This window comes from Zhongshania borealis (genome assembly GCF_039539625.1).
Classification (GTDB): Bacteria; Pseudomonadota; Gammaproteobacteria; order Pseudomonadales; family Spongiibacteraceae; genus Spongiibacter; species Spongiibacter borealis.
Genome location: NZ_BAABDM010000006.1, coordinates 1 through 115,343 on the forward strand (window position 1 = coordinate 1; position 115,343 = coordinate 115,343).

Here is a 115,343-nt window from a genome sequence, read left to right on the forward strand (position 1 = left end):
GCCGGTGGAGCGCCTATAGAAGTGCTTCGGCAGTACATCGAGCAACAAGAAACCCCACCAGGCTAGCGCCTGGACGCCTTATATCCCCGCCCTAATAGGGGCGAGGGTTTACGGCGCAACTGCTAAAATTAGCAGTCAAGGCCTAATCCTCCTCGTTCGCCTCGCGGATTCGTTCACGGCGCTCAGCCTCTTCCTCCATCACGGCTTTAATTTCCATTAATACCGAATCAACGTCAGCAGCTTCTCCGCTATCTTCAAACAAGCCGGTCAACTCAGTCTCGTCATGGAGTTCGCCCTCTTCGTACAGTGCCCATATCTCATCGGCATAGCGGGTATGCAACAACTCTGGCGCATACTGACCGTAGTATTCGGTCATATTATTGACGTCTCTGGCCAACATACTGTGAGCGTTATTATTCCCCGCAGCATCTACCGCCTGAGGCAGGTCAATAATCACCGGGCCATATTCATCGACGAGTACATTAAACTCAGACAAGTCACCGTGAACTAGACCAGCACAGAGCATCAATTTCACGTAATGCATTACTACTGCGTGGTCTTCAATCGCTTGCTCCGCCGACATAGACACATCGTTCAAGCGCGGGGCAACACCCCCCTCTTCGTCAGTGACCAGTTCCATCAGCAATACGCCATCAAAACAACCGTAGGGTTGCGGCACTCGCACCCCAGCTTTGGCTAAGCGGTAAAGCGCATCAACTTCAGCATTATGCCAAGCGTCTTCTTGCTGTTTACGGCCAAATTTAGAGCCTTTTTCCATCGCTCTAGCACGACGGCTATTGCGAACTTTGCGCCCTTCTTGATAAAGCACTGCCTGCTTAAAGCTACGTTGCGCCGCTTCTTTATACACTTTGGCACAGCGAATCTCTTCGCCACAGCGCACGACATAAACAGAAGCTTCTTTGCCACTCATTAAAGGTCGCAGCACTTCGTCTACTATGCCGTCGTCAATCAGTGGCTGAATACGTTTGGGTGTTTTCATTGCGCCCTTTATGGGGTCTCGGTCAAGACCATTGAAGAAAAGCTGCGAGCCAGCACCGATCTAACATGGTAAATGCCCGCATCAAATTAGGCGACAAGGGCTGCACTCGCCGGTAAAGCTTAATTGGTTTTCTTAACGAAGGCACTGATAATGACAATGCGCGTTCCATTTACCCTGCCTTCGATGTGTTCGGGGTTGTTCGTTAATGAGATATTGCGTACAGGCGTACCGCGTTTGGCCGTAAAGTTGGCGCCTTTAACGTCAAGGTCTTTAATCAGTACCACGGAATCTCCCGCCGCCAACTTCACCCCGTTGCTATCGAAACAGGCTTCATCCGCATCGTCACTCGGCGCAGCTTCAGTCGCCACCGCCCATTCTTTGGTCTCATCGTCGAGATAAACCATCTCCAGCAAATCCTGCGCCCATGGTTGGTCGCTCAAACGCTTTAACAGACGATATGACAACACCTGTACTGCGGGCGTCGGGCTCCAGACGCTGTCATTCAAACTGTGCCAACGATTTACATCTAGCTCACTACCTTCGGCTAGCTGGTCGCGACAAGCCTGGCAGCTCATTACGCAACGATCGGCATCATCATCGCTATAGGGTGCAACGGGGAACACGGCCAGGTGTTCTGCGGAGGAACACAGCTCACATTTAGAATCACTGCGCTGCATTAGGGCCTGTTCGGTATTCATAAATACGCTTCCACGCTAAAAGCGAGGTATTTTACGGCGAATTGCGGTGAGAAACGACCTTAAATTTCCCAGAGCTAATTTGACGTAACTGTTTTGAGCTTATCGCCAAGCGTTGGGGTAGCAGCGCTTGGCGATAAACTGCGACTAGGCCGTTTTATTTTCCCAGTCGTTACTTGGCTTTGCATCTGAGGTAAGGGCTGACGACTCATCTACCGATCGCAACTGCGGGGTGTCGTGCTTTTTCACTTGGCTGGCACCAATAAACTGGCCGCCAGATTCAATGACTAGCTCCCGCACCTTAATTTCGCCACTTACCTGACCCGAGGCTACAATTTCTAATCGATCGGCATCAACTTTACCGTCGAGAATACCGCTAACCAATACCCGCTTGGCACTTACATCTCCGGTATAACGCCCACTGCTGCCAATCGTCACGTCGCCCTCAGAGGTAAGCTTGCCCTCCATGACGCCATCCAAATGGAAATTATCGCTTAGCTTGACGTCGCCGTTAAGGGTGGTGCCAGCTGCGACCACCGTCGTTCGGGCGCTATTGTCTGCTTTCTTAGTGTTTTTGCTAGTGAATCCCATTTGATTTTCCCCTCGCGAGTAAATAGTACGTCGTAATTTTCCCAAGACCACTCCATAAAAGGGCCAGGTGCTAATCGCCGATGTAAATGCCGCACCTCGTAGTGCAGGTGGGGCGCGCTAGACATCCCGGTATTACCGCTATAACCCAATAACTCTCCCTGCCTGACATAATCACCAATACTCACCTCAGTTTTATTGAGATGACCATACAGCGTGGTAAAACCAAAATTATGATTCAATTTAACCATGCGGCCGAAGCCACTATCGTTCATGCCCGCCCATTCAACCACACCGTCTGCAGTGGCATGAACCGGCGTACCGATACTGGCGCGCAAGTCCGCACCGCCATGTAAGGCCATGCGACCAAGTACTGGGTGATTGCGCATACCGAAGCGGCTCGTGACATAGGCTTCAGCAAGGGGATAACCGCTGGGAATAGTACTTAACATATAGCGCTTTTCCGCGGCCGTTTGACTGGCGGTGTCCAAACGCTGATAGAGCGCTGCATCCGGCTCCGGGCTAAGGCCAATCATGCTTTCAATAGTACCAAGCTCGTCACTCATGGCAGAGAAAGCCGCGACTTTTTCATCAACCGTCGCCTGTAAAATTGCCTGCTGACGCAGCAAACTTTCGTTTTTTTCCTTAACAAGCGCTTGATACGCCTGCATCTCGGTAACTTCGCTATTCAAGCTATCAAGCTGGAAAGACAAAAAGTAAATCGCCAGAAACCCGCCAAAAAAGCAGGTCGCCAAAAATATTGCGATGCCGGCCATGAATCTGCGCATAAGCTGCGTTACTGTATAGTGTTTGGCACCGCTATACGTTGTGATGGTGATTCCGTAGTGCTCGCGCATTCAATTTCTCGTGGTTTTAATATGCCAAAATCACTGCTTTGGGTGCACCTAAAACAATCCCAAAGCGTTGTGGCGAACGATAATGTTTGCGGGCACAAACCATGCCCAAGTCAATACAGCTGCAGGGATTATGTTATTACTTCGCATTAGATGCAAATTGTGTGGTAATTCAAGCTATTAGGCGGACTAACAAAACTCGTTCTAAAGAACACCGCCGGCGCTATAATCGGCCAATTGTTTTAACTCAACTGCCAAGGATATTCTGCTTTGAGCGTGCAAATCCCCCTCGTTAGCAATCCTCTCTACAGTTACCAATTCGACCCACGCCATCGCTTCCCAATGGAGAAATTTTCATTACTATTTAATTACTTACGCGAAAGTGGAATTGCCGCCGAGCACAATATTTTCCGACCTGGCAGGGTCCGCAGCGAGGTTCTAGCACTCGCCCATTGCCCTCGTTATATCGATGATTTCTGCAACAACCAACTTAGCTCCAGCGCGATTCGACGCATGGGGCTACCTTGGAGCCAAGGCTTACTCCAGCGCAGTATAATTTCGCCAAACGGCACGCTACTTACCGCCCAACTAGCACTAAAATACGGTATAGCCTGCCACTTGGCGGGTGGAACGCACCACGCCCACTATGATTTCGCCTCAGGGTTTTGCATTTTTAATGACCTTGCGGTGACAGCGCGCGCTCTATTGGCGCAGAAAAAAGTCCAGCGTATTCTTATTTTCGACTGTGACGTGCATCAAGGTGATGGTACCGCGCGCATTTTACAGAACGACCCGGCGGCATTCACCTGCTCAGTACACTGTGAAAAGAACTTCCCCGCACGCAAAGCGCACAGCGATCTCGACATCAATATTGCGGTCGCATGTAGCGATAAGGAATATTTGGCTGCGGTAGAAGGCGGTTTAACGAAAGCCCTGCAGCTATCGCGCCCGGAAATTGTTTTATACGATGCCGGAGTTGACGTTTATGAGCATGACCCTTTGGGTTTGCTCAATATCAGTATGGCGGGAATTCGCGAACGAGATCGGCTCGTATTACAACGCTGCGCAGAACAGGGTATTCCTGTTGCCACGGTGATCGGCGGCGGCTACGACCGTGACCAAAAAGCGTTGGCTGAGCGGCATGCCATTGTTATTGAAGAAGCAGCAAAGTTATTCGCCGCCCTAAACTAAAAAGCGGCCCTAAGGCCGCTTGAAATCTAACAGACTACTTAGACGTTTATGGCTGAAGACCACCAAGCAAACCACCCAACAAACCTTCCAATAAAGCCAAAGGATCGGCATTAGGGTCTAAGGTTAAGGCTGCCTGCAATTGGCTGACCAATCCACAAACCGCATCAAGTGGAGTCGCAGCTAAAGGACAAGCACCGCCGCCTTCCAAGGCAGACGCAATAGGTCCAAGCAGAATATCGAGCGGAGTTCCTGTTAAGCCATCGCCACCGCCTGCTGACAAGGCGTCTTGAATAGGCGCCAATTGATCCAAGATCGCATCAAGTGGGGTTCCAGTTGTTCCGCCAGTTTGACCACCATCACCGCCACCAGCCAAAGCACCGGTGATAGCTTCTTGGATGCCGGCAAGCGGTGTATCGCTCAGCGGTCCAAAGAGGTCGCCAGCGCCGTCACCGAACAGAGCAGCGAAATCCGTCGCAGCCAAACCGCTCAGATCACCGCCCAGCAAACCGGTTAAGGTTGCAACGGCCGCTTCTATCTCACTACTGATAATTGGCCCCTGACCCGCCTGCTCTTCAATAAAACCGATGGGCACAACCTGGATCAACAGATTGTTTAAGGTGTTCTCAAGCGTGGTAGCAACAGCAGCACCAACTTGCTCTGCATCGGTAGACTCTAAGGCAGTAACTGTAGCAGTGAGATCAATGAAAGCTTGATCAAGCGTTACAAGTAAACCACCCAAAATTGGCGCAGTTGCCGCTTCACCTGATGGGTCTGCAGCAATCACCGCCGCCAAGCCTTCACTAAAGGCAGCACTTAGTTGCTCCATCAACGCTGCTGCGCTAGGTGCTTCACCACCACTGTCACCACCGCCATTGGCTGCAGCAAACACTGGGGCAAGTGCATCACCTAAAGGCGCTAAGGGAGTACCTTCTAAAGGATTACTGCCACTTTCGCCAGCGCTACCACCAGTACAACTTTCACCGGTTAATGATGCCAGTGCCGCTGGCAAATCGGTGGCCAACTCGGTCACACTCTCTTGCAGGGCTGGCCCGAATGTGGCGGGATCAGCCAAGCTTTCTGGACTTACTTGAGACAGGATCGCATCTAAAATATCGAGGACATCAGTAACGACAAAACCACCAACACAATTCACTGCACCTTCTAAAGGTGTACCCGCAGCGGCACTTGCTAGCGGTGCAATTACCTGCTCAGATAAAGGTTGCTGCACTGCATCCAAGGGTCCTTCCACCTCTGAATAACCTGAAGTCACTGGCTGCTCATCAGCAGACGACCCCTGGCTAGGGCTTCCACCACCGCTACTACCGCCGCAACCTGCGAGCGCTAAACTAACGCCGAAAGTCATTGCAAGTAGGGTTTTGCCCGAGAGAAAATCTTTCATACTAAATACTCCATTAATTAGCTTGAGTAACATGGTGAGTTATTAAAAACACGTTCAATCACCTTGCCCCTTCAGCAGAATCATCTGTTTTTATTTCGGCATCTGAGCGTGTTGAGTGTAGTAAAACAAAAGCACGCCTGGAATTAAGTAAGGGAAAACCGAGGAATTATCTACGCGGCGCGCGAACCACATCACAAAATAGCCACAATTCGATTTAAGAGCTAGCCTAGTGCACTGGCACTAAAACCGCCCCCTTATTAAAACTGAGGGATAATACACCTTTTACCCATATAGAATCCCGCTATGTCACAAAAATTTGAATTTGAGAAGCCACTGCCATTCACATTGGACTTCGACGTCGACAATAGCCATATCGACGGAATTGGTCACGTCAATAATGCTATTTATGTCGACTGGTGCCAGAAATCCGGCTGGGCTCACTCGTTAGCACTGGGGCTAGACCTATCCCACTACCAAGAATTAGATGCCGCCATGGTAATTCGGCGGGCCAATTACGATTACATTCAGTCGGCCTACATTGGCGACGCATGTGTTATGGCTACGTGGCTAACCAACAGCGATGGCAAACTTATCATGGAGCGTGAATTCCAATTGGTGCGCAAAGTCGATGGCAAAACGCTACTGCGCGCGCACTGGCAACTAGTGTGCATTCGCATGAGTAATGGCAAACCACGTCGCATGCCGCCGGAATTCATTAAGCGCTATGGCGATGCCGTTATCGCTGCGCGACCACAATCAAAACCAAGCGGCGATGCAACATAAACCAAGCATTAGCGTAATGCTCCCTGCGCAATAATGGCCAAGACCAATGCAGCCAAGGCCATTCGGTGTAGAATACCAAACAACAGCCACTCCACTTCCCATTAAAAGAGAGCAGCCACCGGTGACTAGTCAATACGCAGAACACCCCGCGATGTTTCGCAACAATCCACTCGGGTTCATCCTCGCCGTTATTTTGGTACCCGCCGCCATCGGCATTTTAATTCTGATGTTTTGGTACTTAAAATGTAAATCTACCAAACTCGAAATTAACGGCAATGAAGTCATATTGGAAAAAGGCCTGTTAAGTAAGGAGCGCACCGAGCTTTCGGTCAGTGGTATTCGCACAGTCAAAATCAACCAGTCCTTTTTCAACCGCCTATTTAAAGTGGGAACAGTGTCTATTTTCACCGCCGGCGACAACCCTGAGATTCAGGCCGCGGGCATGCCTCGACCAGAAGTATTTCGCGAGTTGGTCAAGGCCGCACAAGCCTAAGGACACAAAGCATGACCAACAAAATTCCGGGCGACGATCGCCAAGCCGTCAAAATTGCCGTGTTATCGGTGGTGATACTGGCCCTGTTTGGCGTTGCCCTGATGCTATTTCTGCCGCTGGTCGCCAACTTTATTGACCAGCACTTTAGCGCGGGAATGGGCTTAAAAGATGCCGCTGTAGTGGCATTTTTCACTACCGTCGTTACCCTCGTGATTTTCGCGGTAGCAGCCGGCGACGGGCTCCTGGGCGAACTGCAGTTTATGCTCAGCGGCTTCTTTGGTTTTTTCTTAGTGCTGTGGCTGCTCATTGCGTGGATTTTTTAATGGCAATTTTTAATGGAAATCAGCATGTTTGATCTCGGTGATCTTACGCTGACATTTGCTTTTATTGGGTTGCTCTCCTATTTTTGGCGCGCCCAAGGTACTCGCGAAATCGCTTTGCGCGCCACACGCAAACACCTTAGCCAGCAGCAACTAAAATTACTGGACGGCCACGTCGCACTGCGTGCAGTTTGGTTTAAGCGCAACGGCCATGGTCAAGTAAAGCTATGGCGGCGCTACAACTTTGAATTCACCGCCACCGGCCATGAGCGCTACAAAGGCCAAGTCGTCACGCTCGGCAACCGCATTGAAGGCTTTGAGCTGGAACCCCACCGTTTTCCCGACGACGTAATTCACTAGGCTGCAACCCCGCCTCATATAAGAAGCTCTCTATGCGCCACGGCACCAGTTTTAACACCAATCAAGATGTGAATTGGAAAACACTTAAGGAATTAATTCCCTACCTATTGGCTTTTCGCCTGCGCATCGGTCTTGCCCTGCTCTGCCTCATCGCCGCTAAAGTCGCCAGCGTCGGCTTGCCCTTTATATTGAAGAACATTGTTGATCAACTCGACAGCAACGATCAGCCCGCAATCGTCGTACTGCCATTAGCACTGCTTTTAGCCTACGGCGTTCTGCGCTTTGCCAATGTTTTGTTTGGTGAATTACGCGACACGGTATTTGGTCGGGTAACCGAAAACGCCATGCGCAATATTGGGCTCGCGGTATTTAAACACTTGCACTCGCTGGATTTAGATTTTCACCTAAACCGTCGTACTGGTGGCTTATCTAGAGACATTGAACGCGGCACCAATGGCATCAATTTTCTGCTGCGCTTTATGGTCTTCAATATTGTGCCAACCTTTATTGAAATCGCGCTGGTGGTAATCTTACTCGGCTGGCGGTATAGCATTTGGTTTGCGCTTATCGTACTCATCGCGGTAATTTGCTATGTGGCGTTTTCTATCTATGCCACTGAGCGGCGCACCATGTATATTCGCCGCGCCAACGAGGCAGAATCACGCAGCAGCAGTCGCGCAGTCGACAGCCTACTCAATTTTGAGACCGTAAAATATTTCGGCAATGAGCATTACGAAGCCCAGCGCTACGACGATGAACTCGCCAGCTGGGAAATCGCTCGCCGCCAGAATCGCCTCAGCCTGTTCGCACTTAACGGTGGCCAAGCGCTAATTATTGCCACCGCGATGACGGCAGCCATGATCCTCGCCGCAAACCAAGTACTCGCCGACAAAATGACCTTGGGTGATTTTGTACTGATCAATGCATTTATGATGCAGATTTTTATGCCACTCAATTTCTTGGGTTTTGTCTACCGCGAAATGAAAGGTTCAATGGCCAATATCGAAGCCATGTTTGCGCTACTCCGCCAACGTCCCAGCATCAACGACCTTACCGCCGCGCCAGCCCTGCAACTACACGAAGGCTGTATCGAAATCGAAAACCTTAGTTTCCAGTATCACAGCGACAGACCAATTCTCCAAAATATCAGTTTCAACGTCGCCGCCAAACAAAAGGTGGCGATTGTTGGCAGCAGCGGCGCCGGTAAATCCACCTTGCTCAAATTATTGTTTCGCTTTTACGATGCCAGCAGCGGTCGCATTCTCATTGACGGCCAGGATATTAAATACGTAAGCCAAGCCTCACTGCGTGGCGCGCTCGGCATCGTGCCCCAGGACACAGTGTTATTTAATATGTCTATACTCGAAAATATCCGCTATGGCCGTATCGACGCCAGTGACGATGATATTTATGAGGCGATACGTATGGCCCACCTCAGCGACTTTATCGCCCGCCTTCCCAAAGGCGTCGACACCCTGGTGGGCGAGCGCGGCCTAAAACTGTCTGGCGGAGAAAAGCAGCGCGTAGCCATAGCCCGAGCGCTACTAAAAAAATCGCCTATTATGATCTTTGACGAAGCGACGTCGTCCTTAGATAGCGCCTCCGAACGACTGATCTTAGAAGCAATCCGTGATATTGCCCGCGAGCACACCATGCTAGTTATCGCACACCGTCTGTCGACTATCGTCGACGCCGACCATATTTTGGTCTTGGATCAAGGCCAAATTATTGAACAAGGCAATCATGAGTCGCTCCTCGCACTGCAGGGGCAATACGCCCACCTCTGGCAGATGCAACAACGCGAGCGAAGTGCGGTGCAAACACCAGCAGAATGATTGCCTGAACCGCAAGACTCTTATAGTCTGACGACCTCCAACACAAAAAGAGAATAATATGCAGCAGCTCTCCGGTCAGGACGCAATGTTCATTCACACCGAAGGAACCGGTATGCCTCAGCATATCGCCGCACTCAGTATTTACGATCAGTCAACCGCACCCGAGGGCTTGGTCCGCTTCAAACAGATTTTGCAATTAATCGAAAGCCGCGCGCATCTCTCACCGATATTTAAGCGCCGCCTGCGTCGTGTTCCACTTGGGCTTGATCAACCCTATTGGGAAGACGTCGAAAATCTCGATGTCGAAAACCACATCCATCACATTGCCCTCCCCCAGCCAGGCGATTGGCGCCAGCTTTGCATTCTCGCGGCACGACTTCACGCCCGCCCGATGGATTTAAGCAAGCCATTGTGGGAGATGATTGTCATAGAAGGTTTAGACAGTGTGCGTGGTCTGCCCAAAAAATGTTTCGCGGTGATGATTAAAATTCACCACGCCGCCATGGATGGCGCCAGCGGCGCGCAATTTATTCCCTTGCTCCACGACCTTAGCCCAGACACTGTTCAGACTGGCGCTGCGCCACAGCGTGTTGTGCAGCAGTACAACAATTGGCACATGCTGAGCAGGGCGTTGGGAAACAACCTTAGAAAGCCAAAACAATTTATCGATCTAGCCGGCAGTTTAATTCCCGCTTGGCGACGTATTCGTCGCGGCAAAAAAGAACAAGATTTTGTTAGTTTAGACGACAAGCAAAAAACCGTGTTTCAGGGGAAAATATCCCCGCATCGCGTCTGCGATGCCGTGCCCTTTGCCTTTGAAGAAATCCGCGCCATTAAAAATTCGGTGCCCGGCGCCACAATCAATGACGTCATGCTCTGCATTGTATCTGGCGCCCTGCGCAAATACCTCACGGCCAAACAAGCACTACCAGACAAAACCTTAGTCAGCGGCTGCCCAATTGATGTGCGTAGCGATAAAGAGCGCAGTGGCGGCGGCAATATGGTGGGCTTTATGACCGTATCGCTGCACTCTAATATTGCTGAACCTAAAGCGCGGCTCACTGCCATCCACGACGCGGCCATGAGTAGCAAGGCCTATGCCGAGGCCCTCGGTCCGCGCGTCGCCGTCAATGTAACCGACGTACTCCCCGGTGGTGTGCTGTCACTGGCTTTGCGGGCGGCATCGTCCACTGGACTTACCGAAGCTGCGGTCATCTTTAATACGGTCGTCACCAACGTACCGGGCCCCAGCAAGCAACTGTATTTTTGCGGTGCCAAGATGGTCGACGGCATGAACTTTGGCCCCCTACTTCCCAATGTTGGACTGTTTCATATTGTTTACAGTTCGGTGGTCAATAAAATTGGCACTATCTCTATTTCATTTACCGCCTGCCGCAAAATGCTACCGGATCCTGAATTTTACTCTGAGTGCTTACAGGCATCATTTGATGAATTGAAGGCCGCTACCCTCGGCAACAAAGTCCTATCAGAGAGCGCCGACGCAGTACAAAAATAGCAATAGGAGTAGTACTAAGGCATGAATGACAGCCACGACCTGCGCCTGATTATCGAGTCACGAATTCCCGTGATTATTATTGAAACTTGGGAGGAGCGCCGCGCCCTGGCGCTGCTCACCAAACTCGGCATTCAACAAGGTTTACCCGTGTTTTCGTGGTCGGTGTCCGACGGTCTACGCCGCGCCGATTTTGGCCAAGCAGCCAATCAGCCCCTCACCGCCGAGCCTGAAACGGCACTGAAACATATTCGCAACAGCGCCACCGCAGGGCTCTACGCGCTCTGCGATTTCCATCCCTATCTAAACGACGAACCGCGCAATATTCGCCTGATTAAAGAAATTGCCATGCAGGCTGAAGATAGTGGCCAGAGCCTGATATTCATTAGCCACGCCTTTAGTATCCCAAGCGAGTTCAAGCGCCACAGCGCCCGCTTTAACTTATCGATGCCCGAAGATCACAAGCTTCGCGCCGCCATTTACAAAGAAGCCCAAAGCTTCAGCAGTAGCACCGGTCGCAAAGTAAAAACCGACCGCGATGCCCTCGATAAACTCATCAGCAATTTACGTGGCCTGCCTCTTGACGATGCGCGCAAGCTCGCTCGCGGCGCCATTTTTCAAGACGGGGCAATTACCCACTCCGACCTCAGCAGTGTCAACAAAGCCAAGTTTGAATTATTGGATATGGATGGCGTGCTGAGCTTTGAATACGACACCGAAAATTTTGCCAATGTCGGCGGCCTGAGTAAATTCAAAGATTGGCTAAGCAAACGCGAGCTCGCCTTTCAGCAGGGCGGTGCTGATTCGCCCAAAGGCATTATGTTAGTCGGCGTACAAGGCGGCGGTAAGAGTCTTGCGGCCAAAGCCGTGGCAGGTTTATGGGGTATGCCCTTACTGCGTATGGACATGGGCGCGCTCTACAATAAATTTTTTGGCGAATCTGAGCGCAATGTGCGCGAAGCACTAAAGCTAGCCGAAACCATGGCGCCCTGCGTGCTATGGATAGATGAAATTGAAAAAGGCATTGGTAGCGACGATCACGATGGCGGCACCTCGAAACGGATACTGGCTACGCTATTAACCTGGATGGCCGAACGCCAGCACGCGGTATTTGTAGTTGCCACCGCCAACGATATTCAACGCCTACCACCGGAGCTGATTCGCAAAGGCCGGCTCGACGAGGTGTTCTTTGTCGATTTGCCATCCGACGCCGTTCGCCAACAGATTTTTGCCATTCACCTTGAGAAACGCGCATACCCTTTAGCAAATTTTCGCTGCGCCGAACTCAGCGCTGCCAGCCCCGGCTTTACCGGTGCCGAAATCGAACAGGCTATCGTCGCCGCTCGTTACTCAGCCAAGGCGCGCAATGAAGATCTGTGCACCGCGCACATACTGGCCGAAATCGACGCCACCGTGCCACTCTCCGTTACAATGAGCGAACGGCTCGACGCGCTGCGCGCCTGGTGCCAAACCCGAGCAGTCGCCGCGGATTGATAAATATCAACTCGGCAACCGAGCAAAGTGGCATAATACGCCACTAATCAACACCCCTGTTTTGTCGCTTTACCTCAACTGGACCAACCATGCCGCTTCGCCCCTTAGAACATTTACTTTGTCCGCTGGATCAATACCCACTGCACCGCGACGGCAAAACCTGGCGCTGTAGCAAAAACCATTGCTACGATATTGCCAAGCAGGGCTACGTTAACTTACTGCCTGTTCAAAACAAAAAGTCGCTAGACCCCGGCGACAGTCAAATTATGATTGCGGCCCGCCGCCATTTTTTGGACAGCGGTGCCTACGATCCATTGGCCAGTGCACTAGCCAACACGGTTAACGAACTGGCCTCCGAGCACGATGAACTCGCCATTTTGGATGCCGGTTGCGGTGAGGGTTACTACCTCAATACTGTGTGCAACAGTTTACTCAACACCAACGCTGAGCTCGCACTCACGGCAACCGGCTTGGATATTTCAAAATGGGCCGTCCGCGCCACCCGCAGCCGCAACAGTGGCATCAATGGACTCGTGGCCAGCAACCGGCAAATACCACTGCCCGATAACAGCCAAGACATTTTACTTTGTACCTTTGGGTTTCCGGTCTTCAGCGAATTTCAACGGGTGCTAAAACCCGGCGGCCACATTGTTATGGTCGACCCCGGCGCCGAGCACTTAATTGAATTGCGCCAGCAAATCTACGAGGAAATTAGGCGCTCGCCACCGGCCAGCCTCGCCGCGGGAATAAACACCGAATGGCACATTAGCAGCGAATCATCGCTGAGTTTTAGTACCCCTGAGCTCAGCGCCGAGTTATTTGAGCAGCTACTGATAATGACACCCCACCTCTACCGCGCAAGTAAAGCCGGGCGCGAGCGCGCCGCAAAACTGGATCAACTGGCACTGACCGCCGACGTCTGCATTCGGGTCATTAGCCACCAAGTTTAAAGCATCATCTGTGTGAACGTGGCCTGCTTTTTGCTGTCTCTAAAGCACGATTCAGCGACAGCATAGCTGTGGACATCGCCCCGTAACCTTCTACCGATACCCTTGTTCGGCAGATTTAATGGCGGCGCTAAACCACACAATAATGGACTAACACGATGCAGCAGCTCAACGGACTCGATGCCCTCTTTGCCCACAACGAACGCCAGCACGCCCCGATGCATATCGCGGCACTAATGATCTACACCCCCAACACTCGCAAACACAAAAAATTCCGGCTGCAAGAAGTGCGCAATAGTATCGAGCAGCGCCTATCAGTGTCGCCGGTCTTTCGCCGCCGCCTGCTAACCGTCCCCTATAATCTCGATCAACCCTATTGGCTTGAGGACGAGCACTTTCAGCTCGACAATCATATTCACAGCCACGACCTAGGCAAAAACACCACAGAATTAGACTTTCACGCCCTTATTGCCGAACTGCACGCCAAACCTATCGACATGCAACACCCACTCTGGGAAGCTCATGTCATTCACGGAATGGACCGGCTGGCAAATTACGCAAAAGGCAGTTTCGGTATTTATATGAAAGTACATCACGCCGCGCTCGACGGCGTATCGGGCACCGATATCCTCGCCGCTTTGCACGGCATCCAACCCCACGCCTTCAAGCCCCAGCCCGTGAGCGACAACTGGCAAGGCGAGAGCGCGCCATCGCAGTGGACAGTTACCCGCAAGGCCTACATCAATAATTTGCGCAAACCGCTGCAACTTTTTAAACAGGCGCGCGAGCTAGTCCCAAAACTACGCCAGGAATGGAAATCCGGTGCCACTGGAAACAGGCCTTCGGTGAGCTGGCAGAAATCACCGTTTAATGCCCGCATCGATGGTCAGCGCAATGTAATGGTGGTGCGCTTCGACTTTACGCGGCTGCGCGCAATTCGCCGACTCTATCCCAGCACCACCGTAAATCATGTCGTTCTAAGTATTGTGGGCGGCGCACTGCGCAACTACCTCATGCAAATCAATAAGCTGCCAGCCAACTCATTAGCATCACTTATTCCCGTGAATGTCCGCAGTCCCGACCAAGACAGCAGCGGCAATGCAATTAGTATGCTTATTGGCAATCTACGCACCGACATCGACGACCCGTTGCTACGCTTGGTCGCCGTGCGCGACGCGGCGAATTCAGCCAAAAAGCTCAGCGACAATATCGGCCGTAGTAGTTTGAGCAATGTCTTTCGCGCCCTGCCAAGCAACTTAGAAGCAGCGGCACTGCGCACACTATCAGCCCTCGCCTATTGGCCCGGCGGGCTTGCCATGCCGGCCTGCACTTTTGTTAGTAATGTGCCCGGGCCACCAATTCCGCTGTATTTTAACGACGCCAAACTCGTGGACATGGTCGGCCTCGGCTTGATCATGGACCATGTCGGCCTCTTCCATGTTGCCATGAGTTACAACGGCGTGATGAGCCTCTCAGTGCTGAGTAGTCCCAAAACCTTGCAGGACCCTGAACTCTATCGGCGCTGCTTATCGGAATCCTATTCAGCGCTGGATCAAGCTGCCAAACGCAAGGCTGGCATAGATTAATCGCAACTTAGCCTTGAAATTAATGATCAAATCCCCATTTCTAGTGTCACATACCGGTATGTCAAAACTCGCTCGCTAAGGGACCGCCCTCAATGACGGAAAAAAACGCTATTGGCCAGTTACGCGACTGGCTGACTTCGCAAATTATTGGCCAGCAAAGTCTGGTCGACCGCCTGCTTATCGCGCTATTAGCCGACGGCCACTTGCTGGTTGAAGGTGCGCCCGGACTGGCCAAAACAAAGGCGATTAAAACCTTGTCCGATGGCATCGCCGCCAGCTTTCAACGCATTCAGTTCACTCCAGATCTATTGCCTGGCGATGTTACCGGCAGTGATATTTACCGGCCAGAGACCGGCGCCTTTGAATTTCAGCCCGGCCCCATTTTCCACAACTTAGTGCTGGCCGACGAAATAAACCGCGCGCCTGCCAAAGTGCAATCGGCTTTGCTTGAGGCAATGGCCGAGCGCCAAGTCAGCGTCGGCAGTAATACCCTGAGCTTACCACCCTTGTTTTTAGTGATGGCGACGCAAAATCCACTGGAGCAAGAAGGCACTTATCCACTGCCCGAAGCCCAGCTCGACCGTTTCCTAATGCACGTCAACGTCGCCTACCCGGATGCCGCGGCTGAACTGAAAATACTGCGCAGCGTGCGCGCTGAAGCCAAGGGTGAAGTACAACACCCAGAGCCCCTAAGCCAAGACATTTTATTTGCTGCGCGAGAGCAAATCCTCAGTTTACACATGGCCGAAGCCGTAGAGGAATATATGGTGCAGTTGGTGATCGCCAGCCGCGAACCTGCACGCCTCGATGCCGAGTTGGCCGACTGGCTAGAAGTGGGTGCCAGCCCCCGCGCCACCATCGCACTTGACCGCTGCGCTCGCGCCCACGCGTGGCTCAATGATCGCGACTACGTCAGCCCCGATGACGTCCAAGCTGTTGCCCATGATGTATTGCGTCACCGCCTTATTCTCAGCTTTGAAGCCGAAGCCGATGGCATCCGCAAAGACCAGATTATTGACCGCCTTCTACAGGTGGTGCCGGTGGCATGAGCAGCCTGCCACGGGGCAATTTTAGCGCGCCAGTACAGGGCGCCATTGTGGATCAGCAAACGCTGATCCACACCCGTTTTGCCGGTGCGCAATTGCGCGCCACCCCTCGGCGCCGGCACTTTGCCAAACAGAGCGGCAGCCACGCTTCGCCGGTCAAAGGTCGCGGCCTGGCCTTTCACCATGTACGGCAATACCAGGGTGGCGATGAGATTCGCCATATTGATTGGCGCGTCACCGCGCGCACATCAAAAGCCCACACCAAAATTTTTGAAGAAGAAAAAGAACGTCCGGTCGTACTCTGTCTCGACCAGCGCAACGCGATGTTCTTTGGCAGTCGCCATTGTTTTAAGTCAGTACTTGCCTGCCATATTGCCGCCACCCTCGCATGGGCAGGCCTAGCCAATAACGACCGGGTCGGTGGTCTGGTCTTCACCGACGATCAACATCGCGAAGTTCGCCCCCGGCGCAGCCACCGCGCGGTACTAAATTTTATTCACACTGCCGCCAACTACAACCAACAGCTGGCTAATAAATCTGCGAGTAGCGACAGCATCACGCCAGCGCAAAGTTTGGCCACCGCCTTCGAAGAGTTACGGCGCATCACCCGCCCCGGTTCTACCGTTTATATTGTCAGCGACTTCAACGGTTTTGATCACGATGCCGAACGCCAACTACATTTAATTGCAAGGCACAACGATGTCATTGCTATCGCAATTAGCGACCCATTAGAAGAAAACCTGCCCAACACCGGAATGTACCCGGTGAGCAATGGCGTTGAGCGTTTACAACTGGCACTCAATGCCGGAATTCGACAGCAATTTCATCAACGCAGCGAAGACCGTCAACAGACGTTAAAGGCCAGTTTTCGCCGCGCCGGCATCCACCACATTGCACTGACAACCGCCACGCCGTTTTTCGATCTTTTACAGCGAGGCATGATGGGCAAGTGAAGCCTGTAATGACAATGCCACTATGAATACGCCAAACCAAATACAATCGCCCGCAGGTGCAAACCCCCTCGATCAGCTCGCCGATATACATTTGCCGCCAGCGGTAGCAAGCTTTCCCTGGGCGCCGGGTTGGTGGATTTTACTGATACTGACTATTAGCCTCATCGCGCTCGGCATTTGGCAGTGGCGACGCTACCGCCGCCGCACTGCCTACCGGCGTTCCGCGCAGGATGAGCTCAACACTATTCAAACGGTAACTGCCGACACCGAATTTGCCCGCCAACTGAATCAGTTACTGCGCCGCGTAGCAATCCACTGCCAAACTGTCAGCGCAGGTCGCGGTACTAAATCAGCACCGATCGCCGGCCTCAGCGGAGAACAATGGCAGACCTATCTTTTTAATAGCTGCGGCGACAAGCCTGCTTTCAGCGACGAAAGCCTCAATGCACTGATCGCCGCCGCATACCAAAACCAATGCCCTGCGCTGGATCGCGCGCAATTATTGGAACAGTCGCGGCTCTGGATTCGTCGCCACCGGAGCCATTATGTTTGAGTTTCAATGGCCGTTTATTTTTCTGCTGCTACCCCTACCACTGCTGGTGCGCTGGCTGTCAAAAGCGCAAAGCAATGCGGTTGGCGCGGCCCTGCGGGTACCCTTTTTCGCACAGCTGCGCAGTTTAAGTGGCGAACAAAACACCCCGGCAATCAGCGGCAATAAATTTCATCTACTGTTAATGAGTCTACTGTGGCTAACCTTACTCGCGGCCAGCGCCAGACCTATTTGGATCGGCGATGCCGTTGCCATGCCCACCAATGGCCGGGACTTAATGCTCGCCGTCGATATTTCCGGCTCTATGTCCCAAGAGGATATGATTATTCAAGACGAGGCACTGCCGCGCCTCGCCGTTGTAAAAGCGGTGGTCAATCAATTTGTAGAACAGCGCCGGGGCGACAAACTCGGCCTGATATTATTCGGTAGCCAAGCCTACATCCAATCGCCACTGACCTTCGATCTCGACACCGTTAACACCTTAATGAACGAAGCCCAAGTCGGCTTTGCTGGTAAACAAACCGCGATCGGTGATGCGATTGGTTTTGCCATAAAGCGGCTGCGCGAACGGCCCGAAAACAGTCGCGTGGTGGTACTGCTTACTGACGGTGCCGACACCGCCAGCAAATTAAACCCAATCGAGGCCAGCAAATTAGCGGCTTCCGAAAAAATCAAAATTTACACCATTGGCGTCGGCGCAACCGAGATGCGCGTGCCCGGTGTTTTTGGCAGCAGCTTTGGCGCGCGCACCGTCAACCCCTCTGCAGATCTTGATGAAGGCACCTTACAAAGTATTGCCGACAACACCGGTGGCGCCTACTATCGCGCCCGCAACCCCGCCGAATTACAAGCCGCCTACGCGGCAATCGCCGCCTTGGAACCCGTTGAGCAAGAACAGGAGATGCTGAGACCTGAGCGCTCACTATTGCACTGGCCCTTGCTCGCCGCAGCGGGACTTTGGCTAGCACTGGCCCTCAGCCGCACCTTTCCCAGTTTGCCGCGACGAGACCAAGTCCTTGCCAGTAAAAATGGGGGTGCCCAATGAACCTGCCAGCGCTGCACTGGATTCGGCCGGAGCTATGGTGGACGGTTATTCCACTGGTGATCGCCGCACTACTACTAGCCCGCCAAAGCCGCCAGCGCGGCGCTTGGCAAAAACACATTGATGCAAGTCTGCTACCCTATTTGCTTGACGGTCAAAGCGCCAACAATGCGACTCGCTCGACTGCCCTATTATTATTTGCTGCGCTCCTCACTTGGCTGGCACTGCTCGGCCCTGCGTGGCAACAAGCGCCCACGCCACTGTACAAAAACACCGACGCCCTTGTTGTGGTTTTGGATCTATCGCCGTCGATGTTGGCGCAAGACATTCAGCCCTCGCGCATCCGGCAGGCTCGCTTTAAACTTCGGGATTTATTGCAGCTCCGCAAAGACGGTCAAACCGGCTTGGTGGTGTTTGCAGCCGACGCCTTTGTCGTTGCGCCCCTCACCGACGACATCAATACCTTGCTCACCCTGATTCCAGGTTTGCACCCTGGAATGATGCCGCAAACCGGTAGCAACCCATTAGCAGGAATACTCTTGGCAAAGGACCTATTGGATCAAAGCGGCGGCGAAGGCAGAATATTGTTGATAAGCGACGGCGTTAACCAGGCGCAGCTAAAGGGTTTAAAAGACTATATTACTGACAGTCCCTACTCCCTGTCCGTGCTCGCTGTTGGCACCCAGGACGGTGCGCCAATCCCACTGCCCGACGGCGGTTTTGCCAAAGACGGGAATGGCAATATTATTGTTCCAGCGCTCAGTAGCAGCGAACTAAAAACGCTGGCTAGCGCAGGTAGCGGCGATTATCGCGAACTAAGCTTAGACGATAGCGATATTCGCGGGCTAAACCCGGATGTTGCCAGCCTCTCTGACGACAGCAAAGATGAATCCAATATTTTATCTGATCGGCACTTTGATCAATGGAAAGACGCCGGCGCTTGGCTGGCCATACTACTACTGCCGCTTGCCTTGCTCGGATTTCGCCGTAGCTGGCTGCCAAGTTTACTGCTGCCGCTAATATTGCTCGGACAAACCCCACAAGCCAACGCCATCGAGTTTAACTCTCTGTGGCAAACTCCAGATCAACACGGCGCAGCGCTACTCGACAGCGATCCAGCAACGGCGGCCAAGCATTTTAACAATCCCGCGTGGAAAGCCAGTGCACAATATCGCGCTGGCGATTTCGCGGCTGCCGCAGAGACCTATGCAAAACTCCCTGGCAGTGACGCAAATTACAACCGAGGCAACGCCCTCGCCAAAGCTGGCAAACTTGATGATGCCATTGCCGCATACGAGGAAGCGCTCAAACAAGACCCCACGATGAGCGACGCCCTGCGCAACAAAAAACTACTTGAAGACCTGAAAAAACAGCAAGAGCAGCAGCAAAATCAGGACCAGTCCGGCGAAGGCGAAAAACAAAACAAAGACCAACAATCCCAATCATCAGATCAAGACCAAGGCCAGAGCGATCAAAAAGGCCAAGATGGCGAAAAGCAGGAATCATCAGAACAAAGCGAGTCCGACCAGCAAAAATCTGATCAGAAAAGTGATGGCGAAAATGATCAGCAACAGCAACAAAGTCAAGACGAGCAAGGTCAGCAAAGTGACGAGACCGAATCGGGCGACGGTAAGCCGCAAGATCCAGCCGAGTCTGCCGCTGAGCAAGACGAAAAACAAAAAGCAGAACAACGCGCTGCCGAACTAGCCGAAGACTACGCCAAGCAGGCCGCAGAGCGCGATCCCGCAACCGCCGCAAAGGACCAAGAAAACGGCACGCCAGACGCGGATAGCACGCCGGCAGCCCTTGCCGAGAGTCAGCAGCCGCTAAGCGAAGAAGATCAATCACGAGAGCTTATGCTGCGACAAATTCCGGACAATCCCGGCAATTTACTTCGCAATAAATTTCAGTATCAACAGCAGCTGCGTCAGCAACGCGGCAATCAGATTGAGAGGGAGGACTATGCGCCCTATTAACGCCGGCATGTTTACCTCAGCCAAGCTCCGCACAGGCAGTTATATGAACCTAAGCAAATTTGGCTTTCGCCAATTAAAAGCCACCACTCTTGGCATTCTATTGTTCAGTCTAATCAGCTGGGTGCCCTTTGCCATCGCCGAAACCTCGGTACGTGCCAGCGTTGATCGCAAGCAAATTTCAAGCGAAGAGACCTTTATATTGTCGCTGGTTGCCGACAGCATTTTATTTACTGGCGAACCCGATATCAGTGCATTGGACGAAGACTTTCACCTTATCAATCGCCAGCAAAGCAGTCGCACCAATATTATCAACGGCAAGATCAACAGCAGTCGCCAGTGGGACTATACGCTAGCGCCTAAGCGCGAGGGCAGTTTAACGATTCCGGCCATTCCCATGGGTAAATATAAAACCCGGGCACTGACCATTACCGTGACCAAGGCCAGCCAACAGAGCCGCAGCGCCAATAGCGACAGCGTTTACCTGGAGTCCGACGTCACGCCCCGTTCAGCCTATGTCCAGTCGGAGCTGCAGTACACGGTCAAAATATTTACCTCCATTAATTTTTTAGATGCCTCACTCGAGGCACCTGAAGTCGAGAACGCCGTGGTGGAGGCAACTGGCGAGCAGCGCTATCAATCACTGGTTGACGGTCGCTATTACCAAGTCATCGAACGCCGCTACTCTATTTACCCGCAAACCAGCGGCAAGCTCACTATCCCAGCACTGACCTTACAAGCTCGCGTCGAGGGCTATCGCCCGTCCATGCTCGACCCGGGACGCCTAGTGGTAAAACGCAGTCAGGAACACCGGCTTACCATTATGCCCCCGCCTAAAGAATTTACAGGCGCCGTATGGCTACCGGCCAAGGCACTTACGTTGACCGAAAGCTGGAGCAAAGACCCCGATCGTATTCAAATTGGCGATTCAATAACGCGCAATGTCAATATTCAGGCAAAAGGACTGCTCGGTTCTCAACTACCCGCGCTGCCGACCTACACGATTGCCAATGCCAAGCTCTACCCAGACCACGCAACGATTGAAAAAGGCGACGAGCAATCTGAGTGGAGTGGCATTCGCAGCGAGTCGGTGGCAATTATTCCCACCAAAGCGGGTGAAATTATACTGCCAGAAGTACGAATCCCATGGTGGAATACCAGCACCAATAAGGCCGAAGTTGCCGTGCTAGCCGAGCGTCGAATCATGGTCGCCCCAGGCCTCCTAGCCAGCGACTCAAGTGCCGATGCTGCGACAAGAAGTATTGACCACACAAACCCGAACAATAGCGCAGCTGAAAGCGCAAACCCAGTAACGCGAGACTATGCGCCAATCACGCCTCTGCTGTGGATCATTATCGCCACGCTATGCCTTAGCAATATTGGTTTTGCCCTCGCGTGGCACAAACAGCGCAGCAGCAAAGAAAACCACCCAAAAGGGCATAATGTCGCAATTGAGAACGACAAGGAGCCGGTGGCCTTCAACAAACTTAAAAAGTGTGTACAGGCAGGCGCAGACGCGCCCAGCTTACGCGCGGCGCTCGTGCACTGGGGGCAATGCTATTACCAACAAACAATGAGCCTCAGTCAACTCGGATCACGTAGTAGTGAATTAAAACCCTACTGCCAAGCCTTGGATGCGCAGCTGTTTGGGGGGCACGCGGAAGTGATTGATAGCGCCGCCCTGCTTGAAGCCGTAAAGCGACAAAGAGCAGCGGCCAGGAGCGAAGTGCCGAAGCAAGCACTTGCCCCGCTCTACCCCTCGTAGAATAAAAGACTAAGAGCGGGTTTCTGACTCAGGTGGGCTACGCAATACCAGCACCCCGCCGCACACCACACAGACAATGCCAATAAATGTGAGCTGATCGGGTATATGATCCCAGATCAGCCAATCTAGCAAGCCGCTAAAAACCACCGCAAAATAACTTATCGGCGCTGATACCGAGGCTGATATATAGCGGTAGGCTAAGGTATATAGTACAAAACCCAAATAAATAACTACGCCCATATACACTAGGCCCGGCCACGCCGAGAGTGGAATCGGCTGATAATTAAACAGAAAAAAGGGTAGGCTAACGATGACCGAAATTAAAAAATAGTAAAACAGAATGCGATTTTGCGGCTCGCTCTGCATTAATTCTCTGGTACTGACCATCGACACCGCCAAGCCCAGCGCCGACAACAAGGCCAGTACATGCCAAGGAGTGAACCCGGCGAACCCTGGCTTGAGCACCAAAACCACCCCAATAAAGCCGATCACCAAGGGCGGCCAAGCATGGCGGCCAACGCCCTGTTTAAACCACGCGAAAATGACCAACGGCACCATTAGCGGGGCCGATGCCCGCAAGAGCGTTGCCTCAACCAACGAGATGTGACTCAGCGCAAGATAAAACAAATAGAAGCACCCGCAACCACTAATACCTCGCACTAGGTGCAAGCCCGGCCTAGCGGTGACCAAGCTGCCGCGACCAGCGCGCATTATCGACGGCAAGGCAAACAAAAAACTCAGACCATACTGCACCATCACAATACTTGAGACATGAACCTGCAGGGATACATGCTTGCCCACTGCGGCCACCGTACTGGACAACAACACGGTCACTAGGGACAGTGATAGCCCTATTAGTATTTGTTTTTTTGAGGCGGAAACGGTGATCAATTAGGACTCTCAAGCGCTAATTTGGCGTAATGGATACTCCGTCGCGGTACGGACGGTACGGCTGCCACACTATAAAGAGGCCTCGGCCAATTGGCCAGCGAGAAGTGATAAGCCCGCCCCAGCTTAATTCAAGTAGCTAGGCGCGGGCTTGGAGGGGAATATTACTTAGCAGCGCCGCACTTAGCTTCGCCACACTTACCTTCTTTAGCTGCTTTATCGGCTTTATCTGCACCGCATTTAGCTTCGCCGCACTTACCTTCTTTCGCAGCCTTGTCAGCGCCGCACTTGGCTTCACCACACTTGCCTTCTTTAGCAGATTTTTCCGCGCCACACTTTGCTTCGCCACATTTACCTTCGGCATCTTTGGCGTAATTACTTAACTGATAGCCGCTGTCCATCACTTTCGCAGCGAACGGGTTGGTGTCAGCTACCGCGACTGAAGCCATTGAAGAAGCAAACATTACGGCACTAAAAGCAGTCATTGCAGTTTTTTTCATGTTGTCGTCACCTTTAATAATGAAGTTTTAAAATTGGTCGCCCAATGACGACACTCACCATTAGAGGAGAATCGTCAGCGAGTGTTACAAAACCAGCAGAAAAATAAATCCCTGAATTTGTATGTAACAAGTTGGTGCGCTCTGCGTCTCACTGCCAATCCCACGGCAAGCATTGCATTGTCCACTTATACGGAGTTTCATTCATGGTAGATTTCTTCAGTTATTTATACCGCATCCAAAACAAGCTCGGCAACAGCCTGTCACATCTTGATGGCCTACCAGCATTGGGGCTTAGGCTTTATTTGGTGCCGGTATTTTGGATGGCGGGCAGCAGTAAAATGGCGAGCTTCGCAGCAACCGCAGAGTGGTTCGGCAATAGCGATTGGGGCTTGGGCCTACCCTTTCCCACTGTGCTTGCATTTTTAGCCACCGCCACCGAACTCCTCGGTGCCGGTCTATTACTGCTCGGCTTAGCGACCCGCTGGATTGCCATCCCTCTTGCGATCACCATGCTAGTTGCCGCGCTCAGCGTGCACTGGCAATTTGGCTGGCAGGCCATAGCAGATGCCAGCGCACCCTTTGCTAATGCTCGCGTCGCCGAGTCAGTAGACAAACTTACGGCCGCTCGCTCGCTACTTGAAGCTCACGGTAATTATGACTGGCTAACTTCCAGCGGCAATATCGTCATTCTCAATAATGGTATTGAGTTTGCGGCAACGTATTTTCTAATGCTGCTGGCTCTTATGGTATTAGGGGGAGGCCGCTATTTCAGTGCCGATTACTGGATACGCCGGAAGTTTGTACCCCGTATCGCCAAGCCATGATGGGTAAATAGACAGTTTCCTTGAAAATATCGGTGACATACTTGCACGCATAGGCAGGGATCAGTAACACTACTGGCATAATCTGGGTTTGGAATCCGCTGTGCCAAAGTCTATCAATGATCCTCAATTTATTGCCCGCCTACAGGCGGGTGACAATAACGCCTTTAAATCGCTGATTAGCACTTACCACCAGAAGCTGGTGATTGTTGCCCGAGCGATTGCTGGCGATGTGTTTGCCGAAGATATCGCCCAAGAAGCCTGGGCATCGATTTTTAAAGCGATTGCTAAGTTTGAAGGACGCAGCAGCTTGTCGACGTGGATGATTCAAATCGTGAGCAATGAGGCAAAATCGCGGCTACGCCGGGAAAAGCGCCACAGCAGCTATGGCGACATTGATGACATTGGCCCCAGCGTCGATTCCGATAATTTTAATGGGAGCGGGCACTGGAGCAATCCGCCATCACACTGGGAGATCAATACCCCAGAGTTGATGTTGCAGGAAGATCAATTGCGTCAATGCATAGAGCATACCTTAACTGTGCTACCGGAAAATCAAAAAGCGGTGTTTTTATTGCGCGACGTAGAGCAGAACGAACTGAGTAGCATTGCTGACACACTGGTCATCAGTGAGGCAAATGTGCGGGTGCTATTACACCGCGCTAGATTGCGACTAATGGCCACCATCAATCACTACCAGGAGACAGGCGAATGCTGAACTGCAAGCAATTTACCGATCTCGCCAGCGACAACCTCGACGCTCAACACCATGGCTGGAGGCGCATCGATATTCGTCTTCATCTACTGATTTGCCGACATTGTCGCCGCTTTAATCGTCACCTTGATCGCAGTCGCCTGACTGGAGCCGCGCTCGCCAAGAACTTGTGGCAACTCAACGACACGGAAAGTGAACAAATTTTATCGAAAATTCAAAAAGAAAAGCCCGACAACAAGACTTAAGCGCATTTATGCCGCCGGCAAATAGACACGGAATTCGCAGCCATTACCCAGCTCACTAATAATTTCAACTCGTCCGGCGCATTCATCTAAAATGCGCCGGCAAATTGCCAAGCCTATTCCGGTGCCGTCGTAGTCACCCTCTTGGTATAAGCGTTCAAACACACCAAATACACCAAATACACGCTGATGATAGTGACTCGCAATGCCGATACCATTATCACGAATATAAAAACCGACCTCACCTTCAGCAGCATCATCCATGGGGCCGATTTCCACTACGGGCGGCGTTGCGTCACGACTAAATTTCACCGCGTTATCGACAAGATTCGACAATAATTTCAACAGCGGCTCCGCGCCCATATTCACAAGCCCGAGTGGCTCGCGACGCAGCTCGGTTCCGTACTGATTAATAGCTACCTGGTGCTCAAGAATCGCGCGATCAAGTTGCTCATCTATCGTAATGGGCCCCGTTGGGACAAACGATTGCGGGGCACAATACTCTTGCAGATCATCAATCATCTCGGTCATACGCTGGGTAGATGCCACCATCGTCTGCAGCCATTTTGACTCGTCGACGTCGAGACTTCCGTCTAATCGCTCACTTAGCAGCTGACCAAACACTGAAATGGACCGCAGGGGTTCTTTAATATCGTGGGCGGTTACCTTGGCATACTCTTCAAGCGCGACATTAGAGCGTTCCAAAGACGCGTGATTTTTTTCTAGTAAAGTTTTCATAACCCGGGTTTCTGCTAACTCGCGGGTACGCTGATCCACCAACGCTTCTAAATCTTTTGTCAAAGCCTCAACCTGCAGCTTTTGGCGCCGATTCTCATCAGCCTCGTCGCGAAGCTTTTGATTTAGAGCAATTAGCTGGCTATTGCTGGGGATAGCTAAAGCCTTTGGTATGAGTGGCCAGACCACGATTGCCGTGCCTACCGAGGCAATAGCGGTGACCAACTTCACTCCGCCACTCAACCAATAGGCACCATACCAAACATTGAATATATTAACTGCGTGAGTTGCCCCACAGGCGAAGATGAAAATCGCAAACATCACAAAGATGTAATTGAATTTAAGATCATCGCGCTTACGTACCAAATACACCAAGGCCAGCGGAATGGTGAAATAAGACAAGCTAATCAGTACATCACTAATAACATGAAGACGAACAAGATCTTCATTCCACAAATAGCAATGGCCATGGGGAGGCATTTCTGGCCCCAGCAATTTATTCAAAAACTCACTAGCCATAATTTAACCGAGTCCGCGCGCCCAAGCTTAATGACGCATTTTTCTTATTTGAGAAGTTAAGTACTTATTGCCCTTTATAGCAAACAAGTCTGACGCAAAGTAAGCGGGGATTTCACCTAGATACAAAATTACTCCGCAACCTCACCACCAAAGCTAAACAATAGCTTAGAAACGGATATTAGGTAGTAGCGCTAATTTTTATTCGGATGACTGCTATCCAAGTGTGGATGCTTAGCGCAGATATCCAGATAGAAATCCTGGATATTAGTTTGATCACGGACAAAATCACCACTCGGAACATACGCGGAGGACAAACTAATATTCTTTGTTGCGTAGTCCAATGCCGCGGCAACAATAGGCACGCCCGCCGAGGCGGCAATATGATAATAGCCGCCCTTCCATTTAGGTACCTTGCTGCGCGTACCTTCGGGCGAAAGAATTAATACCATTCCATCTGTTTCACGAAATAAATCAGCAAGTTGCGCCACAAAATTGTGCTGACTACTGCGATCTACCGCCACGCCACCCAACCAGCGCAACAAAGATCCTAGCGGCCCAGTAAACAATTGATGCTTACCCATAAAACGAATTTGACGCTGCAAGCCGCTGGCCACCGCCACCATCATAAAAAAATCCCAATTGCTGGTGTGCGGGGCAATAATAAGGACATATTTACCCGCGACCGGACGCTCTTCGGGCATGCGCCAGCCCCGCAACGCCAATAAGCTGTGACTCAGTGCTCGAACGGATTTGACTAGCCACGGATAACTGCAAATAGTCTTGTCCCGGCGCAGCCCGACACTCTCAGCTGGCATTGCGTGTAAACCCCATAAATGCCCCTACTAGATTAAGTTAGCCATATTAAACATTGCACAAATATAACGCAAAATCAGCTGCCTACGCTTGCCCCCACCAATTTGCTCAACTATTCTGCCTCAGTAAAGACGGCCGTCACTGGGGCCTTGGGCAGGTGAGCCCAAATCTACTTAAATAATAATGGAGTCCCACTTTTGCCTGTACCAAGCAGAAAATTGTATTTTGGCCTACTTGCTGCGTGCCTGCAGACCACCATTTTTTCGAGCGCTGCGGCAGCAGCCGAGTACCAAGTGGCCAATTTGCATACGAACCCATCCGCACTGTTATTACGAGCAGACATCAACGACACACTGCTGCAGATAGATGGCTATTTTTTTGTGGACGACAGCGACGAGCTTATTCAAGGCATTAAAAAAGCCTACGATGAAGGACGTGCGCTCCAGGGTCGATCGCGAGGGGTTTTGGTCATCCCCGGCGATGAGGCTGAACTAGTAAGGCGTCTTGAAGACATTAGTGGTGACGCCAACAGCGTCTTGGCTGGCGGTCACTTCACGTTAAACACCAACTCACCCAAATGGCATGTTATTGGCGGTTCGGAATTCCGGGGTAGCGAGCGCTTTGATTACGACGAAGACGACGCCAATCGCCTGCGTTTTGCCACCCTACTCGGGCTATTCAGTTTTGGCGAATTGCAATCCGCAATGGAAGTTTCGGTGGTGTGGTCAAACTACCTCGGGCTAAACTACCGGTTTAAAATCGACGGCCTCGAGAACACCCAATTTGGCATTAGCCCAAAGCTTCAAAATATTAGCCTGATTGAACGCAGTATTTCGATTTCTGACTACGATGAAGAAAAATTATTTGATGCCGGCCGCGATGTAGATCAAAACCTGCAGCTCAATGCTGACCTCGGTGTTAGCCACCGTATGGACAACTGGACACTCGGGCTCGCAATTAAAGATATTTACCAGCAGTCGATGCACAGCACTATCGGCACCGAGTATCAGCAGCGCAGCCAAATTAGCGCCAGCATCGACTACCACGCAAGCTGGGCCGCTTTTCGGTTCGACGCCGACCTAACGCCGCAAACTGGTTTTGGCGAAATTCCCTCTCAGCGAATTTACCAGGCAGCGACTGCCATCCCACTCAGTGAGCGCGTCGCGTTGCTGCTGGATTACCGCTGGTCGGACAATCCCTATAGCGACGACGCTCCGGGCCTAGGACTGCACTACAACTTAGGTCAGCTACTGCATATCAACGCACAGTTTAGCTACGCGGGCAGCAATGAGCTGGGCGGCAGCATCAATTTGCAACTGCCGCTTTAAACCTAATCAGACCACATCCACTGACTGAGCTTTGACGGGAATAAAACTCATCGCATGCTCAGTTAAAGCCGTGATGGTCAGTGAGGGATTTACACCGAGATTAGACGACAACATTGAACCGTCGCACACCAGCATATTGCGGTAACCGAATACACGATTCTGAATATCGATAACGCCTTCCTCAGAGTTTTTCGCCATACCAACGCCACCCATGCAATGCGCGGTGGCGGGGATATTAAATAGCACCTCGGTAATTAAGCTGCCTGCCATGCCGCCAAGTCGGCGCGCAGTGCGCAAGGCGAATTCACTCGCTTCCGGAATATGTGCTGGAATAGGCTCACCGACGGTAACCATGCGTTTTCGCCACGGCCAATACCACGCGCGGCGATATTGCATGTCGATATGGCCATCTAAGGTCTGCATGCACAGAAAAATTACCGTCTGCCGCGCTAAACCAAAAGGAATTAACGAGGTAATCGCTTGCCGCGGACTCTTTACCAACAATTTCAGCATGGTATAGATCCAAACAAAAATCCGCCGCCAGTTTGGCTTGCCACGGGTCATTGCGGTCACTAGCAGGCCCATCGCGTCAGAGCCACGCGGGTAGCGAGTCGCTTCTATATGGGTTTTATCATCGAGGTAAATTCCCGAGCCAATTGCGATGCCAACGTCCATGTCCTGATCGCCCGGCAGTCGCACACCAATCAAAGATTCGGCATTGGTACGAACTCGTCGCCCTAGCTGCTCTGAGATATTCGGCAGAGAGCCTTTGTCACGAAGCTTAAATAACAAATCTTGGGTACCCAAGGATGACGCCGCAAAGACAAGTGATCTGACCCGCCAGCGCCGTTTGTTGCGCCGCAACAGCGAAGTGCTCGACACCGTGGTAATTTCATAGCCATCTTCGCCATCGCTTTTGCCGTTAAGCGGAACAACATCAATCACCTTGGTCTCGGCAAACACCTTTGCGCCCTGTTTTTCGGCAAAATACAGATAGTTCTTATCTAAACTATTTTTAGCGTTGTAACGACAGCCCACCATACAACCGCCACAAGCGATGCAGCTATTGCGCTCCGGGCCTTCGCCATCAAAATAGGGATCGGGGTAAGGCTTGCCCGGCACAGCCCCCTCATCGCCAAAAAAAACGCCTACTTGGGTTTTGTAAAAGGTTTCGCCACAGCCCCAATCCTCAGCGGCCTCTTTTAATAAATGATCCGCAGGACCAAGAATACGATTTTCAGTCACGCCGAGCATTTTCTGCGCGCTGGCGTAGTGGGCAGGCATTTCACCTTGCCAATCTTTTAAACCTGCCCAGCTACCCTGCTGCCAAATCTCCGGCTTGGGAACAAGCAAGGTATTAGCGTAGGTAATTGACCCACCACCCACTGCATTGCCATGCAAAACCAATACATGCTTAAACCAGCGCAAGTTAAAAAAGCCTTTCATGCCTAACATAGGTCGCCACAACCAACGATGAAAATGCCAGTTTGAGCGCGGATAGGTCTCGGCACTCCAGCGCCGACCCATTTCCATAATGCCGACGCTATAGCCTTTTTGGGTCAGCCGATGCGCCGCCGTAGAGCCGCCAAATCCGGAGCCTATAACCAAATAATCAAAATCGTAATCCACGCGCTTCCCACTCTTATGTTTGTCTGCGCACACTCACAAGCAAAATAAACTAGCAAACTGAGCCCGCCGACAAATTTGACATGACATCATGTCACTTTACATCTGACAGCAGCTCATGTCAAAATCAAAATATGCCTAACACCCCCATAAAACCACGCCGTTATCGCGGCGCCAGCGGCGATCAGCGCCGTGCTGAACGCTATCAACAACTCATTGACGCCGGCCTTGCGGTGATTGGCGACGTAGGCTATCAAGCCTGCAGTGTACGCAGTATTTGCGCCGAGGCAGGTTTAACCGAACGATACTTTTACGAGTCATTTGCTAACAAAGAAGCGTTACTAGCTGAGATCTATCACGCGCAAACCGACTATTTAAAAGCCACCATGCTGGCAGCATTTGCTCACGCCGAGCGCAACAGCGAAGCCTTTGCCAATGCTGGGTTACGTGCTTTTTTTGAGACCCTGCATCAAAATCCCGCGATCGCCCGTTTGTTGTTATTTGAAATTCTCGGCGTCAGCGACACGGTCGATCGACTCTACTACGAGGCCATGGAAGAATTTGCAGTATTGATCCGCTCGCTCGCCAGCTCACTTGGACTCGCCGACATAGCGAACATGCCCAACCAAGACATTATCTATGCGGGCTTAGTGGGTGCCGTCATTCAAATTGCCCGACGCTGGGCGCTAACCGGTTATCAAGACAGTGTCGATGTGGTGGTGGCCAGCAGCCTCTTTCTCTTTGTTGCCACATCGAATTACACCGAGCGTACATACAATGCTTAGCGAAGCGCTTACTCGCGAATAATCCCCGCACCGCAGGCTTCTAACTCTGCTTTTAATTCGCGCCAATTAGGCATAGCCGCGTCCATCAAAGCGTAGAAGCGCGGACTGTGGTTAAACTCTTGCAAATGACAAAGTTCGTGCACAATTACATAATCGATACAGCCTTCACTGGCCTTTATCAAATGTGTATTAAGACAAACCCGCCCACTACTTGAGCAACTGCCCCAGCGAGAGCGCATACGCCGCAAGCGCAGTTCCGGCACCTCGGTGACCCAGGGCAATTGTGCTGAAAAATACGCCAGGCGCCGCTGAAACAATTGCTGAGCTTGCTGGCTATACCAGCGCTGCAGCGCACGACTAATGAGATCCGGCGAGGCGGCATGTACCTGCAATTCACTGCCTGTGAGCTGGATTTTTTTAGCACCGCTAACAGTTCCGCTAACAGTGCACAGCACATAACGGCGCCCTAAAAATAAATGATGTTCGCCATGGCTAAAACGTAATGCCTCTGGTCGAGGCTGCTGAAGCAATGCTTGTCTGCGCTGTACAATCCACTGGCTATTGCGAAAGATTAGACCGTCGATTTCTAGGCGTCTCGCTGCAAAAGGCGCACGCACAATAAGCCCACCCTCGGCATCCAGCTGAAGGGTCAGTTTACGGCGACGACGTCGACTGCGAATAATTGTCAGGTTTAGGGATTCACCGCCAATGCTAATTCGGCGCTGGCTTCGTTCTTCCGCACTCCGTCGCAATAAATCTTTACTCGAGGCACCCATCAACCACCTCTTCGCCGAGCACCAGCGTTAATGATAGGCGGGAAATTCACAATGAAAAATCGCGCCACCCTCGGGATTGTGCTCATGGTAAATATCCCCGCCGTGGGCTTGCATAATCGACTGGCAAACTGACAACCCAATACCCATGCCACCTTCCTTAGAACTGACAAAAGGACTGAACAGCTGCGCCTCAATTTCTGGCGCCAAACCTGCGCCACGGTCAGTAACGCTAAAGCAAACCATTGCGCCCTTGGTATAGCTTCTTACTTCCACAGGGTTCTCGCTGCCAGCATTGGCAGTAGATTCTATGGCATTACGAATCAAGTTCAAGGCCACCTGCTGCAGTTGCACTTCATCGACATGAATTGCCGCTAAATTATCGGCGCCGCAAAAAACAACCGGAATAGCATTAACGCGCGAATCAACTTCGGCCAGCGCTAAAACATCCGCTAAAACATCATTTAAAACCAATACCTCGCGACCACCGCTGGGTTTTTTCACATAACTACGCATACGCTGAATAACCGCTGCGGCGCGCTCTGCTTGAATCGCAATTTTGTTTAGCACGTCATCCATTTTTTCCCGTTTGGCTTCAGGAAGATCAGCCAAAAGGCGCTGTGCCACACGCGCATAGTTGGTGACGGCGGTCAGCGGCTGATTAACTTCATGAGCAATACCCGCCGCCATTTCGCCACCCGTGCTCAAACGTTCAATATGGGCGAGATGCTGGCGCTGGTTATCGAGTTCACCCCGCGCCGAATCGAGAGCGGCTTGGCTGGCCAACCACTCGCTAATATCCCTCAACACCAATACCGCGCCACCGTCTTTGCGCGGAGAACCACTCAAGGCAACATGCACAAGATCACCGGCGCGGGACGTCAGTTCAGCGCTTTCTTTACGCAAACTAACACCAGCCTCGCACAGCAGCGTCAATGCTTGATTCAGGCCACTATCGTCGGGAAAAAAATTTAATTGGGCAAAGACTTCGCCTACCGTATCCGCCACTGAACAGCCTGTCAGTTCGGCTGCACGCGCATTCATCGAACTAATTCGCCCGTGAACATCGAGGCCAAATATGCCCTCTTCAACGGCATTTAATATTCGCTGGTTCTCGTCTTCGAGCTCACTATTTCGGCGGGCAAGTGCACGCTCCAATCGCTGAATTTTAACGTGGGTACGCACCCGCGCCAGTACTTCGTCAGCCTGAAACGGCTTGGCGATGTAATCCACACCGCCGATGGCCAAGCCGTGAACCTTGGATTGACTGTCTGTAAGCGCAGACAAAAAGATAATGGCAATATCAGCCGTATCAGGGTCTGCTTTAAGCCGCTCACAAACCTCAAAGCCGTCCATGCCGGGCATCATGACATCCAACAAAATTAACGCTGGATGCGCACGTTTGGCGGTGTACAGCGCGGACTCACCGTCCCTTGCTGCTAACAAACGATAACCGCTACCCTCAAGCGTTTTAAATAATACTTGTAAATTAGTCGGATTATCGTCAACCAATAAGACCTGTTCACTGCCGAGCTCACGCGTCATTCAGACTTGCCTCGCCGGAGGCTTGACGAAGCAAACGCGCCAGACTATCAAAATCAAATTCATTTAAAAATTCTTCCGCTTCGGCAACAAAGCCACTGCACTCCGGCTTACTGCGGCGGAGCTGCCCCAGCAGTTCGCGGGTTCCAGTAACGTCACCCAAATCCACCGCCATGAGCAACTCCTGCAAATCGCAATCTGGAGGCGCGACCACATTCGAAGACGGCGCGGCTACTGGCTGAGTCACCTTTTCAGGCGCTACAGTCGCCGCCTGATCACCGCAGGTTTGGGCTACGATTTTTAAAAGGTCTGCTATACCAATGGGCTTGGGCAGGAAGCCATCACAACCAACTTCAATTGCCTCAGCCATCATCTCTTCATCAGTCGTCGCCGAGGCCATTACAATGGCAACGCCGGCCATATTAAGCTCTTGCTTAATAATTCGAGTCGCTTCCATGCCATCCATTTCAGGCATCCGCAAATCCATCAATACTAGCTGCGCGGTGCGCTCTCGCAATAACTCAATAACTTCAAGGCCATTTGCAGCCTCACGAATATCATCGCTGACATCCTCCAACATGCTAAGCAAAACATGGCGATTCACCGCGACGTCGTCGGCCACAATAATGGCTGGATTCTTGGCGACGGTTGCCAATATATCCGGTGCCTGCTCCTCGGTGGGTTCCATGTAGGTGTCAACGCTACTGTCTTCTGACACCGCCACGAGGGGTATATCAAAATAGAAGCAGCTACCCTTACCGAACTCACTGGTCAAGTTTAAGCTGCCGCCCATGGCTTCAACGAGGCGGCGGCAAATAGCCAAGCCTAAGCCAGTGCCTTTTCCATCCTGAGGATTTACTTGACGGAAAGGTTCAAACACATCGCGCAGCTTTTCCTCGGGGATACCCATACCGCTATCGCGAACCGAGAACATCAATTGCGCTCGTTCAACATCAACATCGAGCTTTAATTCAACCTTGCCTTTGGCGGTAAACTTCACTGCATTGTCTAGCAAATTAACCAGTACCTGACGCAGCTTCACTTCGTCGGCCTGAACTCGTCGCGGCACGTCATTGCCGACAACAACGACAAACTCCAAACCCTTGGACTTAGCCCGGTGACCAACAATATCGCTCACGCTGGACACAATCTCATTCATGTCATTAGCACGGCAGACGATATCGATATTACCGCTTTCAATTTTAGCTAGGTCCAAAACGTCATTGATTAGCGTCAGCAAATGTTTACCGCAGCTTTCTATAGCCCGCAAGTGTTCGTGACTACCACTAGGTAAACCGGCATCGCGCTGCAGCAACTGCGCATAGCCCAATACGCCATTTAAGGGTGTACGCAACTCATGACTGACACTCGACAAAAACTGGCTCTTAGCATGCAGCGCGTCTTCCGCCGCGATACGGGCATTTACCAACTCCTGCTCGATACGCTTGCGGTCAGTGACATCGGTCATAATACCCATAGCGCGAATTGGCTTGTCGTTGGCATCATTTTCTACCACATCGCCACGACTGTAGATCCAGTGATCGTTACCCAAGCGATCCTTCACGCGAAACTCAACGCTATTCCCAGTAGCCAAGCCCAGCCAGCTGTCAACCGCCGAGGCGATAATCTGCATATCATCTTCGTTGGCGATATTTTTGAACGCGCCGACGGGATAGGGTGTCGCTGGCACCCGATAGCCCAACATCCGGAAAAAACTCTCACCAACCGTCACTAAACCAGTCTGGAGGTCGAGATCCCAAAGGTGGTTTTGCGCTGCATCGAGTGCCAATTGAAAACGGCGCTCGCTCAGTTTTAACGCACGCTCAGTCTGCGTACGCTTCTCCACCATAAAGTTGGCCTCTTCGGCTAACTTTTGAAATTCAGCAAAGGGTAAACGTGTGACATCGATCGCTGTTGAACGCTTACTCGCATCGGCAAAAAATTTCTGAAAAATGATAAACCCAGCCTCGCTGCGACGCGCCAACCAACGTGCAGCTAAGGTTGAAAACACCATTAGGGCAAAAGCGATAATAACGATAAAACGCACATGCTCTTTTACACGCAATTGCAGTGCCGCCCGCTCCTGCGCCAATTTAACGTTTAATTCGTCTAAGAAGACCCCAGAGCCTAGCGTCCAACCCCAGGCATCAAAACGCCGTATATAAGAAATAACCGGTTTGTTCTCGCCACTTTTATCTAGCCAACTCAACTCGGTAAACAGGCTATTGTCTTCGCCACTGACTTGGGCGCTTTTCTGCACCACATTCGGCATTAACGCCCCAACACTCGCCGGGTCGTAGGCATTAACTAACTGTCGTCCGTCGTTGTCGACAACAAACATAATGGAATTGTCAGGGTCAATCGGCACTGCAGCGATTCGCTCAACTACTTCGCGCTTCAAGCGACTAACTTCATCGCGCAAGTAAACGCTCGCACCCATATAGAGATCGAGGGGCTTGTAGTAATAGACAAAACTAAAATTACGCTCAATGGCGCGATTAGTATCGGTGAAGCGGTACTCCAAAAAGTCGTAATTTTTGTCTTTTATAGAGGCGCTGATTTGACTAGAGAATGCTTTTAATACTTCGCGCTCGGTTATACGTTGATTGCCACGGGGGTACATTGGCGCTAGTACCGCCTTGCCGCCACCATCAAACAAAAAGAAAAACCCCTTATTGTCGAGAAAGCTCAAGGAGTTCATGGTCGCGCGCAGCCTCGCAATTTGCTCAGCACGGCTCTCACCAATATATTCTTTACGCGTAGACTCAATTAAAGAGAGGCCAACGGCGACCTGCTGACGCAAATCATTATAGAGCTGGCGATTAAGCTGAGTGCGCTTAAATTCCAGATACTCCACAGCCTTGTCCACTTCACGGCGCAATAACTCGCGGCGTGACTCTATATAACTGTCTCGCCACGCCTCACTCTGCAGTGTGTAGCGCTCGTATTCCTTGGCAATCCAGATATAACCGAGAATAGCCAAAGGAATCGCTGATAAAGCGACTAGGCTTAAGAGATATATCTGTACTAAACTGCGCTTAGTACGCATGCGCAACCCTTGTGTTGTATAGCCAATATAAGCTTGGCTTGCGATTTATTGAGGCGAAAGCTTATCCAGTCTTAGCACTTATCGCCAGTAGCATTCGTCTAAAACGTGAATACATTAATTAAGCACAGCAATAGCTTAGAATTTCATGATAGCCTAAGCTTACGACAAAACGGTAACCGCAGAGACGGAATCATGACAGTAGAAGCCACGGTATACCTCGTTGAAGATGATGACGCGGTAAGAGATTCATTACAAATGGTCCTAGAATCGGTCGGTCACAAGGTGGCCAGCTATTCACGAGCCGACGCCTTTCTTGAGGCATACAGCCCAGAGATGGCGGGCTGTATGGTACTTGATATTCGCATGCCCGGTATGAACGGCATGGAATTACAGCGTCAGCTTAATGCCCGCAACTCGATTTTGCCTATTATTTTTGTGACCGGCCATGGCGATGTACCTATGGCGGTAGACGCTATGCAGCGCGGCGCAGTAGATTTTGTGCAAAAGCCCTATCGCGAGGAAGAGCTGCTAGGCAAAATTCAGCAAGCAATTACTGCTGACGTTGAAAATCGCGCCGACCTCGAAGCTAAAGACAAGATTCGTGCAAAACTGGCCGACTTAACGCCTCGCGAGACTCAGGTTATGGAGCTGATGATCGAGGGCAAAGCCAATAAAGTGATCGCCTACGATCTTGATATTAGCCAGCGCACCGTAGAGATACACCGCGCGCGGGTGATGGAGAAGATGGGCGTACGCTCACTAGCTCATTTGGTACGCATGGTCATGGCGGCGGAAGAAAGCACCAGCTAATCGTTACCAGCAAGCAATTGGTCTATCTGCGTTAACACGGTCAGCACCCCCGTCACCGGAAGCTGCTGACCGTGAAAATACGTTTCTGCCATTGGCGTTATGCCACAGGCATTTGGCAAGCTACTTTGCTGCGCCACCAAAAAATGCATCTTTGGAATAAACACGAATTGCAGCCACTGCTGAAAATTTAGCGTGTCCACAGCAAACGGTTGTTCACTGCGCAGCGCCTCCGGCGCTGGCGCTACCGCATCCCAGCAGCCTATTTGACGAAGTTCGGCCTCAAGATCAATTAAGAGCGCCGCGACTTGATGATAATGACTCATACCACTACTCAATAATTTGCTGGTACGGCGGCATCGACGCCAACATCTTCCGGCCGTAATGACGACTCACCATGCGCCGGTCAAGAATGGTAATACGGCCCGTATCGGCCTCATTACGCAGCAAACGACCACTGGCCTGGATCAAACGCACCGCCGCATCGGGCACAGTGATATCCATAAACGGATTGCCCTTATTGCGACTGATCCACTCCGCCAAGGCTTCCTCAACCGGGTCTTCCGGCACAGCGAAAGGAATTTTTGCAATCACCACATGGGTGCAGTACTTACCGGGTAGATCCACGCCCTCAGCAAAACTCGCCAAACCAAAAATCACGCTACCCTTGCCCTCATCTAAGCACTGGCGATGACGAGTCAGTATCTCGTGTTTAGGTAAATCGTCCTGCGCGAGAATCCGCTCCAGCCAAGCCTTGGGCAAGCCTTCGCGCACGGCTCGCAGCTGCTTACGCGAAGAGAACAACACCAAACTGCCCGCATCGGCGTCTAACAAGTCCGGCAGCATCTCAATGATTGCCGCAGTATGCGCCTCGGCATTACCGGCATCGCAATCCATTGCTGGGATATAGAGTTCAGCAGCCTCCGCATGACGAAACGGGCTAGGCACTACTTCAAAGCTGGCGTCGGTATTTAAACCTGCACGCATACTAAAGCGGTCGAAGCTGCCCAGTGCAGTCAAGGTTGCGGAGGTCAATACGGCACCATAGCAACGCGACCACAAGGCTGATCTCAAGGCATTGGCCGCCAAAATTGGGCTCGCATTGAGTTCAACATCAAATAGCCCCTGGCCAGTCTCTACCAACGCCAACCAGCGCGCATTGGGCGGTTTCTCCTTGCTCGCATCGCTGGCGTAGGATCGCCACAACGCCGCTGCCGATTCCGCTCGAAACCGCGCCATCGACACCGTGGCCAACCACTGTTCATTGGCTTCACGATTGCCGCTCAGCTCATTATTGTCCATGCCCTCTTGCAAACTATCGACTATTGTCTCCGCTTGCTTAATTACCTCGCTAAAGCCCGCTAACAAACTCTTAGCGTGATCACCTAGCGCGGCTGGAACAATGCCATCAGCAAAGCGCAGACTTTTAACGCCTTGGCGCTCTTGGGCTGTTTCAAGCAGTTCTTCTAACACTGGTCGCAGCGGCAGTAATCCACGGCGCACCGCAATCATCTGGCTCAACAAGCTCTCAAGTTCACCGCGAATGCTGTTGTCCATTGCCGGCAGCGCAATCATGGTGCTTAGCGCGCGCTCAATCTGCTCCATCCAGCGTTCAGTGGCCGCCAAGCGGAAGCTGGCACTGAAGTGATTAATCACTTTATCGGGAAGATGGTGCGCCTCATCAAAGACGTATATGCATTCCTCTGGCGGCGGCAAAATTGCACCGCCACCCAAGGCTAGGTCAGCGAGCACCAGATCGTGATTAGCAACAATGACATCGGCCTGAGTCAATGATTCGCGGGCTTTAAAGAAACTACACTGCTTCACATGGCTACAGCGTCGGCCGGTGCATTGCGCGTGATCGGTGGTGACCCGCGCCCACTTGTCATCGGCAATAACCGTTTTCCAATCATCGCGATCACCCGCCCATTGGCCGGTAGCCATCTGCTGGGCAAAATCGGTATACAGCGACAAGCTCTCGGCGTCCGGGGCCGCCATATGCTCATCGATGTACAACGGTAAGACTTTGGCATCGGCACCCGACAGCAATTGATCTAGCTTAGACAGACAAATATAGCGACGACGCCCCTTCGACAAGCTAATCGAAAAATGTAAGCCGCTATTTATTAAGACATCGGGTAAATCCCGGTAAATTATCTGCTCTTGCAAGGCGACGGTCGCGGTGGAAATAACCAGCGTTTTATCGCACGCCTTGGCGATAGGCACAGCCGCGAGCGCGTATGCCAGCGTTTTACCGGTACCGGTGCCCGCTTCAACTACACAGAGGTGATCACCGCCACCGCGCTGATGCTCCTGATTGCGCTTGATACCACCAAGAGTACGGGCGATATGCGCAATCATCAGCCGCTGACCGTAGCGAGCCTTAAGTTGCTTCACATCCAGGAATTGCCGATACGCGTCTTGAATCGTCTTTTTCAGCTCATCGGTGAGCACCTATAAAGCCTCATCAACAATCCGTAGATCAACGCTACGCAATTGGTTTCTTACCGGGTTAGCGTAAATTTCCATGGCTTTACCACGGTACTCGGCGGGCATTTGACTAAAGCGCGCTTCAAAGGCAGCGTGATCAGCCGCGTTCACGGCCGGTACCTGCGACAAATTCTGCCAGCTATCGTCCTGATAGAGCCGCTGATAGGCAATGACGTTGCTAGGATGCAGGCGATATTGATCAATGATGATTTCGTCTAAGCGCGCCGCCACCGCCGCCGCATCGCTAAACTCGCCTTTTATGGGCGCGCCAAAAGCGACATGAACATTGCCCTTGTCGCCGACAATGCCTACGGCAATGCTCTTCAAGTCTTCGTGTTCAGCCTTCTGATAGGCGCCGTCTCGGGCAATATGCACCAGCTCCTGCGCCTTGGCCGCATCGAGCGGATCCCATTCGTAAGAAATAGAAACCGGCACAATATTGAGTTTATTGACGTACTCAGAAAAACTTTCGTCCGGTTTATTCTGCGCCATGCCGATCATTTTAATCACCGCCGCCTCGGTGGCATCATTCCCATCCTTGGCGCGGCCCTCACGCTGAGCTATCCAAATCGAGCTGCGCTCCTCTAAGAGAGAGAACCGGATGTAGCTCGCTAATTGCCTAAACGCCGCCAACATCTGCCGTGGGCCGCGCGCAGAACGACGCACAATAAAACTTTTATTCAACCGCATTAAGTCAGCAGCAAAGGGCTTGGAGAGCAAATTATCACCTATGGCGATGCGCACGGTATCACGCTCGTGATGATAGAGTGCGTAATTAACAAAGGCGGGATCCAGCGCAATATCACGGTGATTACTGATATATAAATAAGCATGATCAGACTCGAGCTGCTCTAAGCCAGAAACCTGAAAACTCGTGGTATGCCCCTCGATCATGGCGTCCATATAGCTTTTGACGACCCACTGAAAGTCGGCAACAGTGCTTATGCCCTTCATCTCGCGGCCTAAATACCAGCGCAGTAGCGGCCGAACCAACCACGGTAGTGCGCGATTCAATCGCGGTAAGCGCAGGCTGGCGATGATATTGAGCATTTCGGGATCGACCAATAACTTTGCCAATACCGGCGCCACTTCGTCGTCGTGGTAAGGCCGTATTTCAGCGAAGGTATCCATTGCTCGGTGCTCTCTACTATATAAAGGGGCGTACAATAAAGGATTCGGCTGCAGGCGTCATCTCCCTGCCCCGGCAAATTCCCCTCATTAGCCACAAACACCGAGGCAAACCGCTTGCCACCGCGCTGCTTGTGCCGCCAATTTTGCAAAATGCCACCAGATAGCATCCCGCCAAGCAATTTGAATTGCAAATTGCGAAACAACAAACACCACTCCAGGCAACAGCGCTCACAAAACCCCATAAAAGTTATATTATTCAAATAGATAAGAAAATATTCCCGTATTGGAATGCATGTTGCTCCTAGCTAGATAAATAGAAAGTACCTCACGCAAAAGAATTGAACGCGCTTTTACGGAGTCGACCATGACAGCACCCACACGCACAGCATTACTTCTGATCGGATTTCAAAACGATTACTTCGCCAACGACGGTATTCTGCACGCTGTCATCGAAGAGTCCTCAAGGGTCAGTGGCGTACTGAAAAACACCTTAAATTTACTCGAAGAAGCTGCCCCCCTATTCGACCTTATCGTTTCAACCCCAATCCATTTCACCGACAGCTACGGTGAGCTAGAAGAACCCGTTGGCATACTTAAAACAATCAAGGAAGTAGGTGCATTTAAGGCGGGCCATTCAGGGGCTGAAACCATACCAGAGTTCAAGCAGTACGAAGACATAATCACCGAGGTACCGGGTAAACGCGGCTTAAACGCCTTTTCCAACACCCACTTAGAAGAATTACTACGTAGCAAGGGCATCGATCACATCGTTTTGGCCGGAACCGTAACGTCAATATGCATAGACTCCACAGGGCGCCACGCTGCCGACCTCGGCTTTAAGGTCACCATACTGTCAGATTGCACGTCCAGCAGAACCATATTTGAGCAGGAGTTTTTCTGTGAAAACGTTTTTCCCCTGTACGGGGCAGTCAAAAATTCATCTACACTGATGACAGTATGAATAATATTTGAGGGCCTAAAATGACCGCCACGGACAAAGAGCGCGAGCTTTAACTTCAACATCGCATGGTTGAAGAGTTGGCGGCTAAGCACCAAGAATTCCAAACCCTGACGGATTTGCTTGAAGAAATTGTTTTCCGCTGCGATGACAGCGGAATACTAACCCTACTGAATTCCGCGTGGACCCGCAAAACTGGCTGGCCAGTCGATGAATGCATCGGCCGTCGCTTTGCGGAGTTTATCGACGACAGTGACGTCCTAAGCCAATTAAGCAGTGACCTCTACGAAAACGAACCCCTGATTACTGAGCTGCGCATCAACAGCCGTAATGGCGACAATAAAACCTTCAGTCTCCGCGCCCGCCGCAGTGGCCGCGCATGGTATGGCTCGCTCTACGACGTGACTGAATTACACCTGGCGATGGGCGCGCTGGAAGAAAGCCGCGAGCAAGCTCGAAAACTTGCCCTGGTTGCTAGCCGCACCGACAACTTGGTGATCATCTCCGACGCCATGGGTCGCATCGAATGGGTTAATCGAAGCTTCAGCAATATTACTGGCTACAGCCTCCAAGAAGTCCGCGGACAAAAACCAGGTTCAATTTTACAGTCCCCAGAAACAGATTTAGAAACCATCAGGCAAATGAGCGAAGGGCTGAGCCAGGGCAAGGGCTTTAGCGTAGAGATACTCAATGCTAGCAAGAATGGCACGCCATACTGGCTAGCCATAGATTGCTCCCCAGTCCTGAATGACCAAGGCGAACTGATCAACTTCATTGCGGTTGAGCGTGAAATTACTGAGCGCAAGCAAGCTGAGCAGGCGCTTAGGGACAGCGAGCAACACTACCGCAATATATTAAATACTATCAGCGAGCCCATTTTCTATTGCGACACAAAGTTGCAGATTCATTTTGCCAATCCGGCGTGGCAAACACTAACAGGCCAAAACTTCAGCCCTGAAGCGCCGCAACTCTTACACAACGTTATCCACCCCGATGACATCCCACTATTAAATGCAGCAAAAGACAATATTTGCGCTGGGCTACCACCAAGACGCCAAGAGTTGCGGCTGCGGGACAATCAGCACAATTGGCGACGGGTCGAGTTACTCTTGTCCAGCAACGGGGTCTCGAGCAAGGGGCACACCAAGCACCTTACCGAAGCGCTTTTCGACGTTGATGAACGGTGGCAGCAAACACAGGCTATTTTAAAATCAAAAGCAGATGCTGAGCAGCTATCTAAATCGCGTACACGTTTCGTCGCAAATATGTCCCATGAGATTCGCACCCCACTTAATGCCATTCTCGGTATGGGCTCGGTGCTGCAGGACACGGAGCTTACGCCGGAGCAACGAGCGTATTTAGACACGCTTTGCAATGGCGGCAAGGCCTTGCTCGCCCTCGTTAACGACGTATTGGATTTATCAAAACTCGACGCCGATGGCATCGAACTAGAGCAAATAGAGTTCCTACTTGGCGAACTATGCGAAGAAGCGGTCGACATAGTGGCTGCACGAATTGAGGAAAAAAACCTAACACTCACCATGCACTGCAGCCCCAACGTACCCCCTGCGATCATTGGCGACCCACACCGAATCCGCCAATTACTCATCAACCTGCTTGGCAATGCGGTAAAATTTACAAGCCAAGGCGGCATAACGATTGCGCTGGACTGGAAGGCGCTAGAGGGCAACAAGGGTAATTTGCAGATCAACATCATCGATACCGGCATCGGTATACCCGAAGAGCGCATTTCGAGCCTGTTCAATGCCTTTGTGCAAGCCGACACCTCTACGACCCGTCACTACGGTGGTACCGGCCTCGGTTTGGCGATCTGCCAGCAGATATGCAGCGCAATGGGTGGCGAAATAAATATTACCAGCACAGAGGGCCAGGGCTCGACGTTTAGCTGTCAGCTGCCCTTCGAATCCGTGACGATTAACTCACCCGTGAGCAAAAACACCTTGCGCGGCGTAAATCTCGATAACCGCGCGCAACTCGTAAGTGAATCACTTGCGCATTGCATGGCTTATCAATATCAAACAGCGCAGGTAAATGGCGGCAATAGCAGTCTTAGTTTAATCAAAGATGACGGCAATATTTTAACGTTAAGCTCGCCACAAACCAACGCGGTACTCACGCCAAACCGGCTAATGCGCAAACTCCAAGCACTCGACAAACAAGCCTCGACGGTATCCATACCGAGAACGGATCGCGGCGAGTCATCACTGCGAATATTAATTGCGGAAGACTCAATCCCCAATCAAATGGTGGTTGATGCGATGTTGAAACAATTGGGCTACATGAAGGTGCTGATCGTTGGTAACGGACAACTCGCTGTTGATGCCGCTAGCCAAGCGGAATTCGATTTAATTCTATTGGATATTCACATGCCAATTATGGATGGTTTAAACGCAGCAAAAGCCATTCGTGCAAGCCTACAAGACGCTACGCCAATGATTGTTGCCGCCTCAGCAGATGTCACTACCGACGCTCGCAACGAAGCCAGTGACGCCGGCTTTGATGATTGGCTGCCGAAACCCTTCACCAAGGAGCTACTACAGGCGCTGTTAGAAAAAACCAGCGCCCAAATTCAAGCCACTTAAACTAGTCTAGCGGCAATTTTAAAATACAAACCTCAAATCGACACCGTAGGTCATGGGCGCGACAATACCCACGTGGTAGGTGCCGAGCTCCCCGCCCGTTAAACCACCCGGCTGCGAGACTCGTTCGTTATCGAGTAAATTCTTGCCCCACAGCGCAAACTCATAACGACCACCCGGCGTGCTCCATGCTAATCGCGCATTCAGCAAACTAGTATCGTCGCCATATCCATTTACCCGGTTAAATGAATCGATGTGGTCTTCATTTTGTTTATCAACATTCTCTTCGTAAATATAATCTAGGTGAAGCAGGAGCAGACCATAATCAAACTCAGGCGACCAATCCATCGTCAGTGTATATTCCTGCGGCGAAGTCGGGTTAACCTGATTAGCCTCTTGAAAATTGCCCTCTTTGTCGTAGTACGCTGCGCGACTGGATTCTTGTTGCCGGTAGGTGTAAATCAAGCCAAAGCGCAAATTATCGTTGACCAGCCAATCGGCCGTCAGCTCAATACCTTGAATGTCTTCGTCGGTACTAATTACCGTAGGCACCGCGCCATTGTCGTCAGGACCTTTTGACTCAATCGACTCCTGACGGTCATCGATCACCATTTTAAACAAGGCAACTTGAGTGCGAATTTTGTCTTCTAACAAATCCCCTTTCAGACCCAGCTCAATATTACTCACCACTTCCGGTGCCAGTGGCACCTCTCTTGAGCTAGTATTTAAAGAGTCGTAGCCACCCGACTTATATCCTGTGGAGTAGCTCAAAAAAGCCATCGCGCCTTCGCTGACTTGCGCATTAGCGACAATACGGCCAGTGATTTTATCCCAGCTCGCACTGCCTTGTTCAAGGCCGTCTGAGTTAAAAAAGAAGTTCTCGCCCTGAACTTGCGACAACGGGAAGTCGGTTAGTGGCGCCTCCCAGCTAAAGGCTTTTTTGTCGTTGCTATAACGCAAGCCAGTAATAACATTCAGCCAGTCATTTATAGTGAAATCCAGATCTGAGAAAAACCCATAGGTTTCAAAATCACCTTCGTTGGTCATGGTCTCAGTAACGTAATTTCCTGCGATTACGCCGCCAACCAAAGTGTTCAATACCCCAGCTGGCACACCGGTCATTGCCGATGCCAACTCCACCACCGCACCATAGCTAAAGGTCAGCGCCGTTTGCTGGTAGGTATCTTCTTTACTGTAATTGGCGCCAAATACCGCGTCGACCCAATCCAGCGACACATTAAACTGGGCTTCAAAATACGCGATGTCGGAATCTTCGATATTATTGGTATCGACATAAACTGACTCGTCTGATGTCGCGTCTTCATCTTGTAAATTATAGGTTTCAAATGCCCGATAACTTGCAATTAAACTCATGGTGGCGACGTCATTAATGTCGTACCAGAGTTTGCCAGTGATACCCTGCATATCGCGAGTTTCGCCGCCATTAATAGCATCGGTCTCTAGCTTGCGGTCCGTAGGGTCTGGGTAGCTCGCGTGCTCTTCACTAATACTAAGGCGTGCCTGAGGACCATTGTCGACACGATCTATGTCGTAGGCCATTTGCAAGGTAAGTCGGTCGGTAGTTTCCCAGCGCAGTGCAATGCGCGCAAACTGATTATTTTGCTCGCCGGGATCTGGCGTAGCAGGGCCGAGCATATCAAGCACGGCGTCGCGTTGGTTATGTATAACATTCATGCGCAGGGCGAGTGCGTCGGTGAGCGGAGTGTTACTCATTCCCTCTACTCGCAACAAGTTGTAGTTGCCTAACTTAGCGGCAACAAACCCTTCATTCTCTTCAAGGCTAGGCGCATTGGGAATAAAGTTCACCACCCCCGCGGCTGCATTGCGGCCAAACAAAGTGCCCTGCGGCCCCTTCAACACTTCGACCCGTTCCATGTCTGAAAACGGCACCGTAATCGCGGCCCGCGGCAAGTAAACGCCATCGAGAAACGTTGCCACTGATGGATCGCCGCCGGTACTAATATTCGAACTTTTAATACCACGAATAACAAAGGAGGATTGTGTTGAGCCACCACCGCGGACATCATCGCCCACTTTCAGACCAGGGATATAAGCCTGAATATCCTCCATGGTCAGTGCGCCGGTATTTTCTAAATCTTGATTGGTAAAGGTATCTACCGTGACAGGCACCGTCATCGAGCTCTGCTCGCGTTTCTGGGCCGTAACCACCACTTCCTCTAGCGCCAGATTCTTTGCGGCATGCGCCGTCGACGCGCCCAGTACTGCAAGCCCGATTGCACCGGCTATGCGACTTCTACTCGTGGATGTCATAAACCGCCCTCTCTCGCTATCAATACCGGTGAGCGCCGCAGCGCCCACAACATTTAAAACCAAGTTCGCATTTAAATTACTTGGTAACTTTCAACATATACTCTGCGACTTCTTTTCTTAACTCGGGAGACAAATGGCCCTGCGACGGCATAGCAGGGTAGTCGGGGCGAACTTTATGCGGCTCAGCGATATAGTCGGCAATGCCTTGGGCATCATTGCGATACAGTGCCTGAACGGTCAATGTTGGCGGCCCGATCATACGTAAATTGTAGGCGTGGCAACCCGCGCAAATGCCCTGATAGAGTAATTTAGTGCGATTGGTCTCGGTCACCGGCTCATTTGGCGCGCCACCGGGAATAAGATAACTCAACACATCAGCGGTGCTCTTGCGCTCACACTCTGACCATTTCTTTACACCAAAGCTGGTATAACGCTCGCGATTAATAATGCAATTATCCGCTTCTTGCGCAGAACCTGGCGTGGCCAAAATATCTGGCCCGCTGCGGCTAAACTGGGTCAACATCAGCGCCTTAACTTCGGCGATAGGATCAGCACCGTTATCGAACATTAGGTTGTCAAGGAATACCAAACGATCTGGGTTTGGTTCGGATTCTGGATCGCTGGAGATGTCGGTTATAAAGGCTAAGTCGGTAATCACGATGCCAGCGGTTTTGTTACCTGACACGATATTGCCTTCCACAATCACGTCATCTGCGGCCATAACCACAATACCAATCCCACGCGGCACTTTAGAGACAATCGATCCCGGCGCACCAAAGTTAGCTGTATTGTTATTGACCACAAAGTTATTGCGTAAAATTACATCGTAGGTCGTTTTAATGGGCAGGCCTGGCGTAATAAATACCAGCAGACCAGCAGTGTTATCGTGGGCGTAGTTATTTTCAACCAGCGCATGGCGGGTATTCTCAATCTCAATACCGGCCACGTTATCGAAGACTTCATTGTGGCGCACATCGACGTTATCGCACATGCCCACATAAATCGCGGCGTCTTCAATACCGCTCAATACGTTGTATTCAATCAGACCATTTTTGCCAAACTGAGGGAATATGCCATACACCCCGGTATCGATTACCCTGTTATAGCGAATGGTAAAATTATTACCAGACTGGCCCATAATCGCATTACCCTTGTAGTGGGTAATAGTCAGCCACTCCACGGTAAAATTATTACCTGAGTAAAGAATCGCGTCGTTGCGCTTGCCCTCACCCTCCATTACGGGCCACTTGCCGTCTTCGACGACACCGCGCAAAGTAATATTGTCTTTATCGATATAAACACTTTCTTTATAGGTGCCGGGATAAATCAACACCACGTCGCCGGGCTCCGCTTTATTTACGGCATCCTGAATCAACTCACCGTCTTTTACATGAATATCTGCCGCCATCAGACTTGGCGCGCCAATCAATAAGCACAGGCTAAGCAGCCCCAATCGGATCGGGTTTTTCATTGTTACGCTCCTCAATGTCCAGAGTCTGGATTGTTCGTAGTTGATGCCGGCACGCCAACAGGGTTTAGCCCAGAGGGCACCGCCTTAGGTAGCGCCGGCATAAAGCTTTCATCGGTTAAGGTTTTCATAAATGCGACGAGTAAATCTAATTCACGATCAGTTAAATTGGGTTCCCAAACATGCCAATGCAAACTCAGTTTTTCGCCGGGAGGCACCGCATGGCCGCGCCCACCGGTATAAAACGCAGCCGCTTCGCGTAGCGTTTCAAAGCGGCCGGAATGCATATAGGGCGCACTTAATTCAATATTCCTCAGCGTTGGCACTTTAAAACCGCCACGCTGCGAGGCGTCACCACTCACGCCCTGAACGCCGCTATCTAAGGGTCGCCCCTCGGGCTCCGGCGCACCGATTACCGCAATTTGCTGATTGGTAAATGCTGGTGGCGTGTGGCATTCAGCACACCGCGCCACAAAAGAACGAAATACATTCATACCTTCAATTTCGTCTTGATTAAGCACCTCATGCACACCATTTGCATACAAATCGTAGCGGCTATTCAAGGAAACCAGCGACGCTTCAAAGGCGGTAATCGCGGTGTAAATGCGATCAAGACTTATGTCTGGATCACCAAAAGCCTGTTTAAACAAATTTGGGTAATGGGCATTTTCCTGCAAACTTCTTAATAATTGCTCGCGGCTATTGCCCATCTCGATCGGGGAATACAACGGGCCTTCCATTTGTTCTTCCAGGGAGCTTGCTCGGGCATCCCAAAACAAGCGTTTCAGAAAACCCACATTCCATAAACTCGGAGCCGAGCGATGCGCTAGCTGGCCATTGATGCCAACACTGTAACCCCGGCCATCGGCAAAGCCTTTGCTAGGCTGGTGGCAAGAGGAGCAGGCGAGCGTTCCATCGCCTGAAAGTAGCGGGTCAAAAAACATCAAGCGACCCAAATCAATCTGCTGTGGCGTAAAGCCCTCACGCAAAGGTGGCAAGCCCGTTTTCAAACCGCCCACCCCAGAATCTTGCAGTGAGGCGTAATCCCCATAGAGGCTTTGCAAGTAGCAGCGACCCTGTTCCGGCCGAAACCCAGCCGGACAAACATCGCTTAAGTTCCACTGCCCAGCCGCGCTTGCCAGCATCGGCATCAGGATCAGTATGCTCAAAATGAGGCGCATTACCGCTCGCCCCACTTAGTCTGCCAAGCTCTGGATATATACCACCACATCTTTGGCAACTTCTGCATCTGGCAAGGTTTTGCCCATCATATACATTTGATAACCGTAGCGATCCGCTTCATTATTACCACGAATACCTTTGCCAAAATGGTCAAACTGCTGCAGTAAATACCAATCTTCAATACCGGCCAGTGCTGGCGCCTGTAATTTATCATTCCCTTCAGCGGCTGGGCCATGGCAAGCACCACATAGATTGGAGTAGTAGTCAGCACCGCGCTTTGCATTACCCTCAAGCGTTGCCGCCGCGGGTTTCGCCTTAAATCCGTCAATGTAAGCGACAACAGACTTGACCGCCGCGTCGTCAGGCAAGGTTTTCGCGATCGCCTGCATTTGCGCGCCAAATGCGTCATCGGGATGGCTACCCCGTAAACCAGCACGGAAGCCGAGTAGCTGGCGCTCCAAATACCAACTCTGCTGGTGAGTCAACGATGGCGCACCCAGTGCTTTATTACCTTCGCCGCTCGCGCCATGGCAAGCCGCACACGCGGCATACAAGGTCTTTCCTGACGCAGAATTACTATTTTGTAAGGCCGCAACTGCTGCGCTGGCGGCCTGCTCACTATTAGCACTGGGCGCCGGATCATTACTACACGCCACGAGGGCAAAGCTAAGAAGTAATAGCGGTAATTTCATACTCTATTTCCTTAAAGGACCGTAACTCTGAATACAGTAGACGCCCAGCCCGCAATTGTGACCGCAGCATAATTTATATAGCGCACAAGCACCCACAATGCGCATAATTCAAGAAACATTTAGGCCAATACAAACCTGTTTCGACCTAGACTAGCCTATGTTTACACTGTCATCAATACGCCAAACAAAGTAGCTTTTGGGCGATTAACGCAAATTTAATGCCCTTTTTAGTCGATTTAGCCTATTTTAGCGACCTAAAACCCAGCGCCCCAAAATGTGCAATTGAAACGTCGGCGACGTATTTCGAGCCCTTGCCACACAGAGTAAAGCGCCCCAAATCTGAACACATCCTAGGGTGTCAAAACTAAAACCACCGCCACGTTTCACCCGAGTTCCCTCGACTACCGCCACCAAGCCCAATATCCCTCATCTTGGTGCACACCACACATCAGCCGAACATGGCTAAAACATGGACAAAAAAAATGGGCACCATATTGGCGCCCACTCTTACTACTCTATCTTAATGTTTAGCTGTCAGACTAAGGGTTATCGGTATACAAGATATAATCCCCAGCGCCGCTATAAGATTTTACCCGCCAGCGATAAGTACCAGAATTACCAGAATAAGTCACCGTTTCGTCGGTGCTAGCTGTTTCAGCACTGGCGACTACCGACCAGCTCTGGAACAAAAACCCACTCAACTTCTCTAGGTAAAGGTCAAAATCACTCCCTTCAGGGCCCTGCAAGAAGCCACGGAACTGACCACCATTACTGCTAAAACCGCCGCTGCTTGGGGTATAGGCCTGCGCTCCTGAAGCGAGGGTGCCACTGGTTTGCGCGCATTCAGGACAGGGTCCAGATCCCGGTAGATCGACCACGACATTCTGGCTCACACTATTCTGCTGAGCCGCACTGTCATTTACCGTGAGCGTGACGCTATAGCTTCCCGCTGCACCGTAGCTATGGCTCGCGCTTGCACCCGTGGCGACACTTCCGTCACCAAAATTCCACTGGTACTGCGTAACACCGTTATCATCTGTTGAGCTAGTACCATCAAAGCTACAGGCTAGATCACTGCAGCTATAGGTGAAGGCCGCATTAGGTGGAAAATCCGTCGGCGTACCGCCGCCACCCTCTGTGACTTGCAACAGCAGATTGGGCGAGCCGGTACCCAGGCCGCTCAACTTCCCATTTACGCCATCGCTAATTAATTGCGCAAAAACGGCCGCTGGGGTCGCCGAGGGATTTTGCGCGAGTAACAACGCAGCAGCGCCGGCCACATGGGGCGCCGCCATTGAGGTACCACTAATGGTATTTGTGTCAGTATCACTCTGATACCACGACGAGGTAATAGAAGAGCCCGGTGCAAAAATATCAACACAGCTGCCCTTATTCGAAAAAGACGAGCGCGCATCATTCGAGCTTGTTGAGCCAACGGTGACAGCCTCTGCAACGCGGTTCGGCGAACCAGTACACGCATCAACATTGTCATTACCGGCGGCAACCACAAAGGTCACTCCAGCATTTATCGCTGCACGCACAGCAATATCCAACGCATCACTATTCGCACCACCCAAGCTCATATTGGCAACGGCTGGTTTAATATGATTGCCTGCAACCCAGTCAATACCCGCAATGACGCCGGAGTTGCTACCTGAGCCATTACAATCCAGCACCCGAACTGGGTGCAAAGTCGCGCCTTTCGCTACACCCCAGGTAGTGCCGGCCGTTGTTCCCGCAACGTGACTGCCGTGGCCATTGCAATCTTCGGTGTTGGCTGGATCCGTATTGCCAAACAAGAAACCACTCGACACAAAGTTCTGACCATTACCAACGCGACCGGTGAACTCGCTGTGAGATTTACGCATGCCCGTGTCGACGATATAAATATGGGCGCCACTGCCATCGCCGCTGTATTGATAGCTGCCATCAAGTGGCAGACTCGGCTGATCTACGCGATCAAGACCCCATGTCGCGCCATTTTGAGTAGCGGCGATTGCAACTGTGCGGTCTTGCTCAACCAATTCAACTAAAGGGTTTTGCGCCAAGAGTGCGGCAGCCTCGGGACTCAACTCCGCGACGAAACCCCGCAAAGTGTATTGGAACGTGCCAAGTAGATTACCGCCAACGCTATCTAGCAGGCTTGAAATCACCTCATCAAGCGGGGCTGACACTAATCCGGCAAGATCCAACTTATTAAGTAGGACAATATACTGACCATCAATGGCTTGCCCAGCATTCAGGTTATCAGAAACCGATGACTCAATTGTTCCCGCCGTGCTGGCCACATTGTCGACAACTTCGCCAACGTCAACGCCGCTACCGCCGCCACAAGCCCCTAGGGACAGGAGCATAAACCCGCTTATTAAGTGATTCCGATTTAAATTAATGCCCATGCGCAAGTTACCCTCTCGTTAAAGTCTTTAATAAATCATTCGACTGACTATATTTTATTGTTAGAGGACTATAACGAAAATAAGGGGTAATAACAGTGTAACCATAAATATTATAATGAGTAATAGCTAAAAGTGTGACCGAGCGCTAATAAGGCAGCACCTAACAACTCCCGCGAATAATCAGCCCCGTCATGGATACAACAATGAACTTACGCTAGAGCTCAAATTATAATTTTTGTGACGTAGGGTTACCAGCGCGCGTAGTGATCCTCGGCGAACCCCCACATATCCGCTATCTCTATCACTTCATTGGCCAGGCAAATTCGCCCCTGAAACAAGCCAAAATACTGAATGAAATTTGACGCGATGATAAAGGCATTCTGTTTTTCTTTACGCTGCCCGGCTGGCGTAAACTGCAGATCGATAAGGCCATCTGCCGAACGGATATGCCAAGTACTCCGCGTTTCATAGCGAGAGAATTGAAAGTCCACCATATCGACTTTAATTAATTGGCCGTCCAGCCACAGCGCATTTTCGGTAAACCCCGTTTCATTTACGCCAGCGGCGAGATTCATCCCCAATCGACGACCATCTGCCAAGGTGGCGGACAGGCTCGCCCAATTCCAAAAGGTTTCACCGCGCATATAACCCGCAGTCCAATCAACTGAAGCAAGCGAATTCATTTCCGCCAAATCGCGACGAGCGCCCTGCCAAGCAACATACCCCACGCAAGGCAGCGCGGCGGTCTTTTGGGTAAAAACCCAACCTTGATAGCCCGCACGCGAACACATCGCCAGCGGCGTACAATCCGACTCACCAATCTGTGCAGCGATTTCAACACCGCCAGCCAAGGAAACATTCACTCGACGCTGTTTACTGCGCTCATCAGCAACGATGGACAAGGTATTTTTACCTTGCCGGAACACCGCCTCGCTGTCATTGGGGCGCAAGCCTATCTCCGTATTTCGCCCAAAGGGCTGTATAAAACTGAATTCTTCAAAAGCCCCGCTTGCTGGCTGATAAAGATACACAAAGGCATTGCTGACTAGCTTCAAATCAACAATCGCGACTCCAACAATCAACTCAGGACTAACCAGTGCGACAAACTGAAACTGATTAAATTTAAACCGTTTTGCCAAAGCGCCAAGCTTGCGATCCATAGGACTGCGCAAATCGAAATCACGGTAATTAATTTCTCGTACGCCATTTGGAAAATAGCCAAACGTGGCTTGGCCAGCACTGTTAATCAATGTCGATTTAGGTGACATAAGGCTCTCTTAAAATAGGAGTTTTTCGTATAAATAGAAGCGCATTACTTCACGCTAAATATGAGACCTTCAATCATGGCCACATAAACGTCCATCGCTTCGCGAAGCGAGCCACTATTTTGCAGGCCATATTGGAATAAAGCGACTCCGACGCCGCCACCAAGAAAAGCCGTCACCAGATTATCCAACGACGCCTCGGTTTGGATCTCCCCAGAATGTTTGGCTTGCGCAAAAATATTCTTCAAGGCGTCCATCACATCATTATTCTGACCAACTAAGGCTGCATTCAATTCCGGGTGGCGGCGAATTTCAATCGGCACAGCCGCGAGCAGGCCCGTGATCGAACTATCGCGGTCATGAGCATCCGCCGACGCAAGTAAAACGCCAACGATACGTTCGCGCAAGGTCTCGCCACTGGCGATTGCGTTCAAATAGCTCGGCAGCAATAACGCTTGGGTATCCGCGAGGGTCGCCAGATACAAATCGAGTTTTGCAGGAAAATAACTATAAAGAGCCGCATGACTAATACCAATAGCCCGACCAACATCTTTAAAGGTGGTTTGCGCATAGCCTTTTTCAGCAAATAGCTGCCGCGCGGCGGGAAGCAATCGCGCGACAGTGTCTTCTTTATTACTGCCACGGGGTCGCCCTACTGGCGCAGCAGGCTTATTGCCCGTTGGCTTATGTTGAATCACCATGATGTTTTCTGAGTAGACAAAAAGCACATAATACCTTAACAAATTACATCAATGTAACTTACTTGCAAAAGACAGCACCCTGCATTAACTTACAATCCTGTAACTTACCTGCATGTAAATTAAGCTAGATCCTAAATCGGCACGTCCGATGGAGCACGCAATGCAACTTGGCCTATCGGTTTGGCAGTACATTCTTATCGGCATCGTTGGCGGTAACGTGCTTTTTATCGGCTTGGGAGGTTTAGTACATTGGTGGTACTACGTTCGCAATCGCGACAACAGTCGGCGCTGGAAAATTCAGCCAGAGCGGTTTTTGGCAAAACGCTTAGATCGTGAAGCGATGTGGCTGGGCATATTTAATTACAATCTTGCCACTATTATTATGGCCACCCTCGCGTGGGGCGTGTTTGAGCACGGCTGGTCGCGACTCTATTTCGATTTTTCCGAATACGGCTGGGACTACACGCTGCTAAGCCTGTTTCTGTGCTGGCTCTTTATTGAAGCCGCTGCCTATTACTTACATGCGGGCGGACACCTACCCTGGTTCTATAAGCGCTTCCACTATGTTCATCACCGCTATAGCACACCCACGTTTTGGACGATCTCCGCAATGCACCCACTTGAGTGGATTTCACACGCTTCTTATATAGCATTACCCGCATTTATTATTCCAATGCACATCGGTGTGTATATGAGTGTAGTGGCAATGACGTTTATCCTAGGTTATTGGGATCACTGCGGCATCAAGCTACCACGCATCCCATTACACGGTTCCAATCGTTTTCACGACGACCACCACAAATACTTTCATGTGAACTTTGGCTTCACCTGTAATTTATTTGATCGCATCCACGACACTATTCGCCGCGAGGGCCATCATTACGACGAACTCACATTCAATGGCGGCCAAGGCGTTGTTCGGAAACCCGACGCATTAGGTGGTCGCGCCATGGGCCCGGTATTGAAATACTGATTCACTACTATAATAAGAGAGCACTATGAACGAACATATTTCCTACGCAATGCGCAATGAGCTAGCGACCAATAGCTTCATTTATATCAATGCGCCCTCGGCGCTCAAAGATTGGAGCTTTCTTGCCATTGAAGCAATACTGCTAATTGGATTTATCTTGACCGTGGTTCACGCCATTCGTCACAGTCGCTCAACGGGCAGTCCCGCCGCGCTGTATACCTTAGCTGCCGCATTTTTGTACGGCTTGGTGATGGATATCCTTTCCTACTACACCGTAGAAAATTTTTGGCATGGCGAATTCACCGTCATGTTTTTATACAACCGCCTACCACTCTACATCGCCCTCTTTTACCCTACCTTTATATACCATAGCTACATGACAATCCGACGCTACGATTTTAAACCCGGTGTAGAGGCGATTAGCGTTGGTTTTTTTGCAGGACTTAGCTATCTCATCTTTGACAATCTTGGCCCGCAGCTAGGCTGGTGGATTTGGGATCGCAATGATCCAACAACATGGCCCTATGTAAGTAGCGTGCCATTAACCAGCTACCACTGGTTCTTTCTCTTCACCGGAGCATTCGCCTTTTTAGCACGTAAAATTTGCTGGGACGGCCCCAGTACAGGTCGATCTACCACCGCAACGTACATCGGCATTGCCAGCATCCCCGTCGCGACCATTATCCTCGGCTCGATTCTGTTTATTCCCTACAATATTTTTTCAAAAAATATGCCGCCCTGGGATATGGCACCATGGACCGCCAATTTTGGGCTGGCATCACTGACTCACGTTGTCGCCTTCTTTATTGCGGGCCTTGTCTTCCTACTTAACTTCCGACGGCCTGCGGCTACCCGTGACGGCATATTGATGCTCTTTCCACTTATTTACCTCGCGGGCCATCTGTTTATATACATTGCGAAGTTTGATTTATTTTTCAATCTCAGCGCCGAGGGCCTCACCCAAGAAGGCTTGGCCATCGGCAACCCTATTGCCGCCGTCATTGCCATTGCAGCTTCAACGGCCATCGTACTGTTCAGCCACCCCGTACCCGCTCAGCGAATTGAATAAGATAGCGGCACGACTAAACGACCGCTACGATGAAGCGACGTAGCAGTCGTAGAAAATGGGTGAGCATCTCACTCATGCACGGGAGAGCGACAATCCGCGCTTATTGGTCAGCCACCACAATATTGAATAAATCCGCCATATCCATGTGCGCTTAAGGGTAGAGAGAATAAATTAGGGAGACCAAACTCACCACAATTATGGAAATGCACCACAAGCTCTCATGGCGTTGTCGGCCAGTGAAAACTCAAATTAGTTACCCTTTGCGCCATGGGGCTTCCTTCTTATTTATACTATTGGCGACAAAGAAATATTAATTAACGATGCAAATTTCCGGGAAGTCCCTCTCTCCCCCACCCACGAACCACCCTTTTGATCAAAAGAGTGACCCAGATCACACTTCCACTCCCGCGCGAAAACAAGATCAGTACGTTACACATTCCTAATAATATGCAAAAAAGCGCATTTCGCCCCAATTTGCACCAAGCCTCAGAAATCCCACGCCGCAAAATGGCCACATTATTGTGCATTAATAGAAATCACTCATTTAATACGCACGTACAAATTTAAAGAAGAGCGATTTTTATCAAAATATTAAATGCCCCAAAATTTTCTGTTTTTAAAAAAATCGACCCAAAATAAAACTACGCAAACGTAAAAGCCATTTTTAGCACCGCATTAGCGCCCATCCCCCCAATTTTCTCAAAATTACACGCACCAACATATTGCATAGCGACGATAGATAACAAAGCCAAAACAGCACCATCTCTAGCTGGCACAGCCATTGCTATGTGTGTGATGCACCCTTAAGAAGACGGATAGCGTGTTTTAGAACGGCAACAATTTGGAAGCCAGAAGCGATTACCGCAAGGCAGTCACTTCTGAAAACCCAGTGTACCGACACTACTACTAGACATTTCTGCAGAACGCGGGGCGCTTTACTCAAGCACTGTAGTTTTCTATTGATTAGGAGCATCAAGATGGAAGAAGCAAAAAGAAACGGCTTGCGTCTTTTTAAAAGCGCAGCCTTCGTTGCCGCAATCCTTGCGAGCAATATTACTCAGGCCGAGATGTTTAACACCGGCAAGGTACTCGCAACTGGCGGCGTAAGCATGATCGACGGCGCCGGCGGTGGTGGTATCACCCCATGGGCAACTATCACTGGTTATGCAACCCGTGACGGTATTAACGGAAACGTTCACTATACCTACGCACCACTGGCAAACTACACCCTGCACTCAGTCGGCGCAGCGGTTGGTTTCTGGGATCGCTTTGAACTTTCGTATGCTCACAGCACCCTGACTACTAGTTCAACCTTCGATACTGTTGGTTTAGTTGCTGACACAGCGGGCGGCCTAACTGGTCAATTAGCCGGCACGCCAATCAATACGGGTATCGAACCCTTTAACACCACCATTGAAATGGACGTAATTGGCGCAAAGGTTCGCGTTTTTGGTGAAGCTATTTACGACTCTGACAACCTGCTACCTCAGGTTGCCATTGGTGGCTTTTACAAAAAGAACAAAAACGCAGACTTATTGACCACGCTGCAAGCGGCAAAAACCAAGGATTGGGAAGCCTATATTTCGGCAACCAAAATATTCTTCCCCATCAACACGCTGGTTAATATTACCGCGCGCTACACAGCAGCTAACCAAACTGGTTTAGTTGGCTTTGGTGGCCCAGATGGCGAAGACAAGGAAGTTCGTCCCGAAGTTTCGATTGCATACTTGCTACGCAAAGATACTGCGATCGGCGTTGAATGGGCTCAGCATGGCGATAACTTAGAAGGCAAAAGTGTCGAAATTGGTGGCCTGGACGTAACTGGTTTACAGCCAACTTTAGACTCGTTAGGCCTGAGCGCTTTGTCTGGCACTTTGACCCAGCATGAAAGCGATTGGTACGACGTATTTATTGCCTACTTCCCGAGCAAAAACCTGTCTATCACCATGGCTTATGCAATGCTAGGCAATATCACGATCACGCCTGACCAGCACGGGTTTTACATGTCACTACAGGCCAGCTTCTAATCACTGATTAGCTAAGTCTACTAGATCTCAGGAGAGCACCATGAAACTGATATTTCGCACTATCGCCATTGCAATTCTTGCAGGCACCGCGGCAATGCCAAGCTTTGCCCAAACCGGTCAAACTCAAACCTATCCGGCTCTTGACGACGACACTATAGCCCAATGGGGCGGCGAAGAAGGCGTCCGCAACTGGGTAGAGAGTTTGTTTTACTACATTATGCTAGACAACCGGATTAATCATATTTTCCGCGAGTTCGGCAATATTGAACGGCAGATATTCTTAAATACCCAGCTTGAAATGATGGTGTTAGGTGCGGGAACTGAATACCAAGGTGCCAGCATGGCAGCGGCTCACGCCGACCTCGCTATTACCGTGACCCAGTTTAACGCCGTAGTTGAAGCTGCCTACAACGCGTGTGAACGCGTCACCGTAACCTACGAAGCGTGTAACCAGCTTATTGCTGCACTCGCTCCGCTGGAACGCGTGATCGTAACTCGCTAATCGCATTACGGAGAAAACATGCTCTATCCATTTGAAAAAATGGGCGGCACGGCATCTAGTTTAGATGCCGTTGCGCGGCGCCCGCAGGCAGCAGAAAAAGTAATGATGGTATTATTTTTCCTATTTGTTACCACCTTATATTCAGGAACTGCAAAAGCATTTGAACTGTATAAAACATTTCAAACACCGGATGTTTTTCTGGCCGAAATGTTTAACAACAATGTACCAACGCCAGTGGTACTGAATTTAGACTCACAGGCGCAAAGTGAAATCAGCTCCGTATTTAAACGCCCGTTTCCTTCGCAGCGCGTGCGCTACTGGAAAGACGAAAGCAAAACCGTTTGGGTTTTTGATGACATTGGCAAAGAGGGCTATGTGCCCACTACCTCAGGATTCGCGATCAGCAACGGCGCCGTCGAAACCGCCCGAGTATTGATTTACCGTGAATCGCGCGGTGAACAAGTTGCCGAGCCGTCGTTCCTAAATCAGTTAAAAGGAGCTACAGCATCCGGTACCGGCCTAAGCAATAAGGTGGACAATATTACCGGCGCAACACTATCGGTAGTCATGATGGAACGCATGGCGCGAACCGCTATCACCTTAGATTCATTAAGTCGTAAATAAACAGCCTTCTGGGAGGCTCTATGAACAATCAATCTGCCCTCCGCGCTGATGCGGAGGACTCTTCGGCCTTTGATGCGGGTGTAAAACCACGTCCAAAGGCCGCCATTAAACCCGTAGCACCGGTCAAAAAAAAACCAGCGGCGCCTAAACGCAATACCTCACTACTATTGCGTCAATGGCACCAACGCCTGGGTATTTTTGCCTTTATCTTTATGGGTTGGCTGGGCTTCAGCGGCATTCTACTTAACCAGAGTGTTAGCATGGGCTTAGATGCCATTCGCGTTGGTTCCACCACGCTGATGTCGCTTTATGGTTTACATACGGAAATCCCAGAGAATGGCTATTCATCTGAAAATCATTGGTTAGTAACCACCACTGAAAATACCGTTCTAAATGATATTGTCTTAGATCGGCACATTCCATCACCACTCGGCTTTGTTGACATTAAAAACAACAATGACGAGCTTCTGTTTGTCGCCACAAACGATAAACTCACTTTACTCGCGCCTGACGGCGCCGTTATTGAAGAACTCAGCGGCTATATGCTCCCAGTGGGACATATTCGCGGCATTGGCAGTATCCAACAGCAAGACACATCCTTTTTAGCGCTACAAGGCGAAGGAACGTATATCAGCGCGGACGGCCTAGGTTGGCAAGAAATTCAAGACGACGGCAGCATTAACTGGTCAACGCAATCGCCCCTCACTGAAGAGGCTAAACAGGATGTAGAACCCTTCGCTCACCCAACAGTTGCTCTTGAGCAAGTGTTGATCGATATGCACAGTGGCAGACTATTTGGTTCTTTTGGCTCAACCCTGATCAACTTTGTCGGTGCCGCTGCAGTACTGCTATCTATTACCGGCATATGGATGACCTGGCGAACCAATCGCATGCGGAAATCTCGTCAAAAGAAATGATCGGCAGTAACTGAATGCCAAAAGTATTAATTTGGAGGAAAAAATGAAAACCTATTTATTATTTACCTCGTTGGCCGGCATGATTATGTTTGCTGGCGCCGCGATATCATCCGATATGATGGCGCCGAAAGGCAGCTCAGTTAAAATTCAAAATTACGCTTTTGGCCCAGAAAGTGTTTCCACTGCACCAGGCAAAGAGGTGGTGTGGGTGAACAATGACAGCTCCAGCCACACTGTGCTAATCGATGGGCACGAGAGCCCGCGCCTTCGCAAGGGTGGTGAATATCGCCACACTTTTACCAAGCCCGGCGAATATCATTATCAATGCGGCATTCATAAATCCATGAAAGGGACCGTCATTGTTGGGGCCAATGGCAGCGTCAACGGGAGCATGAATAGCAGTATATCAGCAAAAGCGCCGACACCAAGCCCAGTATCCAAGGCGCCGACACCGGTACCAAGCCGAGTAGCCACACCTGCATCGAGCCCAACACCCACCCCTGTTAAGAAGCACATTGTCGCAGACGGAAACACCGTTTCGATTGTCGACTTTATGCGCTTCTCACCGACAGAACTTACTGTTGCGGCTGGAACCGAAGTAACTTGGGACAACCACGACGGCTCAAATCACGTAATTCAGTTTGGCAACGTACGCAGCCCCCGACTACGTCATGACTCGAGCTTTTCGTATCGCTTCGACAAGCCCGGCGAATACCCCTTTATTTGCGCAATTCATGGCAAGAGAATGTCTGGAAAAATCACCGTCAAATAAAAGATGGCGCTCCGGCGCCCTCTCGCTTTCCACCGCCATTAACAAGCATAGTTGATACCCCCTCGCAGCTCAGGCAAACTTAGCCCCTCTTTTCTGTCCTGCTGATGAATACCTATGACCGAGCTCATCCACTGCGATTCTGACGCGCTTGCGCCTATCGACACTCAACAATTATTGCAGCCCGTCAGCGATGACAGTCCAATCAAGATCCTAATTCTCTACGGCTCATTGCGGACCCGTTCATTCAGCCGCTTACTCGCGCAAGAGTGTGCTCGCCTGCTGAGTTTCTTTGGTGCTGAGGTGAGAATTTACAACCCCTCCGGCCTACCGCTCCCTGACGACTGTGAAGACACTCACCCTAAAGTCAGTGAGCTAAGAGAGTTAGCACAATGGTGCGACGGCATGGTGTGGTGCTCGCCCGAGCGTCACGGCGCCATGACCGGCATTATGAAAGCCCAAATCGACTGGATACCCCTGAGCATTGGCGCAGTGCGGCCCACCCAAGGTAAAACCCTGGCACTTATGCAGGTAAGCGGCGGCTCGCAGTCATTCAACGCCGTCAACCAAATGCGTATTTTAGGTCGTTGGATGCGGATGTTTACCATTCCGAACCAATCTTCGGTCGCCAAAGCATGGCTCGAATTTGACGATAATGACCGCATGAAATCCTCCGCCTACTACAATCGCGTCGTTGACGTTATTGAAGAGCTGGTTAAGTTCACCCTGTTACTGCGAAATAAAAACGACATTCTAGTAGACCGCTATTCTGAACGAGTAGAGTCTGCTGAAGCATTGCGAAAGCGTGTTAGCGAGCGCAGCTAAAATAATGACGGATAAGCCAACTGAATCGATAGCGGCGTTTCTTCATGTAAACGCCCTCGACCATCGGCTAAGCCCAGGAGTCTTATTTTCAGCCTTGTTTATACCCAAGCACTTTGACAAAATCTTTTTTAAGCAAGCTGAAATCCACCTCCCCGAGAATATCCGCAATGCGAGCAAAAAGCGCCAAGCAGAATTTTTTGCTGGCCGCTATCTCGCCGCTTTAGCAATGCAGCATTACAATATCGAGCACTTCGATATACTCGCTGACGAAAGCCGCTGTCCTATTTGGCCACAGCAATACATTGGCAGTATCAGCCACTCAGGCGGCTTCGCAGCCTGCGCCCTCGCGCCCACAAACAAGCTAGGTGCTATTGGGATCGATAGCCAAGAAATATTAACGCCAGCACGCGCCGAGCGATTGTGGACTAAAATAATTGACGAGGACGAACTTGCAATAACTCGCGGCGCCGGCTTTGAATTACATGAAGCGCTAACATTGTGTTTCTCGGCTAAGGAAAGCATCTATAAGGCGCTTTACCCTGCTATCCAACATTTTTTCGGCTTTAGTGCCGCGAAACTCTGTGCCATAGATTCTGTAAAACAATGCATGGAATTCGATTTTGAACCGACACTAGCACAAGCAATTGGGCTCAATAACACGCTATGGGTGCACTATCGCCTTGATGAACACAGGGTCTTTAGCCATCTATCACTCGCCCCTGAAAAATTTTCACTTGCGCAATGAAGCGCAGTATAAATAACAAATAAACTCGATTTACATCCTCCTCGGAATCTCAGCTTCTCGCGTAAAGCTCCAGTTTAAATCGCTAAATACTGTTCACGCATGTCATAGTATTTTTTACGCCGACACATCGTTGACCGAAATACAAAACCAAATTCACGTCATTTTCCCGCTCAATGTAATACCCCTGGGGAATTGCTGCGCAAATTAGAATTCGGGTTATTCTAAGCAATTGAAAATAGAGGGGAAATTATTGTAATTGAGAATAGATTAATGCTTGTAATTGCCATACTCCATTGTTATTACGTTTGGGTATCGCATCTAAATGATAATTTGCAAGCCTTTGATTTTAAAGGAATAAAAAGCGCCGGTCAGCCCTAGTTTAGCTAGACGTAGTTGACTGCTCTTTGCGCAACTAATATAGCCTATCGTTAGTTTATTATCCAAACAATCATTAGGGACTGAGTCCCCGCCCCCTATATTTCGACGACTAACCCTTCATGAAAATCTGCCGTTTCCGTTGAACCTGGATACCCTCGCGAGCTACATATAATTCGTGTTCCGTGTACAACGTAGTCGGACGTGTTATGCATATTGATTAAGGTGGCAAACAGGTCTCTGTGTCCCTTAGATCATTGAAGCCATGGTTGTGAGAGTATAGGCTTTCGAAGCAAAGCAATTTATGGAGATTCTCATGGAAACGGAAAGCGCGATTCGAAGTGTTACGCTAATAGGTCTTGGCGAGATACCCGAGGTAGGCGGTATAGTTAGCGGCATGATTGCTATATTCTGGCCAGAATCTAAAGAAGATGTGTGGGGGCAGATTAAAGACAAGGTTGAGTCTTTGATCAATCAAAAGCTTAGTGATTTTGAGTATCAACAGGTTAGTGAGAGCTTGGAAGGTCTTCGGAATGTCCTGGCTGATTATGATTTAGCATTAGCAGACGGGCAAGGCGATGAAGCCTATATAACTGCTAAATATACAGCAGCGCTAAGCCATTTTGAGTCAACACTGCCTCACTTTCAATCCAAGGGTTACGAGGTTCTTCTCCTGCCTTTATTTGCACAATTTGCAAACTTACATTTGGCTTTATTGCGTGATGGCATTACGTTTGGAGCCCGCTGGGGCTGGCCTTCGCAGGTAATTACAGATGAAGAGTCTAAGATAAAACAGTCAATCTCTGCTTATTCTAAGTGGGCGTCAGAATGGTATGACCAAGGTTACAAACAACTAAAACTACCGAGTGACAGTACATACAGGGTCGAGAGCTGGAATGTTCAAAACAATTATACCCGTGAGATGACTATTAATGTGCTCGACTCAATGCATTTTTGGCCCTATTTTGACCCACAAGTTAACCCCGGCGACACATCTATAGTTACTATCCCAGCGCGGACGGTTTACTCTCAAACGGTGGGTGTTGCTGATGACACGGGCATCACAATACCTGAACCACCAACTTCACCAATAACTGGTATCCAGATCTGGGGCTGGAATTACATTGATGCAGTTCAAGTCCAGTACGGGGGAGAGTGGGGGCCACGCCAGGGCGATCAACAGACACCAACTTTTGGTGGTTCAAACGTTCCGCCACATGGGTGGAATGGCCCTGTTGATGTGCAAACAAATCCAGTCATACGCGTGAGTGGGCGTTCAGGTGAGCTACCGGAGTTAATTAAACTTTGGTTTGAGGATGGTTCAGTTACCAACGATTGCGCAGGCATTGCTGGCCGTGGTGGTTTGTTTGATTTCGTCTATGACGGACACGTGCTCAGTAGCATCCATGTTATGGGTACGAGTCGATTTTATAGATCAGCCAACTGTATTGTATTTGGGTGGAGGCTTGCAAATAGTTATTAGGTATACCTGTGGCTGGGTGGGGCTGTGCTTGTAAGTGGAATCCTGACGTCAAGACATTTGGCCTCTTAGTTGAAGAAGCCGCCCACTGTAGTGGCATAGTGAATTTGGCCACCTGATTAGAGGTGATATGATCGCCTCTATAGCAACCTATGACCTTCATCGGATTGCGTGTGTTTGACCGTCCGCTTTTTACCAAATCAGGAAATACCCCCTAGGTACTGGGAGTGTTTGGCTCTAGCGTCACATTAGCGGTCAGTCGCTGAAGAGCCGTCAAACTCGTATTCAGCAGCATTGCGCTCACTAATTCTGGTGGAAATCACTTAAGCAATTGATTTTTATTGATAAGTGATTATGCTCAGGGCTAAGGGATTCCACTTTAAATCCAGGATGCTCGCAAATGGGAAAATCTTTTCTGACTTACTATCACTCTGATTTAAATAGAATTATCCTACTTAATCACCTCAAAAATTAGACTCGCGATGCACACGAGTTATAAAGCGCAACGCATTTGAATTTACTGTTATGTGTCATCCAACTAGCGAGAATTATTTATGATCAAACATGTTGTGCTGCTTACTTGGAAAGATAGTACATCCCAGGATCAAATTGATGCGGTCACTTCCGCTTTCCGCGCTTTAGGAGATGAAATTGCGGAAGTGGTCAGTTACAGTTTTGGAGAGGATGTAGGCATATATAGAGGTAATGCTGACTATGCTCTTATTGCTGAATTTCAGAACGAGGCCGATCTAAAGGCTTATGTCGTCCACCCTAGCCATCAGGAGCTTCTGTCTAACATTACGGGCCCAATTCTAGACTCATTTCTATCCGTCCAGTTCGGTGCGGCTGAATGAGGCCGCAGCACATAACAAGTCGAGGCTACGGACACCAAAACCGGTGCGCGGTTTCGGCGCTCGCAGCTTGAAGCGTTAGATGCCAAGGCTAGCTATATGAGAATCGGAGAGCTTGCTCGAGAAGCTACGGTATCGGTCGAAACAGTTCGGTATTACCAGCGAAGGGGCTTATTGGATATTCCAGAGCGTCCATATGGCGAAAATCGTATTTATGTTTCTGAGCATCTGGACAGGCTTCGCTTTATTAAACGAGCCCAAGCTTTAGGGTTTTCGCTTTCTGAAGTTGAATCACTGCTTAGCCTTTCTGCCTCCAATTGTGCGGAAGCGGAGCAATTAGCGAATCGTAAGCTCATATTGGTTAATGAAAAATTAGCTGACCTTTCTCGAATCCAGTCGGTATTAGAGCGAGCTGTTGCAGGTTGCCGGTCAACCCAACCTTATGAGGGGTGCCCAATCATCGAAAGTTTAATTGATCCCAAGGCTTGAAGCCGTATCTAGGTACGGACTCTATACTGACTCCGTTCTAATACGTGAGGTCAGCCTTGAGCGAATATGAAAAACTCTCTAGATTCAATCGGTGGAATTGGAAGTGTAATTTCAGCGGTATTCGCCGCAGCTCCTTGCTGCCTTCCATTCTTAGCATCAGTCGCGGGCGCTGTTGGCCTTAGCTCACTTTTACCATATTCGGGATACATTATTTATTTCGTACAGGCGTTTGCTGTTATTGCTGCTGTCGGTGCACTCTTATCGTTCAGAAAACACCATAGGGCTATGCCTTTAACGCTAACAATCATAAGTGTCCTGGCACTCATTTACGCTTATAACGTATCACTGGTCGCGTGGCTTTTGTATGCTGGTTTAGGTGGCCTGGTTGTTGCCGCCATTTGGAATACCATTGAGTTAAAAAGGTGCCATCAATGCCAAACACCAGCGTAGTGCTTCAATCCACAATTCAGTGTCCTCACTGTGGCCATGCCCAAACCGAAACAATGCCAACGGATGCCTGCCAGTATTTCTATGATTGCGAGAACTGTAAGAAAGTACTTAAACCAAACGCCGGAGATTGCTGTGTGTTTTGTAGTTTTGGCACTGTAAAGTGTCCTCCAATACAAGAAGGCGAGTGTTGTGGCTAATGACATCTAATCGGGTAGCCGAGGGTCTCTAAACCTCAGCCCCCACAACACCCTGCATGCAGGTCAGCACGCGTCCGCTTATTACCAGACGGGGACGTGTGGTCGGATTGTCAGCCTATGAATTGCGCGATGGCCGTGACTTAAACTTCTTACCCGATGGATTGGGTATTTGGCGCAGCGCCTAAATTCACATAGAGCAAGGTTGCCCCCTAGAAACTCCACTCTAAGGGCATAACAGCGCCATTCTCGTTCTCATTCTCGTTTACCCGCCCAAAGTCGCTTAATTCTCAATTGCGATCAAATTCCCCACCCCCCACTACGCAAAAAAATAAGCCGCAGACGATTGACAATACCACTGATATATACGTTAATGATAACCGTTCTCATTATTATTACCGTTATATTACAGAGGCAAGATCATGCTCCACTCCCTCATTGCTGGCGGTCCCATTATTTGGGTGCTATCTGCGTTCTCGGTTATTGGCTTGACGGTCGCGAGTTATAAAATATGGCAGCTATTCATTCAGCTTAAAGTAAATGATTCTGCAGCCCAGCGCGCTTTCAAGCTTTTAGAGGATGGCAAAAAGCCTGAGGCGCTCATCTTAATCAACGGTCATCGCAACCCGAGCGCAAAGGTGCTGAGTCGCTGCCTGCAACTCTTCGCTAATAAATCCCTCGACACCCAGCAAGCCCGGGATGAAGCCTACCGCGGGGCGCGCTTACAAGCAGAGCAACTCAGCGGCCATCTTCGCATTCTTGAGGTCATCGCCACCCTCGCCCCGCTATTAGGTTTATTAGGGACCGTGCTGGGCATGATCGAGGCCTTCCGCGCAATGGAAGCCGCTGGCGAGCATGTTAATCCCGCCATTCTGTCTGGCGGCATCTGGCAGGCACTGCTCACTACCGCCGCGGGCTTAATTGTCGCAATTCCTATTTCCGTATTGCATAGCTGGCTAGAGCGCTGTGCTGAACGTCAAACTCAGTCAATTCAAAACACCATTGAATACGCATTTACCCTAAATAGTCTGAATAAAGGGCCCTTTCACCCGGTCTCGAAAGAAGCGAGTGAACACGCGTGAACACTGCTTTGTCTGCATCGGCGCTGAGTAGGCCTCGGCGCAAAAATCCGATAAGCCTTACCGCCCTAATTGACGTAGTTTTTATTTTACTTATGTTTTTTATGCTCACTTCCACGTTCAGCAAAGAACATACTATTGCCCTGAGTAAAAGCCAGGCGGTAGCACAGGCAATTGATCCCGCACCGCCGCAATTATTATTTGCCTATGACGACGGCAGTTTTGCATTTTTTAATGATTCCCTATTAACACTAGGCAACGTTGCCGAGCTTGCCGGCATTGCGGACGTAGGCAAACCTGTAACCTTGCTGCCCGCAGCCGAAATGCGTGTACAGAACATTGTCAGTCTTTTAGAAATACTCAAAGCCGATGGATTTACGCAAGTCAACTTAGGTGAGCCACTGCCGCAAGGTGCCCAGCACCATGAATAGAACACTTATGGCCGGGGCAAAAAAATCCAGCAGTGACGACAACCTGATCCCGCTGATCAATATCGTGTTTTTATTGCTGATCTTTTTCATGGTCGCAGGCCAGCTTAAAACTGCACAAAGCGGCGCGGTGCAACTACCAAGTAGCACCCATACAACAACCTCTGAAAGCCAAGCCATAAAAATCATTATTAATACACAAGGTGAGATTTTTCTAAATCAAGCTGACTCCGATTCGATTCCAATCTCGCCGCAAGCACTGAGCGAATACATCAGCAACCAGTCGGATCCAAGCCCTACCTCAGTGTCGCTATATGCAGATCGAGATCTTACTGCGGCGCAATTGCACCTCGCGCTTAATGCTCTCGGCAGCCATCCAACACTCAGCATTAACTTACACACCCGCAAAGGTGGAGAAGAATAATGCGTCAACTCCCTTGGCTCATTGCCTTTACATTCGCGATCAGCGTGCACGCGTCACTATTTTACGTTGCAGAACTCGGCCAAGAACCAGCGCCGCAGATTGGCGCCTATGCAGAGGGCCAAGACGGCCTTGAAATTGGTTTAGGCATGAGCGGCTCGTACGCCGACATTGCCAAGCGCACAGCGCCAACAGAGCCCGCCGCCCCCCAGCCTGAGCCTAAATCGATCGTCAAACCAGTGGTCAAACCAAAGCCCAGCAAAACAGCCAAACCTGTCGAGACGCCAAAGCTAATTCCAAACGTGATGCCGGCGGCAACGCCAATGGTAAGCGCAACGGCACTCGCCCCGCCGCCACAGATTGCTGAGGCACCTAAGCATGGCTACCAAGCAGCTGTAGAACGAACCACGCAAAGTCACTACGACATGGTCTCTGCAGAATCCACCCAAAATTCCGATGCACCAGATACCTTAGTCAAACCTGACACCGCACGTAGCGAAGCAATGGTTCGCGCCAGCGGCTCCGGTGCGCAGCGCAGTGCGGGCGGCAAAGCTGGCGACAGTAAACACTACTTTAGCCAGCTATCCGCATGGCTGGGACAGCACAAAACCTACCCTCCCGAGTTAAAAAAACGCAAGGCGCAGGGAATAGTGACCGTTAAATTTGGCATTCGCCGCAGCGGTGAAATTTTCGCGACCTCCGTGAAATCCAGTTCCGGCCACAAGGCCCTCGATGACGCAGCGCTGCAAATGCTCGCTGATGCCTCGCCTCTACCGCCGCTGCCAGCAAGTATTAAAAAAGATCAGATCCACCTCGTTATACCTATTGAGTACTCCCTAATCACCAATGACTTCCATGAGGATTAAGCATGAAACGGAAAGCAACACTTACACCCGCAAGTCTAAAACCGGCGGGAAAAACGCCACAAAATCACGCTTCACAATCAGCGCGTTTTAAACCCAGCGCGAGTGCGCTGGCACTGGGAATACCCACCCTGCTAATGAGCGGCATGGGCTTTGCGCAAAGTGACGACACCTTTGTACTCGACACGCTTAAGATCGAGGAGCGCACCGTTGACACCAACCCCTATGCCGAAGCGGGCGCACCTTACAAAGCCAAAGTATCTGGCGACAGCCGTCATGTAAAAGACTTGGCCGACACCCCGCAAACTATTAATGTACTGACCCAAACTCAAATTAAAGAGTCCGGAAAATCAGACTTGCGCGATGTGCTAGCCGCTCAGCCGGGTATCACCCTCGGTACCGGTGAAAATGGCAATGCCTTTGGTGACCGCTATATTATTCGCGGCCACGAAGCGCGCAGCGATGTGTTTGTCGACGGCCTTCGTGACCCCGGCATGACCACTCGCGAAAGCTTCGCCACCGAACAAGTCGAAATCACCAAAGGCCCAAGCTCGACCTTTGCTGGACGCGGATCAACTGGCGGCGCGGTAAATAGCATTACCAAACAAGCCAACACCGAATACGATTTCAATAAACTCAGTGGCGGCATCGGCACCGACAATTATCAACGCCTGAGCCTCGACAGCAATAACTCGCTCAGTGATGACCTGGCGCTGCGCATTAACTTACTCTATTCATTCCAAGACGTGCCTGATCGGGAACCCGCCGATAAAAGCCGCCGCGGCGTTGCCCTTTCTGGCTTATTCCAAGCCACAGAAAAACTGCAATTGCTCAGTGATTTCTATTATTTGAATGCCCAAGACAGCCCAGATTTGGGAACCTATATTGTGGCAGGGGGCGGTAAGCCGGTGGATGATTTTCCGGTTTATTTACAGGACCAAGACTTTCTCCAGTCGGCAGTTAGCGTCTATACGCTGCGTGCCAACTACGCGCTTAGCGACACCAGCCGCATTGAGAATGCGCTACGATACGGCACCACCAACAACGGCTATGTCACGACAGGTGCTAGAGGTACTACCCGCGACGCCAGTGACCCAGATGCGCCAGGAGCACCGACAGCGTCGCTAAGCACCCATCAGGGCTGGCAAGAAGTCGAGTACCTTGTTAACCAGTTTAACTTCTTTAAAGATATCAATATTGCTGGCAAGAAAAACCAACTTGTCTTTGGTGTCGAGTTGTCGAAATACAATATCGTTAATGGCGTGTACAGTGTCACCAATAATGGCACCAGCAACTGCATTGTCAGCGGTCGCGGCGGCGCAGCGCCTGGCTATTGCACCGCCGATGCCAGCGGCAATACGCTGGAAAATCTCAATTCGATTATGGGTCGCAGTATTTCTAAGGGCGACCAAGACTCAGACTACAATATTGAAGCCATTTCACTCTCGGTGATGGACACTATTGAATTGAGCGACAGCTGGTCTTTGTTCACCGGTATTCGACTAGACGACTTTGACTACGACAATACTATTGTGAGCGGCGGCACACCGACGAACTTTAAATATTCCGATTCCCTGTGGAATGGCCATATTGGCGCGGTGTATAAAATTAATGACGACGCCAATGTCTACCTGACCTACAGCACCTCGGCCAATATCAATGGCGGCGAATCTGATCTCGGCGGCAACTGTGGCTATGGCGGTTTGTGTGGTGACCCGGACCAAGCAGCCAATAGTGAACCAGAAATGACAGAGAATATTGAACTGGGCACTAAGTGGAATATCTTGAATGACAAGCTCTTAGCCACAGCCGCTATTTTTCAAATCACCAAAAGTGATGTAATGGAAAGCGTTGGCGATGACTATGCCACCCTCGGCACCTTGAACACCGGCAAAAACCGCGTCCAAGGCATAGAGTTCTCACTGGTCGGTAATATCAGTACTAAGCTCAGCACCCAGTTCGGTGCCAGTTTTATGGAATCGGAAATTCTCGAATCCTATACCACTGCTAGCGAAGGCAAGGTTCTAAGCAACTTCGCCGACGACAGTGTTTTTCTACAGCTGCGTTACCAAGCCAGCCCTAAATTCTCGTTTGGCGGCACCGCAACTTACTCCAGTGAAATGTACGCTGGTCAGCCCGATACCGCAGCAGGCTTTAGCAGCACAACTGGGGAATACTCCTACGAAGTACCGAGCTATACCGTGTTCGACGCCTTTGCCAGCTACCAGTTTAGCGAGCAGCTGAAGGCACGCGTTAATATCGGCAATGTCACCGACGAAGACTACTACCTCGCGGCCTACCGCAGTGGTGCATTCACCTATATTGGCGACGCGCGCAATGCCCACGTAAGCGTGGAATACGAGTTCTAAACTCGCTGGCGCTGTGTTCATATACAATGGACACAGCGCATTTGATCAGTAACGGAATTCAGCAATGAAATACACCCCGCCCCTGCAAACTATTCCCGCTGAAATTGTCTGTCTCGATGATTATCAGCGCTACGCTAAAGACTTTCTCTCCCACGACATTTACGAATACATTGCCGCCGGCACCGCCGACGAGCAAACCTTAAATCGCAACCGCAGCGCCTTTGCGAATATAGAATTAACGCCGCGCGTACTGCGCGACTTTAGTAGCGGGTCAACCCAGATTTCGCTACTCGGCCACAACTTGGCCCACCCCTTTTTACTCGCGCCATTAGGCTACCAACAGCTCTGCCACGCGAGTGGTGAACTCGCCACCGCCATGGCCGCCGACGCCATGGACACAGCCATAGTGGTTAGCACGCTGGCTACCGCCAGCCTAGAAGACATTGCCGCACAAACCAACGCGCCCAAATGGTTTCAGTTGTATTTTCAAGCTCGCCGCGAAGATACCTTATCCCTCGTGACGAGAGCGGAAGCCGCCGGCTATACCGCGATTGTTTTAACCATTGACGCGCCGCTGAGCGGCCTACGCAATCGCGCCCAACGCGCTGGTTTTTACTTGCCACCTGAAATCCAAGCGGTAAATATCCCTGCATCCGCTGAGTTCTCACAAGCCGGCGCGCCAGGCGTAAACCCAATACTTCAGCAACTCATGGCACTCGCACCACAGTGGCAAGACCTGCGCTGGTTAAAACAACATACCAAGCTCCCCATTATCATCAAAGGCGTGATCAACCCCAACGATGCCAAGCGCATCGCCGACATGGGTATGGATGGCATTATTGTTTCTAACCATGGCGGTCGCTGCCTTGACGGCTTACCTGCCAGTATCGACGCCCTACCCGCAATACGGCAAGCACTGGGCGATGACTTCCCTCTTTTACTCGACAGCGGCATTCGCCGCGGCAGCGACATCCTCAAAGCCATAGCACTCGGCGCCAATGCGGTATTAATCGGTCGCCCCCAGGCTTTTTCACTAGCGGTTGCCGGTGCGCTTGGCGTCGCACATATGTTACGTTTGCTCAAAGAAGAACTGGAAATCACCATGGCACTCTGCGGTTGCCCACAAATTACAGACATTGATCGCAACTGCCTTTTCACCCCTGGCTAAGGACCACTATGCTCACTGTCATCAATGATTTTCTCAGCGCGAGTGAATTATCACATTTTCGGGCAACGCTCGACGGCGCCAATTGGCAAGACGGCGCCCGCAGTGCAGGACAACTTGCCGCCCCACTCAAAGCCAATTTACAATTAGATGACAGCGGCGCAGCAGCGCGGAGTCTGGTCAATACCCTCAGCACCAAACTTAGCCAGCACCCGCTGTTCATCAGCGCGGCATTGCCCGACAAGATTTATCCGCCAAAATTTAACTGCTACCAGAATAACGGCCACTACGGCCAGCATATCGACAGCGCTATTATGCGCTGCGCCGACGACAGCAGCCTACGCAGCGATTTGTCTGCAACCTTGTTTTTATCCGAGGCACAAGACTACGAGGGCGGCGAACTCAGTGTTGAAATTGGCGGTTGCCTCCAAGAAATAAAGCTCAACGCCGGCGATATAATCCTCTACCCCGCCAACTGTCTACACGAGGTCAAACCGGTACCGAGGGGTCAGCGCCTCGCCGCGTTTTTCTGGGTACAAAGCCTCGTTCGCAGCCACCAGCAACGACAGCGGCTGTTTGAACTCGACCAAAGTATCCAAGCCTTAACGCTCAAACTTGGCTGCGACGACGAGGAAGTGCGACGGCTCTCAGCCTTGTATCACAATCTCCTCAGAGAATGGGCCTACGCCTAAGTGATTTACCACGGGCAATTAACTGAATTAGCCGTAAAATCAGCGAAGTACCGGCAAGTCACCACTAAATCTATAAAAACAGTTGAACAATCGTGGCGATGCCTTACTCTAAGAGGCCTAAATCTCATAGTTGTAAAATCCACTCCGCTTCGCACCGCGAACCGGGGGTTAAGCCACACCTAGGAAAGCAGATTGCCACGTTTAAAATCGAAAGCCAGCGACAACGAAACAAACACCGCCACCTTCCGTTTGAAAGGCGGTTTATTCCCGCTCACACTATTAGAAATCAGCCGTTTTGACGCGGAGGATTTTGAACAACAATTACGAGACAAAGCAGCAACCGCGCCAGGCTTTTTTAAGCAAACGCCGGTGGTGCTCAGCTTTGATGATTTTACCGGCGAGCTAGGCGATCTCCCTTTAGCGGATGTACTGACCATCTGCCGCGGCCAAGGACTCTTGCCCGTGGCACTGCGCAGCGGCGCAGAGAGTTTAGCTCAACAGGCACAGACCTTGAACTTAGCCATTATGCCGGCGACGCGGGTAAAGGCTGCACCTGAGCAGACAGAAACCAGCGTGGCAGAAGCGCCTCCCTCCGAGGCCACCCCAATTGAACCCAGTCAACTGGAACTCAGCCCCAGCGCCACAGTTGAAATCGACCACAAGCCCAGTAAAATCATCACCACACCGATTCGCTCCGGCCAGCAAGTTTACGCACCAGGCGGCGACCTGATCATTATGGCCGCGGTGTCTGCCGGTGCAGAAGTACTGGCGGACGGCAATATTCATGTTTACGGCGCCCTGCGCGGCCGCGCCCTCGCTGGCGTAAAAGGCGATACTAGCGCGCGAATTTTCTGCCAAAGCCTCGAGGCCGAACTGGTCTCCATTGCCGGCACCTTCAAAGTGGACGAAGATCTGCGCAATGAACATTGGAAAACCGCGGTTCAAATTGGCCGAGACGAGGGCGCACTGTGTATTACCGCACTCGTTTGATGCCAACTCATTTAAACCCATCATGCCCTCAGAAGGATTAAACCCTTGGCCAAGATAATAGTAGTTACTTCAGGAAAAGGCGGTGTGGGTAAAACCACCACCAGCGCCGCAATCAGCAGCGGCATCGCCATGCGTGGCCACAAAACCGCCGTTATCGATTTCGACATTGGCCTGCGCAACCTCGACATAATCATGAATTGCGAGCGCCGCGTAGTATATGACTTTGTCAACGTCATCAACGGCGAAGCCAAGCTGCGTCAGGCCCTGATCAAAGACAAGCGCGCTGAAAACCTCTATATTTTGCCCGCATCGCAAACCCGCGACAAAGACGCGCTCACCGTCGAAGGCGTTGAAGGCGTTCTAAAAGAACTCGCCGACGACGGCTTTGAGTACATTATTTGCGACTCCCCCGCGGGCATTGAACACGGCGCGTTCATGGCCATGTATTTTGCCGATATGGCCATCGTTGTCGCCAACCCCGAAGTCTCATCTGTGCGTGACTCAGATCGCATTCTGGGCATACTGCAAAGTAAATCGCGCCGCGCAGAAAATGGCGAACGCGTCGAGGAATGCCTATTACTCACACGCTACAACCCCGAGCGCGTTGAGAAGGGAGAGATGCTCGGCGTTAAAGACGTAGAAGAAATCTTAGCCACCAAGTTACTGGGTGTTATTCCTGAGTCTGAAACCGTGCTTAAAGCCTCTAACCAAGGTATACCGGTGATTCACGACACCGAGAGCCCCGCCGGCCAAGCTTACTCCGACGCTGTAGCGCGCATTCTTGGTGAAGAAGTGGAACACCGCTTTATGAGCGTTGAACAAAAAGGTCTGTTTCAACGCCTGTTCCGGAGGAGCGCATGAGCATATTCGATTACTTCCGCAGCAATAAAAAGGCCACTGCGTCGATCGCCAAGGAGCGTCTGCAAATTATTGTCGCCCATGAGCGCAATCAACGAAGCCAACCAGACTACCTGCCCAAACTGCAGCAAGAACTGCTCGACGTGATTCGCAAATACGTTGACGTAAACCAAGACCAAGTTGAAGTACAGCTCGACAACAATGGCAACTGCTCAGTGCTAGAGCTAAACATTGTATTGCCGGACCGTTAAGACTTAGTCAGCACTGCAAACTTTTTTCTAGGCGCTATTAGCTGGGGCTGCCCCAGCTAATAGGAATGGCGTCACTGCCCTAGGGAATACTATGAACGTAAAAGACTTTTGCGCTTTCACCGCCATCGCCCTGACGTTTATTGGCTTTGCCCCTTATATTCGCGGTATTCATCGCGGTACGACCCACGCCCATGTGTTTTCCTGGCTGATCTGGGGCATTACCACCGGCATCGTGTTTTTTGCACAAATTAACGCCAAGGCCGGCAGCGGCGCATGGCCCATTGGCATATCGGGGCTCATTACGCTGTATATCGCGCTACTGGCATTTCAACGCAAAGGCGATGTCGCTATAACCCCAAGCGACTGGCTATTTTTCGGTGCTGCGCTGTCCTCTATTCCCATTTGGTACTTAAGTGCCGAACCGCTATTTGCCGTGATCATACTCACCTTTGTCGACCTGCTCGGCTTTGGACCAACCCTGCGCAAAGCCTACCAGCACCCCCACAAGGAAAATCTCGGCTTCTTCAGTCTGTTTGCATTGCGCAACAGTTTGGTGATTATTGCGCTGAACAACTATTCACTCACCACCGTATTATTTCCGGCCGCCGTTGGGCTTGCCTGTGTATCCTTGATAATATTGGTGCTGTTTCGTCGTCATTTATTAAAGGTCACCGCGAGTCGCAACGACCTTTCCCGCTGAGTTTACTATGCGCGCACTACTGATCTTTGTATTACTACTTAATCTCCCGGCCATCGCCGTGGCGTCGTCTTGTGAAGACACCGAGATTTACACTGAAACATTACTCAACAGCGCAGTGGAACATCTATTGGAAAATTACGGCGAGGCCGCCGTCAAACAGCCGGTAGAAAAATGTAGCACCGGGCCCGGCGCGCTATGGCAATTAGCCTTAGCCGCTCACGAAGAGGATGCGAATTTTCAATACTATCGCGTTATTAGCTGCACGCCAGATCACGCAAATCCAGCGACGTCGTCGGCCCTGCAATGCAACAGCCAAGAAGCCAGACGGCTTAAATACCAAGAGCAAGTAATAGAGGCATCAAGCGATGGCAACGCCACCGAATTCATTCACGCTTTAGATTGCTTTAACGAAGCCCTGCAGGCTGGGAATATCAAAATCAGCAAGTACAACTCGCTCTTAGACAGTTATTTGAGTATCCCCCTGACTAGCAGCCGAGATATTAGCGCCATTGCCGCCGAACCGCAGTTTAAGCGATACACTATTAAGGCCTTAGCAAATCGCTACCGCTTTAGTGTGGAGTTAGACAAGGAGTTCGGCTGCTTTATCGAGCCCTTACGGAGTTAATCGTCCAGCAAATAACCCGACTCCAGAATTAATGTCCGGATTGGCTCACTTTGCAAAAATGTGAACAGCGCCACCGCTGCGGGATTTTCCGCTGCAGCATTTAGCAAAACTGCGTCTTGGCGAATAGGCCCGTGCATAGTCGCCGGCACCAACCACTGCGAGCCACTGGCTGCCAAGCCTGCATCTTGCAGCTGTGATAGCGCCACAAAGCCCAAATCGGCGCTGCCCGTGGCAACAAACTGGAAGGTTTGGGCAATATTCTCGCCACGGACTATTTTTGAAGCTAAGCGCCCATCGCTGTCGAGCTGCTGTAAAACCTCCGTCGCTGCCTCACCGTAGGGCGCCAATAGCGGATTGGCAATCGCCATTATGCGAAAATTACCACGCCGAATAATATCAGCACGATTGTTAATTAACTGCGGATCAAGCGACCACAACACCAAACGACCTACCGCATAGGTGAACCGAGAATCTGTCACTGCCAAACCGTCAGCGATCAACGCGGCCGGCTTGGCTTGATCTGCCGACAGAAACACATCAAATGGCGCGCCATGGGCTATTTGCGCGTAAATTTTACCCGACGACGACACCACTAGCTCAACGCGGTGACCGCTCTCTAGCTCAAATAAACGCGCAATTTCCCGCATCGGGCCAGCAAAATTCGAGGCGAGTGCCACCCGCACCGTATCAGCATGCGCAGTGCCAGCTAAGAACAGAAACAACGCAAAAATGCGCACTCGAAAAATGCTCACACTAGCTCCGTAGCCGGCTCAAGTACCGGTCTAATTGATTGGCAAAAGCCTGCTTATCTTGTGCGCCAAAGGGCGCTGCGCCACTGCTATGCACACCTGAGGAGCGCATGGTATCCATGAAATCACGCATATTGAGTATGGAGCGGATATTTTCGGCGCCAAATAGCTCACCACGCGGGCTCAAAGCCAGCGCACCTTTATCAATGACCTCAGCCGCTAGGGGAATATCGCTGGTGATGACCAGATCACCAGACGCCGCGCGGCGGACTATTTCATTGTCGGCAACATCAAAACCGCTACTCACTTGGACCGAGCTAATATTGGCCGCAGGTGGCACTCTTATGCTCTGATTCGCAATCAAGGTCAGTATTACCCCAGTGCGCTCTGCAGCTTTGAATAAAATTTCCTTAACCGCCACCGGACACGCATCCGCATCAACCCATATGGTCATAGCCCACTCCACTGTATTTACGCCGCCATTATCCGGCATTTCCCCACATTTAGCATCGCGACCGGCAAACCGTTACCTCCAAATAGCTCGTCCTGCCAAAGTTTTCGCCGAAGTATCCCTAGGGAAAGTACGAATATTGACAAGGATCACATTGAACTATGATTTGCCATGGATAATTTATCTCAAAGTCAATCACTGCCAGCCTAGGTGCACCCTGCCTATAGCTAATCGCTGGGCGAAGAGAGTCAATGAATGCAAAGTCTGCCCCCACTTATCAAAGGTGACAAATTGCCTACTTTTCCAGAAGTAGAGCAATTTCGTGGCAGTCATTTCAATAGCGTCAAGTGGATACAGAATGCCGTATTGCTCTGCGTGGCACTGGTTATTATATGCAGTGGCGTATTTATCGACTTTCAGAACACTCAGCGCTACCAATCGCAATACCGCGTTACCATGCAGAACCAGCTCAAGTTAACCGCCAGCAAACTGGAAGGCTTGGTGCTTGCCAACTTGCAAACAGCCAAGAGTATTGTGCCTGTCATCGGCGCCAATCCCAATATCGACGCAGCAGACTTTGATTTATACGCCGCACCACTATTTGACGGTAGCGTGCAGTTAAGAAATATTACCGCTGCACAAGACTTAAAAATCAAGTTTGTCTATCCACTGAAGAGTAACGAAGCGGTACTGGGCTACGACTACCGAGATCGCCCGGACCAACTCAAAGACATCGTTCGCGTGCGCGAAACCGGCAAGATGGTTTTATCTGGTCCGTTCACCTTGATTCAGGGCGGTCAGGGACTTATCGCCCGCATACCGATTTTTGACAATACAAAAACTGCAGAACCGAAACCACTTTGGGGCACCGTTGCCGCGGTCATTAACCTAGATCAACTCTATGCAGCCGCTGGTCTTAACGAGGCCAATTCCCCCATCGACATTGCGATTCGAAAAGCTCCGCAAACAGTAGCGCAGGATTCAAAGCCGTTCTTCGGCAAGCAGAGCGCTTTCTCTAGCTATGCACACCCCGTTACTGCGGTTATCAATTTACCGTCCGAAGACAAATGGGAGCTCGCTGGAATTCCAAAAAATGGTTGGCCTAAGCGCGCCGACAACGCCGCGTCCATGCGCGCAATCTCCATCATCACCGGAATTTGTATCTATGCTTTGTTTATTCTTGGCTACCGACTCTTAAGTCGTCGGCAACGTCACAATGTGCTGTTACACAGCCTGTTCGACCTTGCGCCAATCGGCATTGCCTTAAGTGACTTTGAGTCCGGTAAATTTTTACAAGTGAATAACGCGTTAATGGCAAGTAGCGGCTATTCACAGGATGATTTCCTAGCACTAAATCAATGGCAAATTTCCGCGCAAAGCCAAGACGAAGTAGAACAATACCAACTACGGTCGCTAAAAAAGCATGGCCGCTACGGCCCCTATGAACGCAATTACATTCGCAAAGACGGCAGCGAATTTCCGGTTTTATTAAACGGCGTATTAATCCAAGACAACAGTGGAAAACACTTTGTTTGGTCGATCATCGAAGATATTTCAGCCCAGAAAAAAGCCAATGATATTGTCCAGCGCCAGGAGTCACTCATGCGCTCAATGGGCGCTCAGGCTCGCGTTGGTGCGTGGGAGTATCTGGTGGATATCAACAAATTGTATTGGTCGCAAATGACCCGAAAAATTTTTCGAGTTGGAGATCACTACCTTCCTGAAGCGAAAACCATTCGAGAATTTTCTAGCGGCGACGATGCATTACAACGGTTTGATAAATCAGTGAAAGAAGCACTAGGCAATGGCCTGCCCTTTAGTGACGAACTAAAAATCATTACCGCGAGTGGCCGCGAAATCTGGATCCATATCACTGGCCAAGCTGAATTCAAAGACGGTCGCTGTATTCGCCTATACGGTTCAGTTCAAGATATTGACAGTCGGCGCAAGGCGCAAGACGAGCTGATCTCCGCTAAGGAACAGGCCGAAGCGGCTGCCCTCGCTAAGAGCGAATTCCTCGCGGTGATGAGCCACGAAATTAGAACCCCAATGAACGGGGTACTCGGCATGTTAAACCTTTTAGAGAGCACGCCACTAAACCAAAACCAAGAGCACAAGGTTCATATTGCCAAGAGCAGTGCACGATCTTTGCTAGGCCTAATCGACGATATTCTGGATTTTTCCAAAGTCGACGCTGGCAAACTGGAGCTCGAAGAAATTGAATTTAACTTGCGCCGATCACTAGATGAGTTCGCAGAAGGCTTAGCACATAGCGCCCATGCCAAAGGCTTAGCACTTATTGTCGATCTCAGTATGCTTCCACTCTGTAGCGTGATCGGCGACCCAGTACGCCTACGCCAGATTGTGAGTAATTTACTGTCCAATGCCATTAAATTCACTGAACGCGGCAGCGTTATTTTACGCGCGAGTTTAAGCCAAGAAGCTGACGACCTTTTCCTTCACTGCGCCATTATTGACAGCGGCATCGGCATTCCTGACCCAGACCGAAGGAAACTGTTCATGCCGTTTTCCCAAGTTGATACCAGTACCACGCGGAAGTACGGCGGCTCCGGATTAGGCTTATCCATTTGCAGCAAGCTTTGCGAATTGATGGACGGCAGTATTGCCGTGCACAGCAACGCCGATCAGGGCAGCACGTTTAGCTTTAGCATAAAACTAAAGGCGACGAATACGGCTAACAAAATCGCCCGCCCCGCCTTGGCGGGTCGCAGCATTTTACTTATCGATGAAAATGCCGACTTCCAAACCACGATGACTCACCAGCTAGAGCAATGGGATGCCACAGTACATATTGCTGACAATTGTAACGCGGCCACAGACTTGTTTTCGCCGTCCTCCAAGACGACGCCCGATCAATGCGGGCTCATATTATTATCAGCGCAAATCGGAGAAGCAGATGACGTGGCCGATGCCACGCATCGTCTGCGCCAACATCCCGCCTTTGCTAATACCGCCATCGCCCTGTTGTGTACCGGTAATACCGCATTCGACCACGCACTCGTCGACGCAGAGATCAACGCCGCCTATCTAAAACCGCTATCCACTGACAATTTATTGGCGGCCTTGCAGCTCACTGCGGCGGACAAACCACAATATGAATTTGCCAGTAAACTGCAGGAAACCACATCTCATGCAACACTAGATGTAGAGCCAATAATTGTTAAAACCGACAGTAAATTTCACAATCAGCACATTCTGCTGGTCGAAGACAACCCGGTAAACCAAGAAGTTTGCCGCGGCATGTTAGATGAATTAGGCGTTCACACGAGTATTGCCAATGATGGAATCATGGCGCTGCAGATGCTCAGTAGCGCGTCCACATTATCGCCCTACACACTCATCTTAATGGATTGCCAAATGCCAGTAATGGACGGCTATGTCGTCAGCCGCCGAATCCGCAACGGCGGCGCAGGACGTGCCTACCGGCAGGTTCCCATTATCGCCTTAACCGCAAATGCCATGAGTGGCGATAAAGAAAAGTGCCTGAATGCTGGCATGAATGACTACTTAAGCAAACCGCTGGAACCTGCTGACCTCGAAGCCAAATTAACAACGTGGTTAATTGAAAAAACAAGCGCGTATTCGACTACCGCGACTATCACAAATATCGCATCATTTAAGCAACCGGCTCCAATCGTCAGCGCGGTGTCACAAGGACAGCAACCATCGCCGACGGAAAACAACATTAGCGAAATTTGGGCAGAGTCTAAGGCACTCGAAAGCGCAATGGGCCGTACCGATACACTACGCAAGCTACTAGCAATGTTCTCAACGCAACTTGAAGGTCAATTGAGCGAGCTTTCAGAAGCGGTAAAGTATGGTGAAGTGGAGAATGTTTCCAATATTGCCCACGCAGTAAAAGGCAGCGCAGGCCAGCTCGCCGGCCACCGACTCCAACGAAGCGCAGCTGCTCTCGAGCGCGCCGCGCAGAATGGCGAAGCTAAATTGATTGCTCAACTTCATAGCACCTTTTTAGAAGATTGCGACGCGCTCCAGATCCGTTTCAAACAGTACTTGCAGCTAGAGAGCAATACCAAATAGACTGCGCCGCGACCAAGTATCTCGTCGCGTAGACGAGGTACCCTGCTCTCGCCTATGCGACATAGCCCCCTAAATCTGCGCTACGCTAACAATGTCGAACACACCATTCAAGCTCGTAAATCGCTTGGCCAATGAAAAGTTTCACCTGTGCCGCGTTATCAAGGATAATGCCGGTCCTGTTGGCCCGCTTCGCGCCCAATTTATTCACGGCCCTGCCCTAGGATTAAACCATGACACTCCAACGCCTCCGTCTCGCCAAAAATGAAGATAAACGCCTGCGCAGTGGTCATTTATGGATTTACAGCAATGAAGTCGACACTCAGGCTACACCGCTGCGTAATTTCAGTGCCGGTGAGCAAGTGATTGTCGAAAACCAGCAGGGCAAATCCCTTGGCGTTGCCTACGTCAATCCACAGTCATTAATCTGCGCGCGCATGATGACCAACGACGAGCGCCCCGTAGACTTAAACACCCTGAAAAAACGCATCAAATCAGCACTGGCACTGCGTGAGCAATTATTTGATCAGCCCTGCTATCGGCTCATTTACGGCGAAAGTGATTTACTACCCGGCCTAGTAGTCGACCGCTTTGGCGACCACCTGTGTGTGCAGCTTAATACGGCTGGTATGGACGCCATGCGCGACATCGTGATCGAAGCCTTAGTGAGAATGCTACAACCAACATCAATACTGCTACGCAATGACGCCGGTGTTCGCAAACTAGAGGGCCTGCCGCTAGAAGTCGTTACCGCCTACGGTGAAGTACCTGACGAAGTCGAGCTCATCGAAAACGGCGTACGCTTTTTAGCGCCGCTGGCTGCAGGGCAAAAAACCGGTTGGTTCTACGACCAGCGCCCCAATCGCGAATGGCTGCGCAATATTGCGCCCGGCAAACGGGTACTAGACGTCTTTAGTTACGTCGGCAGCTTTGGCGTCCAAGCCGCCGTGTTTGGCGCTGACGATGTGTGGTGCGCCGATATATCAGAAAGCGCACTGGACATGGTTCATAAAAATGCGGAGCTCAACGGTGTTGCCGATAAACTCAGCACCGTGCAGGGCGACGCGTTTACCACGCTAAAATCACTCAAAGAAGCCGACGAGCGTTTTGACGTGATTATTGTCGACCCACCAGCGTTTATTAAACGTAAAAAAGATCAGAAAGAAGGGATTTTGGCCTATCGCCGTATTAACGAAATGGCAATGCGCCTACTCAATGATGGCGGCTTCCTCATCTCCGGCTCCTGCTCTATGCACATGCCCCGCGAAGAATTACTGGATTTAGTGCGCGCCTCAGCAAGACATATTGACCGTCACGCCCAAATTCTCGCTGAAGGCATGCAGGGCATGGATCACCCCGTTCACTCGGCCATCCCAGAGACACGCTATTTAAAGGCCGTGTTGAGCCGTATTTCTAGAATATAGGCGCACGACTTAATTATCAGTTTTAAAACAAGATCGACTTAGGGCGCCGGGTTGGAATAACGTTGGTGTATCTGTGCTATTTCCGCATTAATATCACTGCTTAGGCTCAGCTCGGCGCTGACGATATTTTCCTTAAGCTGCGCCATTGTCGTGGCGCCAATAATATTACTGGTCATAAAAGGCTGCTGATTAATAAATGCCAGCGCCATTTGAGTTGCATTCAAACCACTTTTTTCTGCCAACTGTAAGTAGGCTTCCGTTGCTGCTTCGGCCTGTGGATTAGTGTAGCGTTTAAAACGTTCAAACAGTGTAATCCGGCCATCAGCCGGGCGGGCACCGTGACGGTATTTACCGCTCAACATGCCAAACGCCAGTGGCGAGTAGGCCAGCAAGCCAACCTGCTCACGAATAGCCATTTCGGCCAAACCTATTTCAAAACTTCTGTTTAACAAATTATATGGATTCTGAATGCTGGCAATGCGCGGCAAACCGTATTGCTCAGCCAAACGCAAATAGCTCATCACACCCCAAGGCGTTTCATTGCTGATACCGATTGCTTTGATCTGGCCGGAGCTGAGCAATTCTGCCAACGTCTCTAATATTTCATGGATCTCTGCTTCACCGCCATCACTGCCGTGCTCGTAGCCCAACTTGCCAAAAAAATTGGTGGCGCGATTCGGCCAATGAATTTGATATAGATCGATATAATCGGTTTGTAAACGCGTGAGACTTCCTTCAAAAGCAGACAATATTGCTGCGCGGTCAAGCGGCTTACCGTCACGAACATGAATATGGCCGGGGCCAGTCGCTTTACTAGCCAAAACAATGTCTTTACGTCTCGCTGATTGACGAAACCATTCGCCAATATACTGCTCTGTACGCCCCTGGGATTCCGGCACAGGCGGCACTGGATACATCTCGGCAGTGTCAAAAAAATTGATGCCCTGAGACACCGCATAATCCATTTGTTCGAAGGCCTCGTCCTGGGTGTTTTGCTCCCCCCATGTCATGGTACCCAAACAAATTTCGCTCACGCTGATACCCGTTCTTCCGAGTTCATGCATTTTCATATTCACCCTCCTAATCCATTAATAAGCGCAGTGAAGCCATTCGCATAATCCACCATAGTGTACGGCAATTTCAGTGGAAACGAACGGCTGGTAGGCCGACAATTTTCTAGTGCAGGTACACCGTATTTCGTCAAACGATGCGCACCCTTACACTTTTTTGACTGGCACGTCACCGCCAAACTAGTTGACACAATCAACCACTTTGCATATAGCTGATAAAATCAACCATGTTAAGGTCAGCACTATGCCAACACGGGCGATAAACGAACTGCTCCACAGCCTTAGCCATAGCTATAAATCGGCTCTGCGTACCGGCATTAAAGATCAGCAAATTCCATTGCCAATTACCCACATACGCGCACTCAAGGGCATTCACCGCAACACAAATTGCACAGCCCAATCCATTGCCCAGCGTATGCAACGTGACAAAGCGCAAATAACACGCGTTCTGAACGAACTTCTGGAAGACGGCTATATTAGCAAAATCGCCAATCCCGATGATCGCCGAAGCCAACTCCTTCGCCTAAGTGACAAAGGCATGAAAATCTTCACCCAGCTCAACGCCATTGAACACAAAGCCAATAAGGCAATGATGGCCAATCTCAGTGACGAGGATATGCGCGCATTCATCCGCATCGGAAATACCATGATCGACACCGGCACCGCACAATGAAAGGAATATTCGCATGAACAAGCCAACGCCCAGAGCCCTCGAGGTTATTCGTACCACCGCGCTAAGTCCCCATATGCTCAGAGTTACCCTGGGTGGCGAAGGTATGAACAGCTTTCCCGATGACCAAGAGAGCGCCTATATAAAACTTATTTTTCCTCAAGAAAATAACCCGCGGCCACTGATGCGCACCTACACAATCAGACAACAACGCCTGCGTGAAATAGATGTGGATTTCGTTATTCACGAGGCAAGTGGCCCAGCCTCTACATGGGCGCGCTCAGCTGCGGCTGGCGATAAAATATTAGTCGGCGGCCCCGGGCCTAAAAAACTTATCGACACAAACGCGGAGTGGTTTCTCTTGGTCGGCGACATGACGGCACTACCCGCCATAAGCGTTAATATTATGCAGCTACCGGAGAGCGCGCGCGGCTACGTCGTTATAGAAGTGCTCGACAAAAATGACATACAAGACTTGGCGGTGCCCGAGAATATTAATGTGCATTGGCTACTTAACCCCAAGCCTGATCCGAGCGGGAAAACCCTTGGCCGTTACGTTGAAAATTTGAGCTGGCTGCCAGGAAAAGTCTCGGCATGGGCTGCCTGCGAATTTAGCTCAATGCGGTATCTGCGCAAATACCTAAAACAGACTCGGCAATTGAATAAGGACCAGTTGTATGTCTCTAGCTACTGGAAAATAGGCAATGACGAAGATCAACACAAGGCAGAGAAACGGCAAGACGCTGACCAGCTTGAGGCGACGACATAATCGTCGTCACAACTAAGTCATTATTTATACAGCGCCAAAGCTTAGCAACAGGGCGCGCCATCAACGTCAAACAGCGTTGAATCAAAAGGCAGGCCGACGCCACAGCCCTCAAATATGCCAAAGTGCTGATCAAAATTCCCGACAAAATCAAAATGCGCCGCAAAGCGGCTATCCTGCAACATGCGCCAGGTGTTTCCGCACACTGGGAATATTTTCCCTGCTTGTATGTCGTGATGTTTATCCAAGACGAAACGATGCGAACTATTCGTAATACTGCCACGATAAATAACGGCCTGGCCGTAATCCTCACAATCACTTTCTAGCGCATCCAAATTAAACAAGCGATACGTAGCGGAGAAAAATTTGATATTTCCACAGCGCGCAGCAAGCACGGGATCAGTAATGTCTAGCGGGCGATCTTCAACCAAACGCGAATCCATAAAACCCTGTCGCTTTGCGAGCTGAATAAAATCATTCCAGTACAGTGCTCCACCTAAGCATTCACCGTACAACACCGGATCATTTTTTACAGATTCCGGCACGCGCCGATCAGCGTAAACATCCGAGAAATAAAATTCGCCACCGGGCTTCAATAAGCGCTTAACACTGCGCAGTACCGCGTCTTTGTCTGGTGACAAATTGATAACACAGTTTGATACTACAACATCAAAACTGCCCGCCTTCAAATCAAGCTCATCGAGTTTTTCAATATAGCCTTTAAGAAAACGGACATTACTAAAACCAAATTTCTCGGCATGATAGTCTTGGTACTCTCTAGCAATAGCGAGTTGCTCGTCGGTCATATCCACGCCGACCACTTCACCGCTAGCGCCAACCATTTGCGCGAGCGCATACACATCGCGGCCACTGCCGCTCCCTAAATCTAGAACGCGACAACCTTCTAATAAGGGCGGGCACACTAAACCGCAGCCGTAATAGCGCGTTAAAACCTCCTCATGAATATTGCCCAGCAAGGGTTTAAGCCATTCAGGCATTGCAGTGAAATCGCAACAGGCTGTGGTTTTTAAATCTGCAGAACTCTTGAGCTGCTTACCATAATAATCTTGAACTAGGTCGTGCATGACATCTCCCAGCGATGACGACGGTAACTGTCCACCGCCAGATAGTTTTATAGGACGACAATGGCCGCCACTAAACTAGCGCCGAATATAATTACCAAGCTAATTACATCGACTAGTTTTAACTCGTATCTTGAAGAGTTTGAATCCAGCGACGCCAAACGCCACTCTCTTGCCGCAAGAAACAAGGGGAAAGCAACGCTAATGGCGACCACGACGCCAACGACGACATACCCGTAAACATATTTAACACCGATCCGCCGCGCCTCAATGAACATCCAGACATTACAGCCAAACGCTAAAAACAATATATCTACAGTTAAGAATTTTCCCGCGGAATTCGCATTGAAAAGCGCGTCGCGCCAAAACAGCTTATTCGCATTTACAAAGCCGTCGCCCATATACCCTGGGATATGAATCCACGTCATCGCAAGCGCAAGCAATGCCGTCATTAGATACACCACGATCAGCGCCTTGCTTTTAAATTCCATATCCCCGTTGCCCTTGCTTTCTCACGATATTACTAAGCCACGCCATTAAGCCCTACCGGGTTTACTACAAAGCGCCACCACAACTACTACCCTGCCCAGCAGTACAGCCATAGCAATGATCGGCAATGGCAATAGGTTCACCCCGCAAATCCACCGCCAGTAAATCGCGCAGATGACGGGCAGACCCGCTTGGCAACGGTATACCGAGCTGCTGATTAAAATCACAGTCATACAAATTGCCCAACCAGTCCACGCTCACCAAATTGCGGCACATTACCGAGTCGAGATTGTGCTCACTGAAATTGTCTCTCAATAGCGTCATATAAGGTGCGAACTGCCCTTTCGAAACCAAGGTAGAACCAAAACGTTTAATGGGCATATTCGCCAAGGCAAACAACTGATTAAATTCAATACCAAAATGCGCCATCAACTCACGACGATAGTCCGCTTCCAAGCTTTGTTGATTTGGCGGCAGCGATGGTCCTTGGGGGTTGTACACCAAATTCAGCACCAAACCCGAACCCGCTTTGCCATAACCCAATGAGTTCAATAACTGCAATCCGGCAATACTTTTATCGAATACGCCTTCGCCGCGCTGGGCATCGACATTTTCAAGGGAGTAACAGGGCAAAGAAGCCACCACCTCGACCCGGTGCTCGGCTAAAAACTCCGCCAACCCCTCCTGTCCCGGCTCAAACAGGATAGTGAGATTGCAGCGGTCGATAACTTTTACCCCGAGCGCCGATGCCGCACTTACCAGCTCCCGAAACTGCTCATGTAATTCGGGCGCGCCGCCGGTTAAGTCTAAGGTTTGAATTTGCCGAGCTTTTAATACGTCGGGAATCATGGCGATGCTGTCGGCGGCCATCATCTCTGTTCGGGTCGGCCCCGCATTTACATGGCAGTGCAAGCAGCGCTGATTGCATTTATAACCAAGATTTACTTGCAGCGTGTCAAGCGGCTTGCGAGAAATAGCGGGGAAGTCGGTCACTTCCAATAACGCGAGAGTATCGTGCATAGTCGTCCTATATTCGCTTACGGTGTTAGTTAGTCTCACGCAGGCTGTATTTGTTACAAAACTACGTGGTGATAAGCCTAAATTTCAATATTTGGCCCAGACCATAAGGCATATTGGTGCCTAGGCGCAAAAAGCGCTTCACTCTGCGCCTCACTGGCTCATCAATGCGGCAATTCCTTGAATATTTTTTCTTCAACAAATACAAATAGTTAGTCCGAAACTAGCAATAAAACAGACCTTAGCAAATGCGCCTGCAGTCGACTTTTATCAGGATTTGCACACAGATTCGGTCTCTGGCGATTATTCCCGTATAATACGCGGCTTTCACGCGAAGAGAGCCAAGCAATGACCGCAAAAGTTGCCCTGATCATGGGTTCAAAAAGTGACTGGGAGACCATGCGCCCGGCCACTGAGATCATGAGCGAACTCGGCGTTGAGCACCACGTCGAAGTGGTATCTGCCCACCGCACCCCCGACAAACTGATGGAATTTGCCGATCAGGCGATTGCTCGCGGCTTTGAAGTCATCATCGCTGGCGCCGGTGGCGCAGCACATTTACCGGGTATGGTTGCCGCCAAAACTCGGCTACCAGTGCTGGGGGTACCAGTACAAAGCCGGGCCCTTAGCGGTGTCGACAGCCTGCTCTCTATAGCGCAAATGCCAAAAGGAATAGCCGTCGGCACACTCGCTATTGGTAGTGCTGGCGCCTTTAATGCGGGTCTATTAGCCTGCCAGATCTTGGCACTGCAGGACGCTGCGCTCGCCAGCAAATTAGACGCCTTCCGCGTGAAGCAAACTCAGGATGTGCTCGACAATCCGGACCCGAGGGACGCGTAATGCCAACGGTTTGGGTTCTCGGCGCCGGCCAATTAGGCGCCATGCTAAAACAAGCGGCTTATCCTCTGGCGCTTAATGTTGAGCCAGTAGAGCCTGATAGTGAGCACTTACCTGACATTGCGGCTCAGGACATTGTCACCGTTGAGCGCGAGCAATGGCCAGACACGCCGATTACTCGCCACCTAAGCAGCCAAGCTGGCTTTATAAACGCCGATATTTTCGGCCGAATAGCCGACCGCTTTCACCAAAAAACCATGCTCGACGATTTGGCGATTAGCACCGCACCATGGCGGGTCGTGAACACCGACAGCACAGCCCAAGATATGCACACCGAGCTTGGCCCCCATGTGTTACTCAAACGCCGCGAAGGCGGTTATGACGGCAAAGGTCAGCACTGGTTACATCAAAGCGAAGGCGGCGCTATTCCCGCTGACTGGCTAGGCACCGGTATCGCCGAACAAAAAATCCCCTTCGACGAAGAATTGTCTCTGGTCGGCGCAAGAGATGCTGACGGCAATAAAGTCTTTTATCCTCTGACCCTCAACTTGCACGTTAACGGTATTTTAATGGCGTCGATTTCGCCCTTGAGCCGTGTCGCACACCTTCAGCCACAGGCCGAAGCCATGCTCGGCAAAATCATGGACAGCACCGGCTATGTCGGCGTGATGGCCATGGAGTGCTTTAGAGTCGGCGACGCATTAATGGTCAATGAATTAGCACCGCGCGTTCACAACAGCGGCCACTGGACTCAAGCTGGCGCCTGTGTCAGCCAGTTTGAAATGCATTTGCGAGCAGTGAGTGGCTTACCGCTCAAGGCGCCTGATGTGCGCGGTCAGAGCGTAATGATTAACGTGATAGGTGTAGAGCGCGACATTCGCTGGCTGAAAGTTCCTGCCACGCAATGTTACTGGTACGGTAAAGACGTGCGCCCCGGCCGCAAGCTAGGCCATATCAATATAAACCACCCGCAAACAAACGTAGTGCAAACCGCCTTAAATGAGCTTCACGAACTACTGCCAGCGAATTACAACGACGTGTTTGAATGGGTCGAACAGGAACTAAACCGCACGTAGTTATTTAACTACCCAGCCACTCGATGACGAAGCGGTGGTCACTGCTTTGTCATCGAGTGGCTATCAGCAATCCAAGGTTACTTTGGGCATCATCAAAGAAATTGTGGGGTACTAGCATATAACCCATAGCGCCCCACGTCATTACTATCACCAACACCATTCGCATAACACACCGCCTGAGTTTCCTTGTAAAAATCAGGGGCATCGAATTAAGCCCATCGCAACAGCCTGCTTAACTATTAGCGAATACAGTATCGACTCTGCATAACAAAAAACGATATATGACGAAAACCCAGATCTCACTTACAAAGATAGGCGGCCAGCAGCACTTTTGCAAGATTACAAAATACTACTATCGGGCAATAGCTAATCAAAGCAAACCCAAACTACGGAGCGCAAGCATCCACGCACTCGTTGTGATGAGCGAGCCAACCGTTGTTAAAACAATAATATTAGCCGCTAGGGCGGAATTCCCGCCCATTGCCCGCACCATGACATAGCTTGCGGCAGCGGCTGGCGCCGACGACATCAACGCTAAGACCCCCAGCTCTACACCACGAAAACCAAATGCTACGCCCCCTGCGATCAACAACAAAGGGACCAATACCAATTTACACACGGTACTCAATAGCGCACCACCAAAATCGGCCCGTAGGGCTCTAAAATCTAGGCTCGCGCCGGTGCACAGTAGCGCCAAGGGGAGCGTGAGCTGCGCAAAATACTCGCCGCTGCGCAGCAGTAATGCTGGCAGCGGCAAGGCCATCGCCGAGAAAACCATAGCGGCAACAATGCTTATTATTAATGGATTAGCAGCAATACCTTTTAATGTGGCTGACAGGCCACCATCGCGATTCAATGAACGGCTAAGCGTTATGACCGACAAAACATTATATAAAATGGTCACAAAGCCCATATAAAGCGAGGCCGTTATTAAACCCTCGTCACCATAGGCGTTAACACAATAGGCAAGGCCCACAATTGCCAAATTGGAACGAAAAGCGCCCTGTATAACCACCCCGCGATCTTCCCGCTTGGCGACAAAGTATTGCGCTAAGAGCTCCAGTATCAAATATACCAATAGCGTAGCGATCAAACCAAAAGCGACGAGCGAGAAATTCGCTGACTGCGCAATATTGGTTTGGCTAATGCTTAAAAATAATAGTGCCGGCAAGGTGACGTTAAAAACAAGCTTGGAGCCAATCTCAACAAAATTATCGTTGATGACGTGACTGCGACGCAGATAAGCGCCCAACGCCAAGACCACAAAAATAGGACCGGTAATCGAAAAGGAAAACGCCAGAGACTGGAAAAATGCGGGCATGAAGAAAGCTCGGTGACACTGCGGGCAAGTGATGCTGATTTAGTGCCTAGTATCCCACATTCGACGTACACCGTGGGCAACAGCAAGCGTCATTTTATTGCGCCAAATCACCAAAAAAAGAAGAGGCTACGCCATAGCGCGACCTCTTCAATGTCCCTTTCCAAGGAGAATTTCAAAATCACCTCAGTGACTAATCATCCAGGGTCTTTGGGAAGGGAAAACTTTACTTCCGTCGGCCATATAAATGGCTTTTTGGCGCAAGCTGCTACGGTCTGGGTGGGCTTGACCACCACAGCCACAGCCTTTCTTTGCCGCCGCGTGGGCGCGCCGTTGAGCTTGCTCTTCTCTGAAGTCCACTGTTGAAAAAATCGGCTGATGAATCGCCTTCTCATTTTTTGCCATCGCCTGACGCTTAGCTGGGGACATGGCCAAAACCTCTGGCGGAATCATAATGACCCGTGCACTCAGCTTGCCACAGCTGGGACAGGCACAGGGCATTGCCGCCTGCTCCATGCTAGCCAAGTCGTGAAACAAGCCGTGTTCATTACATTTGTAGTCGTATACCGGCATCACTCTACCTCCACACTTATTCCCTAAATCCACTTACCCGCAAGGCGAACGCGGATGCACTGCGAGTAAGTCATACTGTCACTACGCTCGGTATTACAAATCCGGTGACAGCGGTACATCCACCGTACCGTCCACCATTTTGGTGGGGCCTTCGGCATTAGGCTGCATATCAAAGTCAAAGATATCGGTAGGCAACCACAGCGTTGCACAGGCATTCGGGATGTCTACCACGCCACTAATATGCCCTTGCACCGGCGCGACACCAAGAATGGTGTAGGCCTGGGCCCGGGTGTAACCGAACTTGGTCATATACTCAATGGCATTCAAACACGCTTGGCGATAGGCAATATGCACATCCAGATAATGCTGCTTGCCACCTTCGTCCACCGAGATACCTTCAAAAATAAGGTAATCTTCATATTTAGGTGCAATTGGGCTGGGTTTAAAAATGGGATTTTTAATTCCGTATTTTTTCATGCCGCCTTTTATCAGATTCACGCGAAGATGAATCCAGCCTGCCATCTCGATCGCACCGCAGAAGGTGATCTCACCGTCGCCCTGACTAAAGTGAAGGTCGCCCACACTTAAGCCTGCATCTTTGACATAGACAGGGAAATAAACCTTAGCACCCCGCGACAAATCTTTAATATCACAGTTACCACCGTGCTCCCGTGGCGGCACTGTACGTGCGCCTTCTGCTGCGGCATCCTTAGCAGCATCACCTTTCATTCGCCCCATATGAGCGGTGTCAGCATGGGGTAACGTTGCCAGTGCGGGTATGCGGTCAGGTTCAGTATCGTACAGACCTTTTTCCCGGGTATTCCACTCGTCTAACATTTCGCGAGAAGGGAGGCAGCCAATCAAACCTGGATGGATCAAGCCGGCAAATTCCACATTGGGAACATGGCGAGACTTGGTGAACATACCATTAAAATCCCAAATTGACTTCTGCGCCTCCGGGAAGTGCTCAGTTAAAAATCCACCGCCATTTTGTTTTGAGAAAAAGCCATTAAATCCCCACTGACTTTCGTCAAAGGTGCCAATATCTAAAATATCCACCACCAATAAATCGCCTGGCTCGGCACCTTCTACACCCACGGGGCCAGACAAGAAATGTACTTTGGTTAAATCGACATCGCGCACATCGTCTGCGGAGTCATCATTTTTAATTTGACCACCGGTCCAATCTACACACTCAATTTTAAAATCGTCGCCGGGCTTTACCATCGACACCATCGGAATATCAGGATGCCAGCGGTTGTGGATCATATCGTTCTCATAAGCCGACTTGCTTAGGTCAACCTTGATGATTGTTTCAGCCATCGTTTCTCTCCGGATCAGTCTTAGAAAATTCTGGACGACATTACGACCGACTTATCGATTAACTCACCCAAGGCAAGATAGACATAAGCGGCCTTCGCCATGGAGCTACTATCCGCAATCGCAGCCACATCCGGTATTAGTCAATATGCCCTGAGGCTTACGTTAAATGACGTAGGTGCCTGAGATGGCCACTACGGAAGAGAAACAAAAAGAGGGGGAGTGAATCCGCAACATCCGTAGTCGCTATGGCGTAAAGCACAATAAAGGAACAAAAGCACCGCCGACGGCATTCGGCTCGACGGCGGCACCAATAGCGAGAATAGATACTTTCTACTGCCTTAGAAGCCTTCTAAAACGATTTTGCCGATCGCTGCACCCGTCTCTAACTCGGCGTGGGCCACTTTGAGATTATCGGCATTAATGATACCGAGGCTTTTGCCGCTAGTGGTTTTGATATAGCCCTGATCAACAAGATCAGCTACGCGCGTCAGCAGCTCACCCTGCGCTTCCATATCAGCCGCTTGGTACATAGAGCGGGCAAACATAAATTCGATATGTAGCGACTGGCTCTTGGTTTTCAGTTTCATCACGTCAAGCGGTGTCGCTGGGTCGTCAATCATGGCGATTTTGCCAAAGGTCGCCAGCAATACGGGGTAATCGTCAAAGTAGGTACCGGTTCCGTTCAAGCTGGCAATATGGCTAACTTGCTTGATTCCTAATGCCTCTATTTGCGGCAGCAGTGGCTTTGTGTGATCAACAACATGGTTAGCACCGAGGGATTTAACCCACGCTTGGCTGTCTGTGCGTGACGCCGTCGCAATAACAGTCGCCCCGGTAATCGCCTTGACCAACTGAATTAAAATAGAACCAACGCCACCCGCTGCGCCCACCACCAAAATCACTTCGTCAGATTGCACAGTGGCATCTGCGCCCTGCTGGCGTATGGCAAGGTGCTCAAACAACAGTTCCCACGCGGTTATTGTGGTCAAGGGCAGCGCGGCGGCTTCAGCAAAGGATAAACTCTTAGGTTTGCTGCCGACAATGCGCTCATCGACCAACTGGTATTCGGCATTGCTACCCTGACGCGTGAGGTCACCCGCGTAGTAAACGACATCACCTGGCTTAAACGTCGTGACTGCCTCCCCTACTGCAACGACTTCACCTGCTGCATCCCAGCCAATCACCTTGTAGCTACCGTCTTCATTAACTGCTTTCTGACGGATTTTGTAATCAACGGGGTTCACTGCAATCGCATTGATCTTTACGAGCAGGTCTCTGCCAGTGGCAGTGAGTTGAGGAAGCGCTATATCGATGAGTGATTCTGCTTCGTTAATGGGTAACGATTTTTTATAGCCAATTGCTTTCATCGGGTTAGTCCTTGTGATCAGTAATTGCTAGGCAGTGTAGGCCTTGCGTTATCCACTATAAACAGCATAATAAAAGAAACATTATCAAATATTATTAGACAATATGTTGTTAGAAGATCTACAGGTGGTTCTTAAGGTGGCTGAATTCCGCAGCATTACAGCAGCGGCCACGAGTTTGAATATGCGCACAGCAACCGCAAGCGCAGCACTGAAGCGCGCAGAAGCAGCGCTGGGCGCCGAACTGTTTGTGCGCACAACACGCCAACTGAGGCTTTCTACGGCCGGTGAACGCTATATTCCTCAGTGTGGGCAGGCATTGATTATGCTGGAGCAAGCAAAACTCAATATGAAGGATGGCCTCGACACGGTCGATGGCGAACTGCGAATTGCTTTGTCGTCTGACCTGGGACGAAATTTTGCGCTTCCCTGGCTAGATGAGTTTATGGATGCCCACCCAAAAGTAAGCTTAAAAACCAATATCAGTGACAGCAATATCGACTTTTATCGCGATTCAGTCGACATTGCCCTGCGTTATGGATCACCTTCTGATGCAAACCTTTATGGCTTTAAAATCTGCAATGTCCCTAGCCTCCTTTGTGCCACGCCAGCCTATCTTTCGCAAAATGGCAGCCCACAGCATCCTCACGAATTAGCGTCGCACAACGGCCTATTTTATCAGCTTCACGACATTACTCACGACACATGGGCTTTCTCGCACGGCGGCACAGAATACAAAATTAAAATGCATGGTAAGCACGCCTCCAATGACGGGGACTTGGTCAGACGCTGGTGTGTAGCCGGCAAAGGCTTAGCGGTTAAATCCTGCCTCGACATGTCCGCCGACTTATTGTCAGGTCAGGTGGTAAATATTATGCCGGCATTTAAACCAAGGGCTACCGAACTGTGGCTAATTTGCCCAAGCCGGCAATCGATTACCCCCGCAGTGCGTCTGCTCAGAGATATGTTTAAGAAAAATTGCACAGTGATTTTGAAGCAACTGCATGAACAAGGCATTATTGACGACAGTGTTTTTATGTAACAGGCGCACGCTTCTTCAGAACGATCATCGCCGGCAGACCTAGCCTGTTAGGTCTCGGCAATTTCTGGGATTTTTTACTTAACTACGCAACGTGTTTTTCTGCATAGCCGGTTTTATGCGTTTGCGAAACGGTGTGTTGTTTAATTCTGCTAGACGAGGTGCGCGGGTTGTAGAGTACCTGGATAATTTGCTTTCCTTGGCTTTTCAAATAGGCTTCTACTTCAATATTGTGGCGTTTTTTACCCCAATCTTCACCTACAACAAAAATATCGGCATCGACCGCTTTACAGCCAGAAACATACTCTAGCTCATGGTAAGGCTGAACGATATCAACGCAGCGCAGCGCTTTTAACATCTCTAATCTTTGATCGAGAGGAATAACGGGTGTATTCGGTTTATAGGAATTCACCACTTTATCAGAGGCGACGCCCACCGCGACAACATCACCTAATGTTTTACAATATTCTAACAAGGCAAGATGCCCTACGTGCAGTAAATCGAATGTGCCTACCGTGTATACAACCATTATTTCTTTTACTCCTCGCTAAAAATGTCATCTATCTTGGCGTTTTGGTTTTGTTTAAAACATTAGCTTCCAGCCATAAATGCCAGTAATCGCCAAGGTGTATATCGCCAAGCGATAGACATTGGCCGGATTTCCGGAAAGTTTTGGTGTTTTAATCTGCGACACATTTAGCGCTGCCAAGCCCACACCACTTATATAAAGCACAATTGCAAAAACGCCCTGACTTAAAAAACTTTCAAACAAGAAAATGAAGACCAGAATAATACTGTTGTTATCAAGCGCCAATCCCGTGTACTTCGCTTCGCCGGAAAGACCAAAGGTACTGAAATAACTCAGCCTTATCGCACTCGCGGCGAGCATGATAAAAGCGCCAATCAGGAAAATTGGCGCAAATCCGCCAAAGCTTAACAAGAGCACTGCTGGCGCAACACCGTAACTTACAATGTCGATTAATAAATCGAGCTGACCACCAAAAGCGCGGTCATTGCCAGTCCTGCCCTTCATTCTTCGCGCCACTAGTCCATCGGCCCAATCAAACGCGACAGCCCATATCATGCCGATCATTGCCGCGTAAAAAACACCGAGAATACTAAAATAGATCGCAAGAATTGTGCAGGCCAGACCTGCAAGTGAACAGATATTCGGGAGATCTTTTACAAAAGACAAGATGCTTGGCTGCAGCTCATTTGATTCAGAATTGGCCGTCGTCATAACACTCCAATAAGTGGCGCTTGATGATCATTGCTGACATCAAGAAAATAGAGAAACACGCCAGCATAGCGCTAGAATGTGCGGGCAATATAGGTTGTAGCCTTACAGGGTGGAGCTGGAAAATCTTTATTTCGAGAACCGCAAAGCCTAAAACAACGACGGCGGTGATAGATATCGCGCGATTGATGCCACGCTAGAGAAACGCAGAAAGAATAACAAGAGATGCAATATAACACACATAGGTCTATTAAGCCTCGAATATATAAAAAGACTCAAGACCTACCTGTAGAACGCAGCCTTAAACAGCTTCTATCATTAAAATATTATTTTGAACAAAACCAATAAACCGATCACTTTCTGGCGCATCAAGTATAGCGCGTGCCACCACTGGCTCTAGCGTCGAGCGTAAACGGCGGGCTATATCCCGCGCACCGTAGCGAACGTCGTAGTCTTTTAACAAATAATGATAGCAAGGCTCATCGAGCTCTAGGGTAACGCCCTGCCTGCGCAAGCGTCGCAGAAAATTTTCCAGCTCAATACCAAGCAAGGCATTAAGGTCGACATGCAATAAATGTTTATAAACCAGTGTAGCGTCGATTCGATTGATAAATTCAGGATCAAACTTATTCCGCAAGGCACGATCAATCAGCGCTCGCTCGCCCCTTTTACGCATACCAAACAGATAGTTTTTACTGCGATGCTGCTCAAGCTCCGCCGCCGCGATATTACTGCTCATAAAAATGAGACTGTTGCAAAAATCCAGCTCCTTGACCCCAGACGACAAAGTGAGCTTACCGCTATCAAGCACATTCAACAGCGAGCGTATAACTTCGTCGCTGGCCTTCTCTATTTCGTCAAACAAGATAACTGACGGCACGCTATAGCTGCCTGCAATAGCATCGACAGGGAAAAGGCTATGCCCTTCTTTGCTACCAACATACCCCGGCGGCGCGCCCGTTAACGCCGCGGCGTAGTGGTCTTGCGCCAGGGTATTCATATCGATGCGACAAAGATTCTCGGCGCTGCCCGATATCGCTTCGGCAATCAGACGCGCCGTCTGGGTTTTACCAACTCCTGTCGGTCCCAATAGCAGCATCACACAAAGCGGCCGCTGCGTGCTGCCAATATCCGCTTTCACCACATGTAACATATCTTCTATCGCTGCGAGCGCAGCGTCCTGCGCGATAATTCTGCTACGTAACAAAGCCATGACAGTCTTTGGGTCAAAGCGAAAACGAGACTGACGTTTGGCATTGTTAGCACGTTGTTCGACACCGGCAGATGAAAGCAACGTAGCATTCTTTTGCGCAGCATTCGACGCGTGATTCGCTGCCAACTGGTCATTAATAAACGGCACTTATCCCCCTAACATGACATGGGCCTATCCAGTAACACGCAGACCAAGACGCCGCAGGGAGCGACCTACTGTCCAAGCTGCTTCTCCTTGCCCTCAAAGGGTAACTCTCCCACTGGGCAGTCCGCCACGCCAATCGCTGGCCGCGTCATTTTTTCAACATCCGCCTGGGCTTTTTCGGCATCTAAAACCCAGGTTCGGTAAAAGTCGAAGGGACAATCTGCCACGCCCTTGTCACCGTCACCTGAGTTGTAGACTCCGGTGTAACCCCGATGCAGTAACTTAAACAAATGATTCTGGGATTGATCATTTGCCCGGGCATCGCGAATTTGGCTCACCGAAAGCTGTGCGTACTGCACGCCCATATCTTCTTCGCCGCACTCACCAAGAGTACGACCATCAAAACCAATAATGGCGGAATGACCAAAATAGGAATACACACCATCAAAACCACTGGCATTAGCAACGGCGACATAGCAATTATTTGCCCAGGCCATACTCTTTGCCATCATTACCTGCTGTTCCTTAGCCGGGTACATATAGCCCTGACAGCGCACAATCAACTCAGCACCTTTCATAGCGCAATCTCGCCATATCTCTGGGTAGTTACCATCGTCGCAAATAATCAAACTAATCTTCATACCCTTAGGGCCCTCGCTGACGTAGGTTTTGTCGCCGGGGTACCAACCCTCAATAGGACACCAAGGAATACACTTACGGTATTTTTGAACAATCTCGCCTTGATCATTGATTAAGACTAGGGTGTTGTAGGGCGCTTTATGGGGATGCTCTTCGTGACGTTCACCAGTGAGTGAAAATATTCCCCAGGTCTTGGCTTCACGACAAGCCGCACTAAAAATTGCAGTTTCGTCACCGGGAATAGTGGCGGCAGTGGCCATCATTTCCTCATTGTCATACATTATGCCCATGGTGCTGTATTCAGGAAATACCACCAGATCCATACCGGGCAGACCGATCTTCATGCCCTTGATCATCTCTGCAATATTGCGGGCATTGTCCAAGACCTGCTCGCGGGTATGTAGGCGCGGCATTTTGTAGTTAACGACCGCAACACCAACGGTGTCTGGGCTGCTAGAAATATCACCGTGTCTCATTTTACTCTCCGTCTTTACTCATTCGTTGTTCAACGTACACACAGAAATTCATTACGATCACACCGACAAATAGGCTTTTATCTTGTCGGTATCGACGTCTTCGCGAAGGTCTTCATGGATGAAACTCCCCTTGTCTATCACGATAATTCGATCGGCAATCGCCATGGTAAAGCTCAGCACTTGCTCAGAAACAATAATGGTGATGTCGCGCAACTTTTTAATTTCATTAAGTACATTAGCGATGTCTTTAATAATTGAGGGCTGTATACCTTCCGTTGGCTCATCCAATAGCAGCACCTTTGGATTTGTGACCAGCGCCCGTGCAATGGCTAACTGCTGCTGCTGACCACCCGATAAGTTGCCACCCTTACGTTTGCGCATGTCTGCAAGCACAGGAAATAGCGCATAGATATCATCGGGGATCTTTTTGAGTTTGGAGACTTCCATCCCCGTTTCAATATTCTCTTGTACGGTTAGCGAGGGAAAAATCATCCGTCCCTGGGGAACGTAGGCAATACCATTTTCAACCCGCTGAAAACTCTCTTTTTTACTAACATCAATTCCATCTATCAAAATCCGACCATCAGCGCTGGGCAACACTCCAATTAGGGATTTGAACAAGGTGGTTTTGCCCATGCCGTTGCGCCCCATAATCGCAAGCGTCTCATTTTTTGGCACTACAAAATCAAGCCCATGGATAACTTCACTTTGTCCGTAACATACTTTTAAATTAGATACTTCTAACATAATTCTTTCACCTCACATGGGCCGTTTGTGCACTCGAAGAAGATAGAACAAGGAGATTAGTGACCAAGATAGACTTCAATTACCTTGGGATCTTTTTGCACATCTTTCATGTCGCCAGACGCCAGAATCTTACCCTGATGTAAAACAGTGACTTTGTGAGCAATACGCGCGACAAATTCCATGTCGTGTTCAATAACCAGAACCGAACGACCCTCACTGATTTTATTGAGTAACTCTGCTGTTTGTTCACGCTCCTTGACGCTCATACCTGCAACAGGTTCATCCAACAAAAGCAGTTGCGGATCTTGGATCAGCAGCATGCCAATTTCTAACCACTGTTTCTGACCATGACTCAGCAAGCCAGCTTCGGTGTGCAAAGCCTTATCTAGCATAATCTGCTTGGCGACTTCCAAAATCTTATCTCGCACCACCGCATCGTGTTTAAACATCAATGAGCCAAATACACCGCGTCCTTTAGGATAGGAAATTTCCAAATTTTCCATCACACTCAAGTTTTCATAAATCGACGGGGTTTGAAATTTACGCCCAACCCCGGCGAGTACAATTTCGTGTTCAGAGAGATTTGTTAATTCTTTATTGAGAAATTTTATGCTTCCTGATGTCGATTTTGTTTTACCGCAAATCAAATCGAGCACAGTGGTTTTACCCGCACCATTTGGCCCTATAACCACATGAAGCTCATTTCGATCTAAGTAAAAGTTCAGGTTGTCGACTGCTTTGAAGCCGTCAAATGACACGGTGAGGTCTTCGATCGCCAGGGTAAAGTCTGTGTTGGTAGACATATTCATGAGTTTGACCCCTTCAGCTCAATACCATCTTCAGTACTCTTGGATTTACTAAATAAGTTTTTAATAAAATCGAGACGTTTAGTGAGGTGGTGGCCATAGTCTTCCCACAAGCCCGCCAAACCATTTGGAAAAAACATCACAACCGCAATAAACAAGCCGCCCATGAGGAATAGCCACAATTCAGGAAAGGATTCAGAAAAGGCGGTTTTACCGAAGTTAATGAGCAAGGTTCCGTAAACCGCGCCAATCAATGACATGCGGCCGCCAATCGCAGCAAATATCACCATTTCAATAGAAGGCACAATGCCAACGAAGGATGGCGACATAAAGCCAACCTGCAAGGTAAACATTGCACCACCAATCGCAGAGATCATCGCAGCAAAACAAAATATGAATATTTTGAAGTTCGCCACATCGTAGCCAGAGAAGCGCACCCGATCTTCTTTGTCGCGCATGGCCAGCAGTATCCGACCAAATTTACTTGTTAAAATAAAGCGGGAGGCAATAATGACCGCGAGGAGTAAAAAGCAGTTAATAAAGTAGAACAGCGTCTTTGCACTGTCTGAGGTGATATCCCAGCCATTTAAGGTGCGCAAATCAGTAATGCCATTAATCCCGCCCGTTAGCCCCTGCTGACCTACAATTAGTACCGTTAAGATAACGGAAACAACCTGGGTAATGATCGCAAAGTACACACCCCCGACCCGCCGTTTAAACATGGCGGCGCCAATGATGTACGCAAATATCGTGGGCACAACCAACACTGCGAACAAGGTAAAAGTGAAACTATGAAATGGCATCCAAAACAGCGGTAACTCCGTAATTTGGTTCCAATCCATGAAATCGGGTATCCCCGGTGTTGACTGGATAGCGGTATTTTCCGGTGAGGAGGCTTCTAATTTTAAGAACATGGCCATAGCGTACCCGCCAATGCCAAAAAATATACCCTGCCCCAAGCTTAGGGTCCCGCCATAACCCCACAACAAAACTAAGCTAACCGCCGCAAAAGCGTAGGTTAAATATTTACCCACTAAATTCAAGCGAAAGGAATCTAGCATCACAGGAAATACAACCAGGATAAGCGCCGCTAGGATGCAAAAGCCTATCAGCCCCTTTTTATCGCCAAATAATTTTTCGTAAACAAAGCTCATCATTAACTCCCAATAATTTAGAACCAGACCTAGTTTAAGCCCGCGGCTCGCCTTAGCGACGAACCTTGCTGGCAAACAGTCCCTCTGGTTTGAACATCAAAATTATTACCAAGGTGAGCAAGGTAAAGACTTTGGCCATTGATCCGCTGATAAAGAATTCGAGAATGGACTGGGCTTGTGCGATTGAAAATGCCGAGGCAATAGTGCCAAACAAGCTGGCGGCGCCACCAAAGACCACAACCATAAAAGTATCGACGATATACAAGGTTCCGGTGGTTGGCCCTGTAGACGCAATTGTCGTAAACGCCGCGCCGGCCATACCCGCAATACCGCAACCCAGCGCAAAGGTGTAACGGTCTACTTTCTTGGTGTTAATTCCCACCGCGCCAGCCATTGCCCGATTTTGGGTGGTGGCACGCACGCGCAAACCCCAGCTAGATTTAAACATGAGGTAAAATACCGCCAAGGTCGTGAATATCGTTAAACCGAGCACGAACATGCCGTTAATGGGGATGTCGATCATGTCTGTCGCTGGATAAGCACCCATTAACCATTCAGGTAGCGTGGGACTAACTTCCCGCGCACCAAAGATCGAGCGGTAGGATTGCTGCATGATTAAGCTTAAACCCCAAGTCGCTAACAAAGTGTCTAGCGGGCGCTTGTAGAGGTGCCTTATCAATATAAATTCGGCTAAGTACCCGAGTGTGCCTGCAACAAGGAAGGCCGCCGCTATCGAGAACACAAAATAGTACGGCATAAATGCCGGAATATACGTTTCTGTGAGTGTAGAGATAAGATAGGTGGTATATGCCCCGGCGGCCATAAATTCGCCGTGAGCCATATTAATGACCCCCATCTGCCCAAATATAATTGCGAGTCCCAAGGCCATCAGCAACAGTACGCTGAACAAGCTGATGCCGGCGAAGCCCTGCATAGCGAATATCGCGCCTAACTCGTCGTAGCTATAACCGCCCATTACTTAGCCTCCGCTAAAAAGTACTTCAACATTCTTTTCACTACTGTTTTCCACTGCATGGTTATGCTAATACGCTTGGCGAGCATTGCTGCTCGCCGGTATTACTAGAATCCTTCAAGGAAACCCGAAGGCCTATTGATAACCTTCTGGGAATGGATCTGGCTCGATCAACTCTGAGGTATACACCACCTCGGCCTGGCCATCTTTCTTCCACATACCTACCCGCGCCTTACTCCAAAGGTGGTGGTTGGGGTGCAGTTTCACATAGCCTTCTGGCGCGGTAGTCAACTCGATATCACCTTCTTCAGACGCCTTAACGACTGCATCTACGTCAAAGGTACCGGCCTTTTCTACAGCAGCTTTCCATAACCAAGGTCCTAGATAAGCAGCTTGAGTAACGTCGCCGATCACACTGTCGTCGCCCCACATTTCCTTAAACGCTTTCACGAAGGCCACGTTGTTGGGGTTATCCTGGCTCTGGAAGTACTTCATGATGGAGTAGAAACCTTCGAGGTTTTCACCACCGATGCCCAACACTTCATCTTCCGTTACCGAGATAGTCAGCAGCGTCTGCTTTTTAGAGTTAATACCCGCCGCTTTAAGCTGCTTAAACCACGCTACGTTACTGCCACCAACTACCGCGGCGTAAATCACATCAGGCTTTTTAAGGCGGATCTTGTTAATGACCGAACCAAACTGGGTATCGCCTAAGGGTTTGTATTCTTCACCCACAACTTTGCCACCCAAGACGTTTTCTATGTGCTTACGAGCAATTTTCATGGAAGTACGCGGCCAAATATAATCAGAGCCGATCAGGTAGAAGGTCTTTGCACCCTTCTCTTTCGCTACCCAGTTCAGACCATCTAGAATCTGTTGCGTCGCTTCTTGGCCGGTGTAGATAACGTTTTTAGACTGCTCTAATCCCTCGTAAAATGTGGGGTAGTAAAGCAAGCCGTTTTCTTTTTCAAATACCGGTAACGCCGCTTTGCGCGAGGCTGAGGTCCAGCAACCAAATACGGCTGCCACTTTGTCATTCACTAACAATTTACGGCTTTTCTCAGCAAAGGTTGGCCAATCACTGGCTCCATCTTCCTGAATGATTTTGATTTGCCGACCGAGAATACCGCCAGATTCGTTGATCTGTTTAATGGCGAGTTTTTCAGCCTCTTGCGCACCGGTTTCACTGATTGCCATGGTGCCCGTTAGCGAGTGCAAAATACCCACTGTTACGGTGTCATCGGTAACCGCCTGCCCTGTGCTGGTGGCGGGTGCAGCCCAACTCAACTGCGATGCCAGAATAACGCCCAGCGGTAGTGCGCCAAGAGCGCGAACTACCTTGCGGCGCCCCCAAGAACGCTGATTATCAGATTTATCACTCATCGTTACTTCTCCTACCCTTTGGTTGCTTGATTCGACAGTGGACAGTCTCCGCAGAAGTGAGGTACCGCGCCATGAGGCGAATGCTCCCCCCGGCTAAGTTAAATGACGTATACCGCCTCCGGCGCGGGCAAGGTACTTTTAAGCTCAATGTGTTTCACAAAACAGCCGCCGCGCTATGCAACAACTGATGGCAAAACCAAGGAAAAGCGGAACCAGCCCACAGCGTGAGATTCGTGAGATTCGTGAGAAATTAAGGCCTATAATGGCCAAATATGAGTATGTCATTCAGCCAATGAGCTGTTATCGGAGCGTCATTTGGCCATATGAGTGCGCAACAAAAAGTGTTCCGGGTACGCCGGAAATACAATCGCTGGGTCGCCAATGAAACCTTAGAAGACTACGCATTGCGCTTTACCGCCAAAGGCGCGCGCAAGTGGTCACTAAACCGGGTTTCTAACACCGCGCTGGGCGCTATTTCGTTTCTTGCTTTAGAAGCGATTGGCGGCGCGATCACCCTCAGCTACGGTTTTAACAATACCGTCGCTGCGGTAATGGCCGTGGGTATTATTATTTTTTTAACCGGCTTACCAATTTGTTACCACGCCGCGCGCCAAGGTATTGATATTGACCTGCTCACCCGCGGCGCCGGATTTGGCTATATTGGTTCAACGATCACCTCGCTGATCTACGCCTCATTTACGTTCATTTTCTTCGCGATTGAGTCGTCGATCATGGCGCTGGCCCTGGAGCTGAGCCTCGACATCCCACTTAAATACGGTTATTTAATCAGCGCAGTAGTGGTAATACCGCTGGTAACCCACGGCATTACCTGGATAAGCCGCTTTCAAGTGTGGACTCAACCACTGTGGATTATTTTACAGCTCGCACCACTGGCCTGTATCGCATGGCAGTCCGACGAGGCTTTTAGCAATTGGGTGGCATTCACACCACCAGACAGCGACCCAAACCTTAATATTCTGGCCTTTGGCGCCGCCTCGGCGGTGATATTTTCACTCATCGCGCAAATTGGCGAACAGGTGGATTTTCTTCGCTTTTTACCCCACCAAGACCGACCGAACAAACGCTGGTGGCTCGCCCTAATCGCTGCCGGCCCAGGCTGGATTATTAGCGGATCAGTCAAAATATTAGTGGGTTCCTTTTTGGCAGTTTTAGCACTGAGTCATGGCACTCCTTTTAGCGAGGCCGCCGACCCCAACCATATGTACCTCACCGCATTCAGTTATTTGGGTTCATCACCTCAACTAACACTTATTTTATGCAGTGTATTTGTGATTTTGTCGCAGCTAAAAATCAATGTCACCAACGCCTATGCCGGTTCTATTGCCTGGTCTAACTTCTTTTCCCGACTCACCCACAACCACCCCGGCCGTGTGGTTTGGCTTGTCTTTAATGTCGCCATTGCACTGATGTTGATGGAGCTGGGCATCTATCGCATTCTTGAAGAGATTCTCACCGCCTACGCCATTATCGCACTCGCCTGGGTAGGCTCTTTAGTGGCCGATCTCGTGATCAATCGTCCCCTTGGTTTACGGCCCCAAGCCATTGAGTTTAAACGCGCCCATCTTTACGACATCAACCCTGTTGGGGTTGGCTCAATGATTATCGCCTCAACCGTCGGCCTGCTCGCTCATCTTGGCCAATTCGGCGTCACGGCCCAGGCCCTAGCCTCGTTTATTGCACTGGGGAGCACCTTTGTTTGCGCCCCCTTGATTTGTTGGTACACCAAGGGCCGTTACTACTTAGCCCGCGAGCCGGTTATTGCGAGTAGTAAAATTTCGCTGCGCTGCTGTATTTGCTACCACCACTTTGAAGGCGAGGACATGAGCCACTGCCCGGCCTATGCAGGGCCAATATGTTCACTGTGTTGTTCACTCGACAGCCGCTGCCACGATATGTGCAAGACTAATTCGCGTATGGCCGAACAGCTTACCAACACGCTTAGCTTTCTGCTGCCAAGACGCTGGATAAGCTCGCTCAATACCCGGACTGGCCACTTTATCGGTTTGTTCACCTTAATCAGCTTAATCATCGCCAGCGTTTTAGCCTTAGTCTATGTCCAAATTACAATTGATGAAGGCATGGAACGCGCCCTAGCGGCAGGCGCTTTATTTAATGTTTTTTGCATTCTACTGATCGTATCCGGCATATTGGCTTGGATGTTCGCCCTAGTTCACGACAGCCGCCGAGTTGCGCAGGAAGAATCCCAACACCAAACCACCTTGCTTATGGCTGAAATAGCCGCACATAAACAAACTGACCAGCAATTGCAACGCGCCAAAGAAATCGCCGAGGCCGCCAACCAGGCCAAAACACGCTACTTAACCGGCATCAGCCATGAGCTTCGCTCGCCTCTAAACGCCATCCTCGGCTACGCCCAACTGCTGGAAAAAGACACTTCAATCCCCGCCAGTCGGCTCGACGCTTTACGCGTGATAAGACGGAGCAGTGAACACTTAGCGGATCTCATTGAGGGTTTACTAGATATATCGCGAATCGAGGCGGGCCGCTTAGAACTCGTGCCCAGCGATGTCAATTTGGGTAACTTACTCGACCAAATCGTTAGCATGTTTCAGGTTCAGGCCCAAGCGAAAGGCATTGGCTTCAGCTTTGACCGTCTTACGCCAATCCCCGAAACCGTCAAGATAGACGAGAAGCGCCTACGGCAAATCCTGATCAACATCATTTCCAACGCCATAAAATACACGCCCGAAGGCAGGGTGACGTTTACCGTGAGTTACCGCAATCAGGTCGCTGAATTTATTATTAATGACACCGGTTTTGGTATTGCTGCAGAGGATATTGAGCGTATATTCAGACCCTTTGAGCGCGTCCGCAAACCCGGCGCACCGCATATCGCTGGCACCGGCCTAGGTCTGACAATCACCCAGCTACTCACCGATATTATGGGAGGCAATATTGCCATCCACAGCCAAGTGGGCGTAGGCAGTGAGGTGACCCTGAATTTGATGCTGGGCAGTACCGACAAACTGGCCAGCACCAGCCCCGGCGACCAAAGAATTATCGCTTACCAAGGCAATGAGCAAACCGTCTTTGTGGTAGACGACGAACCCACTCACCGCAGCCTACTCAGCGACATGTTAAGTCCACTCGGTTTTAATGTTATTTCTGCACCAGACGGCGGCACCTGCCTAGACATGCTGCGTTACTGCGAATCAGAACCTCAAATATTCTTATTAGATATTGCCATGCCGGGCATGAGCGGCTGGGACTTAGCCAAAGCGATACGTGCCCGTATTCACGACGCCACGATCATTATGATTTCGGCTAACGCGACCGAAGTCACACCAGAAAGCAGCGGCGTACCGCCCCATGATGCGTATTTGTTTAAACCCATTCGGGTTAGCCAAGCACTTGACTATCTAAGAAAATACGCCGGTATTCATTGGATTTATGAATCCCAAGAACAAAGTGAAAATCGCGTCGTGGCACACACAGCGAAGGCTGATACAATTCCACTAACCTTAAGCAATGAGGCGCGCCGCGAGTTAATTCAACTTGCTAAAATTGGTTATGCCAAGGGCATCCGTCACTGCCTAGACAAGCTTGCCCAAGACCCAAGCATCGATCCAAAAAGCCTTTCCAGCCTGCAAGAGCAGGCGGCAGGATTTCAATTCGCCGCACTCATCACCGCCCTGGAAGGTAAACCAAAATGAAGCAAGCTAGTGCCAAAAAAGACGTCGTACTCATTGTCGACGACTCACCCGACACCCTCAGCATGCTCAATGACACATTGGATCAAGCGGGTATTACCGTGCTCGTCGCTCTAGAGGGAGCGCAAGCCTTAACTATTGCCGCCACCATAACTCCTGATGTCATTCTGATGGATGCATTAATGCCTAATATGGACGGTTTTGAGGCTTGTCGGCGCCTCAAAACGAATCGAGATTTGGCGCATATACCGGTCATATTCATGACGGGACTCAGTGACACTGAAAGTATTGTAAAAGGCTTCGCCGCAGGTGGCGTCGATTATATTACTAAGCCCGTAAAAGGCGACGAGCTTATTGCGCGAATGCGCGCACATTTGAATAATGCGCGACTAACACTTAGCGCCCGGGTTGCCCTCGATAATACCGGTACCTTTTTATTTTCCGCCACTGCCGACGGCAACTTGCTTTGGGCGACGCCACAGGCCTACCACTTACTGGAGGACGCTGGATTAAACAGTACTTGGCTCGATGAGAATTTGCCTAGCCAACTCCGACAATTGCTAGCACCGCATTTCAATAAAGAAAAAGGCGTACTCGTGAAGGCCGCGGACAAGCCCTTGGAAATTCGTTATATCAGTCAAACAGGAAACGACGAATATTTACTGCAACTTATTGACATGGAGCGACCGTCAGATCTTGAACGCTTACGCGCAGCGCTACCGATAACAGAACGTGAATCCGAGGTTCTATTATGGATAGCCCATGGCAAAACGAATCGCGAAATTGGCACCATACTAGACATGAGTCCGCGTACTGCTAATAAACACCTTGAACAAATTTTTCGTAAACTTAATGTCGAAAATCGCACTGCCGCCGCCGTTATCGCGCTAAAACACTTACCCAGCTAATTCTAAAGCACTCACTGCGACCAACGTCTCACTGTTTCTTCTGACATTGAAATTAGTATGCGCCAACGTACTTCCCCCAAAAAAGTACGCAGCCCAAATTAAGCACCCACACTCGAACCCATAACACTTGGCGTATCAGTTCGACCACAAACATGAATGGGTTTCTCATCACACAAATTCCATTTTATATTATTTATTTTAGTCAGTGGCGAGAACCCTCTTTCTTTATTAAAAAACGGAGGATATTGCGACACATTATCATTCCACCATTGCGGCGACCGGTTTCTGCGGAACAGCTATCCCTTTCTTGCACATGCTTTCCAAGCATGCCTTTTTGAACTATGGTAATACCTTGATCGTCGTCTAATTTGTACCAACAACAACGCAAGCACAATAGTCGGCCTAGCCACTTTTTCTACTACGTAGGTAAACCGTGAAAGAAACAGTTAGTTTCCAGTCCAACGGCAGTAAATGCGCTGCATGGCTTTTTACACCTGAATCCGAAGGCCCGTTTCCCATCATCGTTATGGCTCATGGCCTGGCCGGCACGATGGGATTACGACTAGATGCTTACGCCGAACGTTTCGCTGCCGCCGGCTATGCCTGCCTGCTCTTCGATTACCGCCATTTTGGCGATAGCGAAGGTCAACCTAGACAAAGTCTGGACATTAATAAGCAGCTCGATGACTGGCTTGCCGCTATCGCCTATGCCCGAAGCTTAGCCTCGGTAGACGCGAGTCAGCTTGCGCTCTGGGGGACATCCTTAAGCGGCGGTCACGTGCTAAAAATCGCATCGCTTGTAGGCGATGTGAAAGCCGTAATATCCCAAGTTCCTCATCTCAGCGGCCCAGCGTCCCTCGGCTTGAATAGCCTCTCTAAAATTATGCGATTATCGCTACATGGTGCCTATGACGCGGCACGCGGCGCCCTAGGCCTGGCGCCTCATTATATACAAGCCAGCGCTGAGCCTGATCAACTGGCTATTATGAATGCACCCGGGGAATCAAAAGCCTATTTGGCACTAGTTCCGGCAGGTCAAAAATTCGATGGCCGAGTGGCCGCGCGATTTGCATTGAGCATAGGTCTCTATTCACCCATTGCAACACTGAAGAAATTACAGATGCCGATCCTTATGCAAGTTGCCACAAACGATGTAACCACACCGGCAAAACCCGCGATTAAGGTTAGTGATAAACTCGCGAACATCACGCTAAAAAAATATGAGACGGGGCATTTTCAACCTTATATCGAGCCGATGTTTTCCGTAATTATTGGCGACCAACTCGCGTTTCTCGATGCCCAGTTTAAAAAATAGATCGCAGTCGCTCACGCGTACAAATTACATCAACATGCCTATTTTGAAATCCATTACATGTAGCAAAATATCGGTTTTCTACACCCTATATCCCCAAGAGCTTGCGACTATAATTAGATATAACGGGAAAAGATTAACAATATGATATGGCTTACTCACCACACCTTGGCCCGGCGTCTGATATCTATTCCCCTGATATTTTTTACCGCCGCACTCCTTTTGGCCTTAGCGCCACTCTGGATAACAATTTTTGCGGTATTAGGATTGCTGTCGGCTAAGCTCCGCTCGAGTGTGCGCTGTCTATGCTTTATTTGCCTTTTTTTACTTTGTGAAATTGCCGGGATTTTTGCCAGTTGCTGGCTTTGGCTACACCACAACGTAGCCCAGACGCCACGACAGGCTTATCTAGATGCCAATAGTGCGCTGCAATTTTGGTGGGCAGATACCTTGCAGCGCGGCGCTAATAAATTATTTCGACTGCGCTTTGTCATCGAAGGAAAGGAGGCACTCGATGGCCCTGGTGCCATCGTATTACCGCGTCACACGAGTATTGGCGACACCCTGCTGCCTTTGTCGTTCTATGCCAAAGCCAAGCAACTTAAAGTGAACTACGTATTGAAACGGGAATTATTACTCGACCCCTGTTTAGATATCGTTGGCAACCGCCTACCAAATGTTTTCCTTAATCGGGTGGCCCAAGACATGGGACCAGAGCTCGCCGGATTAGAAAAACTTGCCGCACAGGCCAGTGACGACGACACATTAGTCATTTACATGGAAGGCACGCGTTTCTCAAAAGCGAAGCGCGACCGAGTTTTAAAAGCACTTAAACAAAATGGCGATCAAGACGCACTAAACCGCGCTGAAAGCTGGACCGAGCTATTACCGATTCGCCCTGCAGGTGCATTGGCTTTATTACAAGGCGCGCCCAATAAGGACTTACTATTTTTGGCTCATACCGGTTTTGAGGGTTCAGCCAGTTTCGCTAGCCTTGTGAATGGAAGCTGGCTGGATACAACAGTGCGTCTAAGGTTTTGGCGAATTAAGCGTGCCGACATCCCCTGCGACGAGGCCGGCCGCAGAACCCTATTATCAGACCAATGGGATGTAATGCAGCAGGCCGTATGCGAGATGATGAGCAAGTAACTAAGCAATAACTCGCTAATTTGCCTAGCTTATTTTAGAAAACAGCAAATCCCACACGCCGTGGCCCAAGCGCTCGCCACGTTTTTCAAACTTGGTATTAGGCCGAAAATCAGGCTTTGGTGAATACTGTTCAGGGCCAGCATCGTTTTGATAACCTTCGGCGGCGCTCATCACTTCCATCATGTGCTCTGCGTAGTTTTCCCAGTCAGTAGCAAGATGGAGCACTCCGCCGACGGCCAACTTACTGCGCAAAACCTGTACGAACTCCGCCTGAATCAGGCGCCGTTTTTGGTGGCGGGCTTTGTGCCACGGATCGGGAAAATAGACTTGAATACGGTTCAAACTGTTATCCGGAATACAGTGAGCAAGGACTTCGACAGCGTCGTCGCAGTAGGCACGCAAATTTTTGAGGCCCGCCTGCTCTGCCAAGTACATGAGGCGACCAACGCCGGGAGTATGCACTTCAATGCCGATAAAATTCAGTTCTGGCGCTTGAATTGCCATTTCAGCAAGAGAGTCGCCCATACCAAAGCCAATTTCTAGCACTGTGGGTGCTTGACGATCAAACACCTCGGCGAAATTCACCGGGCCGTTTGCACGCTTTAAACCTAAACTAGTGAAATTAATATCGTAAGCGCGTTTTTGACCATCCGTCATTCGCCCAGTGCGCAGTACAAAACTTTTAATCCGACGGCGCATCGGAGCCGCTTGCTCAGTCATTACATTGCTTTCCACGCTGAATAGGCCAAGCAGGCCCACGCTATTAAGAACATCAGACCACCAATGGGGGTGATGGCTCCAAGAATTTTAATTTCAGTAATCGCCAGCGCATAAAGGCTACCGCTGAATACGAGCACCCCAAGAAAAAACAAAACTGCGGAGATACGTAGCGAAAGGTGCTGCACGCCACTGTGCATTAACAACCCCACGGCCAATAGCGCTAGGCAATGATAAAAATGGTATTGCACCGCGGTTTGATAGACCGCCATCATTTCTGCCGACAGACTGGCTTTCAAGCCATGAGCGCCAAACGCACCTATTGCTACTGCGAGAAATCCGAGTATTGCCGCCGTGAAAAGCGTTAACGAAGCCATTGTGCCGCCCTGCCTGCATATAAAGGCGCTATTGTACGGATGTCCGCGCAGTTTCAAAAGTGCCCCACCGCGCACATGACAGAAACAGCGGATAAATACGCTTAAAACTCCACAATTGCTTAGGCATCACCACTGAAATACAAAAAAGCCCCGCAGTGCGGGGCTTTTGGCTGTATCAATGTGAAAATGAAAGGACTTAGGCTTCCATTGCCGCGCGCAGTTTTTTCATGGCGGCTTGCTCGAGCTGACGTATTCGCTCGGCTGATACACTGTACCGCGCGGCCAAGTCGTGTAAGGTCGCCTTATTGTCAGTCAACCAGCGGCTTTGCAGTATGTCGCGGCTGCGCTCGTCGAGATCGCCCAGCGCCAAGCTCAGGTGTTGGTGATTGCTTTCTTCCTGATTATCGGACTCTAATAATACGGCGGGATCTGCGCTACGGTCTTCCAAATAATGCACGGGAGCAACCGGACCGCGCTCGTCGTCGACGTCAGCATCAAACCCAACATCTACCGAGCTTAAACGACCTTCCATGCGACGCACTTCCGCCACATCCACACCCAAGTCAGCTGCAACCGCATTGACTTCGTCATTATTCAACCAAGACAGTTCTTTTTTAGCGCGGCGCAGATTAAAAAATAATTTGCGCTGAGCCTTAGTAGTCGCAATTTTCACTATGCGCCAATTGCGCAATACGTATTCGTGAATCTCGGCTTTAATCCAATGCACAGCAAAAGACACCAAACGCACGCCCTTTTCAGGGTCAAAACGTTTAACTGCCTTCATTAAACCTACATTGCCTTCTTGAATTAGATCAGCCTGAGGTAGGCCGTAGCCGTTATAACTTTTAGCAATATGAACCACAAAACGCAGGTGGGACATAACCAACTGGCGGGCAGCCTCAACGCTTTCGTGATAGAAGAGTTCTTCGGCTAATTCACGCTCGCGCTCTGCGCTAAGCACCGGAATGCGGCCAACCGACTGAATATATGCAGAGAGGTCGCCACCCGGTACAAGCTGCTGTATCGGCTGCAGATGGGTACTCATTGCACTCCTCCTAGATATTGATGAAAAAACACTGGCACTTATTAGAGTCCCAAACCACTAAAAGTTCAAGCCCCAATTCCCTAAAACCCACAGACCACGGCCTATAACGAGTAAATTTAGCCCTATTAGCTTGGTTCTATTGCCCGCAATTCTCGCCCAACAACCAGCCAAGCGCCCAGCAGGCCTAGGCCTCCGGCGAATAGCCATAACAATAAGCTATCGAGCACACCCAAACCTAATAGCTGAAAATCACTTTGATACGACACTGACAACTCGGAAATTGGCGTCCGCAACCAATACAATCCGCCCTGTACTAGAAACCATGATGCCAGTCCGCCGCTCAGGCCATACCAAAAACCAGTATATAGGAAGGGCCGTCTCACAAAGGCATTGGTTCCGCCTACCAGCTTTACGACCAGGATCTCACTACGCCGACTCTCTATGGCGAGCTTAATGGTATTGCCAATGATCAGTAACACCCCTACCGCTAGCATCCCGGCTAGCGCCAGAGTGAGGCGACGACCTAACTCTGTAATTTGATTTAAGCGCTGTAGCCATTCCATATCCAGCTTAGCCAAATCCACCTCAGGGAGCTTAGCCAAGCCTTTCTGAAGCTCCGTAACCGCCG

General features: G+C 50.3%; 107 protein-coding genes (1 of these 107 running past the window's edge). 61 read left to right on the plus strand and 46 right to left on the minus strand.

Features of this window, described 5'->3' with window-relative positions; genetic code table 11:
* Positions 1-142: 142 nt before the first annotated feature.
* From ABD836_RS14315 to ABD836_RS14330, 4 genes are all read right to left on the minus strand, one after another.
* Positions 143-1,000 (minus strand): PA4780 family RIO1-like protein kinase, encoded by an 858-nt coding sequence (locus tag ABD836_RS14315; RefSeq protein WP_344937175.1) that lies wholly within the window; start codon positions 998-1,000, stop codon positions 143-145.
* A 119-nt stretch (positions 1,001-1,119) separates the two neighbouring features.
* Positions 1,120-1,698: a PhnA domain-containing protein gene (locus ABD836_RS14320; protein ID WP_344937177.1), complete on the minus strand. Its 579-nt coding sequence runs from the start codon at positions 1,696-1,698 to the stop codon at positions 1,120-1,122.
* Between the two features lie 144 nt (positions 1,699-1,842).
* Positions 1,843-2,286: a bactofilin family protein gene (locus tag ABD836_RS14325; protein ID WP_344937179.1), complete on the minus strand. Its 444-nt coding sequence runs from the start codon at positions 2,284-2,286 to the stop codon at positions 1,843-1,845.
* A complete protein-coding gene (locus tag ABD836_RS14330; RefSeq protein WP_344937181.1) occupies positions 2,190-3,140 on the minus strand; it encodes a peptidoglycan DD-metalloendopeptidase family protein in 951 nt (316 codons plus the stop codon). Before ABD836_RS14330 ends, ABD836_RS14325 begins: the two co-directional genes overlap by 97 nt.
* Positions 3,141-3,413: 273 nt before the next feature.
* Here ABD836_RS14330 and ABD836_RS14335 point away from each other — a divergent pair, with 273 nt between their 5' ends.
* Positions 3,414-4,328, plus strand: a complete 915-nt coding sequence (locus ABD836_RS14335) for a histone deacetylase family protein (RefSeq protein WP_344937570.1) — start codon at positions 3,414-3,416, stop codon at positions 4,326-4,328.
* A gap of 46 nt (positions 4,329-4,374) precedes the next feature.
* Here the strand turns inward: ABD836_RS14335 and ABD836_RS14340 are convergent, their stop codons facing one another.
* Entirely contained in the window at positions 4,375-5,727 is a 1,353-nt protein-coding gene (locus ABD836_RS14340) for a hypothetical protein (RefSeq protein WP_344937184.1), read from the minus strand.
* A 303-nt stretch (positions 5,728-6,030) separates the two neighbouring features.
* Between ABD836_RS14340 and ABD836_RS14345 the strand changes: the two genes are divergently transcribed.
* The 15 genes from ABD836_RS14345 to ABD836_RS14415 all read left to right on the plus strand — a co-directional run bounded on the left by ABD836_RS14345 (position 6,031) and on the right by ABD836_RS14415 (position 22,387).
* Positions 6,031-6,510, plus strand: coding sequence for an acyl-CoA thioesterase (locus ABD836_RS14345; RefSeq protein WP_344937186.1), 480 nt, complete (start codon positions 6,031-6,033; stop codon positions 6,508-6,510).
* 121 nt (positions 6,511-6,631) lie between these two features.
* A complete protein-coding gene (locus ABD836_RS14350; RefSeq protein WP_344937188.1) occupies positions 6,632-7,003 on the plus strand; it encodes a PH domain-containing protein in 372 nt (123 codons plus the stop codon).
* An 11-nt stretch (positions 7,004-7,014) separates the two neighbouring features.
* Positions 7,015-7,326: a hypothetical protein gene (locus ABD836_RS14355; protein ID WP_344937191.1), complete on the plus strand. Its 312-nt coding sequence runs from the start codon at positions 7,015-7,017 to the stop codon at positions 7,324-7,326.
* 24 nt (positions 7,327-7,350) lie between these two features.
* A complete protein-coding gene (locus ABD836_RS14360) occupies positions 7,351-7,683 on the plus strand; it encodes a DUF3301 domain-containing protein (RefSeq protein ID WP_344937193.1) in 333 nt (110 codons plus the stop codon).
* Between the two features lie 32 nt (positions 7,684-7,715).
* The gene (locus ABD836_RS14365; RefSeq protein WP_344937195.1) at positions 7,716-9,518 is read left to right on the plus strand and encodes an ABCB family ABC transporter ATP-binding protein/permease; all 1,803 of its coding nucleotides are present in this window, start codon (positions 7,716-7,718) and stop codon (positions 9,516-9,518) included.
* Positions 9,519-9,576: 58 nt separating this feature from the next.
* A complete protein-coding gene (locus tag ABD836_RS14370; RefSeq protein ID WP_344937197.1) occupies positions 9,577-11,034 on the plus strand; it encodes a WS/DGAT/MGAT family O-acyltransferase in 1,458 nt (485 codons plus the stop codon).
* Between the two features lie 21 nt (positions 11,035-11,055).
* Entirely contained in the window at positions 11,056-12,525 is a 1,470-nt protein-coding gene (locus tag ABD836_RS14375) for an AAA family ATPase (protein ID WP_344937199.1), read from the plus strand.
* 89 nt (positions 12,526-12,614) lie between these two features.
* Complete coding sequence (locus tag ABD836_RS14380) at positions 12,615-13,475, plus strand: putative RNA methyltransferase (RefSeq protein ID WP_344937202.1); 861 nt, start codon at positions 12,615-12,617, stop codon at positions 13,473-13,475.
* Positions 13,476-13,630: 155 nt separating this feature from the next.
* Positions 13,631-15,058, plus strand: coding sequence for a wax ester/triacylglycerol synthase family O-acyltransferase (locus ABD836_RS14385; protein ID WP_344937205.1), 1,428 nt, complete (start codon positions 13,631-13,633; stop codon positions 15,056-15,058).
* Between the two features lie 92 nt (positions 15,059-15,150).
* Positions 15,151-16,107: an AAA family ATPase gene (locus ABD836_RS14390; protein ID WP_344937208.1), complete on the plus strand. Its 957-nt coding sequence runs from the start codon at positions 15,151-15,153 to the stop codon at positions 16,105-16,107.
* Complete coding sequence (locus ABD836_RS14395; RefSeq protein WP_344937211.1) at positions 16,104-17,057, plus strand: DUF58 domain-containing protein; 954 nt, start codon at positions 16,104-16,106, stop codon at positions 17,055-17,057. Before ABD836_RS14390 ends, ABD836_RS14395 begins: the two co-directional genes overlap by 4 nt.
* Before the next feature lie 22 nt (positions 17,058-17,079).
* Positions 17,080-17,610: a DUF4381 domain-containing protein gene (locus tag ABD836_RS14400; RefSeq protein ID WP_344937214.1), complete on the plus strand. Its 531-nt coding sequence runs from the start codon at positions 17,080-17,082 to the stop codon at positions 17,608-17,610.
* Entirely contained in the window at positions 17,603-18,652 is a 1,050-nt protein-coding gene (locus ABD836_RS14405) for a VWA domain-containing protein (RefSeq protein ID WP_344937216.1), read from the plus strand. Before ABD836_RS14400 ends, ABD836_RS14405 begins: the two co-directional genes overlap by 8 nt.
* Positions 18,649-20,625, plus strand: coding sequence for a VWA domain-containing protein (locus ABD836_RS14410; protein ID WP_344937219.1), 1,977 nt, complete (start codon positions 18,649-18,651; stop codon positions 20,623-20,625). Before ABD836_RS14405 ends, ABD836_RS14410 begins: the two co-directional genes overlap by 4 nt.
* Entirely contained in the window at positions 20,612-22,387 is a 1,776-nt protein-coding gene (locus tag ABD836_RS14415) for a BatD family protein (RefSeq protein ID WP_344937222.1), read from the plus strand. The genes ABD836_RS14410 and ABD836_RS14415 overlap by 14 nt, the downstream gene beginning before the upstream one ends.
* Before the next feature lie 9 nt (positions 22,388-22,396).
* Here ABD836_RS14415 and ABD836_RS14420 read toward each other — a convergent pair whose 3' ends face one another.
* The gene (locus ABD836_RS14420; RefSeq protein ID WP_344937225.1) at positions 22,397-23,278 is read right to left on the minus strand and encodes a DMT family transporter; all 882 of its coding nucleotides are present in this window, start codon (positions 23,276-23,278) and stop codon (positions 22,397-22,399) included.
* 161 nt (positions 23,279-23,439) lie between these two features.
* Positions 23,440-23,775 (minus strand): HvfA family oxazolone/thioamide-modified RiPP metallophore, encoded by a 336-nt coding sequence (locus ABD836_RS14425; protein ID WP_344937227.1) that lies wholly within the window; start codon positions 23,773-23,775, stop codon positions 23,440-23,442.
* Positions 23,776-23,978: 203 nt separating this feature from the next.
* Between ABD836_RS14425 and ABD836_RS14430 the strand changes: the two genes are divergently transcribed.
* The 3 genes from ABD836_RS14430 (at position 23,979) to ABD836_RS14440 (ending at position 25,556) form a co-directional block, all read left to right on the plus strand.
* A complete protein-coding gene (locus tag ABD836_RS14430) occupies positions 23,979-24,599 on the plus strand; it encodes an HvfX family Cu-binding RiPP maturation protein (RefSeq protein WP_344937230.1) in 621 nt (206 codons plus the stop codon).
* Positions 24,600-24,699: 100 nt separating this feature from the next.
* The gene (locus tag ABD836_RS14435; protein ID WP_344937233.1) at positions 24,700-25,314 is read left to right on the plus strand and encodes an RNA polymerase sigma factor; all 615 of its coding nucleotides are present in this window, start codon (positions 24,700-24,702) and stop codon (positions 25,312-25,314) included.
* Positions 25,308-25,556 carry an anti-sigma factor family protein gene (locus tag ABD836_RS14440; RefSeq protein WP_344937236.1) on the plus strand — a complete coding sequence of 83 codons (249 nt, stop codon included), beginning with the start codon at positions 25,308-25,310 and terminating at the stop codon, positions 25,554-25,556. The genes ABD836_RS14435 and ABD836_RS14440 overlap by 7 nt, the downstream gene beginning before the upstream one ends.
* A gap of 6 nt (positions 25,557-25,562) precedes the next feature.
* Here ABD836_RS14440 and ABD836_RS14445 read toward each other — a convergent pair whose 3' ends face one another.
* Positions 25,563-26,807: a sensor histidine kinase gene (locus ABD836_RS14445; protein ID WP_344937239.1), complete on the minus strand. Its 1,245-nt coding sequence runs from the start codon at positions 26,805-26,807 to the stop codon at positions 25,563-25,565.
* A gap of 191 nt (positions 26,808-26,998) precedes the next feature.
* Positions 26,999-27,622, minus strand: a complete 624-nt coding sequence (locus ABD836_RS14450; protein WP_344937241.1) for a 1-acyl-sn-glycerol-3-phosphate acyltransferase — start codon at positions 27,620-27,622, stop codon at positions 26,999-27,001.
* Positions 27,623-27,817: 195 nt separating this feature from the next.
* Between ABD836_RS14450 and traF the strand changes: the two genes are divergently transcribed.
* On the plus strand, positions 27,818-28,948 hold the full coding sequence (gene traF / locus ABD836_RS14455) for a conjugal transfer protein TraF (RefSeq protein WP_344937244.1): 1,131 nt from the start codon (positions 27,818-27,820) through the stop codon (positions 28,946-28,948).
* A 6-nt stretch (positions 28,949-28,954) separates the two neighbouring features.
* On the opposite strand, the gene ABD836_RS14460 is transcribed toward traF, so the two are convergent.
* Positions 28,955-30,577 (minus strand): GMC oxidoreductase, encoded by a 1,623-nt coding sequence (locus ABD836_RS14460; protein WP_344937247.1) that lies wholly within the window; start codon positions 30,575-30,577, stop codon positions 28,955-28,957.
* Positions 30,578-30,708: 131 nt separating this feature from the next.
* Here ABD836_RS14460 and ABD836_RS14465 point away from each other — a divergent pair, with 131 nt between their 5' ends.
* Entirely contained in the window at positions 30,709-31,359 is a 651-nt protein-coding gene (locus ABD836_RS14465; RefSeq protein WP_344937250.1) for a TetR/AcrR family transcriptional regulator, read from the plus strand.
* A gap of 8 nt (positions 31,360-31,367) precedes the next feature.
* Here the strand turns inward: ABD836_RS14465 and ABD836_RS14470 are convergent, their stop codons facing one another.
* The 3 genes from ABD836_RS14470 to ABD836_RS14480 are packed head-to-tail and all read right to left on the minus strand — an operon-like array spanning position 31,368 to position 36,723.
* A complete protein-coding gene (locus ABD836_RS14470; protein WP_344937253.1) occupies positions 31,368-32,135 on the minus strand; it encodes a M48 family metallopeptidase in 768 nt (255 codons plus the stop codon).
* A 27-nt stretch (positions 32,136-32,162) separates the two neighbouring features.
* A complete protein-coding gene (locus ABD836_RS14475) occupies positions 32,163-33,677 on the minus strand; it encodes a response regulator (RefSeq protein ID WP_344937256.1) in 1,515 nt (504 codons plus the stop codon).
* Entirely contained in the window at positions 33,667-36,723 is a 3,057-nt protein-coding gene (locus tag ABD836_RS14480; protein WP_344937258.1) for a cache domain-containing protein, read from the minus strand. Before ABD836_RS14480 ends, ABD836_RS14475 begins: the two co-directional genes overlap by 11 nt.
* Positions 36,724-36,915: 192 nt before the next feature.
* Here ABD836_RS14480 and ABD836_RS14485 point away from each other — a divergent pair, with 192 nt between their 5' ends.
* Complete coding sequence (locus tag ABD836_RS14485) at positions 36,916-37,533, plus strand: response regulator transcription factor (protein ID WP_344937260.1); 618 nt, start codon at positions 36,916-36,918, stop codon at positions 37,531-37,533.
* On the opposite strand, the gene ABD836_RS14490 is transcribed toward ABD836_RS14485, so the two are convergent.
* Genes ABD836_RS14490 through ABD836_RS14500 form a run of 3 tightly spaced genes read right to left on the minus strand, consistent with a single transcriptional unit; the run spans position 37,530 to position 41,151 of the window.
* Complete coding sequence (locus ABD836_RS14490; protein ID WP_344937263.1) at positions 37,530-37,856, minus strand: YqcC family protein; 327 nt, start codon at positions 37,854-37,856, stop codon at positions 37,530-37,532. The genes ABD836_RS14485 and ABD836_RS14490 overlap by 4 nt on opposite strands.
* Before the next feature lie 4 nt (positions 37,857-37,860).
* Entirely contained in the window at positions 37,861-39,984 is a 2,124-nt protein-coding gene (gene dinG, locus ABD836_RS14495; protein WP_344937266.1) for an ATP-dependent DNA helicase DinG, read from the minus strand.
* The gene (locus ABD836_RS14500) at positions 39,985-41,151 is read right to left on the minus strand and encodes a 1-acyl-sn-glycerol-3-phosphate acyltransferase (RefSeq protein WP_344937268.1); all 1,167 of its coding nucleotides are present in this window, start codon (positions 41,149-41,151) and stop codon (positions 39,985-39,987) included.
* A 364-nt stretch (positions 41,152-41,515) separates the two neighbouring features.
* On the opposite strand from ABD836_RS14500, the gene ABD836_RS14505 reads away from it, so the two are divergent.
* A complete protein-coding gene (locus ABD836_RS14505; RefSeq protein WP_344937270.1) occupies positions 41,516-42,112 on the plus strand; it encodes a cysteine hydrolase family protein in 597 nt (198 codons plus the stop codon).
* Between the two features lie 65 nt (positions 42,113-42,177).
* Positions 42,178-44,712 (plus strand): ATP-binding protein, encoded by a 2,535-nt coding sequence (locus tag ABD836_RS14510; protein ID WP_344937273.1) that lies wholly within the window; start codon positions 42,178-42,180, stop codon positions 44,710-44,712.
* Between the two features lie 18 nt (positions 44,713-44,730).
* On the opposite strand, the gene ABD836_RS14515 is transcribed toward ABD836_RS14510, so the two are convergent.
* From ABD836_RS14515 to ABD836_RS14545, 7 genes are all read right to left on the minus strand, one after another.
* Entirely contained in the window at positions 44,731-47,001 is a 2,271-nt protein-coding gene (locus tag ABD836_RS14515) for a TonB-dependent receptor (protein WP_344937276.1), read from the minus strand.
* A gap of 76 nt (positions 47,002-47,077) precedes the next feature.
* Positions 47,078-48,472, minus strand: a complete 1,395-nt coding sequence (locus tag ABD836_RS14520; RefSeq protein ID WP_344937278.1) for a parallel beta-helix domain-containing protein — start codon at positions 48,470-48,472, stop codon at positions 47,078-47,080.
* A gap of 11 nt (positions 48,473-48,483) precedes the next feature.
* Entirely contained in the window at positions 48,484-49,650 is a 1,167-nt protein-coding gene (locus tag ABD836_RS14525) for a cytochrome-c peroxidase (protein WP_344937281.1), read from the minus strand.
* A gap of 15 nt (positions 49,651-49,665) precedes the next feature.
* Positions 49,666-50,343, minus strand: a complete 678-nt coding sequence (locus tag ABD836_RS14530) for a c-type cytochrome (RefSeq protein WP_344937284.1) — start codon at positions 50,341-50,343, stop codon at positions 49,666-49,668.
* A 539-nt stretch (positions 50,344-50,882) separates the two neighbouring features.
* A complete protein-coding gene (locus ABD836_RS14535) occupies positions 50,883-52,697 on the minus strand; it encodes a S8 family serine peptidase (RefSeq protein ID WP_344937287.1) in 1,815 nt (604 codons plus the stop codon).
* Positions 52,698-52,987: 290 nt separating this feature from the next.
* Positions 52,988-54,007, minus strand: a complete 1,020-nt coding sequence (locus ABD836_RS14540; RefSeq protein WP_344937289.1) for a DUF2804 domain-containing protein — start codon at positions 54,005-54,007, stop codon at positions 52,988-52,990.
* Positions 54,008-54,051: 44 nt separating this feature from the next.
* Positions 54,052-54,705 (minus strand): TetR/AcrR family transcriptional regulator, encoded by a 654-nt coding sequence (locus tag ABD836_RS14545; RefSeq protein ID WP_344937292.1) that lies wholly within the window; start codon positions 54,703-54,705, stop codon positions 54,052-54,054.
* A 160-nt stretch (positions 54,706-54,865) separates the two neighbouring features.
* On the opposite strand from ABD836_RS14545, the gene ABD836_RS14550 reads away from it, so the two are divergent.
* From ABD836_RS14550 to ABD836_RS14670, 26 genes are all read left to right on the plus strand, one after another.
* Positions 54,866-55,678 (plus strand): sterol desaturase family protein, encoded by an 813-nt coding sequence (locus ABD836_RS14550; RefSeq protein ID WP_344937295.1) that lies wholly within the window; start codon positions 54,866-54,868, stop codon positions 55,676-55,678.
* A 25-nt stretch (positions 55,679-55,703) separates the two neighbouring features.
* Positions 55,704-56,747 carry a DUF7802 domain-containing protein gene (locus tag ABD836_RS14555; RefSeq protein ID WP_344937298.1) on the plus strand — a complete coding sequence of 348 codons (1,044 nt, stop codon included), beginning with the start codon at positions 55,704-55,706 and terminating at the stop codon, positions 56,745-56,747.
* A 977-nt stretch (positions 56,748-57,724) separates the two neighbouring features.
* Positions 57,725-58,774 carry a DUF3034 family protein gene (locus ABD836_RS14560; RefSeq protein WP_344937301.1) on the plus strand — a complete coding sequence of 350 codons (1,050 nt, stop codon included), beginning with the start codon at positions 57,725-57,727 and terminating at the stop codon, positions 58,772-58,774.
* Positions 58,775-58,814: 40 nt separating this feature from the next.
* Entirely contained in the window at positions 58,815-59,276 is a 462-nt protein-coding gene (locus tag ABD836_RS14565) for a group I truncated hemoglobin (protein WP_344937303.1), read from the plus strand.
* Between the two features lie 18 nt (positions 59,277-59,294).
* Positions 59,295-59,900, plus strand: coding sequence for an FMN-binding protein (locus ABD836_RS14570; RefSeq protein WP_344937305.1), 606 nt, complete (start codon positions 59,295-59,297; stop codon positions 59,898-59,900).
* Between the two features lie 20 nt (positions 59,901-59,920).
* Complete coding sequence (locus tag ABD836_RS14575; RefSeq protein WP_344937308.1) at positions 59,921-60,817, plus strand: PepSY domain-containing protein; 897 nt, start codon at positions 59,921-59,923, stop codon at positions 60,815-60,817.
* Between the two features lie 43 nt (positions 60,818-60,860).
* The gene (locus ABD836_RS14580) at positions 60,861-61,589 is read left to right on the plus strand and encodes a cupredoxin domain-containing protein (protein WP_344937310.1); all 729 of its coding nucleotides are present in this window, start codon (positions 60,861-60,863) and stop codon (positions 61,587-61,589) included.
* A gap of 114 nt (positions 61,590-61,703) precedes the next feature.
* The gene (gene arsH / locus ABD836_RS14585; protein ID WP_425583039.1) at positions 61,704-62,411 is read left to right on the plus strand and encodes an arsenical resistance protein ArsH; all 708 of its coding nucleotides are present in this window, start codon (positions 61,704-61,706) and stop codon (positions 62,409-62,411) included.
* 4 nt (positions 62,412-62,415) lie between these two features.
* A complete protein-coding gene (locus ABD836_RS14590) occupies positions 62,416-63,156 on the plus strand; it encodes a 4'-phosphopantetheinyl transferase family protein (protein ID WP_344937313.1) in 741 nt (246 codons plus the stop codon).
* A gap of 691 nt (positions 63,157-63,847) precedes the next feature.
* Positions 63,848-65,014, plus strand: a complete 1,167-nt coding sequence (locus ABD836_RS14595) for an insecticidal delta-endotoxin Cry8Ea1 family protein (RefSeq protein ID WP_344937316.1) — start codon at positions 63,848-63,850, stop codon at positions 65,012-65,014.
* Between the two features lie 551 nt (positions 65,015-65,565).
* Positions 65,566-65,865, plus strand: coding sequence for a Dabb family protein (locus tag ABD836_RS14600; RefSeq protein WP_344937319.1), 300 nt, complete (start codon positions 65,566-65,568; stop codon positions 65,863-65,865).
* Between the two features lie 96 nt (positions 65,866-65,961).
* Complete coding sequence (locus tag ABD836_RS14605; protein WP_344937322.1) at positions 65,962-66,351, plus strand: MerR family transcriptional regulator; 390 nt, start codon at positions 65,962-65,964, stop codon at positions 66,349-66,351.
* 66 nt (positions 66,352-66,417) lie between these two features.
* Positions 66,418-66,801, plus strand: coding sequence for a MerC family mercury resistance protein (locus ABD836_RS19510; protein ID WP_425583040.1), 384 nt, complete (start codon positions 66,418-66,420; stop codon positions 66,799-66,801).
* Positions 66,783-66,998, plus strand: coding sequence for a GDCCVxC domain-containing (seleno)protein (locus ABD836_RS14610; protein ID WP_344937325.1), 216 nt, complete (start codon positions 66,783-66,785; stop codon positions 66,996-66,998). The genes ABD836_RS19510 and ABD836_RS14610 overlap by 19 nt, the downstream gene beginning before the upstream one ends.
* A gap of 419 nt (positions 66,999-67,417) precedes the next feature.
* Positions 67,418-68,077 (plus strand): MotA/TolQ/ExbB proton channel family protein, encoded by a 660-nt coding sequence (locus ABD836_RS14615; protein WP_344937328.1) that lies wholly within the window; start codon positions 67,418-67,420, stop codon positions 68,075-68,077.
* The gene (locus ABD836_RS14620; protein ID WP_344937330.1) at positions 68,074-68,505 is read left to right on the plus strand and encodes an ExbD/TolR family protein; all 432 of its coding nucleotides are present in this window, start codon (positions 68,074-68,076) and stop codon (positions 68,503-68,505) included. Before ABD836_RS14615 ends, ABD836_RS14620 begins: the two co-directional genes overlap by 4 nt.
* Positions 68,498-68,926 carry an ExbD/TolR family protein gene (locus ABD836_RS14625; RefSeq protein WP_344937332.1) on the plus strand — a complete coding sequence of 143 codons (429 nt, stop codon included), beginning with the start codon at positions 68,498-68,500 and terminating at the stop codon, positions 68,924-68,926. Before ABD836_RS14620 ends, ABD836_RS14625 begins: the two co-directional genes overlap by 8 nt.
* A complete protein-coding gene (locus ABD836_RS14630) occupies positions 68,926-69,789 on the plus strand; it encodes a TonB family protein (RefSeq protein WP_344937334.1) in 864 nt (287 codons plus the stop codon). Before ABD836_RS14625 ends, ABD836_RS14630 begins: the two co-directional genes overlap by 1 nt.
* A 2-nt stretch (positions 69,790-69,791) precedes the next feature.
* Complete coding sequence (locus ABD836_RS14635; RefSeq protein WP_344937336.1) at positions 69,792-72,155, plus strand: TonB-dependent receptor; 2,364 nt, start codon at positions 69,792-69,794, stop codon at positions 72,153-72,155.
* Positions 72,156-72,219: 64 nt separating this feature from the next.
* Positions 72,220-73,323, plus strand: coding sequence for an alpha-hydroxy acid oxidase (locus ABD836_RS14640; RefSeq protein ID WP_344937338.1), 1,104 nt, complete (start codon positions 72,220-72,222; stop codon positions 73,321-73,323).
* 8 nt (positions 73,324-73,331) lie between these two features.
* Positions 73,332-74,012, plus strand: a complete 681-nt coding sequence (locus ABD836_RS14645) for a Fe2+-dependent dioxygenase (protein ID WP_344937340.1) — start codon at positions 73,332-73,334, stop codon at positions 74,010-74,012.
* 192 nt (positions 74,013-74,204) lie between these two features.
* A complete protein-coding gene (gene minC / locus ABD836_RS14650) occupies positions 74,205-75,002 on the plus strand; it encodes a septum site-determining protein MinC (RefSeq protein ID WP_344937343.1) in 798 nt (265 codons plus the stop codon).
* Positions 75,003-75,047: 45 nt separating this feature from the next.
* Entirely contained in the window at positions 75,048-75,863 is an 816-nt protein-coding gene (minD, locus tag ABD836_RS14655; protein ID WP_344937345.1) for a septum site-determining protein MinD, read from the plus strand.
* The gene (minE, locus tag ABD836_RS14660) at positions 75,860-76,111 is read left to right on the plus strand and encodes a cell division topological specificity factor MinE (RefSeq protein ID WP_344937347.1); all 252 of its coding nucleotides are present in this window, start codon (positions 75,860-75,862) and stop codon (positions 76,109-76,111) included. Before minD ends, minE begins: the two co-directional genes overlap by 4 nt.
* Before the next feature lie 91 nt (positions 76,112-76,202).
* Complete coding sequence (locus tag ABD836_RS14665) at positions 76,203-76,811, plus strand: hypothetical protein (RefSeq protein WP_344937349.1); 609 nt, start codon at positions 76,203-76,205, stop codon at positions 76,809-76,811.
* 7 nt (positions 76,812-76,818) lie between these two features.
* On the plus strand, positions 76,819-77,436 hold the full coding sequence (locus ABD836_RS14670) for a hypothetical protein (RefSeq protein ID WP_344937351.1): 618 nt from the start codon (positions 76,819-76,821) through the stop codon (positions 77,434-77,436).
* Here ABD836_RS14670 and modA read toward each other — a convergent pair.
* On the minus strand, positions 77,433-78,188 hold the full coding sequence (gene modA / locus ABD836_RS14675) for a molybdate ABC transporter substrate-binding protein (protein WP_344937353.1): 756 nt from the start codon (positions 78,186-78,188) through the stop codon (positions 77,433-77,435). The two genes, ABD836_RS14670 and modA, sit on opposite strands and share 4 nt — an antisense overlap.
* A gap of 1 nt (position 78,189) precedes the next feature.
* Positions 78,190-78,639, minus strand: a complete 450-nt coding sequence (locus tag ABD836_RS14680) for a YaiI/YqxD family protein (RefSeq protein ID WP_344937356.1) — start codon at positions 78,637-78,639, stop codon at positions 78,190-78,192.
* A gap of 252 nt (positions 78,640-78,891) precedes the next feature.
* Here ABD836_RS14680 and ABD836_RS14685 point away from each other — a divergent pair, with 252 nt between their 5' ends.
* Complete coding sequence (locus tag ABD836_RS14685) at positions 78,892-82,698, plus strand: response regulator (RefSeq protein ID WP_344937359.1); 3,807 nt, start codon at positions 78,892-78,894, stop codon at positions 82,696-82,698.
* Positions 82,699-82,928: 230 nt separating this feature from the next.
* Positions 82,929-84,119: a class I SAM-dependent rRNA methyltransferase gene (locus ABD836_RS14690; protein WP_344937362.1), complete on the plus strand. Its 1,191-nt coding sequence runs from the start codon at positions 82,929-82,931 to the stop codon at positions 84,117-84,119.
* A gap of 38 nt (positions 84,120-84,157) precedes the next feature.
* Here the strand turns inward: ABD836_RS14690 and ABD836_RS14695 are convergent, their stop codons facing one another.
* Positions 84,158-85,189, minus strand: a complete 1,032-nt coding sequence (locus ABD836_RS14695; protein ID WP_344937364.1) for an NADP(H)-dependent aldo-keto reductase — start codon at positions 85,187-85,189, stop codon at positions 84,158-84,160.
* Between the two features lie 244 nt (positions 85,190-85,433).
* Here ABD836_RS14695 and ABD836_RS14700 point away from each other — a divergent pair, with 244 nt between their 5' ends.
* Complete coding sequence (locus tag ABD836_RS14700) at positions 85,434-85,862, plus strand: MarR family winged helix-turn-helix transcriptional regulator (protein WP_344937368.1); 429 nt, start codon at positions 85,434-85,436, stop codon at positions 85,860-85,862.
* 13 nt (positions 85,863-85,875) lie between these two features.
* Positions 85,876-86,628 carry a siderophore-interacting protein gene (locus tag ABD836_RS14705; protein ID WP_344937370.1) on the plus strand — a complete coding sequence of 251 codons (753 nt, stop codon included), beginning with the start codon at positions 85,876-85,878 and terminating at the stop codon, positions 86,626-86,628.
* 41 nt (positions 86,629-86,669) lie between these two features.
* Here ABD836_RS14705 and ABD836_RS14710 read toward each other — a convergent pair whose 3' ends face one another.
* From ABD836_RS14710 to arsS, 3 genes are all read right to left on the minus strand, one after another.
* A complete protein-coding gene (locus ABD836_RS14710) occupies positions 86,670-87,710 on the minus strand; it encodes a methyltransferase domain-containing protein (protein WP_344937373.1) in 1,041 nt (346 codons plus the stop codon).
* A gap of 47 nt (positions 87,711-87,757) precedes the next feature.
* Complete coding sequence (locus ABD836_RS14715) at positions 87,758-88,198, minus strand: DUF2834 domain-containing protein (RefSeq protein ID WP_344937376.1); 441 nt, start codon at positions 88,196-88,198, stop codon at positions 87,758-87,760.
* A 64-nt stretch (positions 88,199-88,262) separates the two neighbouring features.
* A complete protein-coding gene (gene arsS, locus ABD836_RS14720) occupies positions 88,263-89,216 on the minus strand; it encodes an arsenosugar biosynthesis radical SAM (seleno)protein ArsS (RefSeq protein ID WP_344937378.1) in 954 nt (317 codons plus the stop codon).
* 345 nt (positions 89,217-89,561) lie between these two features.
* Here arsS and purE point away from each other — a divergent pair, with 345 nt between their 5' ends.
* Entirely contained in the window at positions 89,562-90,053 is a 492-nt protein-coding gene (gene purE / locus ABD836_RS14725; RefSeq protein WP_344937381.1) for a 5-(carboxyamino)imidazole ribonucleotide mutase, read from the plus strand.
* Complete coding sequence (gene purK / locus ABD836_RS14730) at positions 90,053-91,126, plus strand: 5-(carboxyamino)imidazole ribonucleotide synthase (protein WP_344937383.1); 1,074 nt, start codon at positions 90,053-90,055, stop codon at positions 91,124-91,126. The genes purE and purK overlap by 1 nt, the downstream gene beginning before the upstream one ends.
* 370 nt (positions 91,127-91,496) lie before the next feature.
* Here purK and ABD836_RS14735 read toward each other — a convergent pair whose 3' ends face one another.
* The 4 genes from ABD836_RS14735 to ABD836_RS14750 all read right to left on the minus strand — a co-directional run bounded on the left by ABD836_RS14735 (position 91,497) and on the right by ABD836_RS14750 (position 95,707).
* Positions 91,497-92,447: an AEC family transporter gene (locus ABD836_RS14735; RefSeq protein ID WP_344937385.1), complete on the minus strand. Its 951-nt coding sequence runs from the start codon at positions 92,445-92,447 to the stop codon at positions 91,497-91,499.
* 183 nt (positions 92,448-92,630) lie between these two features.
* Positions 92,631-93,017, minus strand: a complete 387-nt coding sequence (locus tag ABD836_RS14740) for an FmdB family zinc ribbon protein (RefSeq protein ID WP_344937388.1) — start codon at positions 93,015-93,017, stop codon at positions 92,631-92,633.
* A gap of 93 nt (positions 93,018-93,110) precedes the next feature.
* Entirely contained in the window at positions 93,111-94,340 is a 1,230-nt protein-coding gene (gene fmdA, locus ABD836_RS14745; RefSeq protein WP_344937390.1) for a formamidase, read from the minus strand.
* Positions 94,341-94,678: 338 nt separating this feature from the next.
* Positions 94,679-95,707: a zinc-binding alcohol dehydrogenase family protein gene (locus ABD836_RS14750; protein WP_344937393.1), complete on the minus strand. Its 1,029-nt coding sequence runs from the start codon at positions 95,705-95,707 to the stop codon at positions 94,679-94,681.
* Between the two features lie 103 nt (positions 95,708-95,810).
* Here ABD836_RS14750 and ABD836_RS14755 point away from each other — a divergent pair, with 103 nt between their 5' ends.
* Positions 95,811-96,746 carry a LysR family transcriptional regulator gene (locus ABD836_RS14755; protein WP_344937396.1) on the plus strand — a complete coding sequence of 312 codons (936 nt, stop codon included), beginning with the start codon at positions 95,811-95,813 and terminating at the stop codon, positions 96,744-96,746.
* An 82-nt stretch (positions 96,747-96,828) separates the two neighbouring features.
* Here the strand turns inward: ABD836_RS14755 and ABD836_RS14760 are convergent, their stop codons facing one another.
* From ABD836_RS14760 to urtA, 9 genes are all read right to left on the minus strand, one after another.
* Positions 96,829-97,272 carry an FAD synthase family protein gene (locus ABD836_RS14760; protein WP_344937399.1) on the minus strand — a complete coding sequence of 148 codons (444 nt, stop codon included), beginning with the start codon at positions 97,270-97,272 and terminating at the stop codon, positions 96,829-96,831.
* A gap of 54 nt (positions 97,273-97,326) precedes the next feature.
* On the minus strand, positions 97,327-97,983 hold the full coding sequence (locus tag ABD836_RS14765) for a CDP-alcohol phosphatidyltransferase family protein (RefSeq protein ID WP_344937401.1): 657 nt from the start codon (positions 97,981-97,983) through the stop codon (positions 97,327-97,329).
* A 298-nt stretch (positions 97,984-98,281) separates the two neighbouring features.
* Complete coding sequence (locus ABD836_RS14770) at positions 98,282-99,340, minus strand: AAA family ATPase (RefSeq protein WP_344937404.1); 1,059 nt, start codon at positions 99,338-99,340, stop codon at positions 98,282-98,284.
* A gap of 65 nt (positions 99,341-99,405) precedes the next feature.
* Positions 99,406-100,452 carry an aliphatic amidase gene (locus ABD836_RS14775; RefSeq protein ID WP_344937406.1) on the minus strand — a complete coding sequence of 349 codons (1,047 nt, stop codon included), beginning with the start codon at positions 100,450-100,452 and terminating at the stop codon, positions 99,406-99,408.
* Positions 100,453-100,509: 57 nt separating this feature from the next.
* On the minus strand, positions 100,510-101,199 hold the full coding sequence (urtE, locus tag ABD836_RS14780) for an urea ABC transporter ATP-binding subunit UrtE (RefSeq protein WP_344937408.1): 690 nt from the start codon (positions 101,197-101,199) through the stop codon (positions 100,510-100,512).
* A gap of 56 nt (positions 101,200-101,255) precedes the next feature.
* Positions 101,256-102,002: an urea ABC transporter ATP-binding protein UrtD gene (gene urtD / locus ABD836_RS14785; RefSeq protein WP_344937575.1), complete on the minus strand. Its 747-nt coding sequence runs from the start codon at positions 102,000-102,002 to the stop codon at positions 101,256-101,258.
* 2 nt (positions 102,003-102,004) lie between these two features.
* The gene (gene urtC / locus ABD836_RS14790; RefSeq protein ID WP_344937410.1) at positions 102,005-103,159 is read right to left on the minus strand and encodes an urea ABC transporter permease subunit UrtC; all 1,155 of its coding nucleotides are present in this window, start codon (positions 103,157-103,159) and stop codon (positions 102,005-102,007) included.
* A gap of 52 nt (positions 103,160-103,211) precedes the next feature.
* A complete protein-coding gene (urtB, locus tag ABD836_RS14795) occupies positions 103,212-104,135 on the minus strand; it encodes an urea ABC transporter permease subunit UrtB (protein ID WP_344937412.1) in 924 nt (307 codons plus the stop codon).
* Positions 104,136-104,267: 132 nt separating this feature from the next.
* A complete protein-coding gene (gene urtA, locus ABD836_RS14800; RefSeq protein WP_344937414.1) occupies positions 104,268-105,515 on the minus strand; it encodes an urea ABC transporter substrate-binding protein in 1,248 nt (415 codons plus the stop codon).
* A gap of 323 nt (positions 105,516-105,838) precedes the next feature.
* On the opposite strand from urtA, the gene ABD836_RS14805 reads away from it, so the two are divergent.
* The 4 genes from ABD836_RS14805 to ABD836_RS14820 all read left to right on the plus strand — a co-directional run bounded on the left by ABD836_RS14805 (position 105,839) and on the right by ABD836_RS14820 (position 112,576).
* A complete protein-coding gene (locus ABD836_RS14805) occupies positions 105,839-109,210 on the plus strand; it encodes a hybrid sensor histidine kinase/response regulator (protein WP_344937417.1) in 3,372 nt (1,123 codons plus the stop codon).
* On the plus strand, positions 109,207-110,115 hold the full coding sequence (locus ABD836_RS14810; protein WP_344937419.1) for a response regulator: 909 nt from the start codon (positions 109,207-109,209) through the stop codon (positions 110,113-110,115). Before ABD836_RS14805 ends, ABD836_RS14810 begins: the two co-directional genes overlap by 4 nt.
* Before the next feature lie 433 nt (positions 110,116-110,548).
* Positions 110,549-111,430 (plus strand): alpha/beta hydrolase, encoded by an 882-nt coding sequence (locus tag ABD836_RS14815; RefSeq protein WP_344937421.1) that lies wholly within the window; start codon positions 110,549-110,551, stop codon positions 111,428-111,430.
* Positions 111,431-111,571: 141 nt separating this feature from the next.
* Positions 111,572-112,576 (plus strand): 1-acyl-sn-glycerol-3-phosphate acyltransferase, encoded by a 1,005-nt coding sequence (locus ABD836_RS14820; RefSeq protein ID WP_344937423.1) that lies wholly within the window; start codon positions 111,572-111,574, stop codon positions 112,574-112,576.
* Positions 112,577-112,600: 24 nt separating this feature from the next.
* Here the strand turns inward: ABD836_RS14820 and trmB are convergent, their stop codons facing one another.
* The 4 genes from trmB to ftsX all read right to left on the minus strand — a co-directional run.
* Positions 112,601-113,296 carry a tRNA (guanosine(46)-N7)-methyltransferase TrmB gene (trmB, locus tag ABD836_RS14825; protein WP_344937425.1) on the minus strand — a complete coding sequence of 232 codons (696 nt, stop codon included), beginning with the start codon at positions 113,294-113,296 and terminating at the stop codon, positions 112,601-112,603.
* On the minus strand, positions 113,296-113,670 hold the full coding sequence (locus tag ABD836_RS14830) for a DUF423 domain-containing protein (RefSeq protein ID WP_344937428.1): 375 nt from the start codon (positions 113,668-113,670) through the stop codon (positions 113,296-113,298). Before ABD836_RS14830 ends, trmB begins: the two co-directional genes overlap by 1 nt.
* 196 nt (positions 113,671-113,866) lie before the next feature.
* Positions 113,867-114,715 (minus strand): RNA polymerase sigma factor RpoH, encoded by an 849-nt coding sequence (gene rpoH / locus ABD836_RS14835; protein ID WP_344937431.1) that lies wholly within the window; start codon positions 114,713-114,715, stop codon positions 113,867-113,869.
* A 125-nt stretch (positions 114,716-114,840) separates the two neighbouring features.
* Positions 114,841-115,343, minus strand: the 3' end of a protein-coding gene (ftsX, locus tag ABD836_RS14840) for a permease-like cell division protein FtsX (protein WP_344937433.1). The gene runs 520 nt beyond the window's last position; 503 of the gene's 1,023 nt are visible here — the last part of the coding sequence; its start codon lies off the right edge, out of view — the gene reads right to left on this strand; its stop codon occupies positions 114,841-114,843.

Bases quoted from the DNA above. Each gene is read 5' to 3' on its own strand.
- ABD836_RS14580 (WP_344937310.1), top strand. From the start codon at position 60,861: ATGAAAACCTATTTATTATTTACCTCGTTGGCCGGCATGATTATGTTT.
- ABD836_RS14760 (WP_344937399.1), bottom strand. From the start codon at position 97,272: ATGGTTGTATACACGGTAGGCACATTCGATTTACTGCACGTAGGGCAT.
- ABD836_RS14665 (WP_344937349.1), top strand. From the start codon at position 76,203: ATGAACGTAAAAGACTTTTGCGCTTTCACCGCCATCGCCCTGACGTTT.
- ABD836_RS14630 (WP_344937334.1), top strand. From the start codon at position 68,926: ATGCGTCAACTCCCTTGGCTCATTGCCTTTACATTCGCGATCAGCGTG.
- ABD836_RS14710 (WP_344937373.1), bottom strand. From the start codon at position 87,710: ATGCACGACCTAGTTCAAGATTATTATGGTAAGCAGCTCAAGAGTTCT.
- ABD836_RS14715 (WP_344937376.1), bottom strand. From the start codon at position 88,198: ATGGAATTTAAAAGCAAGGCGCTGATCGTGGTGTATCTAATGACGGCA.
- ABD836_RS14595 (WP_344937316.1), top strand. From the start codon at position 63,848: ATGGAAACGGAAAGCGCGATTCGAAGTGTTACGCTAATAGGTCTTGGC.
- minE (WP_344937347.1), top strand. From the start codon at position 75,860: ATGAGCATATTCGATTACTTCCGCAGCAATAAAAAGGCCACTGCGTCG.
- ABD836_RS14565 (WP_344937303.1), top strand. From the start codon at position 58,815: ATGAAACTGATATTTCGCACTATCGCCATTGCAATTCTTGCAGGCACC.
- ABD836_RS14345 (WP_344937186.1), top strand. From the start codon at position 6,031: ATGTCACAAAAATTTGAATTTGAGAAGCCACTGCCATTCACATTGGAC.
- ABD836_RS14395 (WP_344937211.1), top strand. From the start codon at position 16,104: ATGAGCAGCCTGCCACGGGGCAATTTTAGCGCGCCAGTACAGGGCGCC.
- ABD836_RS14600 (WP_344937319.1), top strand. From the start codon at position 65,566: ATGATCAAACATGTTGTGCTGCTTACTTGGAAAGATAGTACATCCCAG.
- ABD836_RS14615 (WP_344937328.1), top strand. From the start codon at position 67,418: ATGCTCCACTCCCTCATTGCTGGCGGTCCCATTATTTGGGTGCTATCT.
- ABD836_RS14680 (WP_344937356.1), bottom strand. From the start codon at position 78,639: ATGACCATATGGGTTGATGCGGATGCGTGTCCGGTGGCGGTTAAGGAA.
- ABD836_RS14765 (WP_344937401.1), bottom strand. From the start codon at position 97,983: ATGACGACGGCCAATTCTGAATCAAATGAGCTGCAGCCAAGCATCTTG.
- ABD836_RS14755 (WP_344937396.1), top strand. From the start codon at position 95,811: ATGTTGTTAGAAGATCTACAGGTGGTTCTTAAGGTGGCTGAATTCCGC.
- ABD836_RS14330 (WP_344937181.1), bottom strand. From the start codon at position 3,140: ATGCGCGAGCACTACGGAATCACCATCACAACGTATAGCGGTGCCAAA.
- ABD836_RS14610 (WP_344937325.1), top strand. From the start codon at position 66,783: ATGCCAAACACCAGCGTAGTGCTTCAATCCACAATTCAGTGTCCTCAC.
- ABD836_RS14410 (WP_344937219.1), top strand. From the start codon at position 18,649: ATGAACCTGCCAGCGCTGCACTGGATTCGGCCGGAGCTATGGTGGACG.
- ABD836_RS14320 (WP_344937177.1), bottom strand. From the start codon at position 1,698: ATGAATACCGAACAGGCCCTAATGCAGCGCAGTGATTCTAAATGTGAG.
- ABD836_RS14515 (WP_344937276.1), bottom strand. From the start codon at position 47,001: ATGACATCCACGAGTAGAAGTCGCATAGCCGGTGCAATCGGGCTTGCA.
- urtB (WP_344937412.1), bottom strand. From the start codon at position 104,135: ATGGGCGGTTATAGCTACGACGAGTTAGGCGCGATATTCGCTATGCAG.
- ABD836_RS14545 (WP_344937292.1), bottom strand. From the start codon at position 54,705: ATGGTGATTCAACATAAGCCAACGGGCAATAAGCCTGCTGCGCCAGTA.
- ABD836_RS14775 (WP_344937406.1), bottom strand. From the start codon at position 100,452: ATGAGACACGGTGATATTTCTAGCAGCCCAGACACCGTTGGTGTTGCG.
- ABD836_RS14450 (WP_344937241.1), bottom strand. From the start codon at position 27,622: ATGCCAGCTGAGAGTGTCGGGCTGCGCCGGGACAAGACTATTTGCAGT.
- ABD836_RS14385 (WP_344937205.1), top strand. From the start codon at position 13,631: ATGCAGCAGCTCAACGGACTCGATGCCCTCTTTGCCCACAACGAACGC.
- ABD836_RS14315 (WP_344937175.1), bottom strand. From the start codon at position 1,000: ATGAAAACACCCAAACGTATTCAGCCACTGATTGACGACGGCATAGTA.
- ABD836_RS14380 (WP_344937202.1), top strand. From the start codon at position 12,615: ATGCCGCTTCGCCCCTTAGAACATTTACTTTGTCCGCTGGATCAATAC.
- urtA (WP_344937414.1), bottom strand. From the start codon at position 105,515: ATGAGTGATAAATCTGATAATCAGCGTTCTTGGGGGCGCCGCAAGGTA.
- ABD836_RS14735 (WP_344937385.1), bottom strand. From the start codon at position 92,447: ATGCCCGCATTTTTCCAGTCTCTGGCGTTTTCCTTTTCGATTACCGGT.
- ABD836_RS14555 (WP_344937298.1), top strand. From the start codon at position 55,704: ATGAACGAACATATTTCCTACGCAATGCGCAATGAGCTAGCGACCAAT.
- ABD836_RS14640 (WP_344937338.1), top strand. From the start codon at position 72,220: ATGAAATACACCCCGCCCCTGCAAACTATTCCCGCTGAAATTGTCTGT.
- ABD836_RS14400 (WP_344937214.1), top strand. From the start codon at position 17,080: ATGAATACGCCAAACCAAATACAATCGCCCGCAGGTGCAAACCCCCTC.
- ABD836_RS14365 (WP_344937195.1), top strand. From the start codon at position 7,716: ATGCGCCACGGCACCAGTTTTAACACCAATCAAGATGTGAATTGGAAA.
- ABD836_RS14390 (WP_344937208.1), top strand. From the start codon at position 15,151: ATGACGGAAAAAAACGCTATTGGCCAGTTACGCGACTGGCTGACTTCG.
- ABD836_RS14535 (WP_344937287.1), bottom strand. From the start codon at position 52,697: ATGCTCCTGTCCCTAGGGGCTTGTGGCGGCGGTAGCGGCGTTGACGTT.
- urtC (WP_344937410.1), bottom strand. From the start codon at position 103,159: ATGAGCTTTGTTTACGAAAAATTATTTGGCGATAAAAAGGGGCTGATA.
- arsS (WP_344937378.1), bottom strand. From the start codon at position 89,216: ATGCACGATACTCTCGCGTTATTGGAAGTGACCGACTTCCCCGCTATT.
- ABD836_RS14325 (WP_344937179.1), bottom strand. From the start codon at position 2,286: ATGGGATTCACTAGCAAAAACACTAAGAAAGCAGACAATAGCGCCCGA.
- ABD836_RS14690 (WP_344937362.1), top strand. From the start codon at position 82,929: ATGACACTCCAACGCCTCCGTCTCGCCAAAAATGAAGATAAACGCCTG.
- ABD836_RS14490 (WP_344937263.1), bottom strand. From the start codon at position 37,856: ATGAGTCATTATCATCAAGTCGCGGCGCTCTTAATTGATCTTGAGGCC.
- ABD836_RS14700 (WP_344937368.1), top strand. From the start codon at position 85,434: ATGCCAACACGGGCGATAAACGAACTGCTCCACAGCCTTAGCCATAGC.
- ABD836_RS14520 (WP_344937278.1), bottom strand. From the start codon at position 48,472: ATGAAAAACCCGATCCGATTGGGGCTGCTTAGCCTGTGCTTATTGATT.
- ABD836_RS14670 (WP_344937351.1), top strand. From the start codon at position 76,819: ATGCGCGCACTACTGATCTTTGTATTACTACTTAATCTCCCGGCCATC.
- ABD836_RS14355 (WP_344937191.1), top strand. From the start codon at position 7,015: ATGACCAACAAAATTCCGGGCGACGATCGCCAAGCCGTCAAAATTGCC.
- ABD836_RS14740 (WP_344937388.1), bottom strand. From the start codon at position 93,017: ATGCCGGTATACGACTACAAATGTAATGAACACGGCTTGTTTCACGAC.
- ABD836_RS14605 (WP_344937322.1), top strand. From the start codon at position 65,962: ATGAGAATCGGAGAGCTTGCTCGAGAAGCTACGGTATCGGTCGAAACA.
- ABD836_RS14540 (WP_344937289.1), bottom strand. From the start codon at position 54,007: ATGTCACCTAAATCGACATTGATTAACAGTGCTGGCCAAGCCACGTTT.
- ABD836_RS14590 (WP_344937313.1), top strand. From the start codon at position 62,416: ATGACGGATAAGCCAACTGAATCGATAGCGGCGTTTCTTCATGTAAAC.
- urtD (WP_344937575.1), bottom strand. From the start codon at position 102,002: ATGTCTACCAACACAGACTTTACCCTGGCGATCGAAGACCTCACCGTG.
- trmB (WP_344937425.1), bottom strand. From the start codon at position 113,296: ATGACTGAGCAAGCGGCTCCGATGCGCCGTCGGATTAAAAGTTTTGTA.
- ABD836_RS14805 (WP_344937417.1), top strand. From the start codon at position 105,839: ATGAGTGCGCAACAAAAAGTGTTCCGGGTACGCCGGAAATACAATCGC.
- ABD836_RS14445 (WP_344937239.1), bottom strand. From the start codon at position 26,807: ATGGCTAGTGAGTTTTTGAATAAATTGCTGGGGCCAGAAATGCCTCCC.
- ABD836_RS14340 (WP_344937184.1), bottom strand. From the start codon at position 5,727: ATGAAAGATTTTCTCTCGGGCAAAACCCTACTTGCAATGACTTTCGGC.
- ABD836_RS14525 (WP_344937281.1), bottom strand. From the start codon at position 49,650: ATGCGCCTCATTTTGAGCATACTGATCCTGATGCCGATGCTGGCAAGC.
- ABD836_RS14430 (WP_344937230.1), top strand. From the start codon at position 23,979: ATGGTAGATTTCTTCAGTTATTTATACCGCATCCAAAACAAGCTCGGC.
- ABD836_RS14530 (WP_344937284.1), bottom strand. From the start codon at position 50,343: ATGAAATTACCGCTATTACTTCTTAGCTTTGCCCTCGTGGCGTGTAGT.
- ABD836_RS14470 (WP_344937253.1), bottom strand. From the start codon at position 32,135: ATGGGTGCCTCGAGTAAAGATTTATTGCGACGGAGTGCGGAAGAACGA.
- ABD836_RS14750 (WP_344937393.1), bottom strand. From the start codon at position 95,707: ATGAAAGCAATTGGCTATAAAAAATCGTTACCCATTAACGAAGCAGAA.
- ABD836_RS14685 (WP_344937359.1), top strand. From the start codon at position 78,892: ATGCAAAGTCTGCCCCCACTTATCAAAGGTGACAAATTGCCTACTTTT.
- ABD836_RS14360 (WP_344937193.1), top strand. From the start codon at position 7,351: ATGTTTGATCTCGGTGATCTTACGCTGACATTTGCTTTTATTGGGTTG.
- ABD836_RS14695 (WP_344937364.1), bottom strand. From the start codon at position 85,189: ATGAAAATGCATGAACTCGGAAGAACGGGTATCAGCGTGAGCGAAATT.
- ABD836_RS14625 (WP_344937332.1), top strand. From the start codon at position 68,498: ATGAATAGAACACTTATGGCCGGGGCAAAAAAATCCAGCAGTGACGAC.
- purE (WP_344937381.1), top strand. From the start codon at position 89,562: ATGACCGCAAAAGTTGCCCTGATCATGGGTTCAAAAAGTGACTGGGAG.
- ABD836_RS14575 (WP_344937308.1), top strand. From the start codon at position 59,921: ATGAACAATCAATCTGCCCTCCGCGCTGATGCGGAGGACTCTTCGGCC.
- ABD836_RS14705 (WP_344937370.1), top strand. From the start codon at position 85,876: ATGAACAAGCCAACGCCCAGAGCCCTCGAGGTTATTCGTACCACCGCG.
- ABD836_RS19510 (WP_425583040.1), top strand. From the start codon at position 66,418: ATGAAAAACTCTCTAGATTCAATCGGTGGAATTGGAAGTGTAATTTCA.
- ABD836_RS14440 (WP_344937236.1), top strand. From the start codon at position 25,308: ATGCTGAACTGCAAGCAATTTACCGATCTCGCCAGCGACAACCTCGAC.
- ABD836_RS14645 (WP_344937340.1), top strand. From the start codon at position 73,332: ATGCTCACTGTCATCAATGATTTTCTCAGCGCGAGTGAATTATCACAT.
- ABD836_RS14810 (WP_344937419.1), top strand. From the start codon at position 109,207: ATGAAGCAAGCTAGTGCCAAAAAAGACGTCGTACTCATTGTCGACGAC.
- ABD836_RS14830 (WP_344937428.1), bottom strand. From the start codon at position 113,670: ATGGCTTCGTTAACGCTTTTCACGGCGGCAATACTCGGATTTCTCGCA.
- ABD836_RS14480 (WP_344937258.1), bottom strand. From the start codon at position 36,723: ATGCGTACTAAGCGCAGTTTAGTACAGATATATCTCTTAAGCCTAGTC.
- ABD836_RS14370 (WP_344937197.1), top strand. From the start codon at position 9,577: ATGCAGCAGCTCTCCGGTCAGGACGCAATGTTCATTCACACCGAAGGA.
- ABD836_RS14500 (WP_344937268.1), bottom strand. From the start codon at position 41,151: ATGGATACCTTCGCTGAAATACGGCCTTACCACGACGACGAAGTGGCG.
- urtE (WP_344937408.1), bottom strand. From the start codon at position 101,199: ATGTTAGAAGTATCTAATTTAAAAGTATGTTACGGACAAAGTGAAGTT.
- arsH (WP_425583039.1), top strand. From the start codon at position 61,704: ATGACCGAGCTCATCCACTGCGATTCTGACGCGCTTGCGCCTATCGAC.
- ABD836_RS14635 (WP_344937336.1), top strand. From the start codon at position 69,792: ATGAAACGGAAAGCAACACTTACACCCGCAAGTCTAAAACCGGCGGGA.
- ABD836_RS14415 (WP_344937222.1), top strand. From the start codon at position 20,612: ATGCGCCCTATTAACGCCGGCATGTTTACCTCAGCCAAGCTCCGCACA.
- ABD836_RS14375 (WP_344937199.1), top strand. From the start codon at position 11,056: ATGAATGACAGCCACGACCTGCGCCTGATTATCGAGTCACGAATTCCC.
- ABD836_RS14505 (WP_344937270.1), top strand. From the start codon at position 41,516: ATGACAGCACCCACACGCACAGCATTACTTCTGATCGGATTTCAAAAC.
- rpoH (WP_344937431.1), bottom strand. From the start codon at position 114,715: ATGAGTACCCATCTGCAGCCGATACAGCAGCTTGTACCGGGTGGCGAC.
- ABD836_RS14405 (WP_344937216.1), top strand. From the start codon at position 17,603: ATGTTTGAGTTTCAATGGCCGTTTATTTTTCTGCTGCTACCCCTACCA.
- ABD836_RS14820 (WP_344937423.1), top strand. From the start codon at position 111,572: ATGATATGGCTTACTCACCACACCTTGGCCCGGCGTCTGATATCTATT.
- ABD836_RS14510 (WP_344937273.1), top strand. From the start codon at position 42,178: ATGGTTGAAGAGTTGGCGGCTAAGCACCAAGAATTCCAAACCCTGACG.
- ABD836_RS14425 (WP_344937227.1), bottom strand. From the start codon at position 23,775: ATGAAAAAAACTGCAATGACTGCTTTTAGTGCCGTAATGTTTGCTTCT.
- ABD836_RS14550 (WP_344937295.1), top strand. From the start codon at position 54,866: ATGCAACTTGGCCTATCGGTTTGGCAGTACATTCTTATCGGCATCGTT.
- ABD836_RS14570 (WP_344937305.1), top strand. From the start codon at position 59,295: ATGCTCTATCCATTTGAAAAAATGGGCGGCACGGCATCTAGTTTAGAT.
- ABD836_RS14560 (WP_344937301.1), top strand. From the start codon at position 57,725: ATGGAAGAAGCAAAAAGAAACGGCTTGCGTCTTTTTAAAAGCGCAGCC.
- purK (WP_344937383.1), top strand. From the start codon at position 90,053: ATGCCAACGGTTTGGGTTCTCGGCGCCGGCCAATTAGGCGCCATGCTA.
- ABD836_RS14465 (WP_344937250.1), top strand. From the start codon at position 30,709: ATGCCTAACACCCCCATAAAACCACGCCGTTATCGCGGCGCCAGCGGC.
- ABD836_RS14485 (WP_344937260.1), top strand. From the start codon at position 36,916: ATGACAGTAGAAGCCACGGTATACCTCGTTGAAGATGATGACGCGGTA.
- fmdA (WP_344937390.1), bottom strand. From the start codon at position 94,340: ATGGCTGAAACAATCATCAAGGTTGACCTAAGCAAGTCGGCTTATGAG.
- ABD836_RS14475 (WP_344937256.1), bottom strand. From the start codon at position 33,677: ATGACGCGTGAGCTCGGCAGTGAACAGGTCTTATTGGTTGACGATAAT.